The organism is Mesotoga sp. BH458_6_3_2_1 (assembly GCF_003664995.1).
Taxonomy (GTDB): domain Bacteria; phylum Thermotogota; class Thermotogae; order Petrotogales; family Kosmotogaceae; genus Mesotoga.
Genome location: NZ_JFHL01000007.1, coordinates 1 through 91382 on the forward strand (window position 1 = coordinate 1; position 91382 = coordinate 91382).

The 91382-nt window shown below is 45.0% G+C and carries 77 protein-coding genes and 1 pseudogene; 32 read left to right on the plus strand and 46 right to left on the minus strand.

Annotation, left to right across the window (positions count from 1 at the left end; genetic code table 11):
* Positions 1 to 643 precede the first annotated feature (643 nt).
* Positions 644 to 1048, minus strand: a complete 405-nt coding sequence (locus tag Y697_RS05120; RefSeq protein ID WP_121550607.1) for a hypothetical protein — start codon at positions 1046 to 1048, stop codon at positions 644 to 646.
* Positions 1049 to 2004: 956 nt separating this feature from the next.
* Between Y697_RS05120 and Y697_RS05130 the strand changes: the two genes are divergently transcribed.
* The 5 genes from Y697_RS05130 (at position 2005) to Y697_RS05160 (ending at position 9429) form a co-directional block, all read left to right on the plus strand.
* Positions 2005 to 2268, plus strand: a complete 264-nt coding sequence (locus tag Y697_RS05130; RefSeq protein ID WP_110990354.1) for a hypothetical protein — start codon at positions 2005 to 2007, stop codon at positions 2266 to 2268.
* Positions 2243 to 2635: a DUF6516 family protein gene (locus Y697_RS05135; protein ID WP_121550609.1), complete on the plus strand. Its 393-nt coding sequence runs from the start codon at positions 2243 to 2245 to the stop codon at positions 2633 to 2635. The genes Y697_RS05130 and Y697_RS05135 overlap by 26 nt, the downstream gene beginning before the upstream one ends.
* Before the next feature lie 2236 nt (positions 2636 to 4871).
* Positions 4872 to 5339, plus strand: coding sequence for a MarR family winged helix-turn-helix transcriptional regulator (locus Y697_RS05150; RefSeq protein ID WP_121550612.1), 468 nt, complete (start codon positions 4872 to 4874; stop codon positions 5337 to 5339).
* Positions 5333 to 7558, plus strand: a complete 2226-nt coding sequence (locus Y697_RS05155; protein ID WP_121550613.1) for an ABC transporter ATP-binding protein — start codon at positions 5333 to 5335, stop codon at positions 7556 to 7558. The genes Y697_RS05150 and Y697_RS05155 overlap by 7 nt, the downstream gene beginning before the upstream one ends.
* Positions 7555 to 9429 carry an ABC transporter ATP-binding protein gene (locus Y697_RS05160; RefSeq protein WP_121550614.1) on the plus strand — a complete coding sequence of 625 codons (1875 nt, stop codon included), beginning with the start codon at positions 7555 to 7557 and terminating at the stop codon, positions 9427 to 9429. The genes Y697_RS05155 and Y697_RS05160 overlap by 4 nt, the downstream gene beginning before the upstream one ends.
* A gap of 974 nt (positions 9430 to 10403) precedes the next feature.
* Here the strand turns inward: Y697_RS05160 and Y697_RS05165 are convergent.
* The 3 genes from Y697_RS05165 to Y697_RS05175 all read right to left on the minus strand — a co-directional run bounded on the left by Y697_RS05165 (position 10404) and on the right by Y697_RS05175 (position 11857).
* On the minus strand, positions 10404 to 10802 hold the full coding sequence (locus Y697_RS05165; protein WP_121550615.1) for a putative toxin-antitoxin system toxin component, PIN family: 399 nt from the start codon (positions 10800 to 10802) through the stop codon (positions 10404 to 10406).
* On the minus strand, positions 10799 to 11080 hold the full coding sequence (locus Y697_RS05170; RefSeq protein WP_014730837.1) for a type II toxin-antitoxin system Phd/YefM family antitoxin: 282 nt from the start codon (positions 11078 to 11080) through the stop codon (positions 10799 to 10801). The genes Y697_RS05165 and Y697_RS05170 overlap by 4 nt, the downstream gene beginning before the upstream one ends.
* A 558-nt stretch (positions 11081 to 11638) precedes the next feature.
* Complete coding sequence (locus Y697_RS05175; RefSeq protein WP_121550616.1) at positions 11639 to 11857, minus strand: hypothetical protein; 219 nt, start codon at positions 11855 to 11857, stop codon at positions 11639 to 11641.
* Positions 11858 to 11998: 141 nt separating this feature from the next.
* On the opposite strand from Y697_RS05175, the gene Y697_RS05180 reads away from it, so the two are divergent.
* The 6 genes and pseudogenes from Y697_RS05180 (at position 11999) to Y697_RS05205 (ending at position 18569) form a co-directional block, all read left to right on the plus strand.
* Positions 11999 to 13363, plus strand: a complete 1365-nt coding sequence (locus Y697_RS05180; RefSeq protein ID WP_259462327.1) for an ATP-binding protein — start codon at positions 11999 to 12001, stop codon at positions 13361 to 13363.
* A gap of 491 nt (positions 13364 to 13854) precedes the next feature.
* Entirely contained in the window at positions 13855 to 14508 is a 654-nt protein-coding gene (locus tag Y697_RS05185) for a hypothetical protein (protein ID WP_259462328.1), read from the plus strand.
* Complete coding sequence (locus tag Y697_RS05190) at positions 14505 to 15422, plus strand: nucleotidyl transferase AbiEii/AbiGii toxin family protein (RefSeq protein WP_121550619.1); 918 nt, start codon at positions 14505 to 14507, stop codon at positions 15420 to 15422. The genes Y697_RS05185 and Y697_RS05190 overlap by 4 nt, the downstream gene beginning before the upstream one ends.
* Before the next feature lie 1926 nt (positions 15423 to 17348).
* Positions 17349 to 17561 carry a hypothetical protein gene (locus tag Y697_RS05195; protein WP_121550620.1) on the plus strand — a complete coding sequence of 71 codons (213 nt, stop codon included), beginning with the start codon at positions 17349 to 17351 and terminating at the stop codon, positions 17559 to 17561.
* A 208-nt stretch (positions 17562 to 17769) separates the two neighbouring features.
* Positions 17770 to 18228, plus strand: a pseudogene (locus Y697_RS05200) (hypothetical protein); the annotation flags it as partial.
* Entirely contained in the window at positions 18225 to 18569 is a 345-nt protein-coding gene (locus Y697_RS05205) for a HipA N-terminal domain-containing protein (protein WP_121550622.1), read from the plus strand. The pseudogene Y697_RS05200 and the gene Y697_RS05205, both read left to right, overlap by 4 nt.
* A 406-nt stretch (positions 18570 to 18975) precedes the next feature.
* Here the strand turns inward: Y697_RS05205 and Y697_RS05210 are convergent, their stop codons facing one another.
* The gene (locus tag Y697_RS05210) at positions 18976 to 19251 is read right to left on the minus strand and encodes a hypothetical protein (protein ID WP_121550623.1); all 276 of its coding nucleotides are present in this window, start codon (positions 19249 to 19251) and stop codon (positions 18976 to 18978) included.
* Between the two features lie 145 nt (positions 19252 to 19396).
* Here Y697_RS05210 and Y697_RS05215 point away from each other — a divergent pair, with 145 nt between their 5' ends.
* On the plus strand, positions 19397 to 20560 hold the full coding sequence (locus Y697_RS05215; RefSeq protein ID WP_121550624.1) for an ATP-binding protein: 1164 nt from the start codon (positions 19397 to 19399) through the stop codon (positions 20558 to 20560).
* Positions 20561 to 21576: 1016 nt separating this feature from the next.
* Here Y697_RS05215 and Y697_RS05220 read toward each other — a convergent pair.
* Both Y697_RS05220 and Y697_RS05225 read right to left on the minus strand, forming a co-directional pair.
* A complete protein-coding gene (locus Y697_RS05220; RefSeq protein ID WP_121550625.1) occupies positions 21577 to 22173 on the minus strand; it encodes an RloB family protein in 597 nt (198 codons plus the stop codon).
* A gap of 4 nt (positions 22174 to 22177) precedes the next feature.
* Positions 22178 to 23467 (minus strand): ATP/GTP-binding protein, encoded by a 1290-nt coding sequence (locus tag Y697_RS05225; RefSeq protein WP_121550626.1) that lies wholly within the window; start codon positions 23465 to 23467, stop codon positions 22178 to 22180.
* Between the two features lie 577 nt (positions 23468 to 24044).
* Here Y697_RS05225 and Y697_RS05230 point away from each other — a divergent pair.
* The 4 genes from Y697_RS05230 to Y697_RS05255 all read left to right on the plus strand — a co-directional run bounded on the left by Y697_RS05230 (position 24045) and on the right by Y697_RS05255 (position 26423).
* Complete coding sequence (locus Y697_RS05230) at positions 24045 to 24323, plus strand: DUF2442 domain-containing protein (protein WP_121550627.1); 279 nt, start codon at positions 24045 to 24047, stop codon at positions 24321 to 24323.
* Positions 24324 to 24431: 108 nt separating this feature from the next.
* The gene (locus Y697_RS15130; protein ID WP_409071768.1) at positions 24432 to 24560 is read left to right on the plus strand and encodes a hypothetical protein; all 129 of its coding nucleotides are present in this window, start codon (positions 24432 to 24434) and stop codon (positions 24558 to 24560) included.
* 1256 nt (positions 24561 to 25816) lie between these two features.
* Positions 25817 to 26053: a DUF433 domain-containing protein gene (locus Y697_RS05250; protein WP_121550630.1), complete on the plus strand. Its 237-nt coding sequence runs from the start codon at positions 25817 to 25819 to the stop codon at positions 26051 to 26053.
* Positions 26037 to 26423 carry a DUF5615 family PIN-like protein gene (locus Y697_RS05255; protein ID WP_121550631.1) on the plus strand — a complete coding sequence of 129 codons (387 nt, stop codon included), beginning with the start codon at positions 26037 to 26039 and terminating at the stop codon, positions 26421 to 26423. The genes Y697_RS05250 and Y697_RS05255 overlap by 17 nt, the downstream gene beginning before the upstream one ends.
* A gap of 915 nt (positions 26424 to 27338) precedes the next feature.
* Here Y697_RS05255 and Y697_RS14920 read toward each other — a convergent pair.
* Positions 27339 to 28169 carry a transposase gene (locus Y697_RS14920; protein WP_259462329.1) on the minus strand — a complete coding sequence of 277 codons (831 nt, stop codon included), beginning with the start codon at positions 28167 to 28169 and terminating at the stop codon, positions 27339 to 27341.
* An 876-nt stretch (positions 28170 to 29045) separates the two neighbouring features.
* Between Y697_RS14920 and Y697_RS05270 the strand changes: the two genes are divergently transcribed.
* Positions 29046 to 29849 carry a type IV toxin-antitoxin system AbiEi family antitoxin domain-containing protein gene (locus Y697_RS05270; protein ID WP_121550633.1) on the plus strand — a complete coding sequence of 268 codons (804 nt, stop codon included), beginning with the start codon at positions 29046 to 29048 and terminating at the stop codon, positions 29847 to 29849.
* A complete protein-coding gene (locus Y697_RS05275; protein ID WP_259462330.1) occupies positions 29846 to 30811 on the plus strand; it encodes a nucleotidyl transferase AbiEii/AbiGii toxin family protein in 966 nt (321 codons plus the stop codon). The genes Y697_RS05270 and Y697_RS05275 overlap by 4 nt, the downstream gene beginning before the upstream one ends.
* A 627-nt stretch (positions 30812 to 31438) precedes the next feature.
* On the opposite strand, the gene Y697_RS05280 is transcribed toward Y697_RS05275, so the two are convergent.
* The 5 genes from Y697_RS05280 to Y697_RS05300 form a co-directional block, all read right to left on the minus strand.
* The gene (locus Y697_RS05280) at positions 31439 to 32029 is read right to left on the minus strand and encodes a hypothetical protein (protein ID WP_121550634.1); all 591 of its coding nucleotides are present in this window, start codon (positions 32027 to 32029) and stop codon (positions 31439 to 31441) included.
* A gap of 10 nt (positions 32030 to 32039) precedes the next feature.
* Positions 32040 to 33185 carry an AAA family ATPase gene (locus Y697_RS05285; protein WP_121550635.1) on the minus strand — a complete coding sequence of 382 codons (1146 nt, stop codon included), beginning with the start codon at positions 33183 to 33185 and terminating at the stop codon, positions 32040 to 32042.
* 833 nt (positions 33186 to 34018) lie between these two features.
* Entirely contained in the window at positions 34019 to 35758 is a 1740-nt protein-coding gene (locus tag Y697_RS05290) for an ATP-dependent endonuclease (RefSeq protein ID WP_183083718.1), read from the minus strand.
* Between the two features lie 368 nt (positions 35759 to 36126).
* The gene (locus Y697_RS05295) at positions 36127 to 37029 is read right to left on the minus strand and encodes a thermonuclease family protein (RefSeq protein ID WP_183083719.1); all 903 of its coding nucleotides are present in this window, start codon (positions 37027 to 37029) and stop codon (positions 36127 to 36129) included.
* A 59-nt stretch (positions 37030 to 37088) separates the two neighbouring features.
* The gene (locus tag Y697_RS05300) at positions 37089 to 37796 is read right to left on the minus strand and encodes a nuclease-related domain-containing protein (protein WP_121550638.1); all 708 of its coding nucleotides are present in this window, start codon (positions 37794 to 37796) and stop codon (positions 37089 to 37091) included.
* A gap of 2222 nt (positions 37797 to 40018) precedes the next feature.
* Between Y697_RS05300 and Y697_RS05310 the strand changes: the two genes are divergently transcribed.
* Entirely contained in the window at positions 40019 to 40936 is a 918-nt protein-coding gene (locus Y697_RS05310) for a hypothetical protein (RefSeq protein WP_147433186.1), read from the plus strand.
* A 302-nt stretch (positions 40937 to 41238) separates the two neighbouring features.
* Here Y697_RS05310 and Y697_RS05315 read toward each other — a convergent pair whose 3' ends face one another.
* From Y697_RS05315 to Y697_RS05355, 9 genes are all read right to left on the minus strand, one after another.
* Positions 41239 to 41925 carry a hypothetical protein gene (locus Y697_RS05315; RefSeq protein WP_121550641.1) on the minus strand — a complete coding sequence of 229 codons (687 nt, stop codon included), beginning with the start codon at positions 41923 to 41925 and terminating at the stop codon, positions 41239 to 41241.
* 33 nt (positions 41926 to 41958) lie between these two features.
* Entirely contained in the window at positions 41959 to 43068 is a 1110-nt protein-coding gene (locus Y697_RS05320; RefSeq protein WP_121550642.1) for a deoxyguanosinetriphosphate triphosphohydrolase family protein, read from the minus strand.
* A 447-nt stretch (positions 43069 to 43515) separates the two neighbouring features.
* Positions 43516 to 44982 carry a lipopolysaccharide biosynthesis protein gene (locus tag Y697_RS05325; protein ID WP_121550643.1) on the minus strand — a complete coding sequence of 489 codons (1467 nt, stop codon included), beginning with the start codon at positions 44980 to 44982 and terminating at the stop codon, positions 43516 to 43518.
* Between the two features lie 506 nt (positions 44983 to 45488).
* Positions 45489 to 46238: a DnaB-like helicase C-terminal domain-containing protein gene (locus tag Y697_RS05330; protein ID WP_121550644.1), complete on the minus strand. Its 750-nt coding sequence runs from the start codon at positions 46236 to 46238 to the stop codon at positions 45489 to 45491.
* Between the two features lie 224 nt (positions 46239 to 46462).
* Positions 46463 to 47215 (minus strand): hypothetical protein, encoded by a 753-nt coding sequence (locus tag Y697_RS05335; protein WP_121550645.1) that lies wholly within the window; start codon positions 47213 to 47215, stop codon positions 46463 to 46465.
* Positions 47216 to 47260: 45 nt separating this feature from the next.
* Positions 47261 to 48304, minus strand: a complete 1044-nt coding sequence (locus tag Y697_RS05340; RefSeq protein ID WP_121550646.1) for a helix-turn-helix transcriptional regulator — start codon at positions 48302 to 48304, stop codon at positions 47261 to 47263.
* A gap of 85 nt (positions 48305 to 48389) precedes the next feature.
* Positions 48390 to 48755, minus strand: coding sequence for a four helix bundle protein (locus Y697_RS05345; protein ID WP_121550647.1), 366 nt, complete (start codon positions 48753 to 48755; stop codon positions 48390 to 48392).
* Positions 48756 to 48838: 83 nt separating this feature from the next.
* The gene (locus Y697_RS05350) at positions 48839 to 49375 is read right to left on the minus strand and encodes a hypothetical protein (protein WP_121550648.1); all 537 of its coding nucleotides are present in this window, start codon (positions 49373 to 49375) and stop codon (positions 48839 to 48841) included.
* The gene (locus Y697_RS05355) at positions 49353 to 50456 is read right to left on the minus strand and encodes a hypothetical protein (RefSeq protein ID WP_121550649.1); all 1104 of its coding nucleotides are present in this window, start codon (positions 50454 to 50456) and stop codon (positions 49353 to 49355) included. The genes Y697_RS05350 and Y697_RS05355 overlap by 23 nt, the downstream gene beginning before the upstream one ends.
* A 158-nt stretch (positions 50457 to 50614) precedes the next feature.
* Between Y697_RS05355 and Y697_RS05360 the strand changes: the two genes are divergently transcribed.
* Positions 50615 to 50995: a four helix bundle protein gene (locus Y697_RS05360; protein ID WP_121550650.1), complete on the plus strand. Its 381-nt coding sequence runs from the start codon at positions 50615 to 50617 to the stop codon at positions 50993 to 50995.
* A gap of 140 nt (positions 50996 to 51135) precedes the next feature.
* On the opposite strand, the gene Y697_RS05365 is transcribed toward Y697_RS05360, so the two are convergent.
* Positions 51136 to 52566, minus strand: a complete 1431-nt coding sequence (locus tag Y697_RS05365; RefSeq protein ID WP_121550651.1) for a PD-(D/E)XK nuclease family protein — start codon at positions 52564 to 52566, stop codon at positions 51136 to 51138.
* A gap of 64 nt (positions 52567 to 52630) precedes the next feature.
* On the minus strand, positions 52631 to 52942 hold the full coding sequence (locus Y697_RS05370) for a helix-turn-helix transcriptional regulator (protein ID WP_121550652.1): 312 nt from the start codon (positions 52940 to 52942) through the stop codon (positions 52631 to 52633).
* A gap of 791 nt (positions 52943 to 53733) precedes the next feature.
* Here Y697_RS05370 and Y697_RS05375 point away from each other — a divergent pair.
* Both Y697_RS05375 and Y697_RS05380 read left to right on the plus strand, forming a co-directional pair.
* Positions 53734 to 53970: a DUF1659 domain-containing protein gene (locus Y697_RS05375; protein ID WP_121550653.1), complete on the plus strand. Its 237-nt coding sequence runs from the start codon at positions 53734 to 53736 to the stop codon at positions 53968 to 53970.
* Between the two features lie 146 nt (positions 53971 to 54116).
* Complete coding sequence (locus tag Y697_RS05380) at positions 54117 to 54326, plus strand: DUF2922 family protein (RefSeq protein ID WP_006487518.1); 210 nt, start codon at positions 54117 to 54119, stop codon at positions 54324 to 54326.
* Between the two features lie 68 nt (positions 54327 to 54394).
* Here Y697_RS05380 and Y697_RS05385 read toward each other — a convergent pair whose 3' ends face one another.
* On the minus strand, positions 54395 to 54766 hold the full coding sequence (locus Y697_RS05385) for a four helix bundle protein (protein ID WP_183083720.1): 372 nt from the start codon (positions 54764 to 54766) through the stop codon (positions 54395 to 54397).
* A 136-nt stretch (positions 54767 to 54902) separates the two neighbouring features.
* On the opposite strand from Y697_RS05385, the gene Y697_RS05390 reads away from it, so the two are divergent.
* The 6 genes from Y697_RS05390 to Y697_RS05415 all read left to right on the plus strand — a co-directional run bounded on the left by Y697_RS05390 (position 54903) and on the right by Y697_RS05415 (position 60542).
* On the plus strand, positions 54903 to 55145 hold the full coding sequence (locus Y697_RS05390; RefSeq protein WP_121550655.1) for a hypothetical protein: 243 nt from the start codon (positions 54903 to 54905) through the stop codon (positions 55143 to 55145).
* 534 nt (positions 55146 to 55679) lie between these two features.
* Positions 55680 to 56804, plus strand: coding sequence for a dTDP-glucose 4,6-dehydratase (rfbB, locus tag Y697_RS05395; protein WP_121550656.1), 1125 nt, complete (start codon positions 55680 to 55682; stop codon positions 56802 to 56804).
* A gap of 24 nt (positions 56805 to 56828) precedes the next feature.
* A complete protein-coding gene (gene rfbA, locus Y697_RS05400; protein ID WP_121550657.1) occupies positions 56829 to 57701 on the plus strand; it encodes a glucose-1-phosphate thymidylyltransferase RfbA in 873 nt (290 codons plus the stop codon).
* Positions 57694 to 58434 (plus strand): dTDP-4-amino-4,6-dideoxyglucose formyltransferase, encoded by a 741-nt coding sequence (locus Y697_RS05405; RefSeq protein ID WP_121550658.1) that lies wholly within the window; start codon positions 57694 to 57696, stop codon positions 58432 to 58434. The genes rfbA and Y697_RS05405 overlap by 8 nt, the downstream gene beginning before the upstream one ends.
* A gap of 1 nt (position 58435) precedes the next feature.
* Positions 58436 to 59572 carry a DegT/DnrJ/EryC1/StrS aminotransferase family protein gene (locus Y697_RS05410; protein WP_259462331.1) on the plus strand — a complete coding sequence of 379 codons (1137 nt, stop codon included), beginning with the start codon at positions 58436 to 58438 and terminating at the stop codon, positions 59570 to 59572.
* Complete coding sequence (locus Y697_RS05415; protein WP_121550659.1) at positions 59562 to 60542, plus strand: glycosyltransferase family 2 protein; 981 nt, start codon at positions 59562 to 59564, stop codon at positions 60540 to 60542. Before Y697_RS05410 ends, Y697_RS05415 begins: the two co-directional genes overlap by 11 nt.
* Here the strand turns inward: Y697_RS05415 and wzy are convergent.
* The 21 genes from wzy to Y697_RS05525 all read right to left on the minus strand — a co-directional run bounded on the left by wzy (position 60535) and on the right by Y697_RS05525 (position 82361).
* Complete coding sequence (gene wzy / locus Y697_RS05420; RefSeq protein WP_121550660.1) at positions 60535 to 61995, minus strand: O-antigen polysaccharide polymerase Wzy; 1461 nt, start codon at positions 61993 to 61995, stop codon at positions 60535 to 60537. The two genes, Y697_RS05415 and wzy, sit on opposite strands and share 8 nt — an antisense overlap.
* Positions 61996 to 62016: 21 nt before the next feature.
* Positions 62017 to 63126, minus strand: coding sequence for a glycosyltransferase family 1 protein (locus tag Y697_RS05425; RefSeq protein ID WP_121550661.1), 1110 nt, complete (start codon positions 63124 to 63126; stop codon positions 62017 to 62019).
* A 176-nt stretch (positions 63127 to 63302) separates the two neighbouring features.
* Complete coding sequence (locus tag Y697_RS05430) at positions 63303 to 64256, minus strand: NAD-dependent epimerase/dehydratase family protein (RefSeq protein WP_121550662.1); 954 nt, start codon at positions 64254 to 64256, stop codon at positions 63303 to 63305.
* Positions 64253 to 65563 (minus strand): UDP-glucose/GDP-mannose dehydrogenase family protein, encoded by a 1311-nt coding sequence (locus tag Y697_RS05435; protein WP_121550663.1) that lies wholly within the window; start codon positions 65561 to 65563, stop codon positions 64253 to 64255. The genes Y697_RS05430 and Y697_RS05435 overlap by 4 nt, the downstream gene beginning before the upstream one ends.
* Before the next feature lie 76 nt (positions 65564 to 65639).
* Positions 65640 to 66806: a glycosyltransferase family 4 protein gene (locus Y697_RS05440; protein WP_121550664.1), complete on the minus strand. Its 1167-nt coding sequence runs from the start codon at positions 66804 to 66806 to the stop codon at positions 65640 to 65642.
* Entirely contained in the window at positions 66806 to 67210 is a 405-nt protein-coding gene (locus tag Y697_RS05445) for a DapH/DapD/GlmU-related protein (protein ID WP_183083722.1), read from the minus strand. Before Y697_RS05445 ends, Y697_RS05440 begins: the two co-directional genes overlap by 1 nt.
* 314 nt (positions 67211 to 67524) lie before the next feature.
* Positions 67525 to 68481, minus strand: a complete 957-nt coding sequence (locus Y697_RS05450) for an SDR family oxidoreductase (protein ID WP_121550666.1) — start codon at positions 68479 to 68481, stop codon at positions 67525 to 67527.
* Entirely contained in the window at positions 68481 to 69791 is a 1311-nt protein-coding gene (locus tag Y697_RS05455; protein WP_121550667.1) for a nucleotide sugar dehydrogenase, read from the minus strand. Before Y697_RS05455 ends, Y697_RS05450 begins: the two co-directional genes overlap by 1 nt.
* A 1-nt stretch (position 69792) precedes the next feature.
* A complete protein-coding gene (locus tag Y697_RS05460; protein WP_121550668.1) occupies positions 69793 to 71058 on the minus strand; it encodes a glycosyltransferase family 4 protein in 1266 nt (421 codons plus the stop codon).
* Complete coding sequence (locus Y697_RS05465) at positions 71055 to 71219, minus strand: sugar transferase (protein ID WP_259462332.1); 165 nt, start codon at positions 71217 to 71219, stop codon at positions 71055 to 71057. The genes Y697_RS05460 and Y697_RS05465 overlap by 4 nt, the downstream gene beginning before the upstream one ends.
* Before the next feature lie 123 nt (positions 71220 to 71342).
* Positions 71343 to 72173 carry an NAD(P)-dependent oxidoreductase gene (locus tag Y697_RS05470; protein ID WP_121550670.1) on the minus strand — a complete coding sequence of 277 codons (831 nt, stop codon included), beginning with the start codon at positions 72171 to 72173 and terminating at the stop codon, positions 71343 to 71345.
* A gap of 12 nt (positions 72174 to 72185) precedes the next feature.
* Positions 72186 to 73157, minus strand: a complete 972-nt coding sequence (locus Y697_RS05475) for an NAD-dependent 4,6-dehydratase LegB (RefSeq protein ID WP_121550671.1) — start codon at positions 73155 to 73157, stop codon at positions 72186 to 72188.
* A complete protein-coding gene (locus Y697_RS05480; protein ID WP_121550672.1) occupies positions 73154 to 73858 on the minus strand; it encodes a sugar phosphate nucleotidyltransferase in 705 nt (234 codons plus the stop codon). Before Y697_RS05480 ends, Y697_RS05475 begins: the two co-directional genes overlap by 4 nt.
* On the minus strand, positions 73858 to 74673 hold the full coding sequence (locus Y697_RS05485) for a GDP-mannose 4,6-dehydratase (protein ID WP_183083723.1): 816 nt from the start codon (positions 74671 to 74673) through the stop codon (positions 73858 to 73860). Before Y697_RS05485 ends, Y697_RS05480 begins: the two co-directional genes overlap by 1 nt.
* Complete coding sequence (locus Y697_RS05490) at positions 74673 to 75959, minus strand: sugar transferase (protein ID WP_121550674.1); 1287 nt, start codon at positions 75957 to 75959, stop codon at positions 74673 to 74675. The genes Y697_RS05485 and Y697_RS05490 overlap by 1 nt, the downstream gene beginning before the upstream one ends.
* 690 nt (positions 75960 to 76649) lie before the next feature.
* The gene (locus tag Y697_RS14825) at positions 76650 to 77009 is read right to left on the minus strand and encodes a four helix bundle protein (protein WP_220665726.1); all 360 of its coding nucleotides are present in this window, start codon (positions 77007 to 77009) and stop codon (positions 76650 to 76652) included.
* 352 nt (positions 77010 to 77361) lie between these two features.
* On the minus strand, positions 77362 to 77610 hold the full coding sequence (locus Y697_RS05500) for a hypothetical protein (protein WP_259462333.1): 249 nt from the start codon (positions 77608 to 77610) through the stop codon (positions 77362 to 77364).
* Positions 77611 to 77757: 147 nt separating this feature from the next.
* Positions 77758 to 77940: a hypothetical protein gene (locus Y697_RS14590; RefSeq protein ID WP_183083724.1), complete on the minus strand. Its 183-nt coding sequence runs from the start codon at positions 77938 to 77940 to the stop codon at positions 77758 to 77760.
* A gap of 316 nt (positions 77941 to 78256) precedes the next feature.
* Positions 78257 to 79420, minus strand: coding sequence for a P-loop NTPase fold protein (locus tag Y697_RS05510; protein WP_121526529.1), 1164 nt, complete (start codon positions 79418 to 79420; stop codon positions 78257 to 78259).
* Positions 79421 to 80523: 1103 nt separating this feature from the next.
* On the minus strand, positions 80524 to 81168 hold the full coding sequence (locus Y697_RS05520; protein ID WP_121550678.1) for a DUF4276 family protein: 645 nt from the start codon (positions 81166 to 81168) through the stop codon (positions 80524 to 80526).
* Positions 81165 to 82361: an AAA family ATPase gene (locus Y697_RS05525; RefSeq protein ID WP_183083725.1), complete on the minus strand. Its 1197-nt coding sequence runs from the start codon at positions 82359 to 82361 to the stop codon at positions 81165 to 81167. The genes Y697_RS05520 and Y697_RS05525 overlap by 4 nt, the downstream gene beginning before the upstream one ends.
* Positions 82362 to 82794: 433 nt before the next feature.
* On the opposite strand from Y697_RS05525, the gene Y697_RS05535 reads away from it, so the two are divergent.
* From Y697_RS05535 to Y697_RS05560, 4 genes are all read left to right on the plus strand, one after another.
* Entirely contained in the window at positions 82795 to 83730 is a 936-nt protein-coding gene (locus Y697_RS05535) for an AAA family ATPase (RefSeq protein ID WP_121550681.1), read from the plus strand.
* Positions 83727 to 84605 (plus strand): DUF4435 domain-containing protein, encoded by an 879-nt coding sequence (locus tag Y697_RS05540; protein WP_121550682.1) that lies wholly within the window; start codon positions 83727 to 83729, stop codon positions 84603 to 84605. Before Y697_RS05535 ends, Y697_RS05540 begins: the two co-directional genes overlap by 4 nt.
* A gap of 1040 nt (positions 84606 to 85645) precedes the next feature.
* Positions 85646 to 86725, plus strand: coding sequence for an ATP-binding protein (locus Y697_RS05545; protein ID WP_121550683.1), 1080 nt, complete (start codon positions 85646 to 85648; stop codon positions 86723 to 86725).
* 1239 nt (positions 86726 to 87964) lie between these two features.
* Positions 87965 to 90118 (plus strand): hypothetical protein, encoded by a 2154-nt coding sequence (locus Y697_RS05560; protein ID WP_121550686.1) that lies wholly within the window; start codon positions 87965 to 87967, stop codon positions 90116 to 90118.
* Positions 90119 to 91382 lie beyond the last annotated feature (1264 nt).

A 91382-nucleotide genomic window follows, 5' to 3' on the forward strand; every position in this document is an offset into this window, starting at 1 on the left:
GGTCAAATAAGCCTTGAGATTAAGCACACAGGAAAGCCGTATGCGGGAGATCCGCACGTACGGTTTGAGGTGGCAGGAGATGGAAACGGATGAGATGACCCGCTTGAGGGGGACACTCTCCCGAAAGGGGAGTAAACAGCCTGGCCTCACAAGGTCTGTACTTACACCGCGCCATTTCTTGACCCTACGCACGTCTGAAGCACGCCTCAAACCATGCGACCTTTACGAAACTTGAATTGGTATTTACCTCAATTGAGAGAACGGTTTACCGTTGACGGTCAATGTGTTCCCATATGATGCTGATAGCGAAACAAGTTCGTGACGGATCTTGACGCTTTCTACAACGACCTCGGACGACGTGGACCGTCGACGGTCAAGATTATCAATTCTCTTCTTCTCGCGAGCAGAGCGAGAGTCTCATCGTGCTCTTTCTCGATACATTCTCTCTTGTGCCCTCAAAGCGGTACTGAAGGTGACTGGCCTGCGTCCGCAGACTGGCTCCATGAAGTGGTACTGGCGAAGGCGAAGCCTTCACTGGGGCGGAAGCTTCTCCACCAAAGTGACTGGCATTTAAGTATTGTCACATTGACTGAAAGTAAATAATGGTGTCGCATTTTACGTGGCAAGTATCTGCCCGTTCCTGCTATTCAGTTCTCTGCGCCGTCCAGTCATGAGGTCCCGACTTGTAACTGCTGTTAATACAAACAGTCGCGGTGCCCGTCATACCATCTGAGTCGAATCGGCCTGTGAATTCAATCGTTTCTCCGCCCTCGTAGCTTGAATAGAGAAATGAGATGTTGTCCTTCGAAGTCGTACCGGAAATTGTGCCATAATTTGCAGTGTAGATGTGGTTCCCCAGATAACCATCGAGCTTGCCCTTCTCGTGAGTGGTAATCTGCATGAAGGCCGTGAACGTTTCTGATTCACTTCTTATGACTGAAAGATTCCATGCACCGACAAGACTTCTTGTCTTGGCAACTGATGGACATCCAGTGAACAAAATCACAACTGCAACTGCAATAACGACAACAAAAGCTACGCGTTTCACAATCGATACACCTCGCTATAAGAGTGATGACACAATTTTGGTAGCATCAAGATTGACTCAATGCACTAGGAACTGAATTTCGAAACCAGCTTTCGGAGATCAAAAATCTCTATCCATTCACAAAAGCAGACACATCATAAAGAGAGAATCGACAACTGCAATATTACTATAGCATTCTCGGCATCGGTTATGATTATCTAGGTACCGTATCTCACTTGCGGTGGACCGTCTTGTCCTCAAAAGAACTCCACCGCTACACATTCCTCCTTTCTCAAGGGAGGATTTAAGAACCAGATCAAGAGCAGTGAACAGTGAACAGTTCTGCAACACATAATCGACAACGGTTGCACCATTCTCCTATATCTTCATCCCTTAGAGCATGCCCTCAAATCCACTCACTTTGTCATCCCGTTTAGCCTGCCCTGAAAAGGTCCTGTTCAGGGATCCTGTTTGGGGTCTCTGTTCAGGGTTCTGCACGGAATCTCGCATAAGAAAACGCTCTACACTTAAGACCAAGGACCCGCTGAGCGCTGAGCGAAAGAATTCGTCATTCTGAACTTGATTCAGAATCTCTTGTTTTTTTACTTTGACCAAGAACGAAGAACAGGTTTTTTCTCCTCAGTGGACGGAGAACCGATAACGGACAACCATTTTCTTATTCAACTTGCACCTTGGAACTTGCAGCTGTTCGCATTTTCGCGGCATTGACAGAGTGTTTGACCTGATAACGCAAGATTACTTCGAGAGGGCGATGACATTTTCTATTCATGTATCTTCTGCCTCAGGTTATACCTTGACCCAAAGGAAGTGGCGCCGACAAAGGCCATTCTTCGTTTTCCTAAATCGAGAATTCGCTTTCAAAGCATGAATGCTTTTAGCTTCAGAAGAATCCTTTGGAAGCAGCGGATGCTATAATTTGGTAGATACTCTGATCAATTATGGAAGGGGGGACAGACATGATTATAGTCTCCAAGGAAGAATTACTTGCTTTCAAGAAGCTGGATCTCTTGTATCAGATGAATCTTTTGCGGGAACAGTCAGCAAGGCTAGAGCGAAGGTACGATTGTTCACTAGAAGAGTTTAGAAGCCTTGTTAATGATTCTGACGAAAACTATGAAATGTGGGATGACTTAATTGAATGGGAAGCATGCCAGTCTGCTCTTTCAGAAGTAAGCTCGCTGATGGAGAGAATAAATGCAGAAGATATTGAAGTTCGTTGAAAAATCCTTACTCGTTCAGGACTTCAAGATTCATGACTTCAAGACCGGTACGGAATTTGCATACATTAAACTCGAAATCCTTCTCAAGAACTCATCAAAGGTCTATATAAGGGAATTTGTGAACGCCAAACAGAGAAAATATTCTTTACATTGGATTATAGACACTCAGACTGAGATACGGTGGGATAACTCGCCCCATCACAAAAGCATTAGAACTCATCCGCATCATGTTCACTTTAACCAAAACGTTTTTCCTTCTGAATGCTCTGATCCTGTAACGATATTGGCATGGATCGAAAGCTTGCTGACAAACAGAGAAGAACTGGCACCGGAAATTATCATTCGCGAAATTCGGAAACTTCGCTAAGAAACCTTAGAATCGACTTATCGGAATAACTACTGTTGAAGCAAATTAATCATCAAATTACCCAAAGAGACGAACTTTCAAGCAGACTGATTAAACTCATACACTCGATCTCATCCTTGAGCCTACCCCAATGAGCCTGCCCCAAAATGTTGCTGTTGGGGGGGTCTGGACGGGATCTTTTCCTTTCTGTTCTTTTCTCTACCTTTAGAAGATCGAGATGCTGAAACAAGTTCAGCATGACGGATTGAGACGTTTTCGGAATTGTCAAACGTTGTCATCCCGTGATGCTTTTGCACGGGATCTCGCATCAAAGGGCCGCTCTTCGCTGATCGCTAAACGCTGTGAAGAGCCATCCTTTGGCAAGACCCAAGCCCAGATCCTGGCCAGAAGCATGGCAGGATGACATGAAGCAAGAGCCTGCCCTGAAGCCTGCCTCAAAATGGTTCTGTTTGGGGTCCTGTTCATGGATCTTGCACGGGATCTCATTCTTCTTGTCCCTCTCGCGATCTCTCTTATTCTCGCGTGTCCCTTAACCAGTAACCTGGACGCGTAGCGTTGAACTAATAACCGTTCCTATGCTCTAGATCTTAAATCCCCGCTTGAGCGGGGGGGACCGCTTGCAGTGGGGAGTGTGCGCTCTGAAGCACGCCTCAAACCGTGCGACCTTTACGAAACTTGAATTGGTATTTACCTCAATTGAGAGAACGGTTTACCGTTGACGGTCAATGTGTTCCCATATGATGCTGATAGCGAAACAAGTTCGTGACGGATCTTGACGCTTTCTACAACGACCTCGGACGACGTGGACCGTCGACGGTCAAGATTATCAATTCTCTTCTTCTCGCGAGCAGAGCGAGAGTCTCATCGTGCTCTTTCTCGATACATTCTCTCTTGTGCCCTCAAAGCGGTACTGAAGGTGACTGGCCTGCGTCCGCAGACTGGCTCCCAAATGCTCCTACGGTCTGTCACATTTTTCCCGTAAAAGGCAGATATTCCAATCAGGACCTTTTTCGGGCGAACAGCCGTTCGCTCCTACAAAAGAATCGCATAATCGTCTGACATTATCATCCCGTAGCATTTCGAATTCGGGACTGACGGGCTCCTGATTTCTGTCCCGGTCCGTTTCGCCTCGGGCGGGAGACATTTGCAGGTTCACTGTAAACGATTCTCCAAACTCCGAGCGAGCGGAGCAAAAGATATGCTGCACAGGAAGAACGTGAAGAGCCGGTAGTCGATCCTCTTGATCAGTGATCCAATTAAGAATCATGCACTTGTTATTGTTTTTCTGAGCGATTAGCCTACAGCGTTTCAAACAAGCGGTTCCACCAGCGATAAGGGTCTTCATCTTGATCGTGCAGCAGTATTATAGAATAGTGTGTCGATTTCTTTCTGTAGGGGCGAACGGCTGTTCGCCCAAAAGAGTACTGATAAGGGAACCGAATAGGGGACTGACGAGCTCCTGACGTCTGTCCATGTCTATTCGAATAATAGAGTCCCTATTTTTAGAAGCGAGCCGGATGACCTGAAGTCAAAGTCCCCTGCCTCGAAAACACGTTCTATTTTCCCATATGATCCTGATAGCGAAACAAGTTCGTGACGGATCTTGACGCTTTCTACAACGACCTCGGACGACGTGGACCGTCGACGGTCAAGATTATCAATTCTCTTTTTCTCGCGAGCGGATCGAGAGTCTCATCGTGCTCTTTCTCGATACATTCTATCTTGTGCCCGCAGAGCGGTACTGAAGGTGACTGGCCTGCGTCAGCAGACTGGCAGTGAGGATCTTTCCCCGCAAAGCGGTACTGAAGGTAACTGGCCTGCGTTAGCAGACTGGCACATTTTGCCTCCTGGCGCGTAAGCGCAAGCATCACTTCCCGACGAAGTCGGCCTCACTTCCCCTGATGATCCTCCGGGCATCACTTCCTCGCGCTAGCGAGCCTCACTTCTACAAAGGTTCTTCGCCAGCCTTGCGTCCACTGATGCTCCTCAGTGCATTGCGACCGCCGATGCTTTTCGGCGCCTTGCGTCTTATGTTCTATAGCAGCATCACTTCTGTTCTTGCCAGACCCAAGACCCTAAACCCGCGATAAATCCCGAAGCTTCAACTGCCGGAGAATGTTCTTACCGTCTCGACACTTCGTGCTAATTGCTGTACAATATAGTTCGTATGCGAAATATTCGGAGTTTAAGTATTCGAGTGCGAAAGTGCCAAGAATTTTTGAAGAAGGTGGTTCTATTGGAAGAGAGCTCTAGAATAGAAGAAATGCTGACAGCGATCCGGAGGATCATGTCGCTTATGAAGCAGAGCTTCGAAAGGGATTTCAAGAAGATGGACGTGACGCAGTCACAGATCCTTGTAATGAGAGTACTGAACCAATATGGCGATATGAAGGTAAGCGATATAAGTAAAGAACTCGATCTTTCAAATAGCACGGTTTCTGGAATAATCGACAGACTAGTCGAGAAGAAGATCGTCCAAAGAAAACGAAGCGAAGAGGACAGGCGAATCGTGATGATTAGTCTTGCGGACGAGTATCGCCAACCTGTAAGGAAACACCTCAATGCCTTTGCGCAAAAGATGCGAAGAGCGTTGTCAACTATAACAGAGGAAGACCTAGATTCCATAATTCAAGGGCTCGAGAAGCTGGAGAAGATACTCCAAGCATCGCAAGAACCCAAAGAAAGTGGACAAAGCAGATGCTAAAACTAATCAGGTACCTTAAACCCTACACTGTCTTCATAGTTATCGCGGTGGCGCTGCTCTTCGTACAGGCCATGACGGAATTGGCCCTTCCAGACTACATGTCGAATATCGTAAACGTCGGCATTCAGCAGGGAGGTATCGAAGACGCTATTCCCGAGGCAATAAGCAAAGAAGCTTTGGATAACGTCTCTCTTTTCATGAGTGGAGAAGAGAAGCAAGAAGTCCTGAGCTATTACGAACTGATCAACAAAGACTCGGCCAATTACGAAGAAAACCTCGAGAAGTACCCTGCGCTGGAGAACAAAGATGTCTACGTCCTGAAATCCGGAGAGATTGAAGATCGCCCAAGTCTTAACTTAATTCTTGGAAAGGCCCTAATGGCCTATTCTGGAGTCAAGAGCGGCACGGCAGGGACAAACGGTAACTTCACGCCTCCGGAGGGCTTCAACATCCCCGAGGGGGCAAACGTCTTCTTACTTATGAGACTAATGCCTGAAGCCCAGAGGCTCGAAATGCTAAATCAAGTCGACAGCATGGTCGAAGTCATGGGTGAGAACATAGTCAACCAGTCGGGCGCGCTTGCTGTAAAGGAAATCTACGGAGAACTTGGCATAGACACAGAAAAGCTGCAGAGCCGCTACGTGCTCAGCACCGGTCTCATAATGGTTCTCGTGACCCTGCTTAGCGCGCTGTGTACCATCATGGTCGCCTTCATTGCCTCGAAGATAGCGGCCGCATCGGCCAGATCGATGAGAAGAGATGTTTTCGAAAAGGTCGAGAATTTCTCGAACTCTGAATTTGCGAGATTCTCTACGGCTTCGCTCATAACAAGAACTTCAAACGATATAACCCAGATACAGCTCGTCATTGTTCTCATAATTAGAATGGTATTCTACGCTCCAATCATAGGAGTCGGAGGAGTGATCAGGGCTCTCGAGAAGAGCACCTCCATGTCATGGATCATCGCCCTCGCTGTCATTATTATGCTAGGCCTTGTGGGGATCGTGTTCGCCATAGCCCTTCCGAAATTCAAGAAGATGCAGAAGCTTATCGACAGGCTCAATCTCGTTACAAGGGAACACCTCTCCGGTCTCATGGTCGTAAGGGCCTTCAACACCCAGAAGTTTGAAGAAGGGAGATTCGACTCAGCAAACAAGGACTTTACAAGAACGGACCTCTTCGTAAACCGGGTGATGGTAGTGATGATGCCGGCGATAATGTTTGTCATGAACGGAACAATGCTTCTCGTCGTCTGGGTTGGCGCCCACCAAATAGAGGCCTCGACCATGCAGGTCGGAGACATGATGGCCTACATCCAGTACGCCATGTTGATCATCTTCGCCTTTCTCATGTTGACAATGACGTTCATCATGATTCCAAGGGCCTCCGTTTCTGGAGCGAGAGTCTCAGAAATCCTCGAGGTCGACCCACAGATAAAAGACCCCAAGAATCCGAAGAAGTTCGACAGTGATTTCAAAGGGAGTGTCGAATTTAGAAACGTCTGCTACCGCTTCCCCGGAGCCGAGAAAAACATTCTTGACAACATAAGTTTCACGGCCCTTCCAGGGCAGACGACTGCAATCATAGGCTCGACCGGCTCGGGTAAATCGACGCTGCTGAACATGATACCAAGGTTCTATGACGTCTGCGACGGCCAGGTGCTTGTTGACGGAATAGATATCCGCGAAGTGAATCAGCATGAACTGAGAGACAAGATTGGCTACGTCCCTCAGAAGGGCGTCCTCTTCAGCGGAACGATAGAATCAAATCTTAAGTACGCCGATGAGAAAGCCTCTCAGGAAGAAATCGAAAGGGCAGCCGAGATTGCGCAGGCCGTCGAATTCATAAACACGAAAGAAGAAGGGTATAACTCACCGATTTCACAGGGTGGGACAAACGTATCTGGAGGCCAGAAGCAGAGACTTGCAATAGCCAGAGCGCTTCTGAAAAAACCCAAGATACTACTCTTCGACGACAGCTTCTCGGCCCTGGACTTCAAGACAGACGCGGCGCTGAGAAGAACACTTAAAAGAGAAACGGGAGACAGCACGATGATAATAGTTGGCCAGAGAATTGCGACGATAAAGAACGCCGATCAAATACTTGTCTTGGATGAGGGCAACCTCGTCGGAATCGGCAAGCACCGCGACCTGATGAAAAGCTGTCAGATATACAGAGAAATCGCACAATCACAGCTTTCAGAGGCGGAGTTAGCATGAGCAGGGATACTAGAGAAAAGGCAAGAGGCCCTCAAGGTCGTGGCGGCGGTCCGATGGGCCCCGGCATGATGAGCGGGGCAGAGAAAGCCAAAGACTTCAGAGGAACACTGAAGAAACTCGTTCAGTACCTCAAGAAGTACCAGATCCTGATAATCATAGTCCTATGTTTCGCGGCAGCCGGCGCTCTCTTCTCCATCATAGGGCCGAAGATACTTGGAACGGTGACAACGGAAGTCTTCGAAGGAATAATGGCCAAAATTACGGGAACCGGCGAAGGAATAAACTTCGACTCGATCGCCAGAACCATGTTGATCCTTCTAGGGCTGTACGTACTCAGCGCACTGTTCATGTATATCCAGGGATGGATAATGTCGGGCATATCTGCGAAGGTCACATACAAATTCAGAGAGGAAATCTCTCAGAAGATAAACAGGCTTCCCCTGAAATACTTTGACAAGAGCTCCCAGGGCGATGTCCTGTCAAGGGTAACCAACGATGTCGACACCATAAGCAGAACGCTGAACCAGAGTTTGAGCCAGATCATAACGTCCATCACGACCGTCGTCGGCGTCATCATAATGATGTTCTCGATAAGCTGGCAGCTCACGCTTATAGCCTTGCTAATACTGCCTGTCTCTATGGGACTAATCGCCTTTGTGGTTAAAATGTCCCAGAGATACTTCAAGAAGCAGCAAGAGTATCTCGGCAAGGTAAACGGCCACATAGAAGAGATGTACGGCGGCCACGTCGTCGTCAAAGCCTTCAATGGCGAGAAAAAGAGCATAGAAACCTTCGACAAACTGAACGTCGAACTTTACGACTCGGCCTGGAAATCACAGTTTCTCTCCGGCATGATGATGCCTATCATGACCTTCGTCGGCAACCTTGGATACGTTCTCATAACAATAATGGGCGGCTGGTTCGCCGTAAGAAAGATGATAACGGTTGGCGACATCCAGGCCTTTATACAGTACGTGAGGTCGTTCACTCAGCCTATCGCCCAGATCGCAAACATCATGAACGTCTTCCAGCAGACGGCAGCGGCAGCCGAGAGAGTCTTCGAATTCCTCGAAGAGGAAGAGGAGATAACCGAGACCACTACCCCCGTTACAGGAGTCGATCATCACGGCCACGTCGTATTTAAGAACGTCAGATTCGGCTACGACCCTGAGAAGATAATTATAAAAGACTTCTCATGCGAAGTTGACAAGGGCCATAACATTGCCATCGTCGGGCCCACGGGAGCTGGAAAGACAACGATAGTTAAACTCCTGATGCGCTTCTACGATGTCAACTCCGGAGAAATACTTCTGGACGGGCATAACATAAAAGACTACACCCGGCACGACCTGAGAGAAAACTTTGGGATGGTTCTCCAGGATACCTGGCTCTACAACGCAAGCATCTGGGACAACATAAGATACGGAAGACTCGATGCAACAGATGAAGAAGTACTGGCAGCGGCTAAGGCTGCTCACGTCGACTCCTTCATCCACACCCTTCCAGACGGCTACGACCTCGTGCTGAACGAAGAGCAGACCAACATCTCCCAGGGCCAAAAGCAGCTGATAACTATCGCCCGCGCGATTCTGGCAGACCCGAAGGTCCTAATACTCGACGAAGCAACCAGTTCAGTCGACACAAGAACGGAAGCCCTTATCCAGCAGGCCATGAAAAACCTCATGAAGAACAGAACCAGCTTCATCATTGCCCACAGGCTTTCGACAATAAGAGACGCCGACCTTATACTCGTCATGAACGAAGGCGACATCGTCGAACAGGGAGGCCACGAAGAACTGCTCGCACGTGGAGGTTTCTACGCAGATCTTTACACCAGCCAGTTCGAAAGCGACTTCGTAGAGGCTGTATAAGCAAGAAAGAAATCATAATATCGAACAAACCCGGCGGGCCGCAGCCCGCCTTTTTCTATCTCTGCAGTGCTTCGCTCTTCTGAACCAAGAACAAAGTTCCTACCTATGGAAGAACCGCTTGAACTTTCTATCTCGGAGAACGTTTGACGGATCAAGGATAACAGCTCTTAATGCTCTTGATCTTAAATCCCCGCTTGAGCGGGGGGGACCGCTTGCGGTGGGGAGTGTTCTCTTGAAAGCCGTTGTACGTTATGTCCTTTTTTTCGCGTAAAGGGCAGAGATTCCAACCACCTTTTTCGGGCGAACAGCCGTTCGCCCCTACAAAAGAGTCGCATAATCGTCTGAAATTGTCATCTCGTAGCGCCTGCCCTGAAAATCTCCTGTTCAGGGATCCTGTTTGGGGGGTCTGCACAGTATCTCGCATCTAGGAGCCGCTGTACGATAAAGAACGTGAACCCGCTGAACGCTGGGAAGAGCCTAAAAAGAGCATTAACGAGAATTCGCTTCGCTCACGAGAAGACGAGAGCGAAAATAGGGACTGACCGGTTCCTATGGTCTGTCCCATTTTTCGCGGAAAACCGAGATCCTGGCCAGAAACGTGCCAGGATGACCTTAAGCGATGTTGTCATCCCATAATTCCCCCATGCCGTCATCCCGTAGTGCTCCTGTACGGGATCTCGATCTTGCGAGACCCTAGACCCCACAACCCCAGACCCGGAACGTTCGGCGGGGAACGGGGCACAGATGACGGAGAACCGCTCTTAACGCTCTTCCAAGGACAGGTCCTTGCTCTTGGACGAAGTACGAAGGACGGCTCTTTACCCTCCGCAACGAAGAACCACATTACTGGAATGCAAATAATGGAGTCGCCATCTATCGATGCAAACGGATCTGAAGTGAGCGTTCAGAACTTGAAATTACGATAACACTCTCATAGCCTGTTGAGATGATAGACGCATACCCTCTTGATGCTTCTAATCTCTTTTGTGAATAGCGCCCACTAACATTGCGGGACTCATCACTTTCGCCAAATCCTCGGGAAAATGCTTTGCATTCCCGGTAACGATAGGAGCATCGGAGGCCCGCGCAACTTCGACAAAAGGTAAATCATATAAATCAGGAAGTTTTATAAAGACAGGCTCAGGGCTCACAAAAGAACCTTCCCTGAGAAAGAAGTCCAAGAGCGAGCGGATATCATCGTTCGAGAATTGAAACCTGGGTCTACGTAAAACTCTCTCATATTCATCGATTATTCTTGCATCATAACAGGGAACGACGGACCTAGAAAGGATTGTATTCAATACAGCAGCAGGCTTACCGTATGGATTGATAAGCGCAGAGACAAGCACATTCGTGTCAAGCACTATTCTCATCGGTCTTCTTGTCTGCTCTCCGTTATCTCCCTATCAATTTCCTCTGCAGATAGGCTATTAAGACCTAGCTTCAAAGACTGAAGTCGCATCCGCTCAACTGCGAGCTCCGCCTTTGCCCGCGAAATCGCCTTCATCAAGAAGTCCAGATCCTCGTCAGCTCTTATCATTATTGCTTTGGGCTTGCCATTAACTGTTACGATAACCTCGGATCCCTCATCGAGCGTTTCCCACACTGCTGAGGGATTGCTTCTCAAATCTCGAGTTGCGATATATTTCATGATGACCACCTCGTGTACAAATATATCATACAATTAATCATACATTATAACATTCGAACGCCACTGGTTCCTCTTCTTTCACTTACCTAATATCGTCAGATAGTCCTCCTAGAGCAACAAAGGCCTGCTCAACGTTCTGAACATCGAGAAAGAGAATTGACGAGACGCTCGCTGCGCTCACGAGAGGACATCAGCGAAAATAGACACTGACGATTCTCCTAGCGTCCCATTTTTCGCGTACAACTAAGACCTTTTTCGGGCGAACAGCCGTTCGCCCCTACAAGAGAACTGCACAATCATCTGAAATTGTCATCGCGTAAAGCCTGCCCTGAAGCCTCAGTTTGTCATCCCGTGATGCTTTTGCACGGGATCTAACATTCAGAAACCGGTATACTCTTAGAAACAGAAACCCGTTGACCACTGTAAGCGAAAATAGGGACTGACGAGATCTAAGCGTCTGTCTCGTTTTTCGCGTAAAACCGAGATCCTGGCCAGAACCGTGCCAGGATGACGCGAAGGTAGTAAGACAGTCATCCCGTGATGGTTCTGCACGGGATCTCATCTGACCGCGCAGTCGGAACTGGCCTCGCCGTAGGCGAGACTGGCCACCGAAGGTGACTGGCTTGCGTTAGCAGACTGGCTAATTTTTGCCCTGAATCCACTCAGATAGTCATCCCGTAGTGCTCCTATACGGGATCTCATCTCTTCAGTCTCGTCCTCTCTTTCTCTCTCCTCTTCTCGCTCTTTCGTGAAAGTGGAGTCCTTGAAGGCGCGCATGACTCTGGCCTCTTACATCATTTCCTACGGATTCCAAACGACCTCCTTATCACGGAGGCTTGACCCACATAATAGGGATATTCTATGGATCGGTAATCCATAAAAAGCAATCAAAGTGGTATCATTTACCTGGTGATGAAAATGGATTTTTCGACAGTTGCATTTTACAATCCATGGTGGGACGAAAAAAGCAAGAATACAGACTTCGCTTTCCATCTAGTTGGCAAGTACGAGAGTAGCTCATTCAAGAGAGACTACAATGGTTTTTTTGATCTTAGTGGAAATAACCTGTACATCGTCAGGGGCCCGCGTCAGATTGGAAAGTCTACTCTGCTGAAGTTTACTATTGCAAACCTCCTGAAATCAGGAGAAAGACGCTCAGTGCTCTATCTCCCGCTTGATACAATATCCAAAGCGGATGAGCTCAGAAGCCTTTTGATTCAATATCTTCAATTCACTAGAAACGAGAAAAAACGATATATATTCATTGATGAAATCACGATGGTCGATCAGTGGCAACGCGCTATTAAAGAGGTCCGAGACAATACAGAGATGGGCAATGACTTCTTTGCATTATCTGGCTCCTCTGCAATTGACTTAAAGAGATCATCTGAAAGGCTTCCAGGTAGAAAAGGCCAAAGCGGGGGAGATATTCTACTTCTTCCGTTGACTTTCAGAGAGTACCTGAGCTGCAAGAAAGTTGAGGGACTTCCGAAATGTCAACCCGAGGACATTCTAAAAATGGTCCCGGCAGACGCCTTTGAACTGCTCATTAAGAACGAAATTCTTAAAACTGAATTCTTCAACTATATATCTTCTGGAGGATTTCCCTCGGCAGTTGAAGCTTATGCAAAAGGTGAAAGTCGCGAGCCCCTAATAAGCACTTTTTGGGAGATCCTGATAGGAAACATAGAGAGGTATGGTCTTTCAAGAGCGAAGCTCATCCAGATACTTACCTATGTCTCGACCAGACTTTCATCAAGGTTCTCCTGGAACAGTGCGGCAACCGAGACGGAAATAGACACAAAGACATTTCAAAAATACGTTGAAGTACTGCGAATCGACTACTTACTCCTTACCCTCAAGCACATGGATCAAAAAACACATCTACCTTCAGAAAAGAAACAGAAGAAGATATATTACTGCGACAGACTGATCTCAGATGTAGTCTCGCAAAAGCTTGGTCTTCAGCTTGAGAGAAGCGCAATACTGGAGAACATAATGACGACAAACTGCGCATTCGCTTTTGGAAAGAACCTTGACAATGGACTTGATTCGATTACTGACGTCGGTTACTGGTACTCAAAGGAAGGGAAAGAAATCGACTTGCTAGTAAATCACGTTCCGATCGAGCTAAAGTATCAGAACACAATAACCTCGCAGGATCTCTCGACCATAAAAAGACACTTCAAGAAGGGAATCATCCTTTCCAAGCATACTCTTGATCTTTCGGGAGATATAAAAATACTGCCTCTTTACATCTTCCTCGCGATTACTGGACAGTAAGTCTTCCGGGATTACCCTCGGAAAAAATGAGAACTGACAAATTCTCTAATGTCTGTACCCAATCAAAGAGCCGCTCTTCGCTGGTCGCTTAACGCTTACAAGAGCCGAGAATGAGGATATCCGAGAATTCGCTGCGCTCACGAGAGGACATCAGCGAAAATAGACACTGACGATTCTCCTAGCGTCCCTTTTTCGCATACAACCAGAACCTTTTTCGGGCGAACGGCCGTTCGCCCCTACAAGAGAACTGCACAATCATCTAAAATTGTCATCTCGTGATGAACCTGCACGGGATCTCTCCCATTCTCATCCGTCTCTCCCTCTCTCTTTTCTCTCATGCTTCTTGACCAACAACCTGTACACGAAGTGTCGGAACGAAGAACAGCTCTTTTGCTCTTGTTCTCCAAGGACGGGTCCATGCTCCGGGACGAAGTACGAAGGACGGCTCTTCGCTCTGCAACTAAATCACTGCAATTCATGATACAATTTTAATGAACATCTGCATATACGTAATTATGCAGGTGTTCGTTGAAAGTGTTGATAAAGAGGTGAGATTATTGGACTCAACAAGGCACCAACTACCTCATAAGAAGATTATTAGAATAGATGAACTCAAAGAAATGGGATATAGCTTCTATCGTATCAAGAAGCTTATCGAGGAGAATATCCTCAAGAAACTGACGCGCAAAAGCTATGAAAATCTAATCTACGAGGGAGATGAATCGGACTTTTACTATGTCAATGCTTATGTGCCAAGGGGTGTGATCTGCCTGATTAGCTCGGCAATCTACTGGCAGCTTACCACAGAGCGTTCCACAGCAATAGACGTGGCGATTTCCAGGAGCGACAAGATTTATACGATGCCAGAGTGGCCTCAGATTCAACTTTACTATTACAGCAAAATTCGATACAATACCGGAATCGTGACTATTCGCGAAGACTCGAATCAGTTCTCCATTTATGATCCGGAAAAGACAGTGATCGACATCCTGCAATATCGGGAAAGACTCGGAATTGAAGTCGCAAAGGAAGTGCTTGTTCAGTATCTCGCAAAAAAAGATAGAAACCTGAACGGACTATACAGATATGCCAAGGAACTCGGCAGTTCAAAGATACTAAGAACCTATCTGGAGGTGTTGCTATGAACAAGGCAGCATCTGTAAAAGCCAGACTGAGAAATCTGGCCCGGAAGCAAGGCCGGAGTTATCAGGATCTACTGCAAATCTATGCGCTTGAACGAACCATCTACAGATTATCCCTCTCTCCCCACAAAGACAAATTCACATTGAAAGGCGGGATCTTTCTTTATGCGCTATTTGAAGGGCGGTTCCCGCGATCAACAACCGATATAGATCTGTTGGGGCAGAGGATCAGCAACGAAAAGGAATCTCTCGAGAAGGTTTTCCATGATATCTTCTCGGTAGATACCGACGATGGGATGCGTTTCGATCTGGAAAGCATGAACCTACGCACCATTGCAGATGCAAAACAATACCCCGGTACTCGAATAACCATTACGGCCTACATAGAGCGAACAAGATTATCCGTAACCGTCGATGTCGGATTTGGCGACTGTATAACACCCGAGAGGGTTCAGATGGAGTTCCCGGTACTGCTGAATGATCCGGAGCCGGTGGTCTTCGCATACTCAAAAGAATCGGTTATCGCAGAAAAACTTGAAGCGATAGCCTCGCTGGGTTTCCTGACCAGTCGCTACAAAGACTTCTACGACATCTTTTTGCTGTCCAGATTCTTTCATTTCAATGGCACAACACTGCAAGCCGCAATTGGGGAGACATTTAGAAATCGTGGCACACCGATGGAAGAGATCGTCGCATTCGAGAAGCAATTCATTTCCGATTCACTCCATAAGAGAAGATGGGCAGCCTTCGCTAAAAAGAAAAACATTACGTTCGATACATCTCTTGAGGAAGTTATGAGCCAAATCAAGAGCTTCCTAATCCCTGTACTTGAAGCCTTACAGAGAGATGAGATCTTCGCCTCGTACTGGGAGCCTGATGACCTAAGCTGGAAGTTCCGACGAGTGGGACAGAGGTAAGAGGTTAGAGTTTAGAGGTAAGAAAACCAAGATCTTTTCGCTCTTCACGTCTGTTTTTCGCGCCATGAATCGAGATCCTGGCCACAAGCATGCCAGGATGACTTGATATGCTTTCATTCCGTATTAAATGTGCCTAAATCCACCCTCTTCTGTCAATCCGTAGAGCCTGCCCTGAAATGCCTCAGTTTGTCATCCCGTGATGGGTCTGCACGGGATCTGGTCTTGAAAACATGGCACGGATAGCGAGCCTGGCCAGGCGGAGCCTGACTGGCCTGCGTCAGCAGACTGGCTCCCAAATGCTCCTACGGTCTGTCACATTTTTCGCGTAAAAGGCAGAAATTCCAACCAGGACCTTTTTCGGGCGAACGGCCGTTCGCCCCTACAAGAGAACTGCACAATCATCTGAAATTGTCATCCCGTAGCATTTCGAATGGAAGACTAACGAACTCCTGACATCTGTCCCCGTCCGTTCCGCCTCCGGCGGGAGACATTTGCAGGTTCACCGTAAACGATTCTCCCCACTCCGCCCGAGCGAGAGGAGCAAAAGATATGCTGCACAGGAAGAACGTGAAGAGCCGGTAGTCGATCCTCTTGATCAGTGATCCAATTAAGAATCATGCACTTCTTGTAGGGGCGAACGGCTATCCGCCCCTACGAGAGAACTGCACAATCATCTGGCATTGTCATCTCGTAGCATTTCGAATAGGGTACTGACGGGCTCCTGACGTCTGTCCACGTTCGTCCCCGTCCGTTCCGCCTCCGGCGGGAGACATTTGCAGGTTCACTGTAAACGATTCTCCAAACTCCGAGCGAGCGAGAGGAGCAAAAGATATGCTGCACAGGAAGAACGTGAAGAGCCGGTAGTCGATCCTCTTGATCAGTGATCCAATTCAGAATCATGCACTTCTTGTAGGGGCGAACGGCTGTTCGCCCAAAAGCGTACTGATAAGGGAACCGAATAGGGGACTGACGCGCTCCTGACGTCTGTCCACGTTCGTCCCCATCCGTTTCGCCTCTGGCGGGAGACATTTGCAGGTTCACCGTAAACGATTCTCCAAACTCCGAGCGAGCGCAGCAAAAGATATGCTGCACAGGAATAACGTGAAGAGCCGGTAGTCGATCCTCTTGATCAGTGATCCAATTCAGAATCATGCACTTCTTGTAGGGGCGAACGGCTGTTCGCCCAAAAGCGTACTGATAAGGGAACCGAATAGGGGACTGACGAGCTCCTGACGTCTGTCCACGTCTATTCGAATAATAGAGTCCCTATTTTTAGAAGCGAGCAGGATGACCTAAAGTCAAAGACCCCTGCCTCGAAAATACGTTCTATTTTCCCATATGATCCAGATAGCGAAACAAGTTCGTGACGGATCTTGACGCTTTCTACAACGTCCTCGGACGACGTGGACCGTCGACGGTCAAGATTATCAATTCTCTTCTTCTCGCGAGCGGAGCGAGAGTCTCATCGTGCTTTTTCTCGATACATTCTCTCTTGTGCCCGCAAAGCGGTACTGAAGGTGACTGGCTTGCGTCAGCAGACTGGCTCTATTTTGCCTCCTGGTGCGTAAGCGCCAGCATCACTTCCCGACGCAGTCGGCCTCACTTCCCCGGATGATCCTGCGGGCATCACTTCCTCTCGTCAGCGAGCCTCACTTCTACAAAGGTTCTTCGCCAGCGCTGCGTCCCGGGATGTACTTCACGGCCTTGCGTCTAGCAATTCTTGTCGGAGGACGGAGAACTGATGACGGTTGACCTGAGAGGCTCCTTGCGAAGCAGCCTCACTTCTTGAATTAACCCTCGCCGTTTCGGTGTTTCACGGACCTGCAAGAGTATGCAAATTCTTGAGCAAATGCTCAGTGACACTCACGTGTGTTAATTCGTCATAGTGATTGATATAATTTTTGTTGAGTAAGAGGAGGTATTTTGTTGAAAGAACATCGTGGCATTTTTGAACTCGTTGACCTGAATTCGTGGAGGGAATTAGGAGTGGCCGCGCCCGGAAGAAATGAGAAGTACTGGTTTGTCAATCATTTTGGCGAGGAGTGGCTCTTTAAGATACCGAAAGTGGGAACAACAGAACATGTATCTGAGAAACTGGCTTATGAAATTGCTAAGCTTGTTGGAATTGAAGCTGCGTAGACTGAGTTTGCAACATATAAGGGGAGACTCGGTACAGTTAGTAAGAACTTCGTAGAAGTCGATAAGGGAGAGAACCTGATAGAGATGTTGGATCTGATTCAAAAGATGCAACCAGGATATGATCCCGAATTAATGAAAGATACGTTGACAGGTAGAGAGTATTCTCTGGAGCTTGTAATAGACGTAATCCGGGCAACAAGGAAAGCACTTACTGCAGTATTTAATTTTTGATGCTTTGATAGGCAACAGCGATAGACACCATGGGAACTGGGGAATAATATATAGTGGTCTCGGAGAAACAAGAATGGCACCTTCATATGATCACAGTGCATCGCTTTGTTCGAAGATAAGGGAAGAGGACATTGAGAATATTCTGAAGGACAGGAGACGCTTCATGGCAAATGTTGAAACGAAGGCAAAGTCACTATTGGTATTCTCTGGAAAAAGAAAAGTCACACACAAAGAATTGCTCACTCACATAAGAGACAATTTTGCTGACAGTGAGTTAGTTAGTACAATACTTGGCATGGCAAGCAAGATTAACAGAACCAACGCGAATGCTATAATTGATCGAGTACCTTGCGAGATACTTAGCAGAACAACGAAAGACTTATTGCTGGAACTGATTATCGCAAAAAGGCAACTGGTAGAGGAAGTGTTTGGATGAGAAAAGCAGTGCTGTATTATAGAGCAGAACCAGACAGGAAGATTCCCATTGGATTCTTGGTTTTTGATGGGAAACATTATTCATTCGAATATGATGAGACTGCTCTGAAGAACTCAGAGACTTCAAGCTTGATCGACATCCTACCGTTTAGTAGGCAGACTGTCACATATAGCAACAAGCTTTTTCCTTTCTTCTCGAGACGTTTACCAGATAAGAAGAGAAGGGACTACCATACCATTCTTGATAGATTTGGGATCAGGAACAATGCTGAGCTTGAGCTTCTATTTGTTAACAACGGCAGATTACCGACCGATAACTTCGAGATTACCGAGATCAGATAGTCTTCAAAAGAACCTTCTGTTCTGACAATGTGCTGTTCCCTTAACCAAAATTCTCGACGCGCATCATCGGAACGAAAGATCCGCGCTAAGCTTAAGAATCACGAACCGCTGATCGTTTGGAAACAACCTTGTCCGTCAACGGTCCTCCGTCCTCCGAATTAGCCACACTCGTCTGAACTTGCTTCAGCATCTTGTTCTTTCTAACCCGATTTTCTTAACCCGTTCCTAGTAACCCGCTCTTCTGTTTCACACCCGATCCTATTAACCCGATTCTCATAACCCGATTCTCATAACCCGGTTTTCTTAACCCGTTCTTAGTAACCCGATCCTAGAATCCACTCTTCTGCCCTCAAAGCGGAACTGGCCGCACGAAGTGCGACTGGCCACCGAAGGTGACTGGCCTGCGTTACCAGACTGGCTCCGAAAAGTTCTCTCTTCTCTCGTGAGCGCAGCGAACCTCTCCGCAATGCTCTTTCTCAAAGGTCTTTGTTTGCCCGCAAAGCGGTACTGAAGGTGACTGGCCTGTGTCAGCAGACTGGCTCATTTTGCCTCCTGGCGTGTAAGCGCCAGCATCACTTCCCGACGAAGTCGGCGTCACTTCCCCGGATGATCCTGCGGGCATCACTTCCTCGCGCCAGCGAGCCTCACTTCTACAAAGGTTCTTCGCCAGCCTTGCGTCCACTGATGCTCCTCAGTGCATTGCGTCCCGGCACGGTCTTTGCCGGCATTGCGTCTTTCAATTTATCTTCCTAATTCTTGTGTCCGTTTCGTATGGGAACGAATCTATGCTAATATAGTTTCATAGTGAAACGCAAGGAGATGGTCGTGTGGATTCGGACGAGTTAGTTCAGTCACTTGAAGAGGTGCAGAAAAGGAAGGAAATGGAGCTCCCGTCGAGACTGAGGCCTTACTTCGACAAAATAGAGATGAAGAACAGGGCAGTCCTTGTCTTTGGGCCAAGAGGGGTTGGGAAAACCACTTTCCTTCTGAACAGATTTAGGGAGAGAAGAGTACTCTACGTTTCGGCCGACAATCCTCTCGTTTCTACTAGTGACATATGGAGTATAGCAAAGACGGCCTTCGTAAGGGGTTATGAGGGGATAGTTGTGGATGAAGCTCACTACGCAAAAGACTGGAGCATCCATCTTAAGGCCCTCTACGATTCCTATCCAGGAAAGCTTGTAATAGCTAGCGATAGCAGCAGCCTAGTATTAAGACAGGGGATCGCAGATCTGTCAAGAAGATTCTCCAGGGTTCAAATCCCTCTAATGTCTTTGAGAGAATACATATTTCTTAGAGACGGAACACTTTTGCCACAACTAGAACCATTCTCTCCTGAGCCTTCGTCAGTTAAAGAGATAATGAACGGTACAAACGTACTTGCCACTTTTGAAGAGTATCTTGAGCGGGGATTCAGGCCGTCTTACATGGAATGGGACTTTCGAGAGCAAATAGAACACAGTATCGAAAAAACACTACATGGAGATGTCCCTTTCTTCGTTCCCCAAATCTCAGATATTCACTTCAGGCTAATGAATGCCGTTGTTGGGTTCTTGGCGATTTCAAAAGTACCAACATTGAACATTGAGAGAATGTGTAGAGACTGGGGTATAGGGAAGAGAAAGCTCTATGAACTTCTTACTGTAATGAACGCGACAGGAGTAATCAGAATAGTATATAGAGAAAACGATAATCGAACCTTCTCCAAGGGTGAGAAAATATTCTTTGGCGACCCTGCTTTCTACTCAATTGGTACAGGAAATATTGGAACAAGAAGAGAAGCCTTTGTGGCACAATCCTTCGAAGATGCTGGTAGAAAAGTCTTTGCATGTGCGGATGAGCGAAACGGAGATTTCTCTGTAGATGGAAAGATTATTGAAGTGGGAGGAAGGAGCAAAAAACCAAAGAAAGCGGAGTTCGTAATAAGAGACGACACTGATTTGCCCTATTCAAACTCGATTCCTATGTGGACACTTGGCTTTCAATACTGACATTAACTCGTAGTTACCCTGCCGGCTCTCTCTAAGATCCGCTATACGCTTAAAAACAAGGACCCGCTAAGCGCTGCAACGAAAATAGGGACTGACGATTCTTCTAGCATCTAGACCATTTTTCGCGAAGGACCGTGATCCTGACCAGGAACATTGTCAGGATGACAGGCAGGACTGTCATCCCGTAGGGTCTGCCCCAATGAGCCGGCCCATATATGCTTCTGTTTGGATTATGTTAATGGTCCTATTCCGTCATCCCGTGATGCTTTTGCACGGGATCTATCACCTGAGATCCGCTTTTCGCTGCACGCTGAACGCTATAAGCGAAAATAGGGACTGACGATTCTCCTTACGTCCCACTTTTCGAGAGAATCGAGATCCTGGCCTGAAGCATGACAGGATGACTTGATGTGCTTTCACTCCGTATTAAATGTCCGTAAATCCACCCTCTTCTGTCAATCCGTAGAGCCTGCCCTGAAATGCCTCAGTTTGTCATCCCGTGATGGGTCTGCACGGGATCTGGTCTTGAAAACGCGGTACGGATAGCGATCCTGGCCAGGCGGAGCCTGACTGGCTCCCAAATGCTCCTACGGTCTGTCACATTTTTCCCGTAAAAGGCAGAAATTCCAACCAGGACCTTTTTCGGGCGAACAGCCGTTCGCCCCTACAAAAGAATCGCATAATCGTCTGACATTATCATCCCGTAGAGGCTGACTTGCTTAACGCCTCTTCTGTCATCCCGTGACGCTTTTGCACGGGATCTGGTCTTACGAGAGCCTAGACCCGACTCTTATGCTATTTTCGCTCTTCTCAGAGAACGGAGAACCATTGCTAGCAAGTTCCTCATATTGAATGAAGATCCCCGTTACGATAATGAAAATACGGAGTCTGAAAAACGTTGTCGGAGGAGGGGGAACCGTTCAAGCCAGACTCGTTTTAGCTGAATGAAGAACTATCTTATCGGAATGTAAATAATGGAGTCCCTAAAGGTCAGTCCCGAAATGGAACTAAGCTCTCTAATCTTCTATCCACTTGAGAAGCTCTTCGACTAACTTGTATACCGTCGTGCACGAACACGCGCTATCGGGATCATGCCCGAATGTAATATGCTGTTGATGGCCTTTCTTCGCATTCTCGATTGCATTTTCTATCATTGCAAAGGTTTTGTCAAAGAGATTGCGATCATTCTTTTCATATTTGCTTCCAAGATGTTTTTCAAGAATTTCACTATACTTGGCTCTATTTATCTCACGTGTGAAGAATTCGAAATGTAGAATGAACCATATTTCAAAGGCTTGATTTGACCATGCAACGCTTACTCCACTATCACGTGCTTCATCTATTGCTGGTCCCAGATCAAAGTTGTCCTTGTCAAATACTGCCCATACCGCTGCAATTGATGAATCGGAATCCTTTAGCGAAATAGCTTTCTTCACTAGCGCTATTGGCTCGGCTGTATTGCTACCTGTTCCGATCACTTCAACTCGAACCTTGCCCAGTCTACCGATTTTCAATCCGAAACTCTTGAAATAATTGACCTCTGTTTTGGTTCTTCCGCATACAATAACAATCGTATCTTTCGTCTTTCTAGAGCGCCGTTGCTTTCTTTTCATATTTCTAGAACCTCATCTTAGGGATACCATCAAATTGACCCAGCAAATACGCCTTCTTAAGATTCAGATCCTTTCTTACATTTGTGAAATCAGTGAGTCTATAGAGCGAGCTCTCTCCAAGTTCATTTTTGTCAACAAACCAGAACTGGTCTCTACGAACTTTCTTGCTTTCGAGGATCAAAGGGTTGTGAGTGTTGCAGATCATTTGAGCGTTCTTAGAATTCTCGCTAATAGAGTTGAACTTGTCGATAAGCGCCTCTACCAAAAGCGGATGCAGCTTTGAGTCAATTTCGTCGATAAGGATTACCTTGCCGTGAGTCAATGCATCAACAACCGGACCGAGGATCTTGAAGAACTTCTTCGTGCCCTCAGATTCAAACTCTCGTAGATCACAAAGGATTTTCGCCTTCTTAGACCTATCGTCGTTATACATGTCGTGACTGGTGAACACATCATAACTAAGAAATTTGCTCGTACCATTTCTTCCATCATGCACCTGCGTAATATCGATTTCTAAGTCATTACGCCTTCCAGTTATATCTTTGAAATAGGTCTCCACATCTTCAAATTCCTCACGCCTAATCTCAAGTCCACTTATTCCCTGGTCGGCTTCACGCATGAAATTAACAGTCTTTTCGTAGAGGGCCTTATCTTCGTAAAGCCTGGCTGCAGTGAGAGACGTAGGAAATCTTGACGCATCGATAATTATCAGAGAGCGGAGATAGTTGAAAACCGTATTCACAAGATCAACAGAGCCAATCTTGTTTATCACCGACAAGAATAAGACGTTAGGATTTGTGAATTCTACGAACTTCTTCAACTCTCCATATTTCTTTGTAATCACGATATCTTTCTTCGAGGCGGATTCCCTCAAGAAGATCCTTGTTTCTCTTTCATGGGTAATGAAAAGCCACTCACTGTGAATGCTGTCCCCTTGAATTTCGAATCCGTATCTGAACTTGCGAGGACCTCCGCTAAACTCAGTAAGAAACTCAATCTCAAACTTGGTTGGTCTTTTCTCCGCGCCCTCTTTGAAAGCAAAACGATCTGTCTGAAGGCGATAGCTATCATCAAAGGAGTGAAGAAGTATGTCCCGCATCTTTGCTATTCCCTTGAGTAGATTGCTCTTGCCTCCGGCATTCTTTCCGTAAATGAACGAAGACTTCAGTAGACACCATTTACCTGAAACGAAAGTATTGAGTTCCTGCAATTCCGAGACAGACTCACACTCCATGGAGAAGACGGTTTCATCAAGAAAGGAACGGAAATTCTTAATCGCGAAAGAAACTAACATCCCCTCACCTCCCCGGTACAAAACAAATAGAGACTAACGACCATTAATGATAACATCGAAAACTCACCTCTAATATATCATATTCGTGATACTTTTACAAATACGCATATTAAGACTTAGTATTAGAGTTCTCATTCTTTCTGTGAAACGTCTTGCACTGAAAGGAGTTTGGCTAAATGACTCTCTTTAAAGTAATCCTCGACAAAGGACTATGGACCCATCATTATCATTGCATCCTAAATCAGCGCTTAATGGTGAAAGACACTCTCCTGAACGTCAAGCACATGGCGCGACCGTGCAAGGGTTGAACTTAAGCGGCGCAATCTCTTTACCATACGCTCTTAAGAGTCGTTCCCGTTGGTCGCCCCAAAAACAATTCAATTCTGGCTTGAAATATTTGGATGCATGACAAGCAAGGCTTCCTTAAGTAATTTCTAGAATGGAGTCCCCAAGAAACAGGCAATCTTGAGAATGGAATAATAGAGTTTGTCTCTATTTTTGTCCTTTCGAATTCTATCAAGCGAGTCTGACTTCAAATGCATGCGGTGCTATAATTCACGCAAAGGGAGAGGTGATTATGATAAGAATAGCTCACGCAGTAATTACTGAGGGGTTGAAGTTGAAACTCACCTTTGGAAATGGAGTATCTGGAACTGTGGAGTTTTCTGAACTGGCTACATCTCCTCTTTTTAGTCCTCTCACGAATGATGAGTTTTTTGAAAACGTTACCATTGTCAGGGACGGCAGAGCTTTAGCATGGGGAGAAGAGCTTGAGATCTGCGCCGATTCGCTTTTTCTGAGAATAACGGGAAAGCACCCCGAAGATATCTTCCATAAATCAAAGGCCGCATTGTGAATGCCTGAAATCAGTCGCTTCTATGGAATAACAATCTACATGTACTAAGAAGATCATCTTCCCCCACACTTTCATGCTCACTATGGTGAACATGAAGCCATCATAGAAATAGAATCGCTGGCAGTCATCGCAGGATCCTTACCCCACAGAGCCCTGGGGCTGGTAATTGAATGGGCTTCAATGCACCAGAGAGAACTTTCGGCGGCTGGGAAGATGCAAAGGCGCTACAACCTTTGAGAAAGATAGCACCGCTGAAATAGAAACTCCGTCGCTTTTTCCAGAGTACATATTTCGTGAATCACTCATACCTTTCTGGGCTTAACTATACGTTACTATTGACGCTCTTTAGAACTACGGATGGCTCCAGCGAAAATAGGGACTGACCGGTTCCTATGGTCTGTCCCGTTTTTCGCGCCTCTTCGGTCATCCCGTAGAGCCTGTCCTGAATCGTTCCTGTTCAGGACCTTTGCACGGGATCTCCCTCTTCAAAACCCGGTTCTCATAACCAGCTCCTAGTTACCCGAATTCCTAACCCGCTCTTCTAACCCGATCCTAGAATCCGCTCTTCCGCCCGGCGTAGCCGGAACTGGCCTCGCCGTAGGCGAGCCTGGCCAGGCGGAGCCTGACTGGCCTGCGTCAGCAGACATGCATTGAAGATCTTTCCCCGCGAAGCGGGCATTGCGTCCTGGGATGATCTTTGCCAGCCCTGCGTCCGCCGATGATCTTCGGCGCATAGCGACTTCTCCTACGGTCTGCCACATTTTTCGCGTAAAATGCAGACATTTCAACCAAGGCCTTTTCGGGCGAACAGCCGTTCGCCCCTACAAAAGAATCGCATAATCGTCTGACATCGTCATCGCGTAGCATTTCCAATAGGGTACTGACGGGCTCCTGACGTCTGTCCCCGTCTATTCCAACTCTTGAGAAAACCCTCTGATCGCTGGGAAGACGACGTTGTCCGTCAGCGGTCCACCGTTCTCCGAAAAGAGCAGACGTCAATGAGGAAAAACTTGCTCTTTCTTCCAGAGGAAGAATCTGTTCTAGGTTAGTCAAAGTGAGATGAAAGAGATGCATGTGACGGTGAAAATTTCATCGCCAATCCTATTGGTTTCAACTCTCTCCTTTCTCTCGTGAGCGCAGCGAACCTCTCCGCAATGCTCTTTCTCAAAGGTCTTTGTTTGCCCTCGAAGCGGAACTGGCCTTTGCGAAGCAAAGACTGGCCACCGAAGGTGACTGGCCTGCGTTAGCAGACTGGCATTGAAGATCTTTCCCCGCGAAGCGGGCATTGCCTCCTGGCGTGTAAGCGCCAGCATCACTTCCCGACGAAGTCGGCCTCACTTCCCCGGATGATCCTCCGGGCATCACTTCCTCGCGCCAGCGAGCCTCACTTCTGTTCTTAGCAGATTCCAGACCCGGTTCTTAGCAAGGATTGCTGTCTCCAATTTGCCGAGCCTACAAGTCCAAGATGCTATAATATTCGTGAGGTGTTGACGATGGATTACAAGGACTTCATTCATTCAGATTCAAGAATAATGCTTGGCAAACCAGTAGTAAAGGGAACAAGGATAACTGTCGAGCACATACTTTCAGAACTTACGGCCGGAATGGAGATTTCTGAAATCGTTGAAGCACATCCTTCACTTGACAAAGAGAAGGTAAGGGCAGCAATCGCTTATGCTCTTGATGTATTACGCAATGAGGACGTGTACTCTCTTGCCGAAAAGAAGTGAAACGCTTTCCTCTCTCGCTGATGAGAACATCGATCAAAGGTTAGTATCTAGCTTAAGGCTAGCCGGTATCTCTGTGTACTCAGTAGCAGAATCGTCTCCAGGAATCACAGATGAGGAAGTTATGAGACTCTCAGAAAACTTAGGCGCGTTGATCTTGACAGATGACAAAGACTTTGGGGAGATAGTGTTCAGGAAGCAGAGGAGTTGTCCTGGCATTGTTCTCCTTAGACTCACTGGTGTAGATTATTCGCGCAAAGCGGACCAGGTAATACAAGTTATAGACAAGTGTAGTAGTGAAATGATCGGCAAATTCGTTGTAATAACTGAAGAAAGAGTCAGGATGCGGAAGCTCTTCCCCGGAGCAAAATAAGTCCGTCATAGTACTGTCCTTACTCTTGAGTGTTCTGCTCTCAACCTTCTGCTTTGAGCATTCGCGTACCGTAATCCGCCAGCTATTAACGAACAACATCTATATCACATCGAAGAACTACATTACTCAAATAGAAATGATGGGTTCTCACTTTTTTGCTACTTGCACGTTTAGCTCTGACCCCAGAACCAGTTCTGATATCAGAACAATTTTAGTACGCGCTAAGAAACCCTCGAAACCTCCAATACCCCTATTGAGTGGTGCGTTGCGCGTAATAGCTTGTGCGTAGCAGCGAGGAGATGCATTCGAAGTCGATTGTGAATAGTTAAAAAGAGGGACTGACAAATCTCTCATGTCCCATTTTTCCCGTAAAAGGCAGAGATTCCAACCAGGACCTTTTCGGGCGAACGGCCGTTCGCCCCTACAAAAGAATTGCATAATCGTCTGACATTGTCATCGCGTAGCATTTCGAATAGGGGACTGACGGGCTCCTGACGTCTGTCCCCGTCTATTCCAACTCTTGAGAAAACCCTCTGATCGCTGTGAAGACAACGTTGTCCGTCGGCGGTCCACCGTTCTCCGAGAAGAGCAGCCGTCAATCAGGAAAACATTGCTCTTTGTTCCAGCGGAAGGATCTGTTCTTCGTTGGTCACAAGGTGAGATGAAAGAGATGCATGTGACGGGTAAATTCCATCGCCAATCTTACTGGTTTCTTCTCTCTCTCCTTTCTCTGGTGAGCGCAGCGAACCTCTCCGCAATGCTCTTTCTCAAAGGTCTTTGTTTGCCCTCGAAGCGGAACTGGCCTGGCCGAAGGCGATCCTGGCCAGGCGGAGCCTGACTGGCTCCCGGTGAAAATGGGGACTGACGATTCACCTCACGTCTGTACCCGATTTTCACCGCTACCGTTTTTCGCGTCTACTCCTTCTTCGGTCTTCCCCTCGGCTTACTGCCAAGTGGAACCCCGAGCTCCTTCTCAAGATCGGCTACAAGTTCTTCGGCAAACAACGGCTTTCCAGAAAACGTGTTTCCCCTGATTCTACTGAGAAAACCATCTTCGTCGGGAAAACCCAGAAATTCTCTCCAGCCTTCGGGAGTCCAGTTAACATCGAGTTCCTCCAGCGAAGAAAGCTTTATAGTCCTAAAAGATGATGTTGAGATCTGAGAAGTTAAAGTATCTCCCTCAGACACCTTTTCCACTTCAGAAATCGAATGACTTTGGGTAATAACTCGTGAAATAGCGGACTCCTGACTTCTTTGCTCAGATTCATTGCCCTCATCTTCACTGGGAATTCCTGGCTCCTCAATAAATCCCACATGTTCTCTCGCACTCGACCATTCATACTCCCAGGGAAACTGAACCATCTTTGCACGAACGGGATTTCTCTCAACATACCTCAACGCTTCAGGAGCGTGATCATGATGCAGCGGACAGGAATAGAACCTTCCCTGCCAGAGATGCCCCGATCTCCGGTTCTTCTTATTGAAGTAGCTGGAGTACCTCATATTGGCGTACTTAAAAGTCATTGCTAGGGAATCTCTTCTTAGGGGAGCCGCTAGAAAATGAACATGGTTGGTCATTAGGCAGTAAGCGTAGATCTTCATGTGATACTTTCCAGAATATTCGCTGACGAACTCGATGTACTTCTTCCGGTCGGCAGAATCCTCAAATATGTTCTGTCTGTAATTACCTCTCTGAGTAATGTGATGAACAACACCTTCGAATACAACCCGAGCAGACCTCGGCATCATCATCACCTCTAACCGCGGAAATGTTAGCAAAAATGGGGACTGACAAGTCTTCTAATGTCTGTACCCATTTTTGCACACTTCAGATTATAGCAAAAGACATTTCGCTGATTTTCTAACATCGCTTATTCTTCTTCGCTCGAAATGAATAATCTTCACAGAGGTTCAAATCTCCGCTCGACTCATGGATCGAGATCGTTAATGCGGCGCACCGTCATCCCGTTGAGCCCGCCCCTGAATCAACTCAGTTAGTCATCCCGTAGTGCTCGTGTACGGGATCTTGCTCTTGTTCTTTCTGAAGAAAGACCGAGATCCTGGCCGGAGCTCTCCAGAATGACGTGAAGCGATGTCATCCCACAGTCCCCCGTTATGTCACCCCGTTGAGCCCGCCCCTGAATCAACTCACTTAGTCATCCCGTAGTGGTCCTGTACGGGATCTCGATCTTGCGACACGCTGGACCCAACAATCTCAGATTCGGTTCTTCCGCTCTTCCCACTCTTCTCAGATAATGGAGAACCGTTGACGGCAGACCTCTCTGACTGACGAATGTCTATGTTACCGAACTGTAAATAATGGAGTCTGTCCCGAAAAACCAATGAATTGCCGCGAAGCGGGCATTGCGACCTGGCATGATCTTCGCCAGCCTTGGGTCCACTGATGCTCCTCAGTGCATTGCGTCCCGGCACGGCCTTTGCCGGCAATGCGTCCAATGTTCTATAAGGCATCACTTCTGCTCTTGAGAGACCCTAGACTCCAGACCCCAGGCCCAGCTCGTACCACGATGACGTTATCATTGTGCTTGACATGGATCACCTAAAAATATAAAATATTTATACTATATGCCACTAGATGTCAAGTCACGGAGAGGAGATCAAGTGAGGTTAGAACTTTTTTTTGAAGAATCACCGGTCTTCACGACTCGTGATCTAAAAGAATTTCTGAAGAAGAATGAAGCGAAGAGTCTTGAGAACTACAGCGTTCTTCTGAATTACCACGTTAAGAGAGGTCGTGTCCTCAAAATCTGTCGTGGCCTCTACGCAGTGGTACCCCTAAACCAGAAGGCAGAACAATTCGCCCCTGATTCATTTCTCATCGCAGGGAAGAGAACAGAGGATGCGATTCTTGCCTATCATACGGCTCAGGAATTCAATGGGAATACCTACTCGCTTTTCAGTACCAGAACATTCTTGACTATGAAGAGTGTGCATCCTTTAGTATTCAGGGAAATCGAATACGTACCGACTCACCCCTCTCAGAACCTGCTTCGTTCAGACAACTACTTCCTACTCACGGAGCAAGTGGATATAAAAGGTATAAACGTTCTTATAACCAGTAGAGAAAGAACATTTGCAGATATGCTCGATAGACCCAATCTATGTGGCGGAATTGAAGAGGTCTGGCGTTCCCTCAAAATGACCGAGTATCTAAACACCGAAAACCTGCTGAATTATCTGAGAGCGCTTGACAACTCTACCACTAGCGCCAAAGTCGGCTTCTTCTTACAAAGACATCCGAAAATCACAAACAATGATCAGACTCTATTGAGAGAACTTAAAAAAATGATCCCAGTTTCGCCGCATTACTTTGATCGATCACGTGTTGACAGATCCAGGTTGGTGAAGGATTGGAATCTCGTAATTCCTGAATACATATTGAATGAAAGGTGGGAAGAGCAATGAGAATGTCCAGGGAGACTCTGTCCAGATTATCCGGTCAGACGGGTTATCGGCAGGAGATTATTGAGAAAGTCTCTCTACTGCTTTCATGGCTTGATCGCGCATCAAGTATCGATCGTCTCAAAGGAAGTTTCGCTCTAAAGGGGGGAACGGCAATTAATCTATTCTTCCTGGAAATTCCGAGATTGTCGGTAGATATAGATATCAACTATATTGGATCACCCACTCGAGAAGAACTCGACTGTGACAGAGACGGTTTTGAGAACATCATAGAATCAGTTTGCCACGAAGAGAGCCTGTCCATAAGAAACAAAAGGGATTCAGAAGCAGCCACCTCTTATTCATTGAGGTACGTAAGCTCCCTATCTTCTGGAGGAAACCTGTCTATTGACATAAACTACATGATGAGGGTTCCACTGTTTGAAATAGAAACAATGGATTCAAGGCAGCTAGGTAGTCAAATAGCCGGCAGAGTTCCATTAGTAAACAAGCTGGAAGTTTTCGCCTCGAAAATCGCGGCCTGTTTTTCGCGAGAAACAAGCAGAGACCTTTATGATGTATATTTGCTCCATAAGCAAATAGACACCCTTGATCTTGAAAAACTCCGGCTTGCCTTTACGGTTTTTGGGGGGTTGAATCGAAAGAACTGGCTCGAAATAGACGAAAAATCACTTCGAGTAAACAAGAATGATCTGAAAAAACGATTGTTGCCACTTCTAAGAGGTACACTTGACAAAGAAGAACTCGACACTCTCGCCAGTGATATCGAAAGATCATGCCAGAAAGTAACCTCCTATTTGTTGCCTCTGAAAGACAATGAAAGAGAATTCTTAAGAATACTAAACGAAAAAGGCGAAATCAGACCAGAAATCATTACCGATGACAAAGAATTGGTAGATAGAATCAAGAAGCAGCCTATGCTCAAATGGAAAGCACTGAATGTTAGGCAGACTCTTCAAGGCTGATCAAAGAAGTCTCGTGAACTGTAACGCCCTTGTACTGTCATCCCGTAGTGCTCTATGTTCATAAAACATGGGAGAAAGAGCATCGAGAATTCGCTTCGCTCACGAGAAGGGAAGAGCAAAAATAGTGACTGATCGGTTCCTAACGTCTGTTCCATTCCTCACTCCATGGATCGAGATCCTGGCCAGAAGCTCTCCATAATGACCCGAAACGGTATCGTGCAATAATTCACCATGCAGTCATCCCGTGATGCTTTTGCATGGGATCTCGCAGCTAAGAACCGCTGCACGCTTAAGAACGAAAACCCGCTGATCGCTGAACGCTTGGAAAAGCCTAGAAAGAATATGTTCGAGCGTTCGCTGCGCTCACGAGAAGACGAGGTACTAAATCTGGCTTTTTCGTTCTTGTCGGCGGACGGAGAACCGTTGACGGCAGACCTGCTCTGACTAACGAATGTCTACGTTACCAGAATGAAAATAATCGAGTCTGTACGCAAAGGTCCGTTATCTTCTTTTCTCTTTGCATTGCTATCCTGAAAGAAGAACGATGTTACGGCAATGTAAATACTGGAGTCTGTCCCGAAAAGTGGGAGTCTGTCCCGAAAAGTGCTACTTGCGACAGCCGAACTGCTACTCGAGAGATTCTAGCGCTCTAATTGCCTTTTGAAGGCTAGCCGAACACCCTGCGGCCCGCTGCGGATTCCAGAACTCTAAGACATACTTAGCCAATGACGAATTGTATGCTGGACCAACTGTCACATGCTTTCCAGCTGAGGGAAGTATGTCTTCTTTCAAAGATCTCTTTTTGCTTCTCTTAACGAGGCTCAAAAGCTTTTCCTTCGGATCCAGCAATATATCAGGATCTTTGGGCACAAGGCGCTCACTAATTCCCAAAAAATCTGAAAACGAGCCTCTGTCAGCCATCAGCATGCTCTCAGTTTCATGTACGGCTATTCTAAAAACAAAGCGACCTGTACAAGGAATGAACCCAAGCCAATTCAGGACTCTTGACGGAGCACATATCTCGTTATCGAGATCAGCCAATACAACGAATGGAATTTGTTGCGAAGCTTTCCAAAACCTTTTAACATTACTCTTGATGTATCCAAACCCACCATTCTTGTATACTGTCTTTACAGTCAAATCAGGCCTTACCTCGGAAAGAATTTTTCTGACGGTATACTCACTCAATACATCTTCCACTACTAGACAAATATACATATCACTGCTCCTACAAGACTTCTAGTTCACGAATATCCTTTGGAATAGTGTGAGGCGCCACAATTTCACCAACACTCATACCCGCTTCAAGAAGGGGAGCTGCTTCGTTGATTGAAGTTGCGACTCTTACTTCCGTTCCCTCTGGAGATGGTGCAAGAAGAAGAACCTCTTCGAGTGCAATACCTTTATTCATAAGCAAGTCCATGCTATGCGTACTCAATAAAACCTGACGACTCTTGCTCTTTTGAAGTTTATACATTAGCTCTGGAAGCAGCTGAATAAGTGCCTTATGAAGGGATAGTTCTGGTTCCTCAAGAAGGAGCAATGAATTGTCTTCAAGAATTACCCAGAGGAGTCCAATTAGGCGGAGCGTTCCATCGGAAAACTGATCTTCACGCTGTTTTGCACCGTGGCCTCTCCAATGTTCATACCTTGCTTCCAAATGGGGTTTCCCCATCTTATCAATCACAAATGAAAGATCTTTGAGCTGAGGCACTGCCTTCTTAAGGAGCTCTTCAACTTTTTCTAGTCGAGAACTTCTCGTCTTCTCCGGAGTCTCGGCGAGTCTCTTTACGAAAGTCTGGCCAAAAGGGTCTCCAGGCAAAGCATAACCCGAAAATGTAGCGGCGAATCGTATGAACTGAGGGACGAGATGAAGATACTGAACTCGCTGAAGAAACTCAGACACCTCCCTGAAGTCCCTATTTGCACTAATCTGTTCAAGGTTGGTCTGTGTTAGTCTTTGAGGGTCTTCTTTATCTCCTTCATTGGGTCTGTCGAGAATGAGTATGTTATCTTTCCAAACTCTCTCATGAGTCAATACTTGTAGTCGCTTACCACCTGTCTCACGAGTAATGCCTAGCGAGTATCGCCACTTCTCTTCTTTTCTTTGATCATCTGAAAGAGTGATCGAAATTTGGACATCTGAGCTTCTGCGCGCTGACAGACATCTAACTTTCGAAATGCCTCCTCGATTGGTCAATGCCTCCTGCAGGCCTCCCCCAGACTTTGCTATGTCTCTCAGAAATCTAAGCACATCGAGGAAATTGGATTTTCCCGATGCGTTGGGCCCGACAAGAAAAACTCTTCTGGTAAGATCCACATCGATCTCCCGGAAATTTCTCCAGTTCCTGACGGATAGATGCGAAACAAGCACTGAAATCCCTCCAATTCAGAAAAAGCTCAAGAAAATTATATCATCGCATTACTTTGTCATATTGTAGCAAATGGAGACCTTACTTATTATAGGCTATCCAATTTGTGTCTAGCTCGGTGGCGGATTCATTCTCCTAAGAGCATTCAAGAACGGCCATCTTGCTCCAACATCCCTCTTATCTGCAAAGCCTATGCAATTTCCTACCTGTCCACAAGAACACCTTTGCTAATCGAACCGTGATACTTATATTCTGCAGTAAAAAGAATACAGCATCCAAGTGTTCACTCTTGGATGCTTCATCCTCACCACTTCATTTCTTCTTATTCTACTATTCCTCATTTGCTTGTCCAATTCCCCTCGGGGTGAAAAAGGCAAAGAGATACGTCTTCTTGTATCACTTTTGTCTTCATCTCTCTTTGCATTGCTCTCCTGAATGAAGAACTATATTAGGCACATGTAAACAAACGAGTCCCGAACAGACACGTCTCGCCCTCCTTGAGTAAGAAAGAAGAACAAGGATATAAAGTGTCGAAGAATCGTTTTCCCCAGCGTACAGCCTTCAGCGTTTATAATCCAAGCGGTTCTTTCCCCGCGAAGCGGGCATTGCGTCCTGGCATGTTCTTCGCCAGCCTTGCGTCCACTGATGCACCTCAGTGCATTGCGACCGCCGATGCTTTTCGGCGCCTTGCGTCTTGCAACTTCTAGTCGGAGGACGGAGAACCGTTGACGGCAGACCTGCTCTAAATGAATGAAGAACTACGTTACTGGAATGCAAATAATGGAGTCTGTCCCGAAAATTACGAAGAAGCTAAATACGAAGAAGCTTATAATGACTAAAAGGATTCACTTAGTTTTTTAAACTTTTCTTCGATTAAATTGCGAAGAGCCACAAATGATCGAGGATATGAACTCACATTCTGAATTGAAGGAATCAAATTGTCAGTTTTCTTTATCTCTTTCTTTTTTTCTGTCATTAGATAGTTAGTTGTACAGTCGGATGACGAAATGGATAGAATGCTACACATATTCTGGCGGATCTTCTTCACATTGAGTAAATCTTTTTCGAGCGCATAGTTCATGCATACAGTGGAGTATTTCGCTAGGATCTTCAAGGCTTGTGTATGATTCGAGATGAGCATATGTTCAATCTTCTTTCTTTCCGGTTCTTTTGTAATAATCTGCTGTATTAGATCGAGCCGTTCTTGCTTGAATTCCTTCTTGAATCGAGGCAGTCCATCACTTCCTAGGCTATTTTCAAGTTCATCATTAACGTATGGCAGGAAGAAATCCTTGTCAACAACCACTATATATTGTAGGTGGAGTGCTGCAAGTAGGTAAAGTACGTACTTCAGATTACCAACGCCACGAAGATCAACGAAGCTTATTCTGTTTAGGTACGTCCTAATGGTAGGTTGATTTGATACAAAATCTTTCAGAACATCCGCATCGCTTTCACTCTCTGCAATGATAACAAGATCAGAAAAGAAGAACTCGCTATTTCGATACCTATGAAACTTTTCATATTTTTCGGCTTTAATATCGTGATTAGCGTAGAATTCCTCTTCAAGCTTGCTGGTAACTGACTTGAAGCCACGTTTTTTGTCTGCCGCTTTCCTTACCAAAACCAAGTCTTCATGACGGAGTTCATCGATAATGGTTGGAGAATGTGATGTGAAGATAATCTGTGCTTCCGAATCATGATTTCTTATGTCTCGAAGTTGGGAAACAAATTCTCTTTGTGCTTGTGGATGCAGATTTGATTCAGGTTCTTCGATTCCCAGAATTACATTCTTTTTTTCGGTTGACGCCAAATATCTGTACAGTGCAATCACTAACATACTTTTGATACCAGTACCGCAGTCAGAAACATTGAATGAGTTAGAGTGATCAACAATCTTCAAACCAAGATCAAACAGTAACATAGAATAATCTAAAGTCTTTACGTAGTCAAGAGTAAGTTCATATGAGTGCTCAAGACAATAATACCTTTCAAGCTTCTTTGTAATGCTCGGGAAGTGTTTCTCTGCAAGTTCTTTAGCAGAAGCACGAACGGATGGTGATACTCTGTCCCGATTCTTTGTCCTCTTCCTAAACTCCTTTTCAATAACTCTTCTAAGTAGGGAGTTCTCTTTGGCTTCCATTTTCTCAGCGTCCCTTGAAGCTGGAATGAGCACAAAGGATATATCAGAGAAAATCCTAGCTCGTAGGTCTTCCTGTAAAGCTGCTAATCTTGTTCCAGTTGTAGCCCACTTATATTCAGCTTTCTTGTTATTTGGATTATATCTAAAACGTACCTTAAAGGAATCGAGGATTGAATAGTTTTTATAGATCTGCGAGTTTGGTATATCCGTAAAAACAACTTCAATTATCGAGTTACTAGTTGGAGTATATGAGTGATTGCCATTTATCAAATTATCTTTCTCCTCTTCGAAATTGAAGAATACGTTGAGCGCCCTAAGAATGCTTGACTTTCCAGAGTTGTTTTTTCCGACAATTGCACAAACATCGCCAAGAGTGAATTCACTTTTCTCGAAAGAACGGAATCTACGAATATAAATCTTTGCAATTTTCACAAACGCCACTCCTTCAGCAGGCTTTCGTCTAATCGAATCTGATGATCTCTCAAAATTGCACAAAAAGCCTCGAATTTCTCACGCTTATTCCCCATAAAACTGATCTATCAATCAGAATATACACATTGACTTAATTTTACTACTTTATCAACATAAAACAAAACTCAGCTGATTGGAAATGTTTTATTGGTTACTCATTAACTATTGACTATCTCTCCAAGATAATGGTATTGGTGATTCTGTTTCGTTAACTACATGCACATTAGCGCTTTTCAATGCGAAGATACTGAATCTACAGTCAAGTCACAAAGGAAATGTTCTTCACAAATTTTGGTGGGTGCGGAGGAGTTTAGAATAATAGAGCTTCGTCAGTCAAGCGAATACTGCGCAGAGAGAAGAAACAAGAGGACCCGGTCCGGTGAGTAAGGACCTGTTGAGCTTGATGCAAGCAACTTGTTGTTGATTCGCGCAGTAACAGTCATATCCTTTCCCTTACTCTTTGTATAGACTCTAACTGTCAGATTGAAGCAGGCCTTATCCCAAGTTTCATCCAGCTCGATAACATGTACATGCGGGATTGTTCCCCTGATCTCCTGTCTGATCTTCGTGTTTGGGTACGACCTCTGAATGTCAATATACCCACTGTAAGCTGTATCAAAGTCTCCTGTAACTGTAATCGAAAGAGTTCTTTTGGAAGCCATCTTTTCACTTGTGTGGATTCTTGCCTCGAGAGAGGTTTCAGGATTCTCATCCTCGCTCCAAATTCCGATTCGGTTGATCTTCGCATAGTGCTTAGCCTGTTCCATGTATTCATGAAGCTTTCCTTTGAAGTTAGTTTCAGGAACATAGTCACAGAGTCCATTCATAACCAGAAGGAGATTAGCAGATATCATTACTTCCGTACCTTCAAGCTCGTAAGGAAACCACAGATAGGACAGATAATTGGAATCAGAATCGTATCTGAAAGCATCGAATGATAGAAAGACATCGCTATCTAGAAGTGCATTTTCCATTAGTGTAGTTGCTCTCTCCAAATAGGGAATGAAGGGCGATTCTTCTCTTGGAAGTCTTACTCCAATTAGCCTCACTCTGGGATAGAACATCCCTATTGCAACATCCATGTGGGCAGCGTCATCTATCCTCTCTACCTTTCCTTCTTCCATTTCCCGAAAGGAAGCCTTTAGACTGACGAATTCCCTTGCATAAACGACTTCTTCTCCCGAGATGTCAAGAACAATGGGAGTGAGAGAAATCGCAAGAGATGCAAGCATTGAAGCAAAAACTATCAGGAAAGCCCTTGCAAACCGGGGGTGAAAAGCGACCGTAGAACTCACGATATCTTCGACCTCACATTATCTATGTGAGCACTCTTCGTGTAACTGTCGGCGTGAGTGAATCCCATTAACTTCACGTAGATCCTGTCGACCTGTTCAGGCTCAAATACATTCGGAGAACTCATCATGTCAAGCTTCACGTTTCTCAGTAGGCTGTCTCTCTTCATAACAAATACATTTGGCAAATTGACACTAAGCTTCTTCAAGGTGCAACGCTCACTGAAAACTATATAAGACCTGTATAGTTCTGGATTTCCCAGCCCGGTCGCATGCTTCAGAGCCGTTATGTGACCATTGTTTTGCCACACTGGATTATAGAAGTGATTCTTCTGCTTGTTCTCCAGGACCTGAGTCCAGTTTCTTCCCTTTTCATCGCCAAAGATCCAGCCGCTGTAGTTCTTCGATTCAAAAACGTATATTCCGGTCTCAGCTATCATCAGAATATCTATCTCCGTAGTCGATCCATCCGACTTTGGAAGATAGACGTTCGTCAGCAGCCGGTGATGTCTTTCCAGTTTCTCGAGCCTGGAAGAGATAAGAAACTCGCCGTAGTTCCGCTTATCGAAAAGAATCTGCAGAAAGGAGTTCCCGCTCGCATCCTTATACGAAGATTTCCTGTACTTAAGATAGATGCTCAAAAGATAAAGAACTACGAAGCCAATTGCCAAAAGTACGATTGCAGAAAGAAACGCACTTAAGGTCATTCATTACCTCCCATGGGATACCCACAAAGACAATCGATACTCCATTCATACGAAAAAAATCGATTCGCTTAGTCGAGCAGATTCCCCAGAAGAAAAAAGAAAGAAAACCAACAACTGAATTCTACCATTTGAACTCTTGCAAACAACAATCGTCGCGGAAATTACTGTGATGTGGCAAATGGAGGAAATCTTAAAGGTCCATACGGGATTTTTCTCTTCACAGAGAACCGTTGACGGCAGACCTGCTATGACTAACGAAAGTCTACGTTACCAGAATGAAAATAATCGAGTCTGTACCCAAAGGTCCGTTATCTTCTTTTCTCTTTGCATTGCCATCCTGAAAGAAAAACGAGGTTACGGCCATGTAAATAATGGAGTCTGTCCCGAAAAACTTCACGATAATTTGTCATGCTGAACTTGTTTCAGCATCCCGTTCTAAGAACCGCTGCACGCTAAAGAACGTGAACCCGCTGAACGCTGGGAAGAGCCTAGAAAGAGCATTAACGAGACTTTGATTCGCTCACGAGAAAGCGAGAGCGAAAATAGGGACTGACGAGCTCCTAGCGTCTGTCCCATTTTTCGCGTTACAAAGCGAGATCCTGGCCAGAAGCGAGCCAGGATGACCCGAAACGGTATCATCCAATAATCGACCTTACCGTCATCCCGTAGTGCTCCTGTACGGGATCTGGTCTTGAAAACACGGCAAAAACCGAGATCCTGACCAGGAGCATTGTCAGGATGACGTTTAGGGTGCCATCTCGTTGAGCTTGCCCTGATTAGCCTGCCCTGAAGTGCTCCTGTTCAGGGTTCCTGTTCAGGACCTTTGCACGGGATCTCGTTCTTCTCATACGTCTCGCCCTCTCTCCTCTTCTCGTAGTTCTTAACCAAAAACCTGGACACCAAGTAACGGAACGAAGACCCGCTGGCACTCTCTCACGGATCTAGCTCTCTTCTCGGAGGACGGAGAACCGCTACGGCAAATCTGTTCTAATTGAGCGAATAACAATATTACGAGAATGTAAATAATAGAGTCTGTCCCGAAAAACTCTACCTGTTCTAATTGAACGAAGAATTATATTGCAATAATGTAAATAATGGAGTCTGTCCCCAAAGATCCAGTTTCCTAACGTCTGTTCCATTCCTCACTCCATAGATCGAGTTCCTGGCCAGAAGCGCGCCAGATGACGTGAAGCGATGTCATCCCACAGTCCCCCATACTGTCATCCCGTAGAGCCCGCCCCTGAATCCACTCACTTAGTCATCCCGTGATGCAACTGCACGGGATCTGGTCTTGAAAACACGGCACGGATAGAGATCCTTGCCAGAAGCGCGAGGATGACGTGAAGCGATGTCATCCCACAGTCCCCGTACTGTCATCCCGTAGAGCCTGCAATGATAAGCGCCTCCTCTGTCATCCCGCAGTGTTCCTGTGCTGGATCTCGATCTTGCGAGACGCTGGACCCAACAATCTCAGATTTGGTTCTTCCGCTCTTCTCAAATAATGGAGAACCGTTGACGGCAGACCTCTCTGACTGACGAATGTCTATGTTACCGAAATGTAAATAATGGAGTCTGTCCCGAAAAACCTGCTCTGACTAACGAAAGGGTCACGGGATCTCATTCTTCTCGTCCTTATCGCCCTCTCTCTTTTCTCTCCGGTTCATTAAGTAAGAAGAAAGATGCTAGGCGTGAAGTGTCGAAGAATCGTTTTCCCCAGCGTACAGCCTTCAGCGTTTGTTGTCCAAGCGGCTCTTTCCCCGCGAAGCGGGCATTGCGACCTGGCATGATCTTTGCCAGCCCTGCGTCCCGGGATGAACTTCCCGGCCCTGCGTCCGCCGATGATTTTCGGCGCCTTGCGTCTTGCAACTTCTAGTCGGAGGACGGAGAACCGGTGACTGCTGACGGCAAATCTGTTCGAAATGAATCAAGAACTATATTACAGGAATGTAAATAATGGAGTCTGTCCCGAAAAATCCTGTTGACGGCAGACCTCTCTGACTGACGAATGTCTATGTTACCGAAATGTAAATAATGGAGTCTGTCCCGAAAAACAGGACCAGAAAACCCCTACCTCCGGGTCGTACATAAAATTCAATCCGGGAACCGGAGAGAAGATAAGAAATCTGAATATCGTCTTCTTCAGAGAGAACCAGTCGACGAGTACGGGAACAGACAACGGTTTCCTGGACATCTCGGGTCTCGAGACAGGTACATGGGGATACATGGCGAAGGTGGAGACACTTTCTCTTGAAGGAGTCAAGTTGTATCTTCTTGAGGGAACCGTAAGCGTTCCCGGAGCAAACATTATTGAATTCTCAACCTTCACAGATCATGCAGACATTACTCTTATTGATGAAAACGGGCTGGAGTTATCTGATTCCAGTATCGTTGCGGCTAGATTCTTCCTCTTAGATTTCTATGATACTCAATCTACGACCTCTTACTCCGAAGTAAAAAAGCTCTATGGAAACATACCGACAATAGCCATGATTCATTTCATTGAGCTAGGCCAGGGAAGACACTGGTTCACAGAGAATCTACCTATGTCATCTGCATGCACATTGTCGCTTGAGAATTGTGCAACACTTAACTTCATTAGCAGCATTGACCTATACGAAGCGATAGATCTCGGTATAAGTTTCAATTTCAGAAGCAAAGTATCGACGGAGTATCATACATCAGACTTCACAATACGGCTAATGCCCTGCGATACGGTTGGCTATCATTACGGGGTTTGCAGAAACGGAACATGCTACTATTCAAATCTCGAAGGCTTGCAGCTCACGTCAGGGCAAACAACGGATATGCATGTTCTTGAAGGACTACATATCGAAATTGACGGGATACCCGATGACGCAACCGCGGTAACCATGAACTCGGGAAACCAATGGCTCGGGGCTAGACTTAAGGACGCATCAGGATGTCTTGAATGTCAGATTCCAGTAACCATCACACTGTACGATGCGTACGGAAGCATTATTCATCAAGTAGAAATCTGGAACTGGGATTTCGGTCATGAATTCAGCTTACCCTCGACAGGAAACTATGAACTTCTGATTTCCGCCCACCTTATAGAATTTCCGGATTCTGTGCTTGAAAACACCTATCTAGTACGGACTCTTCAAATCACTGCGGAATAGAGCAATAAAAACTAACTCAAGGGGCGCGTGTAGGCGCCCCTTTTGTTCAGAATATCTTCGTAACAAAAATTATCTTGTCGGAGGACGGAGAACCGTTGACGGCAGACCTCTCTGACTGACGAATGTCTATGTTTCCGAAATGTAAATAATGGAGTCTGTCCCGAAAAACATGAGCAAGTGTCCACGAAAAATATCGCTTTGCACATACAGCAACCTCCTAATAGTACTCCCTTGCTTGAATACTTTGCTCTTTTAGACTAGTACTGATTCGCAAGCAGAAGCTTTTAGATAATCTAGCAAATCTAGCACTTTTCGCAAATGTTCATCAATTTAACGGCTCCAGCGGTCTTCCAACCGCTTCTCAGAGCAAGTGCTTTAACTTGCTTACAATCAAACGGAATGCTTCGTTCTTTGAGTTCTTGGAGCTTCCTTTTTGCGAATTCTACATCTGATTTATTCGATAGATTGTCACCTACGTTTACTATTTTCGTAATTTTACATATCGTATCAATTAGAACCTGATTAGCATTTATTGAGTTGCTCACAAGCTGTTCAGTTCCGTCAACGCATATTGATTTGTAGTCCCAAGTGTATTTCCAGAAACTGACATCGCTGATCGTCCAAGGAACAACAACAACTGAAGATATGTATTCGCGTTTGTCATCGAGTACAGCCAAGCTTTCCTCGCTAGTAAAAGCGGCAAGCACCGAATTGTTGATGGTCGTTAGCGAAAAGGTCCTTTGAGTAAGTAATCGTATTACAAAATCAGTCTCGTCTATATAACAATAGCCCACTTTTCTGAGCTTATTGACAGCAAAAGCTCCAAGAAGCTTTTCAATCTCTCCGAAAAGATTGTCTTTCGTATCCACATACAGAATCATTTCTTTCAATTCCTTGTCAGACGCGTTTTTCGCTGCAACTATGAATCCTAGTTTCAACCCTTCCGCGTGATCATTTATCAAGGTATCGTCTATGATACATCTGTCCATCTCCTCCTCCTTTGGTTTCTTGCTAATGAGTCCTCATCTCACGAACTCTATCGGCTTGGGCAATGTGATTTCTTCAAATGCTTTGAGAGCATAATCATCTGTCATACCCGCTATGTAATCAATAACAACTCTCAACGGACTGAATTGCCCTAATGGATATGCATTTTGCCTTCTTTCAATGTAGTCACCAATACGATTGATGAGCTTTCCATGGTCACCTCTATACAGTTCGAAAGCCATCTGATACTCGCCAACATGATGTACAAGATACTCGAAGAGCGTCTCAATTATTCTCTCTACGTATTCAATATACTTTGCTAACACTTCATGCTTATAGATCTTGTCATAGTTGAATCTCTTCAGTTTCGTTATCAAATCAAACTTTTGATCAGAGAAACCGATTAGTTGATTTCTCAATGACCAATGGACCAAATCGTTCACGAGAGTATCAATTATTTCTCCGTTTTTGCCGCCAAGAGCGTCACGTATTGTCTCTGGGACATCCTCAATCTTGACTATATTGGCAGTAATTGCGTCCTCAATGTCGCGCCCTAGGTATGCTATCTTGTCGGCAAATCTTACAGCACAACCTTCATAGGTCGTTGGAATTGTCCCCTTCTTCTGAATAGTATCAAGATCTTTCGGGGTTTCACATGGAGCAAGGCTACGGTCATCTTCTTCCCCGCAATGAGACACTATCCCGTCTCTGACAGCATAAGTTAGATTGAGGCCCTTGCCATCGTTTTCAATCCGATCCAATACTCTAAGGCTTTGGACCTCATGAAAGAAACCCCCAGAACTGGACGCTAGTTCATTGAGTTTCTTCTCTCCCGCATGCCCAAATGGAGCATGGCCAATGTCATGGCCAAGCGCGATCGCCTGCGCCATCTCTACGTCAAGTCCCAAAGCTTTGCATATTACTGAAGCTATAGTCGATACATGCAGCGAATGCTCAATTCGAGTGCACACATGATCGTTTTGAGGAGAGAAGAAAACCTGAGTCTTCTTTTTCATTCTTCTGAAGGCCATACAGTGGATAATCGCAGTTTGATCCCGGAAATACGGACCTCTAATGTCTTCTTCGCGCTTCTGAATCCTTGTCTTGTAGAAATCATCAGTCAAAGGATTTCGAAAACCAGCCATACTTATCCCCCTTTTGTGCTGTGTTTTCAACTCCTCTATGTAGATTCAGAAATGATTCCCCAATCAAAACTCAAACAATTAACGAGAAAAAGTCCTGTTCTCAGCAGAACAACTACGTACAACTTGCCGCACCGATGCATGACCTCTGTTTCCTCAACGGCCTTAAAACAGAAAATGCTCAAAACAAGAAAGAATATTGCAAAGCAATTCTATCACTATCACGCTTTGTTCAGAAAACAAGCTCAGAATTGAGATGATTATGAAAGCTTGGCTTTGGATTCAACTATGTACTCAGCGTTGGGAAACGCTTTTAGAACTATGTCTTCAAGCCTAGAACCAGTGCCCAAAGAACACCAAGAAGCTCTCATACACATCTAACTGTCAACCAAATATGTTCGAAAGAGCGTAAGGCTTGTCAGCATCCAACAGAAGATTTCGAAGAGGCTTTTAGTACTTCGTTTTCTTCAGGAAAGACAATAGAAGTTCTCTTACTATTCCAAGTTCTCCTATTTTGAATAGCTTGCTCAGGCCTACATACGTAAGAAATCCAACAAAGACTTGAACAATCAACTTGACTAGGTCTCCACCTGGCATTAGCAAACCCACAATCAATACAAGCGCTCCCATGACAAATGAAAGAATGTACGATGGAAGAATGTCCTTAACCTGGTCTTTGATTGAGTAAGAAATCAGCTTCTTTGAGTAAACTGCATTTATGTAATAAGATATATAGGAACTTAGTACTGATCCCCACAGCAGCCCGATTATTCCTAGTCTCAGGAGGAGGACAATCACTATTATGGCAGTTGTACTTGCTTTCTTGATTATCTCAAGTTTAAGAAACAGGTCGGATCTGCCCTTCACTTGGAGTATGTTGAGATTGATAGCGTGAAGAGGGAAGAGCATCCCCGCAAAGCAAAGAATCTGGAAGTACGGAATTGAAAGAAGCCACTTTTCTCCAAAAATGAGACTAATCAAAGGATCAGCGATCGCTGCCAGAAATACCATTAATGGAAAGTTAATGAAAGTGGATGTTCTTATTATCTTTGAGAAACCGTTTCGAAGACGATGCTCGTCCTTTTGGATGCTACTTAACACGGGATAGCTAACGCGTTGAAGTGATGTACTCACTGCGTGTGAAGCGACTTCCTCGAGCTTCTTTCCGTTTGTGAAATAACCTAGTTCTGTTGCGGAAAAGAATCTCCCGATAATCACATAGTATATATTCACATATATTGTGTTCAGCAATCCGGACGCCAACAAGCGAGACCCAAATCTGAATAGCTTCTTGAATGATGTCATGCTGAAGACAAGTGAAGGCTTCCATTTGTTTGAAATAGAAAGAAGCAGGGCAACAAGAAATTGCATTGTCAATGTCCTGATTACTAAGCTCCAAACTCCCAAACCAAAATATGCAAGTGCAACGGCAACTGCACCCGACACAACTGAAGCAACGATACTAATCTTTGTCTGAGTCTTGAAATCGATTCTTCTAACCAGCATAACTCGCTGAATAATCCCAAAAGAGTTAATGATCAGCACAAGAGACAAAACTCTGAGTATTTGAATGAGCTTAGGTTCTCTGAAAAAATCACTGATAACAGGTGCTGATAAGAAAAGTACTAAATAAAGAGCAGATGCCATTGCGAGGTTGAAATAGAAGACGGTTGAGAAATCCTCTTGCTTAGCGTCTTGCTCGCGAATCAACGCCTGACTAAAGCCGCTATCTATGAAAGTTGTTGATAGTGATATGAATATCGTAATCATCCCTATGAGCCCGAAATCTTCTGGAAGGAGCATCCTAGCAAGTATTACTTGTATAATGAATTGTATTCCTTGATTTGCTATGAGATCAGAGAAGCTCCAGAAGAGCCCTGATGCAGCCTTTTGTCTTAGGTTAGATGACTCATTCATTCAATTCTCCGTTTCACTGGATAGTAAGTTTTTTGCTTTAAGCACTGAATATAGGTTCACTATTGAGCTATACCTAACACAACAAATCATACATCCTGACTTGAACATAATTGTTACGACATTAGCCGGTCAGTTCCAACTATTGAGGTAAGGGAGCTCCGAGAAGATCTTTTCAGAGTGATTAAACGATGTAATATTCGTCAGATGGCAGAATCCACAATAATATCTGTTAGTGCATGAAGAGAATTACCGGTTCAGACAGCTTACCGTAGCTTCAGAAGAAAGATGGCAGGAAGATGAATTTTTCTCCCTGCCGTTAGGGTGTGTGAGTAGTGCAGTTCCAAGTTGCATCAAAAGCATAGTTGACCGTCAAAGGTCCACCGTCCGCCGAAAAGAGAGAGAAAATGGCTCATCAATGATTCACTTTGGAAGAAGATATCATGATGCAGTTGATTGCCGTTTTCCCGGAAAGACCGATAATCGCTGAAGAGGCCGTTACCTAGGTACTATTCTTGCTCTTCTTCCGTCAGCATCGCCCTTTCCCAGTCGAAATGAAGGACTGTTTCTCGGTTTAGGGGTTTTCCTCTGTCTCTAGAGACTATGACCCTCAGCTCTTCTTTCGGAGCATTGTCGTCATAGGAACGCTCGTGATGAAGCATGATTATCGTGTCCGCGCAGGCTGTTATCTCTTCACCGTCGTGAAAGTCCTTCTCTTGAGGAAGATTTCTTGGATTGTTCATTACCGTTCTCTTTAGCTGGCTTGCAATAACGATCGGCATTTGGAGAAACGTGGCCAACTCCTTGAACCACTTGAGTTCGCCTTCTCTCTCACGAATGAGCTGAAGGTAGTCGACAAAGCAGATATTGTATCTGAAAAAGCATTTCAGATCGTCGATAGCATATGCGACCTTGTCAATAGTCTCGCCCCACTCTCTAAGGTCTATGAAGAAGAGGGGTATGCTTCTTAACTTCTCTCTGTATCGGGAGCGCATTGCAAAATATTCGTCTTCTCCGTCCTTCATTGAATCCTTTGAATAACGATGCCTTTGAAGAAGCCTTTCTTCTAGATTGTCCCTACTTCTGTCTACGGTTGCATAGGCAGTCCTCATTCCTTTTCTCGTGAATTCATATGCCATGTTCAGCATTAGCGTAGTCTTTCCCTGAGAGGGCCTCGAACCTATTACGATAAGGTCCGTTTCTCTCATAGGTTGAAGAATATCGTTCAGTTTCTCTATCGGCCACCTGTATTCAGACATTTAATTCACCTCCATTAGAAATAGTTGTTGGTCAACGGTTCGCCGTTCTCCGAAAGAGCGATCAATGGCCCGACCGCTCTTATCCCCTCTCGGTGAACCGTTAACTCTCTTGGGGTAGGTCAAGATCATACGAACCTGCAGCCTCGCACCCCCAGCGATAAACGGATCTTTGCTCTATCCAGCTTTTCTTAGAAAAGCGTGTTTTCTTTCCCTAAAGCCCTTAATCATTCACCCGATCTCCTGGCATTTTGCTGTTCCCTCGCTCCTTTCCTGCTGTGGAAATACTTCATCGATTTCTTCGTCCATTCCATGATTTCTTCATTCACTTCGTAGATATCGTTCAGCTCCTCGGCATCTCCTATCTCTTCCTCGTAAGCCTTTGTTATCGTTCCTCTCAGAGTCGCTTCATAGCGCCGCACATCCAGAAGAGCCGCAGCGCGAAACATCTTAATACTCTCTTCGAGCTTGTCTATCTTCTTCAGCGCTTTCGCGACGAGAAGATAATTCCCCGCCTCGAAAGGATCGAGAAGCAGCGCTCTCTGAAGCCACGCAAGGGCGTCAAGCGGTCTGTTCAGTTCGAGGTAAAGCTCACTCATTTCCCTTAAGGCATTGCGGTCATCGTTATCGTATGAGAGAGCGAGCCTGTACATCATCTCGCTCTTGTTCGGAAGGTTCAGCTTCCTGTACACTCTTGCGAGATCCTTCACGCTTCTCATATCGTCGGGCCATCTCCTGTAGCACTCCTCGAAGAGCCTTTTCGCTATATGGAGATCACCGAAATCTTCGGCTATCCTGCCGAGCACCAGGTATTCGCTGTCATACTTGAACTCGTCCAGTGGCTCTTCTTCGAGTTCCCAGTTCGGATCTTCTTTCAATCCTATTTCCGTAATCGTCTTGAGATAAAGCTCCTTCGCCTTTTCCGTTTCTTCTAGAAACTGGTGCCTTCTTATTTCATTCAGTCTCATAATCATCATCATGTTTTTCACCTCTCTTATTCCTTCTAGTCTTGAATATCACTTAGATCAGATCCGAGCCTCGGTGCTCTCTTCTTCGAATTCATCATTTAATGAGTCTTCATCCGTAAGATTATTTGAAGACGAGAGAGATTCTCTATGCCTATGGAGAATCTCTCCAAAGGAGATTCCTTCGTGGTGTCCATTCTTCCTTTCGGCTTCTAGCCTGTCGGCGTTCTTTCGTATTAACTCGACGGCTTCGATCAGATCCTCTGTCTTGGAGGAATCCCCAAGGTTGCCATATATCACCTTCGTCGTTACGTCGGCTACTTTAGGCATCTCCATGGAGAAGTTCAGCATGATTCCGGCGAGGAAGTTCTGCCTGCTTGCAGAAGGCCTCTCCATCTTTGAGAGGACCTTGCTCAACTGGAAGTATCCAGTCGGGTCTAGAGGATGATCCCTAGTGAGTTTGTCGTACCAGAAGTAGGCCTCGGTTAGCTTTTCTTCGTTGAAGGCCATCTCTCCCAACCAGAGAGTGGCCCAGAAATGCTTCGGATCAATTTTCAGAACCCATTTGTAATCTCCCGAGGCTTCTTGGAGTCTTCCCATAGATCTCTCTATGTCGGCCATGGAGCAAAAGCCGCAGGTTTCATCCGGGTTTTTCTCGCAGAATTTTTTCAGCATCTCCAATGCCTTTTCCCTTTCTCCGAAAAAGGCCGTCAGTCTTGCCGAGTCATACAAGGCATATCCCGAGAGCTTGTTTTCGCCTTTCATGAGTTCCAAATAGAAGGCTCTAGCCTCTTTGAATTTCATATTTCCTATGTACTTGTTTGTGATCCTTATGAGGTCTTCTTCTCTTGACTTCTTTTTTGCGGAAGAGCCTTTATCGACAACGGGATGGAGCTCGGGGTCGTCCCTCAAACCGAGAAGAAAATCGATAGAGACGTCCAGCGCCTCCGCTATCCTTAGCAGGGTGTAGTACCCCGGGAACCTTTCTCCCCTCAGGTACGAAGTGAGTATCGAAGACCAGAGCTCAACCTTCTGAGCCAGCTCGGCTTCAGTCATATTCTTGTCTATCATTCTTTCCTTCAATCTTCTTGCGAATTCTTCCATGTTTTCCTCCTTTGAAATCAGTTGTAAGCATAAGAACCGCTGCAGGCTTGAAGTTTTGAAGAAAGTCGTCCTCCGTCAGCTGTCATCAGTCCTCCGTTTTTTCAAGAGACTTGGAGAGTTTCCAGAGCATTCTATTAATGCTTTCAGCCTTCCTCTCGATTAGATAAAGCTGATCTCGATTCATATAGCCAAACTCAAAAGAAATCTCCATCTGAGCCACTGTCTCGTTCAACGAACCGCGCGCAAGATAGAGAAAATGATCAAACTCCTTCTTGTGTTTCCTCCCTGCTCCTTCAGCGATGTTCGACATAACTGAAATCGCAGCCCGCCTTAACTGAGCGACAAGACCAAACTTCTCATCTGAAGGAAAGGATGAAGTCAATTCATACACATCCTTCGCGAATGACTTGCTTACTTTCCAAACTTCCAGATTCTTGAAACCAAACGACATTTCATACCTCCACAAATCTCAGTATTTTTGAAATTTGTTTTACTCCGAGGACGGTGGACCGTTGACGGATAAGGTGGTTTTCATCAGCGCTCAACAGCTCCTTCGGCAGCTCTTTCGCCAGGCAAGACACCACCGAAGAGTTTCGAGAGAAGCTCATTGTTCACTTCCTCTTTCTTCCCGTTAAGCGCCTTGTCATCCTCCTTGAAATCGTATGATTCATATGCCCTTATGAACTGAGCCCTCACTACCCTTCTTGATTCACCCGTCATGTCGCATAACTCCTGCCATCCTATTGTCCTTTTTGCGTTTTCGAGCCTTGGATCGTCGTAGAATTGCTCATCGTAGATTCCGTATTTGTGCACGTCCTCAATGACTATCTGCCAGGCGTCTTCAGCGCTCAACGAATTCTTTGTCTCATCGAGAGCGGCCTTTCTTATCGCAGCAATCGTCGGGGCTCTATGGGTCGTCATTACCAATCTGTGTACAGCTGCCGAGAAGGCCGTATCGGAGATGTCGGAGAGCATCTTGTACCAGAGCTCTGCCGCCGGTCTGTCGAGAGTGAATCCGGGGAAGGCCATCATCAGCACTGCCAATCCCTCAGCGAATGTGTTTCTGTCCATCTAATCCAACTCCCACGAAGTCCCTCAGGACATCTGCCATCCTGTCGCCCCTGTTTGAGTACTTCCCCTCGAGAACCTTCTCGAAATTAGAGGGCTTCATGAGCCAGTCGAAGTCTGCCCTCCATCTCGTGACTCTCCCCGAGAGGAACTCAGATTCCTCCACACTGTTGAAGTAGTCTTCCCAGAACTCGATCGAGGGATACTCCTTCCAGCGGGCGCGGACGTTCCTCTTTCTCGAACCCGACCATTTTGCCGATTCCTTCGGAGCAGGAAGGGAGGGACAGAGATCGATGAAAGCCTGGCGGATCTTCTCGTAAGGTACGCAGAAGTCGGCCGATCTCCTCTCCGGCGGAAATTCATCCGAAGTGGAAGATGGAGAATCGACTTCAATTTGGGCTTCGCAAGAAGAGAAAACTCTGCTTCCATCGTCCGACTCATCTTTCGCATAAAATGTCGTCTGTTCTTCTCGACCCATTTCTTCTTCTGATTCCTCTTCAACACCAGAAAAAGTCGACAATTCACCGGAAATCGGACTCTCTCCCGTCAGTCTCACTGACGAATTACCGTTAGGTAATTGTGTACTTTTTTCTTTTGTTTTCTTTAGTTTAGTTTTGTTTATATTATTGGGATCAGTCGAGAACGTATCGGGAACGCATCGGGGATGCGTCGGGCTCTCATCGCGATCATCCGTACTTACGTCGACTGTATTCATTTCCTCTTCAGCTGAGGCTTTAGGAATATGATCCTCGGCACGCGTCGGGGTTTCCGTCGGGGACGCATCCGGTACGTGTCGGGTATCCATCGGGAACGCACAAATCGAGTATTTTCCAGGGTTGAATCTGTCGCCCGATTCATAAGTTATCAGTCCTGCCTTGCACAGTCTTCTTCTCGCTCTTGAGAGCTGTCCCTTTGTGCATCCATATATGCTCTGAACTATCCCGTTTGGAAGAACGAAACTCTCGGGCCATCTCGCGTTGTTCGCGTAGTCAAGAACGAAGAAGTAAAGGGACGTCTCTAGAGAGTTGAACTTGTGTATCTTATTTGCTATCCAGAAGTTGTTTATTAGTTCTATGTAATTCATACTAAAACCTCCATTGAAATAGTTGTTCGTTGAGCGTTCACCGTTCTCCGGAAGAGCTAGATCCATTCATAGCGGCTGCTTTCACGTCTTCTCAGCAAATGGCCAAGTTTTGCCGGTGAACCTTCTCTTTGCTATCATCATCATCGGGAGGTGTGATGATGGCTTTTAGATTCAAAGATCTCGAGGTATGGAAGCTGAGCAAGGATTTAGCAAAGGATATCTACTCTGCTACCTCAACTTTTCCTGAGGAAGAGAAATTCGCATTGGTTTCTCAGCTTCGCAGAGCGGCAGTTTCCGTAATGTCCAATATTGCCGAGGGAGCCGGTCGCCAGTACAGGAAGGAATTCATTCATTTCCTCTACATGGCCCGAGGCTCTCTCAATGAAACAGTCTCCCAGCTGGAACTCTCGTTCGAATTTGGCTATATAGACAAGGAAACTCTTGAGACTATCGAAGTGAGTGCCGAACGAATTAACCGCATGCTCTGGAAACTTTCAAAATCACTTGCTCCTTCCACCTCGGAGAACGGTCAACGGTGAACCGCTTGCCTTTTCCTGGATCGGGGTACGTCAAGATCTTACGAACCTGCTACCAGGCAATAAACTTCGTTGCCAGCTGCTGAATCAGAAGGTAGGAAGAGACCTTACGTACCTGCTACCCCCTACCTGCAACCACGCCGTCAGGCCTTTCTAAATCTCCTCACCGGCTTCAGTTTTTCTTTCTTCTCATATGCTTCTTCGGGAAGATAGTCGATCAGTTCGGAGAGGTTTCTGAATGTGATGAATTTGAATGGATCTGGGAGGCCTACGACGGTATCCAACGCCGCCTCTCTATCCAGAAGCCTTATCTGAGTCGGAGCCTCGTCGCTCGCGTACTCGTAGCCCTGAAGCTCGACCTTTCCTATACCTTCTCTGTCTATGAACTCATCTGCGAGCTTCTTCATCTTCTTCGCCCCTTCCTGAAAGGCGACTGTCTTCTGAAGGGTGTTCTTTAGAGAATCACTGTCGGTAATCATGAGATCCTCTCCAAGCTTCTCCATTAAGGGACAGAAGGAATGATAAAGGCAGTAAGAACAATGGTCTCCCGCTTCGGGTGAAAAATCGCTCTGAAGGATCTGGCTTATCCAGGCGTAGAGATTGATTCCGGCCTCTTCGAGGTTTTCCTTTGTAACCTCTTTAGAAATCGCGGCTCCGGCAGAAAGAGATACCCACTCTATCCTTCCTATCTCATAACCCTGTCTTGAGAGAGCCCAGGCGTAGATAAAGAGCCTCTCCCAATCGGGATCACCAAATCCTGCCTTGAAGTGGCACAAAACGAGGGGCTGGTTAACCGTCCCCGGTCCTCCGTCCTCCGAGAGACCAAGAAAAGCAGATTCAAGACTCTTTACAGCTTCTTCGGCGAACGGACGGACATCGGAAGACGCTGACTTATCATCATATTCTCCATTTGAATTTGATTTTGATTTTACGAACCCGCTACCACTTATCCCCGACCCCGGCGCAGTGTAAAGACACTGCGCTCTTCCCCTAAAAACCACTTCCGGTTCGTCGAAGGGAATTGGATTCGAGAATCTATCCAATGCGAAAGGAATATTGAGAGCTATAACATCTTTGCTCTTGAGGAATTGAACTCCAAACTCTATCTGGATGAGATCCCTCTTAAGATTCTCTCCAAAGAGGAGAGGAGTAGGAGAATTACCTAGATAGGAATTGAACAAGGCCCTCAAGATAAGGCCGTTGTGTTTTCTTCCCTCTCCCTGCGCTTCGGGCAGTCCTTCGAAATATCGTAGATAGAACCTGTGAGGACATTCGACGAAGGACTTGAGTCTTGAATACGATAGTGGGAACGGTTGGCGGTTCTCCGTCAGTCGTTCTCCGCTTTGCAATTTGGAAGCCGATTCCGCACAGAATGCAGAGCCGGTTCTTCTCGATCCGCACTCTGTTGAAACTGATTTTCCTTCCGAAGTAATATCACTTTTACACAAAGAGTAAGCGGGATTACCAACCAACTTTCTGGAAGTGATAATATTTAGATGTTCCACGTTTGCTTTTTGTGTTGAGAGCGGGTCTCTGGCAGGGGATCCGTTCTCGTTTTTTACTGCCGGATTCATGGCAGATCACCTCCCGGTTTCCTTGTTTGTCTTTCTCTGCGGTTGCCTCTTGATAACCCTGTTTTCATCCATCATTTTGCGCCTCCTTTGTTGTTAGTTCTCTTATAGCGCCTTCATATACACCTATGTCATATCCGAGACTGTAGAGATACATGAGATCCTTGTAGCCGGGAAATCTGGAAGTCCTTGTGAAACAGGGAAAGATCCTCTCCACCGGAACCTCCAGAAAACGGGCAAGAGTATCGGCGTTTCTGAAACCGGGAATTATCCTTCCCAGCTCTACCTCGGAGATATACTTCTGGTCCTTGCCTATCACCTCTCCGAGCTCCCTCTGGCTAAGTTCTCTCATGATTCTCTCATCGCGCAGGTTGCCCATAAATCACCTCCTTTCTCCATGGATTTAGTTTATCCAGAACTCAATTGTCTGAATGCAGCGGCTTTGAAGCCCTGGATATACTCCAAATCATCACTTCATATTCTTGTGAACAAAACCGGGCTGTTCGAACGCTGTGTAGATTTAACTAAACTTGTGCGGGATGTTTCCCGTTCAGTCGGAAAATAATCATGCCTTTATTAAGGCGACAGACCTGAAGATGAGTTCTTGAAGAAAGAAACCCTTAAACAGATAGAACAAAAGATATAAGCAGTTTTTCCGAAAACTTCCATATTTTGAAAAACCTCCATCGGCTCCGTAAGTAAATCAAAACTGGCTGTATATATTCTATATCACCCTCATAAACGCTGTCAAGAAGTGTTCATGAGCTTTTCAGTTTTGAGAAACCGGGAGCGACTATTTTTCATTATCTGCAACTATCGGCAAATAGATTTGATTATTCAAATAATTCTTTTTATCCGGTTCTCTTTCTTTTCAAATCGTCTTTTTCTTTTGCTTTTTCATAATGCTCACATATGAATGCGATAGCTTTCAATCGGAATAAAAGAGCCTTTGCTTCTCTATTTTGATTATACATAGCCGTTATTCCAGAGCCAAACTCAGGTGTTTTTCACCTGAGCTTGGTGTTTTTTGACCCGGTGATATATATTCATTTCACGTGGCCACGAAGAAGAAAACGGAGGTTGCGGGTACGTGGTAGCGGGTGGGTAAGATCTTTCAAACCCCCAACCCCTTACCTATGATCCCGGCCTCCAGGAAAAGGAGGAATTTTTATGGGACTTGGCACAACTGTGATGGTAGTTGGTACTGAGAAGTCACTCTCGATCACCTGGGATACCGGTGTCATTGAGGACGACAAGCCAGTCCTCTCTAGACAGACTCTCAGCGTCGATTCGGCAATGACCGAACAGGAGGCATACGATGCTGCCTATAACATCGCAAGCCTCACCAATTACATCATCGCCGACATTAGACTGATCGAAACCCAGACCCTCGGACCGATTGACTGACAACCGTGGTAGCGGATGGCAGGTAGCAGGTCCGTAAGAGCAGATAGTCCGGGGTAGCGGTTAAACAGTGAGGTTCGGGTTGAAATGGTTTACCTACCCGCAACCCCCAACCCGCAGCCCCGCACAATTCGAAAGGAGGAACTCGAATGAGAAACCTGAGCGTTAGATGGTACGATTCAACCGCGAAGAAGTCTAAGGGCTTCTACATAAAGGAGCCCAAGGAGACTCTGACTCAGGCTGAGGTCGAGACTGTAATGGGAAACCTCGTAACTCTGAAGGTGATCCCTTCAAGCTATGCGGTAGACTACGCAGCAGTAATCGACACCCAGAAGAACGAGTTGTTTAACCTCATCTGACCCCCGTGGTAGCGGATGGCAGGTAGCAGGTTGGTAAGAACAGGATCGGGGAGAAATCCCCGTCCTGTTTACTTAACGGTCTTCTTCAAAGAGAAGATAAGTCCATTCAAGAGCTTGTGGACTCTGTTCGACAGGGATTCGAACTGTTTGAGATCACTTTCAGACAGGTAACCAAGTTTCACGCTTATCTCCATCTGAGTGGAAAGTTCCATGAGGGAACCGCGGGAAACGTAAAGAAACTTGATCAACTCTTTAGTGTGTTCTCTGCCATATCCCTCTGCAATGTTTGATGGTACTGAAACAGCAGCCCTCTGCATCTGTGAAACAAGACCGAATCTCTCGTGTTCTGGGAGCTTTCTAGTCAGCGTATAGACTTCAACTACAAGTTCCATAGAACACTTCCACAAATCGAGTTCTCTGAATCTGCCGAACAAGTTCATACCTCCTTGAATAAAAGATCAGAAGAAATTCTATCAGATTTCCTGTGTTCAGCCAACCAGGGTTGTATGGTCAAAAAAGATCTGCCCAACCCGCAACCCCTTACCCCCTACCACGATCGTACAAAGGAGTGATAATATGTCGTGGATAAAAGAGTTACTATCTCTAATCACAATCTTCGCAAGTTACGTAGAATCTCCCGGCAACGGACCGGAGAAGAAAGAAAAAGTAAAACAGATGATAAAGGATGCGCTTCCTGATGAACAATGGAAGATCGATCCTGAATTCTTCGACTTCATCCTGGATGTCCTTATAGACCTCGTCGTCATGTTTCTCAACAGGGGACTCTGGAAGACGGCGATGAAGGTGCTTGTGAAATGACAGAAGTCAACAGCAGCGAACCAGAAATATCATCAGGAGAGAGTCTATAGCACCGCTTCGTTCATGAGTAAGAAGTATGTATGACACGACCCCTGGTTTATGAATCGGGGCCGTGTTTTTTTACACGATGTATTGTCGCTGCTTCATTGGACTGTTGAGGGTCGCAGAGTTCATGGATTGAAAAAAGAGAGCGATGAAGTTTGTTTTTGAAAGCAGTTAGCAATCATTTTATCTCTATCATCCGAGATGAATCGGCTGAAGCATTTTGCATTGCTCAAAAACGAATTGCTTTCTCTCTTCTTTGTTGTTCGGATAGGTCAGTCTTTGCTGCACGTTTTCACCCAATAGACCTGTCATATAACGCATAAGCAAAATCATACTGAACTACATAGAATAGTATTCTAGAAAGTGAGATAAACAAAAACATAGTATAATTCAAATGATTAAACCAATGCTTATTAACAAGATTTGTACTATTATGTTCTATAATATGTTTGTCATACTGGGTTCTGAAATCATCTCGGAGGGTAATCAATGAATATTCTTGTCACTGGTTGTGCGGGCTTCATTGGAAGCAACTTCGTATATTACTATCTTCGCAAACACTCTGAGAGAAAGATTATCGGTCTGGACAATCTGACTTATGCTGGAAATATAGACAATCTATCCGGATTGACTGAAGAAGAGAGAAAGAGATTTACCTTCGTAAAAGGTGATATCTGCGATCCCGAACTTGTGGAGCGTATCTTCAACGAACAAGACATAGATGGAGTAATAAACTTCGCGGCCGAGTCTCACGTTGATAGATCGATTCACGATCCGCAGATCTTCTTGAAGACCAACGTTCTTGGAACGCAAGTTCTTCTCGATGCGGCAAAAAAACACTGGAGAAGCGGAAATGATTGGAAATGCATAGATGTTACTAAAGATGAGTCAGAAAAAAGCCGATCAAATTCAGATAATCTGCCAAGCCGCAAACCCGCCGAGTTCCTCCAAATTTCCACCGACGAAGTCTATGGAGCTCTCGGACCCACAGGATACTTCACGGAGAAGATGCCGCTTGATCCACACAGTCCATATTCAGCATCCAAAGCTTCGGCCGATCTGATAGTCAAAGCCTACTATGATACTTACGGACTGCCCGTCAATATAACTAGATGCTCGAACAACTACGGTCCTTACCAGTTTCCAGAAAAGCTCATACCCCTCATGATAAATAATGCGCTCAATCACAAACCTCTCCCGGTCTATGGTGACGGCAGACAAATAAGAGATTGGCTGTATGTAGAAGACCACTGCAGGGCAATTGATTTGGTGTTTGAAGATGGAAAAAGTGGAGAGATTTACAATATTGGCGGCCATAACGAGAGGGAGAATATCTATATTGTGGAAAGAATAATCGAGATACTTAGAAAAAAGACTGGCGATTCCGAGATAAACGAATCGCTCATAAAACACGTGACCGACAGGCTCGGCCACGACAAAAGATACGGCATAGATCCTACTAAGATAACTCAAGAACTTGGATGGAAACCAAAGTTCATGTTCGACGAAGGAATAGAGATTACCATAGATTGGTATTTGAGTAATAAAGAATGGATGCAGAGTGTTATATCTGGAGAGTATTTGGATTTCTATAACAAGAACTACAAAATATAACGATATAAGAACGGAGGGGATAACTTGAAGGGAATAATACTGGCCGGTGGCGTAGGAACAAGACTTCATCCGATAACAAAAGTAGTATCTAAGCAACTGTTGCCTATATACGATAAACCCATGATCTACTATCCCCTTTCCGTCTTGATGCTTGCTGGGATAAGAGAGATACTCATTATCTCGACATCGACCGATCTGCCTCTTTACGAAAAACTTCTTGGCAGCGGCGAGCAGATAGGCTTGAGCTTCTCATATGCAGTTCAAAAACAACCCAGGGGACTCTCTGAAGCCTTCATAATTGGAGAGGAGTTCATAAACAAAGACAAATGCTGCCTTATTCTGGGAGATAATGTCTTTTTCGGTCAGGGCCTATCTGGAATACTAAAAAGTGCAGCCGATTTCGATGAAGGAGCAACTGTCTTCGGCTATTATGTCAAGAATCCCAGTTCTTTTGGCGTAGTTGAGGTTAATGGCGAAGGCAAAGCGATCAGCCTTGAAGAGAAACCGGAAAAGCCAAAATCAAACCTCGCAGTCCCAGGACTTTATTTCTACGATAGCAAAGTCTGCGGGCTTGCGAAGAGTCTTAAGCCTTCAGCAAGAGGTGAACTCGAAATAACTGACCTTAACAAAGAATATATGAAGTTGGGCCAGCTTAAGGTACAATTCATGGGAAGAGGAATGGCTTGGCTCGATACGGGAACTCAAGATGGCCTTCTCGAAGCGAGCAACTTCGTAGCGGCCGTTCAGAAACGTCAGGGATTCTATATATCCTGTATTGAAGAGATAGCTTACAGGAAGGGGTATATCACTGAAGGGAAATTGAAAGAAATCAGTGAGTCTATGGGAAAAACCGAGTACGCCCATTACTTGAAAAGTCTTGGTGAGGACAATGGATAGAGTACTAGTTCTAACTGACAATGAGTATTTATACGACGAGTTTACAAAGATTGTTGAAAACAAGCACTTGCAGCAATACAGATTTGACTTTCGATACTCACACAAGAATAGGAAATTCCTCGATAAGTACAGAGATAGTACTGAATTTAGCGGAATTAGTGTTATTGAATCCCTGGAAGAGATCATCATAGAATACAAACTATTGATTTCGCTTCATTGCAAACAAATCTTCCCAAGTAAGCTAGTAACTGCTGTTCGTTGCATAAACATCCATCCGGGTTTTAATCCATATAATAGAGGTTTTTTCCCTCAGGTATTCAGTATAATAAACAAGAAAAAAGTTGGAGTTACAGTCCATGAAATGGATGAAGAGCTCGATCACGGTCCAATAATCGTGAGAGAAGAGGTACCTATTGAAAGCTGGGAAACATCTGGCGATGTTTACAGAAGAATCCTTAGAACAGAAATTCAATTGATAGAAGAAAACCTTGAAGATATTCTAAATGGAACTTACGAGCTGACATATCCTGAGGAAGAAGGCAATATTAACTCTTTTAAAGACTTCAAAAGACTTTGTAAGATAAATCCTTCAGAGGTTGCATCATATAGTGAGGTAATTGATAGGCTAAGAGCCTTAACTCATGACGATTATAGAAATGCATATTTTTATGATGAAAGTGGAACGAAAATATTCGTTAGAATACTTATTGAGCCTTGTCTTGGAGATGATTGACTTGAAAGAGATTAGCACGTTTCCTGAACCAATATTTGTAACCCGTCCCCTTCTTCCACCACTGGAAGAGCTTTGCAAGTCTCTGCGAGATGTTTGGGATGCTCAGTGGCTTGCAAACAATGGGGCTAAACACAAAGAGCTTGAAAATAAGTTGAGAGACTATCTTAAAGTGCCTCACCTTTCTCTCTTCAACAATGGCACAATAGCTCTTCTGGTGGCTATAAAAGCTCTGAAATTGACAGGAGAGGTTATAACAACTCCTTTTACTTTTGCGGCTACCGCTCATTCGATATCCTGGATGGGGCTGGAGCCTGTGTTTGTAGACATAGACCCAGTTACCATGTGTATCGATCCAAACAGAATTGAAGAAGCAATCACCCCTAGAACAAGTGCGATAATGCCAGTACATGTCTTTGGAACTCCATGTAATGTTGAAGCTATTGGAGAAATTGCGAATAGATATAATCTTAAGATCATATATGATGCAGCTCATGCCTTTGGAACTGAGATAAACGGAACAGGAACAGGCAACTTTGGCGACATAACTATGTATAGCTTTCACGCCACTAAACTCTTTAACTCGGCCGAGGGTGGGGCTCTAGCTTGCAAGAATGAAGAAATGAAGAAGAAAATAGACCTCCTCAAGAACTTCGGAATCAAGAATGAAGAAGAAGTGATTGAAGTCGGAATAAACGGAAAGATGAACGAACTTCAGGCGGCTATGGGATTGGCCGTTCTAGAACATATAGAAGAGGAAAGACAGAAGAGAGCTATTATAAAACAGACTTATATCGAAAACCTGAAAGATATCCCTGGCATCAAACTCATGCCAGATCTACCGGGTGTGAGGAGCAGTTATCAGTATTTTGCCATCAGAATAGATGAAGAGGAATTCGGCCGATCCCGAGACTACGTTTACGAAGAACTCAAGAAATACAACGTTTATGTCAGGAAATATTTCCATCCCCTCTGCAGCAATTTCGAATGCTACAAGCATCTGCCTTCGGCAGACCGAAATAATTTGCCCGTAGCAAACAAAATTGGCAACGGAGTGCTATCTATGCCCTTTTATGGGGGATTAGCAAAAGAAGACGTTAAGACTATTTGCGAGATGTTGAGGTGCATTAATGAACAGTGATAAACCTCTGGTAAGTGTCTTTATGATCACCTATAACCACGAGAAATACATTGCTCAAGCTATAGAAAGCGCATTGATGCAAAAAACAGATTTCAACTACGAAATCGTTATTGGCGAAGACTGTTCAACTGATAGAACCCGCGAGATTGTTGTTGACTATGCAAATAGGTATCCAGAAATAATAAAACCAATACTTCATGAGAATAACGTAGGTGCCAAGGCAAACTCAGAATCAGTTAGGAAGGCTTGCATTGGCAAATATGTAGCAATATTAGAAGGGGACGACTATTGGATCGATCCACTTAAACTCCAAAAACAGGTTGATTTCATGGAAAGCCACCCTGATTTTAGTATGTGTTGCCATGCAGTGTCACGAGTCAACGTCGAAGGAAGAGACCTCAAGAAACCAATAATGCCCTACCCTGAAGATTGCATCGTGCCAACAGAGGACGTAGTTGCTGCTGGAGGGGGCTTTGTGGGAACGAATTCGATACTCTACAGGAAAGAGTTCATGGATAATCCTCCTGAGTTTTACAGGATATCTCCTGTTGGGGACGCAGCATTGCTTCTAAATCTAGCTATTCAGGGAAACGTGTATTATTCTCCTGATATCATGTCGGCTTACAGAACAGGAGCCACAGGCTCTTGGACATTCAGTATCAACAGTTCCAGAAAAAAAAGGGCAGATCTCAACCTTGCAATGATCAAAATGCTTAAGTTATTTGACAATTACACTTGCTACAAATATACACGCAGCGTTGATACGATAAAACTGAAGCATGAATTTGATCTCTATTTGACTATGAGGCAATTCCATATTCTCCGTGAAGATAGATATAGAGACTATGTAGGAACTTTGGGCAAGTTTTTCATATGGAAATCAAGGCTGAAACTTAAGTTTCCCCTAATGGTAAGATGCGTAAGAAAACTGAAAAGCCAGTGGGCAAGATTACTGAGAGGTTTTAGTTGATTTGATCTTCTCTGCCAGCAAACTGTAAGGGGTGTGTGTCTTTCGCCAAGTGGTTTCTTGCACCACCTTGTAGTTGTTGTATTATCAGCTTTAGTAAGAACACTATCATCGCTCCCCAAACCCATGGTCGCAAGATCGACTGAAAAGAATCTCGCGGCCACCATAGAATGTACATCGACAAGGACGAGTAATAACCAACAGCAAGGAAATTCCCGCTACTAATAAGAGAATCTAGTTTGTTGGATACAGCGCCGACAAATAAACCTACAAGCAATGCAAAGGGAATCCCAAAAAAAGAGAAATTATAATAAAGCTCACCAATGTATGATCCTCCTAAAGCATTCCCAACAATATTCTTGGCAAAGCTTGCAGACATATTGATCTCGGAGAACAAATCCCCTACATTAGGAATTACCGAAATTGAACTCAAAAAGTACGTTGATCCATATCCATATCCCCTATAACTAGGTATCTGTTGAATCACAAGTGTCGGAGTTTTGATTGTTCCTCCCATCTCTGCTATAAGCTCACTTATAGGATCAAGTTGGATTTGCTGAAATAGCAACGGAAGGAATTGAAATACATTTTTTTCGTCTAGCTGTCTAAAATAGAACATGGCATTCACGATAGAAACAAGGGAAAACCCAACTAACGCAAGCAGAAATAGCCTCTTCCAGGATAACTTCAAAGTCGATTTACTAATTAACAAAAACAGGAATATTATTACTGTAAGCTGATGACCTCTATGACCAGAGATCATCGTGAACAAGAGGTAAGTCGTAACAAAAGCAAATATCAGAAGAGATGTCTTCTTCTTTGCACTGTAACTCAGTATTAATAGTGCCCAACCTGTATACGATAAGAACCCTAGATCTCCCACTATCCCAGGTAAACCAGTCTTAAATGTTGCGAGATACCCAAATTCTAATCCTAATGAGGCTTTCAAAATATCCAGATAAACCTGCACTGGGAACGTGGTAATCACCATGACCCATCCAACCGATTTGCAGAGCTCAGTATTGTAAGAGCCTTTAGATGTTGAAAGATGTCTTACAGGAGATCTGTCAACTAGAACAAGACCAGCTACAACAAGACTAATAACCAACAAAGAAAATGTAGATGCTAGCTTTAAGTATTCTTGATCGAGGCGTAAAACAATATTGAAAGCTTGAAAGTCATATTCAGGCAGAAGGCCGACGAAAACAATCTGACCAAAATGAAAAACATAGCTCAAGACTACGAAAGCAAAACTCAAACTTATTAGTCGCATGCCTCTTAACTTCATCACAATTATTTGGAATGCCAGCATACCTAGTGTCAAAATCGAAAATGCCTTCAACCAACTGTCTAGAGACATTTGCAGTATTGACAGTAAAAAGAGGCCACACAATAAACCACTAAACATGCACAGCACAAAAGACAGATTCTTGTTTATTCTAATAGAAGGCAGCATAATGTTCACCTCTTCACCAGTCTATGATTCGTGCAAATAGAATTCTTCCAACCACTTAGACGTATGCTGAACGTCAAATCCTGCCTCCTTTACAAATCGAGCATAGGCACTTCTCCTTTCTATAACTGATGAAACCTTCTCTATTAGGTCACACCACACTTGAGTAGGACTATCTAGACTAAGATAATAGACGTTCTCAGTAATTCTGGCTTCCGAAGTAACTTCGTTTGATACTACACAAGGGAGACCTGATGCCTGGGCCTCAATCATACTTATAGGAAACCCTTCGTAATGTGAAGGAAAAACAAATACGTCCATTGATGACAGGTAAGGAGCAGGATCTGGAACGCTTCCAGCAAATATAACATTACGCTTGAGTCCAAGTTCTACAACTCTTCGCTCGATTTCCTTACGCAATTCACCATCTCCAATTAATAGGAGAACAGCATCTTCGCGTCTTTTATGAATCAACTGGAAAACTTCGATTAGGTACAAATGGTTCTTTGGATAAGTGAATCGACCAAGATGACCAATCACGAGATTTTTTTCAATGCCCAAAGACTTGCGGATATTGTAACGAGCTTCTGAACTAAACGTAAATTTGCTGGTTTCTATCCCATATCTTAGAACTTTGTAAGCGGCTTCAAGAACTCTCTGTTCTCCGAAGACCCATCTTGCCGCATCGTGAGAGCAAGTAAAAGTGTGTGTTACATATTTCAGAAATACCTCTTTGTTATGACTATGCAAATATCTGTGCACAAAAGAACCTCCTTGCATAGTACTATGACAATGCAAAATCCTTGTTTTTACTTGGTTTTTTTCTGCAAGTTTAAGTGGTTCTATGTAAGAAAGCGAACTTACATGTTGATGGACCACTCCATACTCCCTATGCTCAAAGAAAAAATTATGCAGATTCTTCTTGTTCTTTAGAACGCCTTCTCTTCGGCCAGGCACTCTAAAAATCTTTCCACCAAGCAAAACTATCTCTTCATCAAAAACGCCTTTCTCGACTTGATGAACTAGGAAGTCAAACTGAACCGCATTTCTATCAATTGAACGATATACATTCATAAGGAAGTTCTCTATACCGCCCCGATTCATCCCCTTCAAAACATGAAGAACTCTAATCAAAGTGGCACCTCCCTAAGCAATAATTCGTAGGTTAAGAAATCACACGTTAGCAGGGAAACTTCTCTTTCCAGCTGGAGCTTTCCAATACATACGTGACTAGAAAGATGGTCAGTACCCTACACAACCATTGCATACAACATACAAAAGCTTCGTGAGACATCACTAACACCAAATCGTCAGAAAGAGTCAAACCATTCAGAGAAAAACGAAACCCCTTTGTGTATTTTCGTTCTTGGTCTGTAAGATAAAAGAGCGTTTCCCTTCCCAATATCTGCAATCGTTATTTCAACATCCCCAAGTTGCGTTGGTTTTCTGTCGACTATGGCTTCCTTTCTGACAGCCTTTTCTATGATTCTTATGAGCTCAGAAAGCTTTACTGTCTTGCTGTTGCCGAGATTGAAGATTTCGAAGCTTGTTTTGTCATAGAGCATTGCTTTATAGACCCCTTCAATGATGTCATCTATGTACGTATAGTCTCTTGCCGTCGACCCATCTCCGAATACAGGAATCGGTTTTCCTTCCATTATCAGTCTGGTAAATAGATGGATGGCCATTTCCGGTCTTTGCCTCGGGCCATATACTGTGAAGAACCTCAGTGCAACTATTGGGATGTTATATATCTCGCTGTATGTTTGACAGTATAATTCTCCTGCTCTTTTGGCTGTCGCATAGGGCGATACCTGGCCTTCGAGGGGATCATCTTCGGAGAACGGGACTTTTGAGTTCTTGCCATATACTGAAGATGAACTGGCAAAGACGAACTTCTCAACTTCATTTCTTCTGGCAAATTCAAGCATATTGACTGTCCCGCCTATGTCAACACTCACATACTCGACCGGGTCTTTGAGCGAGTTTCTGACTCCAGCCATGGCAGCGAGATGAACCACTTCATCTATCTTTTCTTGCTCCTCTGATATTTGATCAAGTACTTTGGTGTCTCTAATATCCCCTACATAAAGAGCATAATTCTGATTCTTAAGAGCTTCCTGGATATTTCTCCACTTTATCCTCGGGTCGTAGTAGTTGTTAAAGTTATCCAGGTTTATAACGAAATATCCTTCCTTGAGTAGTCTTTCGCAAAGATGGGAGCCTATGAAACCTGAACCACCAGTCACAAGAACCTTATTCACTTTCTTCCAACCCCTTCGCAGATGATGCCAAGTTCTTTTGCTCTTTGGAGTTCAATGAGGTTTCTCGTATCTAGAATGATGTTTCCTTTCATTAGCTTCTTCGCCATCTCGAGGTCTAGACCTCTATACTGGTTCCATTCTGTGAGTATCATTATTGCATCGCTGCTGCTCATCACTTTGTATTCGCTATCTGCGTATTCTATTCTATCTCCGAAGATTACCTTTGCATTCTCTATCGCCTGAGGATCGTGAGCTATTACCTTAGCTCCTCTCTTGAGCAGCTCGTAAATGACTACAACAGAAGGAGATTCTCTCATATCATCTGTCTCTGCTTTGAACGCAAGCCCCAGGATACCTATCTTCTTTCCCCTAAGGTCTCCGCCGACAAGTCTCTCAAGTTTCTCTACCATTCTCTTCTTCTGTCTCTCATTTGAAGATACTACTTCTTTCACAAGTGACATATCCACATTGTATTTGTTTCCGATATCGACAAGTGCCTTTGTGTCTTTGGGAAAGCAGCTTCCACCATATCCAGGCCCAGGATGGAGAAACTTCGGGCTTATCCTTCCGTCCATTCCCATTCCTTTGGCTACTTTGTGTACATCTGCTCCAACGGCTTCACAGAAATTAGCAATCTGATTTATGAATGTGATTTTCGTTGCAAGAAATGCGTTGCTTGCGTATTTTATCAGTTCGGCCGTTTCGAGATTGCAGAAGAGGAAAGGCGTTTCTATTATGTAGAGGGCTTTGTATATGTCCTGGATGATCTCTTTTGCCCTTTCAGATTCGTAACCTATCACCACTCTATCTGGATGAAACACATCGTGAACTGCACTGCCTTCTCTAAGAAATTCAGGGTTGGAAACTATATCAAATGTATCTTTTCCGGATTTCTCAATTATTGCCTGCTTGATCCATCTATTGGTTCCCACAGGGACGGTGCTCTTGGTGACTATCACTTTGTATCCATCTAGATTCTTGGCAATCGATTCAACAACTGCTTCAACGTAAGAAAGATCCGCTTCACCGTTCTCCTTAGAAGGAGTACCGACGCCTATGAAAACAACTTCCGCTTCTTTGATCGACGTATCTATTTCAGATGTAAACGACAGTCTTCTTTCACGAACGTTTTTGTCCACGAGTTCTTTCAATCCAGGTTCATATATAGGAATCTGGCCATGGTTAAGCATATCTATCTTTGTTTTATCTACGTCAACACAAGTAACCTTGTTGCCAAAATCTGCAAGGCCAGTTCCTGTTACAAGGCCTACGTAACCTGTGCCGATTACTGAGATTTGTTTTGACACTCTGTCATCACCTTCACTTTCTTAACTCAAACTGTTCAAACAGATAATTAGCAACAACGAGTAATTGTCAATCTAACTAAAATTCTTCAATGCTTCTCTTGAATTCTGTTAGAAAAGACTCTCTTCTCTTTTCCAGAACGTCCCTGTGGTATTCCTTTGCCTTCTCAAAGTTTATCTTAGCCTGTTGTTCCATATTACCCATATCAAAGCTCCTGATTTTCCTAACAATGTCACTTACTGAACCATTACGAAATATGAATTCGCTATCTAGTAATTCAGGAATCCCACCTGTCAATGATCCAATAGCAGGGCAGCCCCTACTCATAGCTTCTATCAAAGCTCTCGGTAGCCCCTCCTGTTTACTAGGCTGTATATATATATCAATTGAGTCAAAATAGTCTAAGATTTTTTCACGAGGTACAGACCCCACGAATTTCACTTTGTCCATTACGCCGAATTTCTTTGCAACTGATGACAGAAACTCTCTTGAACCACTGCCAGCCAAATGGTATTCCATATTGTAGCCAAGCTCAGTAAGCTTTGCAAGTGCTCTTATCACGTATTGTTGGCCTTTGTATTTGACTTCGACAGCTGCCGCGGTTCCAAGAATTAGCGAATCCCGCTTGTCTCTAGAATGGAGCTTCTCCAATCGATTCTGCAAAACCTTTTCGTCCGGCTCCGGAATACTAACATTAGAACACCCTATGGATCTACCTTTCGTTGGATACCTTCGTTGCAAAAACTCATTGCTTACATAGATCACAAACTTGGAATTTCTGACTAATTTCTTCGTTTTTGAATAGGCGAAAGGAGCAAGCAACTTTCCTAACAACGAACCGTAGTGCCACAGAGCATCCCAGGGACATCCAACAAGTTCAACTAAGAATGGTTTTCTAACCTTGATTGCATGCTTCAGTGCAATATTACCAATTGAACTAGGAAGTCTTGCAATAACAAAGTCGCATTTATCAATTTCCCGCATCACCCTTTTACTTGCCTCTCTTTTCAAAGAAAAGGTGCGGATGCTTTTGAAATTTGGTATATCAACGAATCGTGTTCTCGGAATTGTTGCTTCAGTTAGTTTTTCTCCAGTACAATTAATAGTCTGCTGTCTCGTGAGCAGGACTAACTCGTCAAAAATCCTTGTGTATCTACTGAGAACTTCAGCAGAAAGCCCCCCGTTACTGTAGTAGCTATTTCCGAGTCTAAAAAAAACGTGATCATGCGCAAAAACCACTTTCACTAGCAGGCTCTCCTTTTCTTCACTTCAGCCGGTACTCCAACAACAACACACAGAGCGGGGACATCTTTTGTCACTACTGCACCTGCTCCAACAACTGAACCAGTATGCACTTTTGTCCCAGCTAGTATAACGGCTCTTGATCCTATCCACACATTGCTTTCAATGACAGTCTCAAGTTTTCGAATTTCCTGATCTTTAATGTTCAAGTCGCTTCTGGAAAAGTTGTGTTCGCTAGACATAATTGTTACACTATGAGCAATTGACACATCGTCTCCGATAACTATTCCCCCGGCCGCGTCTATATAACACATTGGGTGAATGCTTACATTACTACCTACGAACAGTTTTTCTGGCGAATAAAGAAAGCTATCAGAAAATATCGCGACGTTTTCACCACATGACACCGCAAGGGTTTTCAGCAAAGCATATCTAATTACAAGACCTTTTGTCCCTTGAAAACGGCGAAAGCAAGCCCAAAGCTTCAAACGCAATGGCTTTGGTAGTATCCCGAACAGATTCGTTATTATCATGATCAACTTCCTATGTTTCGCGAATTTCTCTCTGCCTCTCATTTCACATCAACAACTTTCTCCCTTATGGAATGCTTCTGAATATCTAAGGTGAAACTGCCAAAGAAATGTTCGGAACAATTGCTTTTCTAGAAATCTCCAATTTACTGCAATCCTTGACAAAGCGAAAAGAAGTGCATAGAACGCTACTATTCAATAATGCTTCTGACCGAAAGCTCTAGTCCGTATTTTACATCGAACTCTGGTTCGTAACACAAGAGTTCGAACGCCTTTTTGGTATCAGCAAGCGAGTGTTTCACATCTCCCAGTCTTTCTGGGGCAAACTTCGGTTCTATTTTCTTTCCAAGTATATTGCCTATTGTATCAACAAGCTCTTTGAGGCTTATTCTACTTCCGCAGGCTATGTTTATGTGTTCTCCATCCACGGCCTTTGTCGATTTGCATGCGAGCAGATTCGCGTTCACTACATTGTCAATATATGTAAAGTCTCTGGTTGTTTCTCCGTCTCCATATATCGTCGGACTCTTCCCCTGAAGCATGAGTGAAATGAACTTCGGTATAACGGCGGAATATTCAGAGTAAGGATCCTGTCTTGGGCCGAACACGTTGAAGTATCTGAGGGAGACTATGCTCATCCCATAAAGCTGAGAGAAGACTCTGCCATAAGTCTCCTGCGCGTATTTTGCTACTGCGTAAGGTGATTTTGGATTGGCTGGCATGGTCTCAACTTTTGGCAAAGACGGGGAATCGCCATAGACGGAAGAGGAAGAGGCCTGGACTATTCGTTTCACTCCAGCCTTTCTGCTGACTTCAAAGAGATTGAGAGTAGCTGATACTATGCTGTTGTTTGTTCTTATCGGGTCTTTCACGGATCGCGGAACCGATGGCACAGCCGCCTGATGGAGAACATAGTCAACTCCATCTAACACCTGCTCTGCAATCCTGTAATCGGAGAGATCTCCCAGGATGAACTCTATCCTGTCTATGAAAGGCTCTATGTTCTTGAATCTGCCCGTTGATAGATTGTCTACGGCTCTGACCTTTTCCCCGTCTTTCAGGAGCCTTTCAACCAGATGCGAGCCTATGAAACCGGCCGCTCCGGTAACCAGATAGGTAGTCTTCTTTTCGCTGTTGTTTTCCACCATTATAGTCTCCAGTATATGAAATTCATCTCTTCGGCCTCATTTCTATCGAAAAGGCCCTTGACATCTATAAGGACGTGCTTGTTGTTATTGTATAGATACTTCAAGTATTCAAGCGTCAACGGTTTGAACTCGTCGTGAGAGACTGCGAATACAAGAGCATCCATATTCTTTATGTCTTCCATTTCGCTCAACTTCAGGCCGTACTCATGCCAAAGTTCTTCTTTATCGGCCACAGGATCTACTATCTGTACTTCTATTCCGTACTCTTCGAACTCTCTGATGATATCCACGACTTTCGTGTTTCTTGTGTCGGGGCAGTTCTCTTTGAAAGTGACTCCGAAGATACCGACTTTAGAGCCTTTTATTTGCTTGTCTGCTTTTATCATCTTCTTTACAGTGTTCTCGGCTACATATTTGCCCATGTCGTCGTTTATCTTTCTTCCCGCCAGTATTATCTGAGAGTGATAGCCAGTCTGTTCAGCACGGTATGTCAGGTAATAAGGATCTACTCCTATACAGTGGCCGCCAACGAGTCCAGGTGTGAAATTAAGGAAGTTCCATTTAGTACCCGCCGCCTTCAGAACAGCCTTTGTATCTATTCCCATTTTATCGAATATTATGGACAGTTCGTTCATAAAAGCTATGTTGATATCTCTCTGGGAGTTTTCGATGACTTTTGCAGCCTCGGCAACCTTTATACTCTCGGCTCTATAGACGCCGGCTTTGACAACCATTTCATAGACTCTTGCGATCTCCTCGAGAGATTCTTCGTCCATACCGGAAACAATTTTAACTATTGTTTCAAGTCTGTGGACCTTATCTCCTGGGTTAATTCTCTCCGGTGAATAACCGACTTTGAAATCCACTCCACACTTCAAGCCAGATTCCTGTTCAAGTAGAGGAACGCAGACCTCCTCCGTGACTCCGGGATAAACCGTTGATTCATACACAACGATAGAACCTTCTGTCAGGTTTCTTCCAACCGTCTTGCTCGCCCCGATAACAGGTCTGAGATCCGGTGTCTTATCTGAGTTGATCGGTGTTGGAACGGCAACTATATGGAACTTGCATTCCTTGAGATACTTCTCTTCCCAGGTGAAAAAGGCTGTCGTTTCTTTGATAGCCTGGTCTCCGACTTCTTTAGTTACGTCGATGCCTGCATGGTATTTCTCGACTTTTTCTTTGGAGATATCGAAACCGACAACATCCGCTACCCTGGCAAAGGAAATTGCCAAAGGAAGGCCAACGTAGCCGAGACCGACTATGGATATTTTTTCATCGCGATTTACTATTTTTTCGTACAGGCTCATCTTATCTCCTCTCAATTCTGCTTTCACTGACAATTCTCTTTTTATCATCCGAGATATCAATTTCATCTAAGGAGATTGAATTCCAGTCAGTACCACCATCTAATTTGGAAACCAACTCGTTTATTGTTCCATTCTTAATTGAACGATAGATTTTCACTAGTCTTTTTATAATGATTCTTTCATCGAAATTTGATAAAGCATATTCATAACACGATTTACTTGTTCTTTCCCACAAATCAACATCATTATATAGATTAGAAATTTGCAAAGCTAACCCCTTATAATCACTGAGAGGAACCAGAAAACCTGTCTTTCCTTCAATAACGACATCTCTGGTGCCAACAACATTCGTTCCGATGGTTGGAACTCCCATACTTGCAGCCTCCATAGCAGCTCTGGGCATCCCTTCCTGCTTAGAAGTAAGGATGTTCACATGCGCTTCCGATAGAAAAGCGGGGATTTTCTTCTTGTCAATCCAATCATGAAACTTTACTCTGTCAGAGATACCGATAGAGTTCACGTAATCAGTATTTTGTTTCAAAAGTGGCCCATCTCCGATTAAGTCTAACGAAAAATCGATTTCGCCCTTAAGTGAACTAAGCGCATCAAAAAGCATTTTATGATTCTTGTTTCGATCCATTCGGCCTATATATATCAGTCTGATCTTACCATAGGTCTTTGGTGATTCTCTTTTTGAGCTCGTTTCTGAAAACTCACTCAGGTCTATCCCGTTTCCTATGTAAAGAAGCCTCGCTTTCTTGTTCAATCCTCTCTTGATACAGGACTGCAAATCTTCTTGATTCTGGAGAAGAATCAAATCACAATAGTTGGCAAGAAACCTCTCATAATAGTCATAAATAGTTCTCTTTAGCCCAGTAAATCTTTTGTAATAAAAACCGTGAACTTGATGAACTACAAAGGGAACTCTTGCTTTCTTAGAAGCAATTCTTCCAATTGCCCCACCTTTTGAATTATGCGTGTGTACAATATCCGGTAATTCTTCAGAAAGAACATCTCGAAGATTTCTAACCGCAAGATAGTCATTCAGAGGAGTCACGGATTCGTGGTTCATATTTACCATTTTCAACTCAATCCCTGATTCAGAAAGCTTCTTACAAAAAGGACCCGGTGATGTAATCACCCAGTTTCTTATATTATCAAAGCCGTTAATAGCTTTTAGCCGCGATAAACCTTGGTGGTACACAGTCCAATCACTACTAAATATGTCCGCTATTTTTATTAAACCACTTGATTCTTCTCTGGTCATTTCGCACCCTTTCTGAATACAACTGTCTCGAATGTTTTCAGGATTATTTGCAGGTCTAGCATAGTTGATTGATTCTTGATATAGTATAGATCATAGCTAACCTTCTTCTCTTGCTCTTCTGATGTTCCTTTGTTCTGATTATCCGTCTTGCTAAGTCTCACTATTGGTTTTCACAATCATTCGTACTTATTTTCTTGCCCTTAGCATTCTATCTACAAGTCTGGTACCGATGAATCCAGAACCGCCGATGATTCCTATCATGTCTTCCTCTCTTTTGATTTGTATTAGGAGTTACTTACGATAAACCCGACAGATTGTTCAAGAGTCCTAGGCCTTCTTCCTATGATTCTTTCCATTTTGGTGGGCCTTACATTCAAATCTCTTCCCCTGAAAGCCTTTGAGTCAGTTATTATAAGTCTGAGATTTATTCCAGTTATCTTTTCTGCCGCGTCTATGATTTCCTTCAAACTGAACGATTTACCCATGCAGAAGTTGATCTCGGTATTGCCAGTCAGACTATCGGCTTGCATCATTTCTACGAGTTTCACAACTCCATCCACGACATCATCTATCCAGATGTAATCGCGTTTCGTTACAAGACTCGATTCCCAGGCTTCGAAGGTTTCTCCGGTGAGTATCGAATGAACTATCTGGCCTACGAGTGTGTTTGTATTTGGAGCTATGATGTTTGTCGGTCTTATTATCACTGTTGTTCTGTCTTTCAATTTTGCTTGAATCAAATTTTCACAGATCAGCTTCGAGAAGCCGTAGAAATTATCCGGCTTCTTTTCGCTTTCTTCGGTTATCACTTCGTCTTGAATGCCAAAGACCGCAATGCTGGAGAAGTATATCAGTCCTTTGCATCGTTCATGCCTGCAGAGATTGTCTATTACACAGTTCGTTGCAAGCACGTTGTTTCTTGATAATGCAGCCGGGTTGTTTGTTTTTTCGCCAGCAACGTGTATTATGAAGTATTCTTCATCTAGTTTCAGGTCGGGATACTCAGGTTCTGCAAGATCGAAGTTTGTGCAGACTAGCTCGAAGCCTTTGGCTTCTAAAGCTTTCTGCAATCTTCCTCCAACCATTCCCTCAGAACCGGTGATAACTACCTTCATTCAAAACATCCTCTACACATTATATATGTCGGGTTTATAGTACTCCATGTGGTTTTTGAGCCAGGCTATCGTTTCTTTCAGGCCTTCCTCGAGGGTGTATCTGGGCTCCCAGCCGGTCAGCTCTCGTGCTTTTGAGCTGTCGCATAGGAGTCTTTCGACCTCGCTTTTTTCAGGCCTTATTCTCTGGTCGTCTATCTCTATTTCGAGCTCTTTGTTCATGAGGTCCGCAATCAGTTCCGCAAGGTCCTTTATGGATATCTCTCTGTTCGAGCCGAGGTTTATCACCTCTCCAGTACTGCTCTCGTGAAGACCCACTTGGCAGAAACCCTCGCAGGTGTTGAGGACGTAGTTCATGTCTCTCGTAGCCTCAAGGTTGCCCAGCTTTATGCTCTTCTGTCCGGCCGACAGTTGAGAGATGATCGTGGGGATCACGGCTCTTGCCGACTGTCTCGGGCCGAAAGTGTTGAAAGGTCGGATGACAGTGACGGGCAGTCCGAATGAGCGTTGAAAGGTCAACGCCAGCTGGTCGGCTCCAGATTTCGTGGCCGCGTAAGGAGACTGCGGATTGACGGGGTGTTTTTCATCTATCGGGACGTACTGAGCTGTGCCGTATATCTCGCTCGTAGATGTATGGATCACTTTCTGTGTTTTAAGCTCTCTTGCAGCCTGAAGTACGTTGTAAGTCCCCTCTACGTTCGTTCTTATATATGCCAGAGGCGAGACGTAAGAGTAAGGAATTCCTATGAGGGCAGCCAGGTGAAACACGACATCGATACCTCTCATCGCGTCTTCGACCGAATCGAAGTCGCGTATGTCTCCAGTGTAGACTTCTATTTTATCTTTGTAGGGCGTCTCTTCGAGCCAGCCCCAGTTGTTTCTTGAGTTGTAGCGAACGAAGGCCTTGACTTCGAAGCCTTTCTGAACAAGATACTCTGTTAGATGAGAGCCTATGAACCCTCCGGCTCCCGTTACGAGCGCCTTCAATTAGTATCCTCTCCGTTTCCTGTCAGTGCCATGTAGTCTTCCATTCTTCCTACATCGTGCCAGCTTCCGTTGTGTACGTGAACTGCTAGTTTCATCCCGTTGTCTTTCATCATTCTCCAGAGAGCTGGCATATCTATATACTGATGCTTTGGTATGTTCTCTCTTATATAGGTTATCACTTTTTGCGAGATGCCGTAGATTCCACCATTTATTATATATTTGAGTTTTGGCTTTTCTTCCCAGTCTATCAGCTCGGGGGATCCGTTCATCTTTAGCACGCCAAAGTCAACGGGTACCTTTCTTTCGATTCCTGTAAGGACTAGATCATACTCCCTCAGGAGATCGTTGATAACCGAATAATCCACATCGCAAATCAGGTCGCCATTTGAGACGATGATCTTGTCATCGAAATCGTCTGGGAGAAGAGCGAGAGAGCCTGCAGTTCCGGTCCGCTCCAGCTCTTCGATATATGTGATGTTTACTCCGTATCTCGAGCCATCGCGGAGAAAGCTCTTAACTATCTCTTTCTTGTAGTTTACTGAAACAAAGATGTCTACTATTCCAAAGTCTTTCATGTGTTCGATTATAAGCTGGATTATCGGCTTGTCTCCCACAGGTAAGAGAGGCTTTGGAATAGCTGCCGTTAGGGGCCTGAGTCGCTTACCCTGTCCGCCAGCCATAATGAAGCCGTACTTGAACACTACTTACCACTCCTGCCAAGTATCCACTGGTATGTGAGGGCAAGTCCTTCTTCGAGACTTACCTTCGGTTCCCAGCCGAGTTCTTTCTTTATCTTGGTAATTTCTGCTACTGCGTAGTCGTAGTCGTATTCTTCACGGAGCTTAGTGGCGTCGAAGAGGACGTCGCATTCGCCTCCGGTAACTTCCTGGGCTTTAGTAATTAGGCTGCTGATTGAGATAGGAATACCCGAGCCTACGTTCCAGATATCTATTCCCTTAGGATTCTTATCAATTAGAAGTGTAAGCAAATCTATGAGATCGGAGATGTAGAAGAAATCACGGACTTTCTCCGAGTCACCGATATTTACCGTACCGGAGCAGGCGATCTTCTCGAGGACTGTCGGAACAACATATGGAGAAAGCTGGTAAGGCCCATATGGATTGAAGAGTCTGAGAATCGTCAAATCAAGGGAGTAACGATTTGCCAGATAAACAAGAATGTCTTCTAGAATAGCGGCCCTTGTTCCAACGAAGTTCTTGGGGCAGACTATGTCCGACTCTTTGAAGCTGCTCTTCTTAGGCGCATATACTCCGTATGAAGAGAGGAAGATGACGGTCTTCAACTTTCCAGATTGTGCCGCCAGATGAAGGACATCACCAAGCGCTCCAACATCTGTGAATTCTCCTATGTATTCAAACCCTATAATGTATGGGATCTCAGGATCAAATGAAGAGTAATTCGAGTGCTTCAGCTGTTCTGTGTATTTGATATTAAATACTCTTTCCAGATGAGGCGTCAGCCATTTCTCTACGTTAGATACTAGAATCTCCTTCACTATTTCGCACCCCTTCGAAAGAGCATGACTTCTGCCGTACGGAGCATAGTTGCGAGATACAGCCTGAAGTCCATGTTCTTAACATAATAAAGATCGTATTCCAATCTCTTCTCGTATTCTTCTTTTGTATCTGCATACTTGTAAAGAACTTGAGCATGCCCGGTAACGCCTGAGGGCACGAGAAAACGACTTCTGTAAAACCTTATCTCTTTACTCCACTGATCATAAAAGACTGGAAGGTCGGGTCTTGGACCCACTAGACTTATATCTCCCTTGATGACATTGAGTAACTGAGGTATCTCGTTTAGTCGGGTCTTTCGTAGTATTCGTCCGCTCTTCGTTATGTGTGCGGTTACAAGAGCTCCGTTCTGCTCAACGTGTTCTTCCATCGTTCTAAACTTGTAGGCATTGAATCTCTTTCCACCCATCGCAATTCTGCGCTGCTTGTAGATGATTGGTCTTCCATCCATGAAAAGAATCAGGAGAATAGAGAACACTGAAAAGGGAAGCGCCAGAATGAAGAGCGCACAAGACAGGATTAGATCGATTACACGAACTCTTCTAGAGTACCTTGATTCCGAAAACATCACTTCGTAGTACTCTTTGAATACATCAAGTACAGAAAGTGGAATTCTAAAGAGGGTCTTCTCTACGATAGACGGCAGGTATTCCACACCTACGCCGTTCGTTCTTGCATCTTCGAGGATATCATCCAATGTGTTAGCCAACTTCGGATCACCTATAAGTATTGCATCAAAAGGCTTGACATCTTCGAAGGATATTGCCTCAGTTAGAGTCGCTGCTGATGGGTTCATGTAGGAGTAGATTTCTATCTTTCCAATCGAGGCCTTTTTGACTTCTTCAAGTATTGGGCCGAGCTCTTCTTCTCTGCCAATGACGAGATATCTTTTCGGGGGAAGATGTCTTATCGTGTATCTCATAAGCATACATGAGGCAAAGGGAAATACTAATGCAGAAACGGCAGCCGTTACGAAAAATGTGAGTCTCGGGAGGCGCGGGGTGAAGAAGACTATCGGGATTAGAGCAAAGAGAACACCTAGAACGGTCCCGGAGATATATGAGACGATACATGAGTTTAGAGAGTAGGTCGTTAAATTATCGAAGCCTCTGAAGGCATATACACCTAACATTATTGCTATATTGAGTATGAGAGCTTGAAAGGCGTATCCTGGAGTCCATACTAGAGTCAGTGATTGAATAAAGAAGAGGGTCACGAAGAGGAAGGTAGCGATAAGGTACTTCAAATTCGCTATTTTTCTTATCATACCTTCTCCCCTCCTTGATCAAAATAATCAATCTAACGACTTAAATAGACACAGAACTGAATAAAAGTAGATTTGGGATCTCTGCTTACACAGCCTTAATTGGTAGTTCGGAAGTCTTTCGTTTCTTCTTACTTATGTTAACATTACTCAATCAATAGTTCAAATTATTCTATTTTCAACCAGCCACAATTATGCTTGTTTATCGTACTGTACGATCGATTATAGAATCTATCCGTGTTTAAGTCAAGATTTTGTCGACAATATGATTGTAAAATTCTCTCAGAACCGGCGTGCGGGGTAAGGGGTAGGGGGTTCGGCAAAAAACTAAAAGAACAATAGACAAGCTTTCAGGCGAAATGTGAGTTATGCTCACAAATAATTGCGTCATCGGCAAGCTGAGAAAACAGAGTGGAAGAAGCCAGTCTCTGCCAGAGGCAGAGGCCAGTCACACTGCGTGTGGCCAGTCTTTGCTTCGCAAAGGCCAGTTCCGCTACGCGGGCAAACAAAGACCTTTGAGAAAGAGCATTGCGGAGAGGTTCGCTGCGCTCACGAGAGAAGAGAGAACTCTTGGGAGCCAGTCTCTGCCAAAGGCAGAGGCCAGTTCCGCTTCGCGGGCAAGATCATAGGATCGAAAGCTCTCAATCAGAACCTAAGTTTCATAGTCATCTCACCCGAGGCAGTCAATGTAACTCATTTCTTCTCATTTCGGATTCGGAAGATTAGACCGCGGATCATTGACTCAATACTCCTAATTTCCTCACTCACATCTTCAAAGTGTTCGTTGCTAAGAAGGCCAACTTCGTTTGCTATTAACACTTGTGTTGAAAGTTCGTATAGTGAACCCTGTGCCAAATGAAGAAAATGAACGAAATCCTTTGCGGTGGATCTTCCCCTACCTTCTGCGATATTTGACGGTATTGACACTGCGGCTCTTCTCATTTGATTAGTTAGTCCGTAGATTTCGCTTTGAGGAAAATCCTTGGTCACAAGGTATATCTTTTTCGCAAGTTCAACAGATTTTCTCCAGACTTCCAGATGGTTAAGGGTCAAGAACGTCGCTCCTTTCTATGTTTAGTTATGGCCAGTCTGCTTGCGCAGGCCAGTCACCTTCGGTGGCCAGTCTTTGCTTCACAAAGGCCAGTTCCGCTACGCGGGCAAACAAAGACCGTTGAGAAAGAGCGTTGTCGAGAGGTTCGCTGCGCTCACGAGAGAAGAGAGAACTTTTCGGAGCCAGTCAGGCTTCGCCTGGCCAGTTCCGACTTCGCCTGGCCAACAAAGATCCGCTCAACGCTGAACGCTTGAAAAAGCAATGTTGAGCCTCACGGGTCTGCTGTCCTCCGAAGAAGCAATGTTTTGTGCTGCCGCCAAGAACCAACAACGAACAAGCAGCAACGGGTTCTATTTACCAGTCGGTGTGCCGGCGTCTTCTGTAGATTGTTTCAAGAACAATGTAGTAAATTGCCGAGAGAAATGTGAAAACATATACTCCGATCACTACTATCCAGTATTGCGGATTGGCTTGAAGGACTTCGCCTTTTGTTAACACGCAGTAACTTGCGTAAACGGATGCTACTAACATGCCTAATGTAAGAACTAGAAGCGCAAGTTTCAAGTTCTTCAATTCCGATCTTCTTGCTGGAATCAATTTCATAACCCTTTCACCCCACGATTGCTTACAAGAACAAGTGATCAAACGTTTTCTTACCTAATGAAATGAATTATAGCAAATGTTGGTCGCGAAACAAAAGTGATATTAGAAGCGTTACATATCTCATCGAAAAACCTCTCAGGTCAACCGTCAACGGTCCACAGTCTTCCGATAAAAGCATATTACATTTGAAAGATCTTCAATGCCAGTCTGCTGACGCAGGCCAGTCAGGCCTCGCCTGGCCAGTCTTTGCTCCGCAAAGGCCAGTTCCGCTTCGTCGGGCAAACAAAGACCATTGAGAAAGAGCGTTGTGGAGAGGTTCGCTGCTCTCACGAGAGAAGATAGAACTTTTGGGAAGCCAGTCTGCTGACGCAGGCCAGTCACCTTCGGTGGCCAGTCGCACTTCGTGCGGCTAGTTCCGTTTACGCCGAGCAAAAAGAACCGCTTGGATAAGAAACGCTGTGCGATGAAGAAGCACGGTGACCGTCAAGGGTCCACCGTCCTCCGATAAGAACTAAAAGCTCCTTCTAGAGTCTCAAGGAACGAGATCCCGTATAAGAGGATTACTGGAAGACAGTGCCTGCACAGAGGTTTTATCACTCCGACCTGGCCGACAAGTCCGTCAAATTCTGGACTGCTCCGACAGTTTTCACTGGGAGATGTTCAAAAAGACTTTTGCTTTTCCAGATATTCTGTATGTTCCGTTTCTTTCAATCAGCAACCCTAATGCAGTAAGTCTTTCGATTGTGGAATAGGAGGTCGTTCTTTTGATTGCATTGCTTTTCAATAGATCGAGTAGTTCTTCTTTATTTCCAGAGAAGTCCGATGCCACTTTCAGTGTTCTTCTCTGAATTTCTGTGAGTGCCAGATCTCCCATGTATTCTCTTACTATCTTCTTTACCGATTCGTTTGCGTCGCTTACAGATATGAACTTCGCACCTGCATTATCGAAAACCACTTTCTGAGCTATCCAGAGTGCATCCCGCGGATTACCGTCAGCGAAGCTAACGATCGGTTCCAGTGATTCCGGTCTGAACCATGAAGTGAGGTTGCCAAGACGCTTAAGAAGCAGCTCCTTTATATCCGAATCCGTCAGCTCACTCAGGAATACTACATCCTTTATCACGTTCTCAAGATTGCCCGATTCGTTCCATTTCATCCTGTCCTGTCTGTAGTCCCTGTAAATACCGTAGGGCAACGAAAACAATACCATCAATTTGTCCTGTTGTAGTTCAAGCTTCAAAGAATCGAGAACACTAATGACATCCTGCTTGCTTTCTTTATCAAGTTCATCTATTACCAGTAGAACCTTGCCGTAGTTCATGACCAGTGTCTCGAGTAGAGTTCGCAGTTTTTCATGAGCGGCAAAAACGTTGAATCTCGGCATTTTCTGCTTCTCAATGCTGACTCCGCCGCTTCCGAAGAGAGAGACTCCCAACGATGCGCCCTTTATAATCGAGACTTGCTCGACGATCCATTCTTCCGTTCCTTTCGCGGTAGCGCTCACTTTGCCGGAAGAGTCCTTTTTGAGCACGTTGGACAGGCTAAAAAGCAGGTCGTAAAGAATCGTTTCCCGATTGTCCCTGTGGATCAACGAAACACTCAGCTTCTTTATATTTCCGGAATCAAGAACGTTCAGCACGGTAGTCTTTCCTATTCCAGTTTCTCCAGAAATGCCAAATATGCCGAAAGGCTGATATTTTATGAGAAGCTCGAGAGATCGAATCTCTTTACGACGGTTGATAAGACTGTGATTTTCTTCACGTTGAAGAGGCCTATCTACCAGTGCCCGTACTATCTTCCCTATGTCCAAGAACAACACCTCCAAAGCGATTATATCACTCCGACCTGGCCGACAAGTCCGTCAAATTCTGGACTGCTCCGACAAAAGCGAGAAGAGCCGTTCTGGAAAGAGACGCGAAAAATGGGACAATAGGAGCGTTTGGGAGCCAGTCTGATGACGCAGGCCAGTGAGGCTGCGCCTGGCCAGTCTTTGCTTCGCAAAGGCAAGTTCCGCTACGCGTGAGATGAGATCCCGTACAGGACAATTACGGGATGACATTGTCAGACGATTATGTGATTCTTTTTGTAGGGGCGAACGGCTGTTCGCCCGTGATTGGATTTCAGTGCAGGCTAAAGGGATGAAATCGCATAGGCTCACTGTATGACTGCCCTTCACGTCATCCTGACAATGCTCCTGGTTAGGATCGAGGTCTCTCGCGAAAAATGGGACATAACGTACAACGGCTTTCAAGAGAACACACACCCCACCGCAAGCGGTCCCCCCCGCTCAAGCGGGGATTTAAGATCAAGAGAATTAGGAGCGGTTATTCGTTAACCGTCAACAGTCCTTCGCGCGAAAAGTGGGACAGACCATAGCAGAAGTCGCAATGCGCCGAAGATCATCGGCGGACGCAAGGCCGGTAGGTTCATCCCGGGACGCAGGGCTGGCAAAGATCATGCCAGGACGCAAGGCCCGCTTCGCGGGGAAAGAGCCGCTTGGAGAAGAAACGCTGATCGTTGCAGGCTTGAAAGAGCACTTTCGGCTGGCTCTTCTCGAGGACGGGGGACCGTTGACGGACAACGTTGTTTTGAACAGCGCTCAGCGGGTTTTCGTTCTTAAGCGCACAGCGGTCCTTTGATTGTAGATCCCGTGCAAAAGCATCACGGGATGACAATGTCAGACGATTATGCGATTTTGTTGTAGGGGCGAACGGCTGTTCGCCCGAAACGGCTTTGCGGTTGACAATTCAAGAGATTCAGTAGTAACCGGCAGGCACATCAGGGCAGGTATATGGGATGATAGCCTTTCTTGTTTCGGGTCATTCTGACGAAACAGGCTGCTAAAATGTCAAATTGCCGATTAAACAATAGTTATAGGCGAGACCATTCGTTCTTGTAATGATGCCTATCGATTCAGGGTTCTAGCTTCTCTATGTATTCTAAGAATGGAGCAAAGCTCTGAGGGCATTTCGAGCGAATGTTTTCCAATGATTCATTTCTGAGTATTTCGGCAGCAGTTGTTACTCCATATCGCTTTTTCGCTCTTCGAAAGAGACTCTGGATGATCTTTTTGGGAGGATTGTTGTCATCCTGTTCTTCCACTTGTCTCTTCCATGTCTTGTGGATGCTTATTCCAAGGTGTTCTTGAAGTTGTTCAAAAGCAGCAAGTAACAAGACCTCAAGATCATGTTTGAAGCAGAACACTTCGAACCTGCTCTTAAAATCTTCTTCATGAACGGATAGCAAAGATCCAAATGAATTCAGAACGGATCCGCGCAATTGCGAGTAATTCGTATGAGGAACCCCAACGTTGTATGGATAGAGGTCAGGCAACAAAACTACCGCGCTTTCCCAGTTGTTCTTCAGGATCCAATATGCTTTTTTCGGATACTTGACCAAAAGCGCCCTCTTGTTGTTCGACATGTTGCCTGACTGGCCAACACTTGCGAATTCTATAGCGATACCTTCTGAGTTCTTCTTATCAATTAAGGGCTTCAATAGTGTCGTCAGAGCGAGTTTATCTGACTCTCCTTCGACATAGACTATCAATTGGTTCATTTTCCTATCATCTCAAACTCCCCAGATCGGTGCATTATCTCTAGCTCCTGATCTCCGAATTCTTTGAGATTGTCGATAAGGGCTTGTGAAGTTGACGGCTTGAATGACTTAATGTCGCCATCTTCCTTCTTCAGAACAAGAATATTCTCAATATCGAACATGGAAAGGAAATATGAGGAGTGAGTAGTGAGCAAAACCTGAGTCTTGTCACTAAGCTTTTTGAATAGTTCAGCCAAAACCGGATACACTCGAGGATGAATTCCTTGATCAGGTTCATCAACAAAGACAAGAGTTGGCGGGAATGGGTGAAGACATATGAGGGTCCAACATAGTATCCTCAGAGTTCCATCAGAAAGATCGGCCAATGTCAGTTCTTCTTTAACGGAGTCCTCTGACCAAAACGCCATAACTTGCCCGGGTGCTCCTCTAGCCTTAACAGTGATGTTTCTGAAACTAGGCAGCATCAGCCCAAGATGAAACTTCAGTCTTTCAAAGATTTCTGGGTACTCTGTTTGTAGATAGAGAAGTACAGCACTCAAGTTGCCAGCGTCCTCATGAAGTGTCGGTTCCTGTTCAATAATGGATGGACGCCTTAGTAGTTCGTTGCTCATTCTGAAGGAGTTGTAGAACCTCCATCTTTGAATGTACTCACGTAGATTATATAGCATAAAGAGTCCAGGATTATACATAGTGCTTATCGCCAGCTGATTTGCTTTCAGAAGCTTAATCTTCTGCTCTTGGAGTTTCTTGAGGCTAGGTTCGTAAATTATTCCTTCACCATTTCTCAACTCCATGTATAGGAAAGGCTGATCGTACTTTGTAGATAGCGGCCTACAAGTTTCGACCCTTTCGTGGTCGACTCGTATTGAACCCATGGGGCCAAGTATGCTGCCGGAATAAATCACATCGGCACTCAAACCTGCATCGATCGACGCTGCCCATTCGATGCGGTCTTCACCTGGAATGTGAAAGATCCTCATTCCCGAAGATCCCTCGATGATTTCTGAGGGTATCTCTTGGTATGCACTATTTCGCAGAAAGCGCAATAATTCCATTAGACTTGATTTTCCGGACGCATTTGCGCCGATCAATACCTCCAGATTGGAAAGTCCCACTCGGAAATCTCTAAATGGTCTATATCCAGCTATTCTTATTTCTTTCAGTCTGAACTTGTCAAAGTCAATCTGTGCCATATACATCACCACACTATGAGTTCCCTTTCATCTAAATTATACATAAAAGAAGGGGGATTAGGTGTGCCGAAGAGCATCGGCGGACGCAAGGCCGGCAAAGATCGTGCCGGGACGCAATGCACTGAGAACCATCAGTGGACGCAAGGCCGGGAAGTTCATCCCGGGACGCAGGGCTGGCGAAGATCATGCCAGGACGCAAGGCCCGCTTCGCGGGGAAAGACCTTCAGTGCCAGTCTGCTGACGCAGGCGAAGGTTGACTGACTACCGAAGGTGACTGGCTTTTCTCTCACCTTCTCGAGAGCGTAGCGAGTGTCTCAAGAAATGTTCTTTCTCGATTGATGTTGACGATGATCAGTAAAAGCTACTAGCTTTCTAGCTCACGTAGCATTTGTTATATAATTTATGTGATGGCTGATAGCGTGAGGCGGTTTAGATGAAGATAAAGAAAATCTATATAAGAGATTTCCGAGGGATTGAAGAACTTGAGGTTGATCTCGTTCATCCATCTGGAAATGTTCTTGATTTAGCTGTTTTTGCTGGCCCTAATGGCTCTGGAAAAACGAGTGTTTTAGAAGCCTGCCTTATCTCTCTGGGGAGAAACGATCTAATTGGGGATAGACCCGATAATGATGTCAGATCAGGAGCAACGAATTTCGAGATTTGTCTGCAGATGAACTCAGGTGAAGAGATTGTCGCTTCTTCAAAGACAAGAGAAAAACAGATATCTCGCGCTCTTCAGGGTATTGGTGTTGAGTATTTTTCTTCGTGGCGTGAGCCCAAGTTGATCGGCAGTCTTCCAATCACTGCGGGAAAGAAGGGAAAACGTCCAAAAGAAACTGAGCAGAATCGCCTCTGGTTAATTAAGCAGCATCTTATAAACTTGAGAGCTAGAAGGGCTTTTGAATCTCAGCAAATCTTTCTGGAGATTGAACCCGAGGTCTTTAAACTGATAAATGACAGTTGGAGGCAATTCTATCCGGGAAGCAACAACTGTTTCGAAGTAAGGCCAATCAGCGAATCGATAGATGAAGGCTTCGATCTATTCATAAGGGATATCCCTACCAGCCAGCTGATTCCTGTTGACGCTCTCAGTTCAGGTGAGATCGAAGTATTGACTATGATAGGGTGGTTTGCGACACGAAAAACGAATCCGCAGTTTCTGTTCATTGATGAGCCGGAATTACATCTTCATTCGACCTGGCATCGAGTGGTGTTAAGGGTGTTGAGAAAACTTTTGCCAAATACCCAGATTATTTGTGCCACTCATTCCAAAGAGGTTCTTGATTCGGTGTTGAGCTATCAGCGCTTCACATTGTTACCACCGGACGATCCAAGAATTAAACTGAAAGGGAAGGATTATTTGAAGTGAGAACTGTTTCAACTGAACTCGAGTCATTGTTGTTGACCGCACCTGTTATTCTTCTTGTCGAGGACGTTCTAACGAAGGAATATTTGATACGGATCTGGCAACCAGATGACAAGTACTTCAATATCCTTGTTGCTTATGGAAGAGAATCTGTTAGAGCTGTTACTCATGATCTTAGGACTGCAGGCTTTAGAAATGTATTTGGCGTTATCGATCGTGATTTTGGAACGAGCAATTGTGATAGGTGGACCCAAGTATTGTCTAATGAAGCAGTATTTATCTTACCAGTTTTTGAAATAGAGAACTATCTCCTTGATTGGAACGCTTTGAATCATGTGTCAAATGACTTCTCTCACAAGAGAAACACAGATGTAATTTGCAAAAGAGCGCTCAGATTTGCCAAACAACTTCTCTGGTGGTTCTCTTGCTGCAGGACGATATCAACAATTAGAGGCCATTTGGTAGCTGACTTCCCGTCGTTTCCGGGGCTTGACATAAGATCTAGAAGGGCGGTTCTTGAGTTTATTGAGAATCAGAAATGGTTCAGGGAAATCGAGAGCAGAGTTCACACTCTCATAGACAGAGAGAAGATCCGAGAGCTGATCGATAACAGCATTGAATTGACCAAAGGTTATCTGGAGAGCGGTACTTGGAAGGCTGAGTTCTCAGGAAAGGAGATCTTCAGAATGCTCAGGGGATATCTTGTCAATGGTAAGTACGCATCCCCTGAAGAAATGGATCTCGACTTGGCCAAGAAAATTGGAGATTATCAGTATGAGCAATCTTCTGCCCCGAAAAAGCTTCTCGCGCTCAAGCGGCTCATTTTGCAGGAAGCTCTTGCTGATTCACCATCAACGATCCAAGAAGAGCAATTGTAGAAGCAAGTTGCAAGTCATAAGAGTAGAACAAGCGGGGAGAAGCTCTCAAGACCTAGATGCTGAAACGAGTTCAGCATGACGCGAATAGCAGGGTATCGATTACAGGGTATGGGGTGTCGAGAAGAAAAGCATTTCACCGTCTTTGTATCTTCAGGTAATAATGCTGACTCAGTTATCCAGGTAGTGCCTTCAGGAGGTCCCACACACTGTCATCCCGAACTTGTTTCGGGATCTATTCTTTGAAGGCATCTACGATGATGAATCCTTGAATTTGCAAAGTAAGTGAGGAAAGAACAGGATGCTGAAACGAGTTCATGATGAATTATTACGCTTTCAGAATCAGCAAACGCTGTCATACCAATCATGACTTTTTGGAAGTCCCTCTCATTGTCATCCCGAACTTGTTTCGGGATCTATTCTTTGCGAAAAGCGGGACATTAGAAGACTTGTCAGTCCCTATTTTCGCTTACAGCGCTCCGCGGTTTCAAAGTGCAAGATCCCGTATAGGAGCACTACGGGATGACAATGTCAGACGATTATGAGATTCTTTTGTAGGGGCGAACGGCTGTTCGCCCGTGAGTAGATTTCGGTGCAGGCTAAAGGGATGACCAAAGAGGCGCTCATCAGAATAAGCTTAAGTGATTACATCCCTTCACGTCATCCTGACAATGCTCCTGGTCAGGATCACGGTCCTTCGCGAAAGGTGGAATAGACCATAGGAGCCGGTCAGTTCTCTTTTTCGTTTAGTTATTCAGATGAGGAATCTATGGGCTAATTCGGAGGACGGACAAGGTTGTCTTCCCAGCGACCAGCGAAAGGCGGCTCTTTGTGGGTATATTAATCTGAGGACTTGTCAGTCGCTCTTTTTAACTCTTCACAATCAACTTCGAATGCATTTGTTAGCTCCTACCCAAAACTTACTACGCGCAACAGTCAACTCACTAGGGCTCTTGAAGGTTTCTCGCCTTTTCCTAAAGCGTATGCTAAAATTGTTCTGATATCAGAACTGGTTCTGAGGTCAGAACTGGAGGTGCAATACTATGTTGCTCGATCCAAAACCAAAGAGCAAGGAAGCCGATCTTTTCTCGAGAGGCGAAGAACTCAAAGAGCTCCTGTCATCATTGAGAGACAATCCGATCACACTGATCACAGGTATAAGGAGAGTTGGAAAGTCTTCCTTAATGCGAGTTGCCATTGCAGAAACGGAGCAAGATTCAATAATGATAGACGTCAGAAGAATCTACTCGGATTCTTCCGGTTCAATGGGCAGGGCGGATCTTTCATATGCTATACAGGGAGAGCTCGAGAAGAAACTCAAGAAAGAGAGAATAAAGGCTCTGTTGAGCAAGGTGAAGGGAGTTTCATTTATGGGCAACTCTGTAACCTTCGACTGGAATGATATAACTCTTAGCTCGATTCTAGAGAAGCTGAACGATCATCCAAAGCCGTTTATTATTGCCTTTGATGAGGCTCAGTACTTTCGGTATTATGGGGGCAAAGGCGGCAAGAGCATACAGAATCTAATTGCCTGGGCTTTCGATAATCTCCAAAACATTAGGTTTCTGCTTACTGGTTCGGAAGTTGGTCTAATTCACGATTTCATTGGAACGAACGATTATGAAAGTCCGTTGCACGGGAGATATATGTACGAAATAGTTCTCAAGCCTTTCTCAAAAGACATTTCTATAGAGTTTTTGAAAGCCGCATTCGCAGAGAGCGACATGCAAATTCCAGCTGAAGAAATAACTGCAGCGCAGAACCTTCTTGACGGGATAGTGGGACATCTTGTCCAGTACGGTCTTAATCGACTCAGAAGAAGCCACGATGAGGCTCTATCTGAAACCTTCGCAACAGCCAAGATGCTTTTTATCAGTGAGCTCAAAGAGCTTGAGAAGCGGAGTCCAAGATACAGAAAGGTGCTAGAGTTTATTGCATCCGGTGCCACGACCTTCACTGCAATACTACGGTCCTTTCAAGCCAGCGGTGATGCCGCTTCTAAATCGAGAGTTGCAGATGCTCTACGAATACTTGAGAGATCCAGCTGGATAAATAAAGAGCATGGGAGATATTCGATCGTTGATTGCGTGCTTGCAGAGTTAATAAAGAATGGCGGGTTCTAAGAGAAACATTCGCGAAGAAGATTGGGACTCCATTCTTTGCAAGAAGACCGGTCCGGCATCCCTGGTACAAGATCGGTGATCTTTTTTTGAAAAATCAATTGAAAGACCCAATGCGGCGAAGATACTTTTCAGAAGTGATGCTGCTGCGCAGGAAGCCTGTCAGGTCAACCGTCTATGGTTCTCCGTTCGCCGAAAAGAACGAGAACTAAACCCAATTCTAGAGTCTTGAGGATCGAGATCCCGTATAAGAGGATTACTGGAAGACAGTGCCTGCACAGAGATTTTATCACTCCGACCTGGCCGACAAGTCCGTCAAATTCTGGACTGCTCCGACAAAAGCGAGAAGAGCTGTCCTTGGAAGAGACGCGAAAAATGGGACAGACGCTAGGAGCCCGTCAGTCCCTATTTTCGCTTACGGTGTTCAGCTTGCAGCGAAAAGCGTCTCCTAGGGGAGAGATCGCCACAGGATCACTACGGGATGACAATGGCAGACGATTATGCGATTCTATTGTAGGGGCGAACGGCTGTTCGCCCGTGATTGGATTTCAGGGCAGGCTCTACGGGATGACTCCTCTTCACGTCATCCTGACAATGCTCCTGGTCAGGATCCCTGTTTCTCGCGAAAAATGGGACAGACGCTAAGATCCCGTCAGTCACTATTTTCGGTTACAGCGATCAGCAGGTACTTGATTCTAAGTCTACAGCGGCTCCTAGAGATAAGATCCCGTGCAGAAGCATCACGGGATGACAAACTGAGTCGATATCGAGACAGACGCTATGGGATGACAGTAACGTGAAATTGGAGGATGACAGCCCTGCCCGTCATCCTGACAATGCTTCTGGTCAGGATCTGGTCTTTTGGGTTTTACGAAGCATGCACGAGAAAAACGGGACATAACGTACAACGGCTTTCAAGAGAACACACACCCCACCGCAAGCGGTCCCCCCCGCTCAAGCGGGGATTTAAGATCAAGAGAATTAAGAGCGGTTATTTGTTAACCGTCAACAGTCCTTCGTGAAAAGTGGGACAGACATGCGAAAAGCGAGAAGAGGAGAGAGGAAGAGAGAGAAGAGAGAGAAGAGAGACGCCTTCTCGTGAGCGTAGCGAACGTCTCGACAGTGCTCTTTCTCGCGGTGTCTTATCTGTGAACGAGCCTAGCTGTTCTTTAACAGTCAATTGTGCCCCTTCTCATTAATGGATGATAAGATTGTTCTTATTAGGGATTCTTGAGGTGATGTATGGATAGAGAGACTGTGAAGCTGACGCTTTTGGCTGAGGCGCTTGAGATGAACTGGAATTCTTACACTGTTTACGAACCGCTCGCCGAGCTAGAGTCCTTTTTAGACAGAAGTACGGCCGTGAAGTTGGCCGAGGCTTTGAAGAGTGGGTTTATATTAGAAGAGTCTGTTGAAGAGATTATGGGTGACGGCTTCTTCAGAGGTTATCTTGCCGGACTTATGCTCCACGACGACTCAATTTCTCTCCAAAAGAGAGAGGAGATAGCGAGGATTCTTGAGGATAATCTTCTTTCGGTTTTGAAGAGCGCAGACGAGTCGTTGCCAAGTGTTGACAAGTTTTATGGAAAAGCTGGAGACTACGATAAGAGATTCTTTCCTCTTTTCGAGGATAAGGATAAGCAGAGGTCGAAATCAAGTCTTAGGGAAAACCTTAGTCTTTTCTGGTATTACAGCAAAGACAGCTACTATATCCCTCTGATCCTTTGGGGAAATGAACTGGCCTCTTTTCTTTCCGAGAATGTAGATAAGCAGGGGCTTAAAGGTGAAACTGCCGAGAAGCTAAAGAAGATCATGGTTTCAGCTGAAGCCTCTTATCCGATGAGCGAGGCTGTTCGGTCGCTCGTGGGTTTTCAGGTTCCTGAAGCCGAAAGCGATACTTCTTCACAGCTTCCAATGCTTTCGCTGATTATGAACAAGAATGTAGGAGCGGAGGAAATCGCGGAGCTGATTGAGAGCATTACTCAGTATTCAGTCGTGAACTTGTTGTATGCTCCTGTTGCCATGACCAGAAGCGACATTGCCGAAGAGAGGGAACGGGCAAGAGAAATCGTCTTTCGAGTCTTTGATTCGCTTGACAATTCGATTCTAGCTTTTGTTTTGAACGGCGGGGACGAGTTGACAATAAACGGCTCTCTTTACCAGATAGTCTTGCAATATGATTTTCCGAAGCTTTTCGATAGATTGACGTCTCTTATGGAGATGCTAAACGCAGAGTTTGCAGACGCAGCGCTGTTGGCTGTTGCAAGTGCGCTTATAGATAAGGAGGAGACGAAAGAAAACGTCGAGAGTTTTATTGAGTATTTGAAGGCTTTCAGGTATTCCTTCGGACTGGTGACGGCAGGCTTTCTGCTTTCAAGTAAGTACGAACTGGAAGACAATTCCTTCGCAACTGAGATAATGCGTGATGGCAAGGTTGAAGAATCAGATTATGACTTTCTTTTAGGACTTGCTAGAGACTTTCTTGACGATCTTGAATTGGCCTATCAGGAGATGATAACCGACTACGATCATATGGGCGATCTAGAAGACGTTTTCGAAGAGCTGGAAGAGATTGCGGAGCCTTTCTTCGCTTCAGCCGACGACTCGGAGGAAGTGGAGTATTCTCGAGCGCCAATGTACACGCTGATAAACGCGGTGATGCGAAACAACGATCTTGATGATGCAATCGAGGCGATTGCGGCGTATTGCGACAGGTACATCTTCAATTTCGAATTCATGAATACTCTTCTATATATGCCCACACAAAATATGGATGCAGTTATGCAGCATCTTCTCTTCTCGGGAGAAATGGCCGTGGATTTCATCGATGACGTTGCCGACCGAGAGGATGAGGCTTACTTAATGAGTAAAGAGGAGAGTCCTTCCAACAGGGAGTATTTGAACCTTATAGAGAAGTATGTCGAAAAGCTGATCGACGACAAGAACTACAGGAAGGCATCAAGGGTTATAGAGGCGATCGATCCATATGTAAATCCCGAAGATCTCGATAACCTTTTCACCAGTATGACAATCGTTCGCTGGAGGACTAAAGACTTCGAGAACCTGAGAATAATGCTCGAAGCGATAGACGAGGAAGACGATCCCAAAGCGATAGTCGTAAAGGCCCTCATGAATTACTCCGACAAAGAATTAGACGCGGCGGAAGGAATAATGATCGGTATTCTTCAGGAGCTGCCAGATTTCATTCAGTATCTTCTCGAAAATGACGAACCGGATGAAGAGGATTTCGACAGGGCTGACGATGGCGATGTCACGTACCAGAAGAAGATCGACGCTAAGCTCTTAGCAGAAGAGTTCAGAGAAGACTGGTTCAAGCTCAAGGGCGGCAAGGACTGGCTCAAGAAAGTCCAGAGGGTCTTTGATGAAGTGAGCTAGCTCCTGATAGACACTCAGGCGGAAGTGAGGCCCTTATAAAACACTAGACGCAAGGCCGGCAAAGATCGTGCCGGGACGCAATGCACTGAGAAGCATCAGTGGACGCAGGGCTGGCCAAGATCATGCCAGGACGCAAGGCCCGCTTCGCGGGGAAAGAGCCACGTCTAGGAACGGGTTATGAAATTCGGGTTACTAGGAGCGGGTCATCAGAACCGGGTTTTGAAGAGCGAGATCCCGTATAGGAGGATTACTGGAAGACAGTCCCTTCACAGAGATTTTATCACTCCGACCTGGCCGACAAGTCCGTCAAATTCTGGACTGCTCCGACAAAAGCGAGAAGAGCCGTCCTTGGAAGAGACGCGAAAAATGGGACAGACGTCAGGAGCCCGCCAGTCCCCTATTCGAAATCCTACGGGATGACAAGTTCAGACGATTATGCGATTCTTTTTGTAGGGGCGAACGGCTGTTCGCCCGTGAGTGGATTTCGCTGCAGGCTAAAGGGATGAAATCGCACAGGCTCACCGTATGACTGCCCTTCACGTCATCCTGACAATGCTCTTGGTCAGGATCTGGTCTTTTGGGTTTTACGAAGCACGCGTAAAACGGGACAGACCATAGCAAAAGTCGCAAGGCGCCGAAAAGCATCGGCGATCAATTAAGAAGCGATGCTGCTGAGCAAGAAGCATCTCAGGTCAACCGTCATCGGTTCTCCGTCCTCAGACAAGAATTGCTAGACGCAAGGCGCCGAAAAGCATCGGCGATCAATCAAGAAGTGATGCCCTTATAAAACATTAGACGCTTTGCCGGCAGAGATCGTGCCGGGACGCAATGCACTGAGGAACATCAGTGGACGCAGGGCTGGCGAAGACCACGCCAGGTCGCAATGCCCGCTTCGCGGGGATGAAGAATCATCAATTACAGAATGCAAATAAGCCTCTTGAAGACCTAAGACTACAGATGCTATATCATCCTCAGCTTATTATAAGGAGGATAGATGATGGACATTGAGAATCTTCAAATCTGGAAGCTTGTAACAAACGGTGAACTTCCTTTCAAGATAGAGCCCCTAAGATAATGGAGGTATTGACATGAGTATTGGAGTAAAGTCGATAAAGAGCTGTAAACCATATCAGTTAATACTTGAGTTCAGCAACGGGGAAGAGAGAGCGATAGATCTTGAGGGAATATTGAACAAGGGAAAGTTCTCGGAGCTAAGAGACCCGAAAGTCTTCTGCTCGGCTTGTATCCTAAGTTCCCGAAAAGT

Bases quoted from the DNA above. Each gene is read 5' to 3' on its own strand.
- Y697_RS05155 (WP_121550613.1), top strand. From the start codon at position 5,333: ATGCTAAAACTAATCAGGTACCTTAAACCCTACACTGTCTTCATAGTT.
- Y697_RS14920 (WP_259462329.1), bottom strand. From the start codon at position 28,169: ATGCCGAGGTCTGCTCGGGTTGTATTCGAAGGTGTTGTTCATCACATT.
- Y697_RS05250 (WP_121550630.1), top strand. From the start codon at position 25,817: ATGGATTACAAGGACTTCATTCATTCAGATTCAAGAATAATGCTTGGC.
- Y697_RS05360 (WP_121550650.1), top strand. From the start codon at position 50,615: ATGGCTTTTAGATTCAAAGATCTCGAGGTATGGAAGCTGAGCAAGGAT.
- Y697_RS05175 (WP_121550616.1), bottom strand. From the start codon at position 11,857: ATGCGCGCCTTCAAGGACTCCACTTTCACGAAAGAGCGAGAAGAGGAG.
- Y697_RS05190 (WP_121550619.1), top strand. From the start codon at position 14,505: ATGAACAAGGCAGCATCTGTAAAAGCCAGACTGAGAAATCTGGCCCGG.
- Y697_RS05375 (WP_121550653.1), top strand. From the start codon at position 53,734: ATGGGACTTGGCACAACTGTGATGGTAGTTGGTACTGAGAAGTCACTC.
- Y697_RS05355 (WP_121550649.1), bottom strand. From the start codon at position 50,456: ATGAATTACATAGAACTAATAAACAACTTCTGGATAGCAAATAAGATA.
- Y697_RS05320 (WP_121550642.1), bottom strand. From the start codon at position 43,068: ATGGCTGGTTTTCGAAATCCTTTGACTGATGATTTCTACAAGACAAGG.
- Y697_RS05230 (WP_121550627.1), top strand. From the start codon at position 24,045: ATGATAAGAATAGCTCACGCAGTAATTACTGAGGGGTTGAAGTTGAAA.
- Y697_RS05165 (WP_121550615.1), bottom strand. From the start codon at position 10,802: ATGAGAATAGTGCTTGACACGAATGTGCTTGTCTCTGCGCTTATCAAT.
- Y697_RS05470 (WP_121550670.1), bottom strand. From the start codon at position 72,173: ATGAAGGTAGTTATCACCGGTTCTGAGGGAATGGTTGGAGGAAGATTG.
- Y697_RS05390 (WP_121550655.1), top strand. From the start codon at position 54,903: ATGTCGTGGATAAAAGAGTTACTATCTCTAATCACAATCTTCGCAAGT.
- Y697_RS05345 (WP_121550647.1), bottom strand. From the start codon at position 48,755: ATGTCGTTTGGTTTCAAGAATCTGGAAGTTTGGAAAGTAAGCAAGTCA.
- Y697_RS05460 (WP_121550668.1), bottom strand. From the start codon at position 71,058: ATGACCAGAGAAGAATCAAGTGGTTTAATAAAAATAGCGGACATATTT.
- Y697_RS05350 (WP_121550648.1), bottom strand. From the start codon at position 49,375: ATGGACAGAAACACATTCGCTGAGGGATTGGCAGTGCTGATGATGGCC.
- Y697_RS05170 (WP_014730837.1), bottom strand. From the start codon at position 11,080: ATGAAATATATCGCAACTCGAGATTTGAGAAGCAATCCCTCAGCAGTG.
- Y697_RS05490 (WP_121550674.1), bottom strand. From the start codon at position 75,959: ATGATAAGAAAAATAGCGAATTTGAAGTACCTTATCGCTACCTTCCTC.
- Y697_RS05380 (WP_006487518.1), top strand. From the start codon at position 54,117: ATGAGAAACCTGAGCGTTAGATGGTACGATTCAACCGCGAAGAAGTCT.
- Y697_RS05220 (WP_121550625.1), bottom strand. From the start codon at position 22,173: ATGAAAAGAAAGCAACGGCGCTCTAGAAAGACGAAAGATACGATTGTT.
- rfbB (WP_121550656.1), top strand. From the start codon at position 55,680: ATGAATATTCTTGTCACTGGTTGTGCGGGCTTCATTGGAAGCAACTTC.
- Y697_RS05315 (WP_121550641.1), bottom strand. From the start codon at position 41,925: ATGGACAGATGTATCATAGACGATACCTTGATAAATGATCACGCGGAA.
- Y697_RS05330 (WP_121550644.1), bottom strand. From the start codon at position 46,238: ATGTCTGAATACAGGTGGCCGATAGAGAAACTGAACGATATTCTTCAA.
- Y697_RS05295 (WP_183083719.1), bottom strand. From the start codon at position 37,029: ATGCTTGCATCTCTTGCGATTTCTCTCACTCCCATTGTTCTTGACATC.
- Y697_RS05300 (WP_121550638.1), bottom strand. From the start codon at position 37,796: ATGACCTTAAGTGCGTTTCTTTCTGCAATCGTACTTTTGGCAATTGGC.
- Y697_RS05450 (WP_121550666.1), bottom strand. From the start codon at position 68,481: ATGGTGGAAAACAACAGCGAAAAGAAGACTACCTATCTGGTTACCGGA.
- Y697_RS05405 (WP_121550658.1), top strand. From the start codon at position 57,694: ATGGATAGAGTACTAGTTCTAACTGACAATGAGTATTTATACGACGAG.
- Y697_RS05535 (WP_121550681.1), top strand. From the start codon at position 82,795: ATGAAGATAAAGAAAATCTATATAAGAGATTTCCGAGGGATTGAAGAA.
- Y697_RS05185 (WP_259462328.1), top strand. From the start codon at position 13,855: ATGAACATCTGCATATACGTAATTATGCAGGTGTTCGTTGAAAGTGTT.
- Y697_RS05135 (WP_121550609.1), top strand. From the start codon at position 2,243: ATGCAGAAGATATTGAAGTTCGTTGAAAAATCCTTACTCGTTCAGGAC.
- Y697_RS05275 (WP_259462330.1), top strand. From the start codon at position 29,846: ATGAGAATGTCCAGGGAGACTCTGTCCAGATTATCCGGTCAGACGGGT.
- Y697_RS05520 (WP_121550678.1), bottom strand. From the start codon at position 81,168: ATGAACCAATTGATAGTCTATGTCGAAGGAGAGTCAGATAAACTCGCT.
- Y697_RS05340 (WP_121550646.1), bottom strand. From the start codon at position 48,304: ATGGAAGAATTCGCAAGAAGATTGAAGGAAAGAATGATAGACAAGAAT.
- Y697_RS05130 (WP_110990354.1), top strand. From the start codon at position 2,005: ATGATTATAGTCTCCAAGGAAGAATTACTTGCTTTCAAGAAGCTGGAT.
- wzy (WP_121550660.1), bottom strand. From the start codon at position 61,995: ATGCTGCCTTCTATTAGAATAAACAAGAATCTGTCTTTTGTGCTGTGC.
- Y697_RS05180 (WP_259462327.1), top strand. From the start codon at position 11,999: ATGGATTTTTCGACAGTTGCATTTTACAATCCATGGTGGGACGAAAAA.
- Y697_RS05385 (WP_183083720.1), bottom strand. From the start codon at position 54,766: ATGAACTTGTTCGGCAGATTCAGAGAACTCGATTTGTGGAAGTGTTCT.
- Y697_RS05545 (WP_121550683.1), top strand. From the start codon at position 85,646: ATGTTGCTCGATCCAAAACCAAAGAGCAAGGAAGCCGATCTTTTCTCG.
- Y697_RS05325 (WP_121550643.1), bottom strand. From the start codon at position 44,982: ATGAATGAGTCATCTAACCTAAGACAAAAGGCTGCATCAGGGCTCTTC.
- Y697_RS05455 (WP_121550667.1), bottom strand. From the start codon at position 69,791: ATGAGCCTGTACGAAAAAATAGTAAATCGCGATGAAAAAATATCCATA.
- Y697_RS05225 (WP_121550626.1), bottom strand. From the start codon at position 23,467: ATGTTAGTTTCTTTCGCGATTAAGAATTTCCGTTCCTTTCTTGATGAA.
- Y697_RS05525 (WP_183083725.1), bottom strand. From the start codon at position 82,361: ATGGCACAGATTGACTTTGACAAGTTCAGACTGAAAGAAATAAGAATA.
- Y697_RS05160 (WP_121550614.1), top strand. From the start codon at position 7,555: ATGAGCAGGGATACTAGAGAAAAGGCAAGAGGCCCTCAAGGTCGTGGC.
- Y697_RS05415 (WP_121550659.1), top strand. From the start codon at position 59,562: ATGAACAGTGATAAACCTCTGGTAAGTGTCTTTATGATCACCTATAAC.
- Y697_RS05310 (WP_147433186.1), top strand. From the start codon at position 40,019: ATGGCGAAGGTGGAGACACTTTCTCTTGAAGGAGTCAAGTTGTATCTT.
- Y697_RS05205 (WP_121550622.1), top strand. From the start codon at position 18,225: ATGAGAAAAGCAGTGCTGTATTATAGAGCAGAACCAGACAGGAAGATT.
- Y697_RS05560 (WP_121550686.1), top strand. From the start codon at position 87,965: ATGGATAGAGAGACTGTGAAGCTGACGCTTTTGGCTGAGGCGCTTGAG.
- Y697_RS05370 (WP_121550652.1), bottom strand. From the start codon at position 52,942: ATGGGCAACCTGCGCGATGAGAGAATCATGAGAGAACTTAGCCAGAGG.
- Y697_RS05500 (WP_259462333.1), bottom strand. From the start codon at position 77,610: ATGAAATTGATTCCAGCAAGAAGATCGGAATTGAAGAACTTGAAACTT.
- Y697_RS05365 (WP_121550651.1), bottom strand. From the start codon at position 52,566: ATGAATCCGGCAGTAAAAAACGAGAACGGATCCCCTGCCAGAGACCCG.
- Y697_RS05335 (WP_121550645.1), bottom strand. From the start codon at position 47,215: ATGATGATGATTATGAGACTGAATGAAATAAGAAGGCACCAGTTTCTA.
- Y697_RS05280 (WP_121550634.1), bottom strand. From the start codon at position 32,029: ATGTATATTTGTCTAGTAGTGGAAGATGTATTGAGTGAGTATACCGTC.